The sequence below is a fragment of the Planococcus halocryophilus genome (assembly GCF_022489025.1).
Classification (GTDB): domain Bacteria; phylum Bacillota; class Bacilli; order Bacillales_A; family Planococcaceae; genus Planococcus; species Planococcus halocryophilus_A.
Genome location: NZ_JAKVTG010000003.1, coordinates 115,343 through 230,685 on the forward strand (window position 1 = coordinate 115,343; position 115,343 = coordinate 230,685).

Sequence of the window (115,343 nt, forward strand, 5' to 3'; positions counted from 1 at the left end):
TCTGAAGGTAGATTTATAGACAGTGGTAAAAATGTTAAGATTATTAAGGTAGAAGGTTCACGGATCGTTGTTCGTGAGCTTGATAAACAAGAGGAGGAATAAGAGAATGGGACTTGAAACAATTGGTTTAGGCGCAGCTATCATTGGTATCATCGTTATTTTGGCAATATTCTTTACATTTGTACCGATTACGTTATGGATTTCGGCTTTAGCTGCAGGAGTAAGAATTAGTATCTTTACGCTAATTGGGATGAGATTACGTCGTGTTATTCCATCACGTATTGTTAACCCGTTGATCAAAGCTTCAAAAGCTGGATTAACCGTAACTATTAACCAATTGGAAAGCCATTACTTAGCAGGTGGTAACGTTGACCGCGTTGTTAACGCGTTAATTGCAGCTCACCGTGCCAACATTGAATTGCCGTTTGAACGTGCAGCAGCAATTGACCTAGCAGGTCGTGACGTATTAGAAGCTGTTCAAATGTCGGTTAACCCGAAAGTGATTGAAACACCATTTATCGCAGGTGTGGCAATGGACGGGATTGAAGTAAAAGCAAAAGCTCGTATTACAGTTCGTGCAAATATCGACCGTTTAGTCGGTGGTGCTGGTGAAGAAACAATTGTTGCCCGTGTTGGTGAAGGGATTGTTTCGACATTAGGTTCAAGCACAAGCCATAAAAAAGTTCTTGAAAACCCAGACTTGATTTCTCAGACAGTTTTAGCGAAAGGTCTAGATTCAGGGACAGCGTTTGAAATTCTTTCGATCGATATTGCAGATGTTGATATCGGTAAAAACATTGGAGCAGAACTACAAACAGAACAAGCAGAAGCAGATAAGAAAATTGCTCAAGCGAAAGCTGAAGAACGTCGTGCAATGGCTGTAGCTAGCGAGCAAGAAATGAAAGCAAAAGTTGTTGAAATGAGAGCGAAAGTTGTGGAAGCAGAAGCAGAAGTACCACTTGCAATGTCGGAAGCACTTCGTAGCGGAAATATCGGCGTAATGGATTACGTGAACTACAAAAACATCCAAGCTGATACTGGTATGCGCGAGTCCATTTCAAAAACAGGCACAGATAAATCCGACAACAAATAATGGGCGTTAGCCATAAGGGAGGTTTGTCGTGTGGAAGCTCTCATATTTGGACTTGTCATCATGGCGGTAAGTGCTTTTTTTAATAAAAACAAAAAAGATTCCAATAAAAGAGATGCTCCGGTAAAACCCTTTTCGACAACTACATCAACTACGAGAGAAAGTCGTTCTGGTAAAACCCGGTTTAAGCGAGTAGAAGATTATGCAAAGGAAATTTATGGTGAACTGCAAAGTCAAAAAACTCAAGGGTCTGATCGTTTAGAAGAAGCAAAGCAAAAAGCTGGAGAAGTTGTGGATCGAACGCCTCTTCGCGAAGCGCGTCAAGAAGTAGAGCGTCGCGTCGCGTCTAGTACTACACAAAACCGTTCGTCACTAAGTGAATCGAGATCAATCCGTAATCAACCTGCAGTTCCTAAAGTAGAGAAAACTTCTGATGAATTATTGCCACTTAGCGATGAGGACGTCAGAAGAGGGATTATTATGGCGGAAATTTTAATGCCGCCAAAGTCAAAGCGCTAATGAAAATCAGCCAGTGAAAACTGGCTGATTTTTGATATCTATATTTTTATTATGTAAACTTAAAGTTCTTAAAAGAATTTTCTCTACTAATAAAATTAGAATTATTAGGATATTTGGATAAAAGGTAAATTTTTCACGTTAAAGGTGCACAGAACAAATATTTTACAAGTGATTATCTTTAATGATAGAGTGAAATTAGCAGTAAATACTCGATCCTAAGGAGCGTCCACATGACAGAAAACAACCTACTAGAATTACATGTGAAAGACCCAAATGAAGCGGTACAGCTGCTCGGGATATCGGATAGCCATTTAACGTTAATCGAAGAAGCTTTTAATATTCAAATTATCACCCGTGGAGAAGTTATTAAATTAGCTGGTTCTGAGGAAGATAAACAAACGGGGAAATTATTAATAGAACAATTATTGCGGGTTATTCGCAAAAACATCAATATTGATCAGCGTGATATTGTCTCAGCAATTGAGATGGCTAAAAGTGGGACAATCGAATATTTTGCTGAACTTTATGATGAAGAAGTCGCGCGTAATGCTAATGGCAAAACGATTCGCGCAAAAACCATTGGGCAGAGACATTACATTCATGCGATTCGCAACAAAGATTTAGTTTTTGGGATTGGTCCTGCTGGTACTGGTAAAACGTATCTGGCCGTAGTTCTGGCCGTCCAAGCACTAAAAAACGGTCACGTGAAGAAAATCATTTTGACAAGGCCAGCTGTTGAAGCAGGTGAAAGTCTCGGGTTTTTACCAGGGGATTTAAAAGAAAAGGTTGATCCATATTTACGTCCATTATATGATGCGCTACATGACGTGTTAGGGCTCGAACAAACCAATCGCTTTATCGAGCGTGGAACCATTGAAATTGCTCCTCTAGCGTATATGAGAGGACGCACATTGGATGAAGCTTTTGTTATTCTAGATGAAGCGCAAAATACCACAAAAGCACAGATGAAAATGTTCTTAACACGTCTCGGTTTTGGATCTAAAATGGTTATTACCGGTGATAAAACTCAAATTGATTTGCCTCGTGGTGCTGAATCTGGATTAATTGCCGCTGAAACAATTTTATCAAGTGTGCGAAATATCCATTTTCAATACCTTGAAAGTGGTGATGTGGTACGTCACCCACTTGTGGCAAAAATTATTGATGCCTATGAAAGTCAGCCAACTTAAAGAGTATAACGCAAGGTGCAGGGATTACTTTCCCTGCACCTTTTTTTATAAAATAGGTAAGAAATTTTATACTACTCGTATATGCGGACATAATTTCAAATTATTAGAAAAAAACACGGTGAAATCTATTTCTTTAGTTGTTATGATAGAACTAGGAAATGTGGGGTGGAGTAGGATGCGTCAAAAAGCACAAGATCTTTTTGAGAAACTGGGTTATCGGAAAATAATGATGGCGGGCATCTTGTTGACAGGCATCATCTTATACGGATTTTTAATGGACTCTGTTCAAAGTGATACATACGATATACAATTGTTCCAACTATCATCTGAAACGATACGTTCTGAAAAAACCGTTGAAGATCCAGTCAAAACGGAGTTAGAAAGACAACGTCTTACTGAAGAAGTATCGCCAAGCTATCAATTTGTGAGTGAAATAGTAGACAACCAAACCGCTTTGGTCGCATCGATATTTGGTTATATTATGGACGTTAAAGCTGCTCCAGAACAAGAAGAAGACCGGTTGACTCAAGAGGAAATGATTGCGGAACTGAGAGAAGATTTAAGATTGTTAGAAACAAGTGATAACGGATTGCGTTTAACAGACGATATGCTAAATTCGTTATTGTCTCTATCAGAAGCTCGCTTACTTAGTGTGCAAGAAGAATTGAAAAAATTGTTGCAATCGTCTTTGAATGAATCTATTCGTGTAGAAGAAGTGGCGCGTTATCGAACGGAGATCGAACAAGAAATTCGCCGCAATGATACAATTTCAAATGATATTATTCAAGCTGCGGTGACAATTGGCCGATTTGGTATAATTGCAAACGAGGTAGTCAATGAAGAGTTAACAGCGAAACAAGTAGAACAAATTCGGAATAGTGTTGAACCAACACGCATTTTACAAGGACAAGTTCTCGTTCAAGAAGGCCAAGTGATTGACCGGGAAGTTTACCGTCAGCTAGAACTAGCTGGTATGACTGAAGAGCGGCTCAATTACAAACCGTTATTAGGGTTGTTACTATTTGTCATCATTGCAGTAGGACTACTGTTCATCGTTATTTCTCGTTCAAAAAAAGATGATAAAAACAAGGTTACCGAGATGCTTGTGGTAATGGTGGCAATTTCTATTTCATTAATATTGATGAAGTTACTGTCTGCTATTAGCGGTAATTTTGATTTGGTGATTTCTTTTTTCTTCCCGACAGCTTTAGCTGGAATGCTGGTCTGCTTGCTTGTCAATGAGCGAGCGGCTGTATATGTCACTATTTTTGTTAGTGCAGCAGCAGGTTTAATGTTGCCTAGTGGTTATTCAGCTACTTTGCAGGTAGACGTCGCTTTTTATATTCTTTTTGGTGGTTTGACAGCAATTTATTTAATCGATCGAGTAGGTGGACGTGGGCGTTTACTGCAGATCAGTTTAGCAGTAGCGGCCGCTAACGCGTTGTTTGTTGCTTTTTATTTATTGCTTGGCCAAACACAATATAGTTGGTCAGAAGTCGGATTTTATTTCTCAGCTGCGATTGTCTCTGGGTTATTGTCTGGAGCATTGGCAATTGGATTTTTGCCATTTTTCGAATCGGCATTTGGTATGCTATCAACAATGCGGTTAATCGAATTATCCAATCCGAATCATCCATTACTAAAGAAAATTTTGATGGAAACACCAGGTACTTATCATCACAGTTTGATGGTGGCGAATTTGGCAGACGCGTCTTGTGAGGCGATTGGAGCAAATGGGTTACTTGCCAGAGTCGGTTGTTATTATCACGACATTGGCAAAACGAAATACCCGCAATTTTTTATCGAGAACCAAGTAAATATTGAGAATCCGCACGATCGCTTACCCCCTGAGAAAAGTCGAGATATTATTTTGGCACACGGCATACAAGGTGCACAAATGTTAAAAAAGCATAAAATGCCAAAAGAAATTATTGATGTCGCTGCACAGCATCACGGGACGAGCTTGTTGAAATTTTTCTACTACAAAGCAAAAGAAACCAATCCAGACGTTGATGAAAACACTTATCGTTATCAAGGTCCTAAGCCGCAAACAAAAGAAATTGCTATTATTTCCGTAGCAGATAGCTTAGAAGCTGCGGTTCGATCTATGAAAGAACCGACATCAGAAAAGATAAAAAAATTGGTAGATTCGATTGTAGAAGATAAACTTAAAGATGGGCAGTTCGAAGAATGCGATTTATCTTTAAAAGAACTAAAAAAGATAAAAGCGGTAATGTGTGAAACTTTAAATGGGATATTCCATTCGCGTATCGAATATCCAAAAGAAACCAATTGACAGGAGGAACTGTTATGATAGCTATCGATTTTATGGATGAAACAGAAAGTCTGAATCAAAAAGAATTGGATTTTGTCCAAAAAATATTAGAGCACGCTGCGAAACAAGAAAAAATCACGGATTCTGAAGTATCTGTAACTTTTGTGACCAATGAAATGATTCGTGACATAAACCGTGAGTACCGTGGAAAAGATCAGCCGACGGATGTCATCTCATTTGCAATGGAAGAAATGGGAGAAGGAGAAACAGCTATCATCGGTTCACAAGAACCTCGCATGTTAGGAGACATCATTATTTCTTTAGATCGGACAAAAGAGCAGGCTGCAGATTTTGGGCATTCCTTTGAAAGGGAACTTGGCTTTCTAGCAGTTCATGGTTTTTTGCATTTGTTAGGCTATGATCATATGACAGAGGAAGATGAAAAAATAATGTTTTCTCGCCAAGAGGAGATTTTAGTCTCACTCGGCATCACACGTGATAAACATGACGGCGCGTAGGTTTTTCCGTTCTTTTCTGTTTGCATCTCAAGGAATAGGAACAGCTTTAAAACGTGAACAAAATATTCGGTTCCATCTTGCAGCCGCTATTATTGTAGTCATTGCAGGGTGGTTTACGGTCTTATCTTATACAGAATGGCTAGTAGTTATTTTATTGATTGCCGGCATGATCGCATTAGAGATGGTCAATTCAGCGATTGAGCGGGTAGTAGACTTAGTGACAGCTGAACTTCATCCCCTCGCTAAACAAGCTAAAGATATGGCAGCAGGTGCTGTTTTGGTATTTGCAGCGGCAAGTGCTATAATTGGAATAATAATATTTTTACCCAAATGGTTTTAAATTCGCAGAGGTGATTAAAAATGGAAAAAGAACAATTGATGAAGCAATCGATAGAAGCACGAAACAATGCATATGTGCCCTATTCAAAATTCCCTGTTGGTGCAGCATTACTGACAGCTGATGGAAAAGTCTACTTAGGCTGTAATATTGAAAATGCTGGTTATTCACTGACAAATTGTGCAGAGCGCACAGCCGTATTTAAAGCGGTGTCAGAAGGCGACAATAAGTTCGTGGCTTTAGCAGTATCAGCAGACACAGCGGGGCCTGTATCACCTTGTGGTGCGTGTAGACAAGTATTGGCAGAGTTTTGTCCGCCAAATATGCCGGTTTACTTAACAAATTTAAAAGGTGACGTTCAGGAAACGACAATCAGCGAATTGCTTCCTGGCGCATTTTCAACGGAGGATTTAAAATATGCAGCTAGAGAATAACGGATTTAAATCAGGTTTCATTTCAATCATTGGTCGTCCTAACGTCGGTAAATCGACGTTTCTTAACCGTGTCGTGGGCCAAAAAATTGCCATTATGAGTGACAAACCCCAAACGACACGAAACAAAGTTCAAGGCGTTGTGACAACAAATGATAGCCAAATGATTTTTATCGATACACCAGGTATTAATGAACCTCGCCACAAATTAGGCGACTTTATGTTAAAAGTTGCAAAAAACACGTTCCGCGAAGTTGACGTCTTGTTATTCGTAGCAAGTGGCGTGGACCGCGTTGGGAAAGAAGACCGTTATGTCCTAGAAATGCTAAAAGGAATTGACGTACCGGTATTTTTAGTAATCAATAAAATCGATCAAGTACACCCTGATAATTTACCGAAAATTATTGAGTCGTACCGTAAGGAATTTGATTTTGCAGAAGCGATTCCAATTTCAGCGTTAGAAGGAAATAACGTTGAAACTTTACTAGCAAAAATTAATGAGCGTCTTCCTGAAGGACCTCAATACTATCCGGCTGATCAAATCACCGATCACCCAGAACGATTCATCATTTCAGAATTGATTCGTGAGAAAGCACTGCATTTGACGCGCGAAGAAATTCCGCACTCGATTGCTGTTGTTATTGAAAAAATCGCACCAGATTCAGAGAACAAAGACATGATTCGAATACAAGCAACGATTATGGTCGAGCGCGATTCTCAAAAAGGTATCGTAATCGGTAAAAAAGGCGTCTTGCTCAAACAAATCGGTACACGTGCTCGCCAAGATATTGAAAACTTGCTTGGGTCAAAAGTGTATTTGGAGTTATGGGTGAAAGTTCAAAAGGATTGGCGCAATAAAGCAATGCATCTACGCGATTTCGGCTTCAGAGAAGACGAATATTAAGGAGTCCTTCCCATGCAAAATCAAGTAGAAGGTATTGTCATTCGCACAATGCCTTATGGCGAAACCAATAAAATCGTCACCTTGTTTACGAAAGAAGCGGGGAAAATTACTTGTATGGCAAGAGGAGCGAAAAAACCGGCTAGTCGTTTAGCGGCTATTACCCAAGTCTTTACTCATGGAAGTTTTTCCATCTATAAAGGAAAAGGCATGGGAACTATACAGGCGGGGGATCCACTAGAATCACTGCGGCATATTCGTGAAGACATCATGTCTACTGCTTATGCAAGTTATGTTACTGAATTAATTGATCGTTTAACCGAACAAGATGAACCACAACCAGCCATTTTTGATATGTTGTATCAAGCGCTTCATGCGATCGACGAAGGGTATGACCCAGAAGCGATTACGTTATTTGTCGAATGGAAAATGCTCCAACCAGCAGGCTTAACGCCAACACTTCATCAATGTGCCAATTGTGGTTCGACTGAAGGGGAATTTGCTTTTTCATTTCAAGAACTTGGATTTCTTTGTCATCGCTGTTTTCATATTGATCGTTACATTATTCGGTTGAGTCCAGCGTTAGTGAAGCTCATTCGTACGTTCTATTTTGTGCCAATTGAGCGAGTGGGTTCTTTGACGCTGAAAAAAGAATCCAAGAGCTTACTCAAACAAATTGTCCGCACAATATACGAAGAAAAAGCGGGGATTCGCTTAAAATCACGGAAGTTTCTCGAACAGTTAGAACGAACACCCGAATTTTTACCGAAAAAAGAAGAGTTGCCAAAAGACGAATAGTCTTTTGGCAACTCTTTTTTTAGGAGTGATACTATCATAAAGTAATGAACAGGATAGCAAATCATACGCCGATTATGAGAGGGCATAAAAAAGTGGTGGAATAGATTTATTCCACCACTTTTTTTGTAACCCGCTTTTCTAACTTAAAATTGAATATGCTTTTCGACATATGCTTGTACTTCAGCAATCGGCATACGTGTTTGTTCCATTGAATCACGGTGACGTACTGTTACTTGACCATCTTCAACTGAATCAAAGTCATATGTGATACAGAAAGGTGTACCGATTTCATCTTGGCGACGGTAACGTTTACCGATCGATTGAGACTCATCGTAATCTACCATGAAGTGCTTAGCTAATTCAGCGAATACGCCTGTTGCACCTTCAGCTAATTTTTTCGATAGCGGAAGAATCGCTGCTTTATAAGGAGCTAAAGCAGGGTGGAACTTCAAGACTGTGCGTTTGTCGTCGTTTTCAAGCTCTTCCTGGTGGTAGGCATCTACTAAGAAAGCTAGTGTTACACGGTCAGCGCCTAGAGAAGGCTCGATGCAATAAGGCACAAAGCGCTCATTTGTTACTGGGTCGATGTAGTTAAAATCTTCTCCTGAATGTTCCATATGGCGTTTCAAGTCAAAATCAGTACGATCTGCAATGCCCCAAAGCTCGCCCCAGCCGAATGGGAATTTGTATTCAATATCCACAGTTGCGTTTGAGTAATGAGATAGTTCGTCTTCGTCATGTTCGCGAAGGCGCATATTGTCTTCATTCATATTCAAGTTCAACAACCAGTTTTTACTGAAATCGCGCCAGTAAGCGTACCATTCTAAATCTTCACCAGGCTTGCAGAAAAATTCAAGTTCCATTTGTTCAAATTCACGCGTCCGGAACGTAAAGTTACCAGGTGTGATTTCGTTACGGAAACTTTTACCGATTTGTGCAATACCAAAAGGCATTTTTTTGCGCATTGAACGTTGAACGTTTTTATAGTTAACGAAAATCCCTTGAGCTGTTTCTGGGCGCAAGAAAACTTCGTTTGTTGAAGCTTCAGTTACACCTTGGAAGGTTTTGAACATCAAGTTAAACTGGCGAATATCTGTGTAATCTAGCGCGCCACAAACGGTACATTTCACTTCGTGTTCTTGGATCAATTCTGCCATACGGTCAAATGACAAACCATCAACGATCAATTCAATGCCCTTAGCATCTAATGCATTTTCGATTAATTTGTCTGCACGGTGGCGCGTTTTACAGCTCTTACAGTCGATCATTGGATCATTAAAGTTACCGACATGTCCTGAAGCTACCCAAGTTTTCGGGTTCATCAAAATGGCAGCGTCAAGCCCTACGTTATAAGGGGATTCTTGAACGAATTTTTTCCACCATGCTTTTTTAATATTGTTTTTCAGTTCGACGCCAAGTGGACCATAATCCCATGTGTTCGCCAAACCGCCGTAAATTTCAGAGCCTGGAAAAACAAAGCCTCTGTGTTTTGCTAATGCTACTACATCTTCCATTGACATAAAAATTACCTCCATAAAATAAAAAATCGCACTCGCCCTCGGACATTGTTACATGCCCGAGGACGAGTACGTTAAGACCCGCGGTTCCACCTCGATTGACTGCGAATTGCAGTCCACTTTAAAATAAAAATAGCTCAGGATCGCCGTTTCCTGTAGTTGTAGGCTTTCACTATCCCTACTCGCTAAAATTACAGTACTCATTTATCCGTCATTGCCTATATGAAGTTCATTTTTAATTGTATCATGACAATGTTTTCTTCGCAATATTACGTGCATTAGTATATAATAATTGATATTGAGTATAACATATATCTATTTTTGAGGCGGTGAGTCCAATCGAACTCAATAAACGACAGGAAGAAATATTGCAAATAGTTAAAGGCAATGGTCCAATTACTGGCGAACAGATTGCGGATCGCTTAAACTTAACAAGATCAACGCTTAGACCGGACTTAGCCATTTTAACGATGGCAGGTTTTTTAGATGCCCGTCCCCGCGTTGGTTATTTTTATTCTGGTAAAAAACCAGGGCAAGATGTTACTGATACGATGAACAATATGAAAGTAAAGGATTTTCAGTCGATTCCGGTTGTTGTCCGAGAAGATGTAAGTGTATACGATGCCATCAGCCAAATGTTTTTAGATGATGTTGGAACACTTTTTGTCGTGGATAAAAACTCGCATTTAGCAGGAGTGTTATCGAGAAAAGATTTACTGCGAGCAAGTTTGGGCAGCCAAAACTTATCGAGTATTCCCGTACATATTATTATGACGCGCATGCCGAACATCACATATTGCGTTAGAAACGAATCGCTTATCCAAGCAGCACATCGTTTGATCAATCAACAAATCGATGCGCTACCGGTAGTAGAAGAACAACCAGACGGCTTTAAAGTTGTCGGTAGGTTAACTAAAACGAATATTACTCGTGCGTTTTTATCGTTATCTGAAAACCACGATTTGTGAGGTGTCAATTATGAAGTCACTGCGATTGTTTATTGTATCCGATTCAGTTGGTGAAACAGGAGAACTGGTCGCAAAAGCAGCAATTAGCCAATATTTGAGTGCAGATCAAAATGCAGTTTTAAAACGATTTCCTTATATCGATTCAATTGATCATCTACAAGAAATCGTCAAATTGGCTGTCGCCCAAAAAGCATTTATCGTCTATACTTTAGTTTCTCAAGAATTACGTGATTATATGCAGTCTGAAACTGCTAAATTTCATGTAACCGCAGTGGATTTAATGGGCCCCTTATTAGATGCCCTCGAAAATGAACTGAATGCATCACCATTGCAAGAAGCTGGGTTAGTCCGTAAATTAGATGATGATTATTTTAAAAAAGTAGAAGCCATTGAGTTTGCGGTTAAATACGATGATGGGCGCGACCCACGTGGCATTTTGATGGCCGACATCGTTTTGGTCGGGATTTCTCGAACATCTAAAACACCACTATCTCAATATTTAGCGCATAAACGATTGAAAGTGGCAAATGTACCACTCGTGCCAGAAGTAGATCCACCAGAAGAACTGTATCTTGTAGATCCAAAAAAATGTTTTGGTTTAGTTATTTCACCAGATAAACTCAATTTTATCCGGAAAGAAAGACTGATTGCTCTAGGGTTGAACGACGATGCAAATTACGCAAAGATCGATCGTATCCATGAGGAAATCAAACATTTTCACAAAGTAGTCGATCGCATCGGCTGCGAAATCGTTGATGTGACAAATCGGGCTGTAGAAGAAACGGCGAATTTGATACTCGGCAAACTCCAAAAATAATTTTGGGAAAACCACCTTCAAAGGCGGTTTTTCTTTCTTTTTGGTGGATTTTTTCACTAAGAAGTTTTATAATGAAGAATTGTGGCTAAAGCTTACTAATGGATAAATAGTTTGCTTTATCTTTTTGTCGAAAAATGAAGGATTTTGTCTTTGTATCACGAATTACTTAAGTTAAGCAAACAAAGATGGTGAAAATAATGTCCAATAGAGTTCCTGAAGAAGTGATTGAAAAGATTCGGTCCAGCACAGACATAGTCGATGTTGTTGGAGAATATGTCCAGTTAACAAAAAGAGGTCGCAATTGGTTCGGCCTTTGTCCTTTTCATGGAGAAAGCACACCATCTTTTTCAGTTACGGCCGATAAGCAGATTTTTCATTGCTTTGGTTGTGGAGCTGGTGGCAATGTCATCACTTTTCTGATGGATATTGAGAACTTAACTTTCCAAGACGCCTTGTCAAGATTAGGGAGTCGCGCTGGCATAGATGTCGATATACAAGCCCCTGCCGATTCCGGTCCGGTGCAATCAAAAGAAAATCAACAATTGATTTTGATGCACGAGTTTGCTGCGGACATGTACCACCATATTTTATTGAATACGGAAGAAGGCCAAGTGGCATTGGACTATTTGGAAAATAGGGGCTTTACTCGAGAAATCATCGAGAAAAACAGAATCGGTTGGTCGCTTCCAGAGTGGAATTACATGGCTTCTTCACTAAAACGGAAAGGTTTTTCTGAAGAAGAGTTAGAAACGAGCGGTTTAGCGATCGCACGTGAGCAATCAAGCGGCTATTTTGACCGATTTCGTGGTAGAATCATGTTTCCGATTATGAATGAAACAGGCAAAGTAATCGCATTTTCTGGAAGAGTTCTTGAGCATACAAAACAAGAAGCCAAATATATGAACAGCCCTGAATCTCCGATTTTCCAAAAAAGCCAAGTGCTTTATAATGTGCATCATGCCAGAAGCGCTATACGCAAAAACAGAAAAATCATTTTGTTTGAAGGGTTTATGGATGTCATTGCAGCGGGTAAAGCAGGTGTTGATAATGCTTTAGCAACTATGGGTACATCACTCACTGCTCAGCATATTAGACAATTGAAGCGTTTTGCCCAAGAAGTCGTCATTTGTTTTGATGGAGATGATGCAGGCTGGGAAGCTGCGAAAAGAGCCGCGATTTCTTTAAACGAAGAAAATTTTAAAGTGGAAGTGGCAGTGTTACCAGGGAAAATGGATCCTGATGATTATGTTCGTGATAACGGCGCTGAGGCTTTTAAAGATCAAATTATCGGTAAACCACATGCATTTATTGCATTTGCAATGATGCACGCCCGAAGACATAAGAACTTTCAGTATGAAAACGACCTGTTGCAATACATACAGGAAGTGTTGCAACTTTTAGCTGGTAGATCCTCGCCTTTAGAGCGAGATTTATATATAAAGCAATTATCAGTGGAAACTGGATTGTCTCAAGAAGCTATCCTGCAGCATTATAGGAAACTAGAAAACAAGACAATCGAACGGAACCGTCCTGAACCATCGATTATAAAGACACCTAAAAAAGAACCGAAACGGATTACTTCATTGCATAGAGCGGAGCGAATGCTCTTATCTCATGCACTGGCAGATCCGTCGGTTATGAATAAATTAGTGGTCGAAGACAATGGGATTCCATTTGTCAGTGAAGAATTCCAGGCGCTGTACGTTCAATTGCTCGGTTTCTATGAGGAATGGGATAAAGCAGATTTTCATAAATTTTTGGAGACTTTGCAAGATGCAGAACTCCGCAAACTAGTTATGGAAACCGCATTATCCGAACGCGATCCGGAACATGCGGATGAAGAAATTGCCGATTGTTTAAAGCATTTGCAAAAACATCGGGTCGAGCAGCAAATCAATTTAAAAATCCAGCAATCAAAAGAAGCGGAAAAACAGCATGACTTAAAGCGCGCTTTACTTCTTGCACAAGAAGTGATTGCTTTACGAAAATCATTGTAAGTTAATTCCGGTTTTTTTAAAGGAGGAAGTCACATGGCCGAGAAATCTGAACGCCAAACTGAAGTTGAAGCAAGCAATGTTCCATTGACTACTGAAGGTCCGGAAGCAACTGTAGAAGAAGCGAAAAAACAGCTAATTGAAGCAGGTAAAAAAACCGGAGAACTCAACTACGAACAAATTGCTGACAAATTAGCGGTTTTCGAAATGGAATCCGATGCAGTTGAAGAGTTTATCGATCAATTAGAAGGGCACGGCATCGAATTGGAACGTAAATCCGACGATGAAGAGCATTTAGACCGTCTCATGAAACCGACCGAAGATAAATTTGATTTAAATGATTTAAGTGTTCCACCAGGCGTTAAAATTAATGATCCTGTCCGTATGTACTTGAAAGAAATTGGACGCGTGGATTTATTAAAAGCAGAAGAAGAAGTGCGTTTGGCAAAATTGATCGAACAAGGCGATGAAGAAGCGAAAAAACGCCTTGCTGAAGCCAATTTGCGTTTAGTAGTAAGTATTGCAAAACGTTATGTTGGTCGTGGTATGTTGTTCTTGGATCTAATCCAAGAAGGAAACATGGGCTTGATCAAAGCTGTTGAGAAATTTGACTACTCTAAAGGATTTAAATTTAGTACGTATGCAACTTGGTGGATTCGTCAAGCAATCACTCGTGCCATCGCTGACCAAGCACGTACTATCCGTATTCCAGTTCATATGGTCGAAACGATCAACAAACTGATCCGCGTACAGCGTCAACTTTTACAAGATCTTGGCCGTGATCCTTCTCCGGAAGAAATTGGTGAAGAAATGGATTTACTTCCAGAAAAAGTTCGTGAAATCTTGAAAATTGCTCAAGAGCCTGTATCACTTGAAACGCCAATCGGTGAAGAAGATGATTCGCACTTAGGTGACTTTATCGAAGATTCAGATGCGCAATCGCCTTCTGATCACGCTGCTTATGAATTATTGAAAGAACAATTAGAAGATGTGTTAGATACATTAACTGACCGTGAAGAAAACGTATTGCGTTTACGTTTTGGGTTAGATGATGGTCGTACACGGACATTAGAAGAAGTAGGCAAAGTGTTTGGCGTAACACGTGAACGTATTCGTCAAATCGAAGCGAAAGCATTACGTAAACTGCGTCATCCATCTCGCAGCAAGCGCTTAAAAGATTTTCTTGAATAATAAAACATGCAAAAGCCGCATCTGGTTTTACACAGATGCGGCTCTTTTTTATGGAATGATCAAAAGGAATTCGAGTTAAAGCTTGAATTCGTCTTAATTTTCCCTATATAATGAATGTTGTAAGCGTATTCATGACAAAGGGGATGTAAAACAAATGAATTTTGATTTGACACAAGAACAACAAATGATCAAAAAAACCATCAAAGAATTTTCTGATAAGGTGGTGGCACCTGGTGCCATCGATCGTGACCGTTCAAAAGCATTTCCAATAGAAATTTTCAAACAGCTATCTGACATGGGGATGATGGGTTTGCCGTTTGATGAAAAATACGGTGGATCGGGAGCGGATACAACTAGTTTTGCTATTGTGACAGAAGAATTGAGCCGCGTTTGTGCTTCTACAGGAATTACTTATTCTGCGCATATTTCACTTGGCGGAGCACCGCTAAACTTATTTGGAACAGAAGAACAAAAAGAAAAATACTTAACACCAATTTGTACAGGCGAATCATTTGGCGCTTTTGGTTTAACAGAACCAAATGCAGGATCCGACGCAGGAGGTACAGAAACTCGTGCAATCGAAGATGGTGACAATTGGGTGATCAACGGTTCGAAAGTATATATTACAAATGCTAGTCATGCGAAGCATTTAGCCATTACAGCAATTACTGGGATGGAAGATGGCAAAAAAGAAATAAGTGCGATTATTGTACCGACCGATGCAGAAGGCTTCACCATCATTGATAATTATGAAAAAATGGGGTTGCATTCTTCCAACACAACAGAGTTAGTGTTAGAAAACGTCCGTGTCCCGAAAGAGAACTTGTTAGGCAAGCGTGGAGATGGCTTTAAGCAATTTTTAGTAACATTAGATGGCGGTCGTATTGGTATTGCTGCGATGGCTGTAGGGATTGCACAAGGAGCGTTTAATAAAGCCCTTGCTTACTCTAAAGAACGTAAACAATTTGGCAAAACTTTATCTGAGTTCCAAGTAACGCAATTTAAGCTTGCCGATATGGCCATGAAAATAGAGTTGGCTCGTAATATGGTATACAAAGCAGCTTGGTTAAAAGATCAAGGCCGACCGTTTACAAAAGAAGCTTCAATGGCGAAGTTATATGCTTCTGAAATTTCGATGGAAGTAGCCAATGAAGCGATTCAAATTCATGGTGGCTATGGTTACATGAAAGAATACGAAGTTGAACGATATATGCGTGATGCGAAATTACTGGAAATCGGTGAAGGTACATCTGAAATTCAACGCATGGTTATCGCGCGCCAAATCGGCTGCTATTAAAAACAACGTAAGCCCTGCAAATCGCAGGGCTTACGTTGTTTAAAAATGATATGTCGATAATAAAACAAACGAAAACGAATTAAAATCGTATCAAATGAAATTAAATTACTGTTTTTGTCACAAAGAAGGAAAAGTTATCTGTTAGGACTTTTCGTTTTAATGATAATACAGTACAATAATGAATGATACGAATAATATCATCAAGCAGAACTTAGTAGAGGGAGGGGTAACGGATGCAAAAAAATGCAATTGTACCTTATATCTTAATCATGGCGTTCGGTATTGGGTTAATTTTCTTCTTATCAGTACAAGGAGTTAGTAACGAAGCTGAAATCGCTGAAGAGCATGCAACAGAAGAAGAAGGTGGCGGAGAAGCTGCAGAAGGCGAAGGCGAAGCTTCAGGAGATTTCGATCCAGAAGCAACTGCTCAAGCAAACTGTATTTCTTGTCACGGTTCAAGCTATGAAGGCGGAGTAGGTCCTTCATTAGTAGCTACAGAACTTCCACAAGAAGACATCGAAGATATCGTGGTTAACGGTAAAGGCGGCATGCCAGGCGGACTTGTTGATGAAGCAAACGCAGCGGCAATGGCTGAGTGGGTTTTATCACTCGAATAGTATCTAAAAATACCCTTAGTTCTTCTTGAACTAAGGGTTTTTCTGTTAAATTAGGAGGATCCGAATGAATGCTCAACAATTATCACATCGGCTAACAAGAGTTGCCCAACATGTACCAAAAGGTGCAGTCGTAGCGGACATCGGCAGTGATCATGCTTATTTGCCATGTTATTTGGTACTAAACGGCGTAGTTGAAAAAGCCATTGCCGGAGAAGTCGTAAAAGGCCCATTTGAATCGGCACAAAAACAAGTTCAGCAAGAACAGCTGACGGAAAAAATTGAGGTCCGATTAGCCAGTGGATTCGATGCAATCTCACCTGAAGACGGCATTACAGCTGTTACAATTGCAGGTATGGGCGGTCCTTTAATATGCTCAATATTAAAACATGGTAGTGAAAAATTAGCGGGCGTAGAAAGATTGATCTTGCAGCCAAATGTTCACGCCAAAGCAATTCGTGACTGGGCCGTTTCAAATGACTGGGATATAGTAGAAGAAGAAATTTTGAAAGAAAACGAAAAAATTTATGAAATAGTAGTGCTTGAAAAAGCGCAGTCTCCTGTTTCGTGGTCTGCTCAACAATTATTAATGGGGCCAGAGTTACTGAAACATAAAACAGCTATTTTCCAAGAAAAATGGATGCGTGAAAGCGCACAATGGAAAAATATTGTGGCATCAATGGAAGCGACTGCACAAACCATCGAAATTGTTGCAAAAAAACAAGAACTCGTTAAAAAAATACAATTAGTAGAAGAGGTGTTGCAACGTGAAAATTCCTAATGGACATCAGATCATTGAGGAATTCGAAAAATGGTCACCAAAATATTTAGCCATGGAAGGCGATCCAATCGGCTTGCACGTAGGAACATTAAACAAAAAAATCGAACGTGTTTTAGTAACCTTGGATGTCAATGAAGAAGTTGTTGACGAAGCAATTGCGAAAGGTGCAGGGTTAATAATTGCTCATCACCCACCCATTTTTCGTCCTTTGAAAAACTTACAGACGGATTTTCCGCAAGGTCGCTTAATGGAAAAACTCATTAAATCAGATATCGCAGTTTATGCAGCTCACACAAACTTAGATGTTGCAGTAGGAGGAGTTAATGATTTATTGGCCGCAGCACTTGGCTTGCAAAACACCAAAGTATTAGTTCCAACTTATGAAGCCGAATTAGTGAAAATTGCAGTGTTTGTTCCAGAAACTCATGAAGAAGCAGTTCGCGAAGCATTAGCAAAAGCTGGAGCTGGGGCAATTGGGGAATATGAGTCTTGCAGCTATACGTTGTCTGGTACAGGTCGTTTCCGTCCGACAAACGGAGCTAATCCTTACATTGGAGAAGCTGGTAAAATGGAAGTGACTGCAGAGTCGAAAGTAGAAGTAGTCGTTCGCAAAAATGAAAAAGACCGTGTGATTAAAGCGATGATTTCTGCGCATCCTTATGAAGAAGTGGCTTATGATGTCTTTACGTTAGAAAACAAAGAAATCGCAATGGGACTTGGACGTGTAGGTACGCTTAATACACCAATGACGTTAGCCGAATTTGCCGAGTGGACAAAACAACAATTAGATGTTCCTGCTCTTCGCGTTGTAGGCGCGCCTGACACGGTGATCAAAAAAGTAGCCGTTCTCGGTGGCGATGGCAATAAATATATTCAACAAGCAAAACGTTCAGGGGCAGATGTATACGTAACAGGTGATTTGTATTTCCATGTAGCGCAAGACGCACAAGACATTGGATTAAATGTTGTTGATCCGGGTCATCATGTTGAAAAAGTAATGATCAAGGGTGTCATGGAACATATGTCTAAACAGCAACCAACTTGGCAATGCGAATTTTTACCATCCGAAACGAATACAGAACCTTTCCGGTTTATGTGAGAAGAAGCTAAGGCTTCTTCTCTTTTTTATTGGCAATCGGCTTACTCATTATGATGTTAGTAAATTTATTTGGTTCTTATCGAATAGTAAGTTGGATAAAAAGGGGAATGCAAATCTTTTTTTTATCGTAATTATTTTTTCCAAATAAATGAAACGATTCTCAGCCATTTTCGTATATGAAGAAAGAGGATTTATTGAATAAAAACAAAAGGGGGAGTTTGTTTTGAAACAATTCTTGTATTATTTCATTTGGACGTTAGTCATCGGATTAATCTTGTACTTAGGAATGCATCTTCAGTCACAGGTAGCTGAGATATCTCAAATGACATTTAATCTTTTTCCAATTCAAGTGTACATTGCTTTATTTCCAGTAGTGATAGGTTTACTGATTCGTACGCCGAAACTTATGCTTCAAAAGGCAGATGGGGGATCTTGGACTTACGATTGGATCAAATTTGCTGCAATTGGATTGCCTTCGCTTTATCTTGTTTTGATGACATTCATCCCGTTTTCACCTATAGCAGAAGGTTGGTTACCTATTCCAAATATACTTCTTTTTGGTGGAACGACTGTCCCTACAGTGGCCGGATTGGTTTTCGGGTACACCGTATTAGCGAGCGTTAAATTTTGTGGTAATTCAAAAGCTGAAGTACTAGAAACTAAAAATCCAATATAAGACAGTGATTTTTTTAAAGTACGTCCTTCCAACAGATAGTACTTAAATACGTAGCTGCAATAAACCTATAGTATTTGCAGTAGCTAATATCATAAGTATATGAAATGAACTTATCTAGTCTTTTGAAAGAAGGGTGAATATGGAGAAGAAAAAGACTGGGGCTTCTTACATTTATATGGTGATTGCAGGAGTGGGAATATTCTTGTTGGCATTTGGTCTTCTAGAATATATATTGTTCGTAGGAAACGTGAATACACCAGGTTTCTTTTTAACTTTTATTGGCTTTATAATACTTGTTCATTACATTTATTATCTAGAAAAAAAGAATGGAATGAGTAACAAGGTAATTTGGATAAAATCAGGAATGCTGATCTTATCGTTACTTACGATTGGTTACTTGTTTTACTGAGAGTCAATTCATGTAGAAAGAGGCTAATAAAGGGAGCTGCTAAATGGAAATATTTATTGCTGCATTATGCTGTATCTGGGTAACGTTTCTTTTATATTTAGTCATTGAAAAAAAGGTGACTAAACGAGATAAACTATTGCTATACTTTAGTATCGCGAGCCTTCTTTTTGTCATAAGTATGTCATCACCTTACTAAATAATCTGTAGAATAAAAAAAGCTGTCGCAAAAAGTTAGAACCTAACTTTTGCGACAGCTTTTAATTATTCACCTACTGGATAAGGCTCAATGCGATCCGATGGTTTCGGATGCTTGATTTTCGGTAAAATTTTATTAAGTGGTACAGAACGAGTTAACTGATGAGTGCTTGAGTCTGCTGGGTCGTAAAGATCCAAGAATTTCATCACTTCTTTAACGATAGGTGTTGGCGTAGATGCACCTGCTGTAATACCTACAGTTTCAACGCCTTCTAACCATTCTAGCTTTAGCTCAGACAAATCAGAAATACGATATGCAGGAGTTCCGGCGATGTCTTGAGACACTTGTGCCAAACGGTTTGAGTTATTGCTCATAGGGTCTCCAATAACTAACAATAAATCAGTGTCGCCTGCTTGTTGTGCGACCGCTTCTTGACGCACTTGCGTAGCTAAGCAAATTTCTTTATGAACTTCAGAGTGTGGGAATTTTTCTTTTAAGCGCTCCATCATTGCTACAACGTCCCATTGGCTCATGGTTGTTTGGTTTGTCACAATGATTTTTTCAGAATCAAGTTGTAATTGGTTAACGTCTTCGACACTTTCCACTAAGTGAACCATGTCAGGTGCGACACCAATTGCGCCCTCAGGTTCAGGGTGCCCACTTTTTCCGATATAGACGATTTGGTAACCATCTGCAGTTTTCTCGCGGATCAAGTCATGAGTTACGGTAACGTCAGGACATGTGGCATCAATCGATACTAAGCCTTTACGTCTCGCTAGCTCGCGAACTTGTGGAGAAACACCGTGCGCAGTAAAGATAACTGTACCACTTTCTACTTTTTCCAAAATTTCAAGACGGTTTGGGCCATCCAATGTAATAATACCGTCTTCTTCAAAAGCATCTGTTACGTGTTTATTATGGACAATCATTCCTAGTATATAAATGGGGCGTGGTAAACTTTCGTCCATTGCAGCATTTTTGGCGATAACCATCGCATCGACCACTCCGTAACAATATCCTCTTGGCGATATTTTCATAACTTTCATCAAGTACCGCGCTCCTTTCAATTTCACAATCATATATTCATTATAACGGAGACGGCACAGCTTTACAAAAGTTGCATCGCGTAAAGTGGTGATTTTATGCTATAATATCTAGAGCGTAAGGAGGGAATTTAATCCCATGACAAAATTTAACGAATACCCATTCAAACCGTTTCTATTAGAAGCGGTAGAAAAACTTGGTTTTACGGAACCGACACAGATTCAAAAGGAAATGATGCCCCATATATTGAAAGGCACAAGTGCAATTGGACAATCCCACACAGGGACTGGAAAAACGCATAGTTTCATTATTCCAATTGTAGAACGTATCGACGTCAGCAAACAGGAAGTGCAGGCGGTAATTTCAGCACCGACACGTGAACTTGGAACGCAGATCTTCAATGAGTTGCAAAAACTAGTTGTTGGATCGGGCATTGAAGTAAAATCGTTTATCGGTGGTACGGACAAGCAACGTTCGATTAACAAATTAAAAACACAGCCCCATATCGTAGTCGGAACTCCTGGTCGGTTAAGAGACTTGGTGAAAGAAAACGCATTGTTGGTTCACACAGGTAAAATTCTTGTAGTGGATGAAGCTGACTTAGCTTTCGATCTTGGTTTTATCGAAGAAATTGACCAAGTAGCTGGGAAAATGAAAGACGATCTAGAAATGTATGTCTTTTCAGCGACAATTCCTGAAAAACTAAAACCATTCTTGAAAAAATACATGGAATCACCAGTTCATGTGAAAATTGGCGACAAACGTCCAACTGCAGATGGTTTAGACTTTTACTTAGTGCCAGTTCGTAGTAAAAAGAAAATGGATCGCTTGCAGGACGTGATGAAAGCGATCAATCCTTATTTAGCCATTATTTTCGTTAACACGCGTACAAATGCGGATTATGTCGCGGACCAACTAGCGAAAGAAGGCATTCGTGTTGGACGTGTCCACGGCGATTTAGCACCACGTGAACGCGTTAAAATGATGCGTCAAATTCGTGACTTGGAATATCAATACATCGTAGCAACAGATCTTGCAGCTCGTGGAATTGATATTCAAGGCATCAGCCATGTTATCAACTACGAATTACCTGAAGACCTGGAATTCTTCATTCACCGTGTAGGCCGCACAGCTCGCGCTGGAATGAAAGGATTAGCGATTACGTTATTCAAACCAGAAGAAGAAGATGCAATTGTCCGTATTGAGAAAATGGGCATTCCTTTCCAACAAAAAGATATTGTTAAAGGCGAATTTGTCGACTTGAAAGAGCGTCATAGCCGGACAACTCGTACAAGAAAAGTGAACGAAGCAGACGCGAAAGCGAAAACAATGGTTCACAAACCGAAAAAAGTAAGACCAATGTACAAGAAGAAGATGAAGTGGAAAATGGACGAAATTAAGAAAATGGAACGACGCAAAAATCGTAAAAAATAAGGAGATAGGTCAATGTTATTAGGATCTCACGTATCAATGAGCGGCAAAAAGATGCTGCTTGCAGCAAGCGAAGAAGCCGCTTCTTACGGAGCGTCGACTTTCATGATCTATACCGGCGCACCTCAAAACACGCGCCGAAAACCGATTGAAGACTTAAATATCGATGCTGGGCTTGCTCATATGGCAGCCAATAATTTAACAAATATTGTGGTCCATGCACCGTATATTATCAACTTAGGAAATACGCAAAAGCCTGAAACTTTTCAGCACGGTGTTGAATTTCTACAAAAAGAAATTGAACGCACTGCAGCACTTGGTGCAAAACAAATTGTTTTACATCCGGGTGCACATGTAGGAGCCGGTGCTGATGCAGGGATAGCTAAGATTATTGAAGGATTAAATGAAGTTTTAACGCAAGATTATCCTGTTAATATTGCGCTTGAAACGATGGCTGGAAAAGGTACAGAATGTGGACGTAGTTTTGAGGAAATCGCCGCAATTATTAATGGTGTGACTCATAATGAACGTTTGTCTGTATGTTTTGACACTTGTCATACACATGATGCGGGTTACAACATCAAAGAAGATTTTAATGGAGTACTCGAAGAGTTTGACCGTATTGTTGGGATTGATCGTCTTCAAGTACTACACATTAATGACAGTAAAAATGTTCGTGGAGCGGCTAAAGACCGCCACGAAAATATTGGCTTTGGTGAAATTGGCTTTGATGCCTTAAACGGCATTGTTCATCATCCGGACTTAATGCATGTACCAAAAATTCTCGAAACCCCATATGTGGGAGCAGATGCTAAAAATAAAAAACCGCCATATGCATTTGAAATTGAAATGTTTAAAGCGGGTGTCTTTTCACCGGGAGTTATCGAAGAATTAAAATCTTCTTTATAAATAGAAGCAGTTATCGCTGAAGACAGTCCCATAATTGGGACTGTCTTCAGCTTTTTTGATTTTTATAAAACTCTTATTTCAATAGAATTGAGAAAAAACTGATTACAAGCGATTCAAGCAAAATCTATTTACATTAGTGCTGAACTAAACTATACTTTTCTAATGTAAATCGTAATCATTATTAATTAGAAAAGAGGCGAAACAATGGTTGCGCCATTAATCGACATTCAAGATATCAGTTTTGAATATGAAGAAACCAAAGCGTTAGATCATATTTCCATGAAAGTGGAAGAAGGCGATTTTTTAGCAATATTAGGTCCGAACGGATCAGGGAAATCAACTTTATTAAAAATCATGTTAGGGCTTATCAAACCAAGCAAAGGGAAAATAGAACTTTTTGGAGTAGACTCGAAAAGTTTTAAAAACCGTGAATGGATTGGTTATGTATCTCAAAAATCAAATTCATTTAACTCAGGCTTTCCGGCGACTGTTAAAGAAGTGGTTGCAGGAGGCTTAGTAAAGAAAACAGGTTTGTTTCATCGGATGCCTAAAAAAACGTATGAACAAGTAGTTGAAGCATTAGAAGCGGTCAGTATGGAAGCATTTATTGATAGAAGCATCAGTGAACTTTCTGGTGGTCAGCAGCAACGTATTTTCATTGCGCGAGCATTGATTGCAAAACCAAAAGTGTTAATACTGGATGAACCAACGGTTGGAATTGACCATGAAAATGTTCAAGCATTTTATGACATGTTGGCCAGATTAAATCAGGATAAAAACATTACAATGGTGCTCGTTACACATGATGTGGATACGGTAACAGATCGAATCACTCATGTTGCGTGTTTAAATCAAACAATCCATTTCCACGGCTATAAAGAACAGCTTCACACGATGAGTGACGAAAAGCGCGAAGCGTGGTATGGCCATTCTGTCCGAAAAATTCACCATATCGGAGGAAGCCACACATGATAGAAGCTATTTTTTCTTATGAATTTTTACAAAATGCCTTTGCGGCAGGGTTAATCATTGGAGTTATTGCACCGTTACTTGGGGTGTTTATCGTTGTACGCAGATTGTCATTAATCGCTGATGCGTTAAGCCATGTTACGTTAGCGGGCATCGCAGGAAGTTTGTACTTGAGTCAAAGTGTAGCTTCTTTAGCTCTTTTAAATCCATTGTTTCTTGGGATTGCAGCTTCAGTAGGTGGCTCAATGTTAATCGAACGTTTAAGAAGCTTGTATAAGCATTATCAAGAATTAGCGATACCAATTATATTATCTGCAGGTATTGGGTTTGGTGCTATTTTTATTTCTTTAGCTGAAGGCTTTTCTAGTGACTTGTTTGGTTATTTATTCGGCTCGGTTTCAGCAGTAAGCAGAGAAGACTTGTTTATTGTTATGGGTGTGGCAATAGTCGTTCTTGTTTTTGTGTTTATCTTCTTTAAAGAATTATTCGTTTTATCATTTGACGACGAATATGCAAGAGCTTCTGGCTTGCCAGCTAAATGGATTCACTTTATGTTTATGATCGTAACAGCACTCGTGATTGCAGGATCAATGCGAATTGTTGGTATATTGCTTGTATCATCGCTTATGACCATTCCGGTTGCAACAGCGATGCGTGTCACAAAAAGTTTCAAACAAACGATTTTCTTATCGATTGCTTTTGGTGAAATTTCCGTTATTACCGGATTAGTATCTGCTTTTTACTTAGACTTGGCTCCGGGTGGAACAATTGTTGTGACATCAATTTTCCTATTATTACTAGTCCTTGCGTATAAAAAAATAATGGTTTCGCGTAAAAAAGGAGCGATTGCATGAATTTAACAACTGCATGGAAAATTCTAAAAGACAAAGGTTTCAAGGAAACATCGAAACGCAATCAAATTTTAGAGCTGTTTGCGAACGATGAACGTTATTTGACTGCGAGAGATTTGTTGGATGTTATGCAAAAAGACTATCCAAGCATGAGCTACGACACAGTGTATCGGAACTTAGCAACATTTGTATCGCTCGGCATATTAGAAGAAACCGAATTATCGGGTGAACGTCATTTTCGTATGCAATGCGAAAGCGATCATCACCATCATCATTTTATTTGCATGGATTGTGGCAAAATAAAAGAAATTCCGATTTGTCCGATGGATATGTTAGGTACAGCTTTACCCGCATACGAAATTGCCAATCACAAATTTGAAATATACGGGAAATGTCCCGAATGCAAATAAAAGCGAGAGTGGGGAAGTCCACTCTCGCTTTTTTCGTTATTTGCGGTTTAACGTTTCTTGCAGACTGAATTCGCTTTTAACCCATTGTTCTGCTTCAAGCCAGTCATAAACGCGTACGACATTCGATGGAACAGCCTCGCGGTTATAAGGTGTATCAAAAAGAATGACGGGTATATCCAACTCTTCAGCTATTTCTACAGCATTGTCGTGTTTGTCTTCGAAAAACAAATCCACATTATGACGTTTTGCTGTTTCGATTTTTTTATGAGAACCGATCAATTCAATGTGATCATATGCAATGGCATGTTCTTCAAACCAATTCAACGTAATGTCACGAACATTGTCGCCTCGAGCAGAAATATAATACAGTTCGTATTGGTCTTTCCAGTTGTTTAAAATTTGTTTGGCATGCTCAGAAACAGGAGAAGCCGCATAAATGCGCGGCTCGGAATCCCGGAACCAAGAATAAAATTCACCTTGTGTCAAATGGGGTAAAGCTGCGGTCAAATCATATTCTTTAATATCATCCAAAGTTAATTGACTGTTAAATTGTTCATTTATATGAGGAATCAGTGACGTTGGCGAAGTCACTGTTCCATCAATATCTATTCCAAAACGGTATTTCATCTATTCACAACCTTATACTTGTTGTTCTAATTCTTTTTTCTCTGCTGCTTGCTTCGCAAAATATTCTTCAGCTAACTTGTCGATTTCAACTTTCAATTCTTCGACCATTGTTGCTTCAGGGACTTTACGAACTGTTTTGCCTTTCATAAACAGCAATCCTTCGCCGCGAGCACCCGCAATACCGATATCGGCTTCGCGCGCTTCACCTGGACCGTTAACTGCACAGCCTAGAACAGCTACTTTTAATGGTGCTTTAATGTGCGAGATGTATTCTTCCACTTCGTTGGCAATTGTAATCAAATCAATTTCAATACGTCCGCATGTAGGGCATGAAATAAGTGTTGCTGCGTTTGAAGAAAGGCCGAAAATTTTCAGCATTTCACGCGCTACTTTTACTTCTTCAACTGGGTCTGCACTCAGCGATACACGAAGTGTGTTACCAATTCCTTTTGCGAACAAAGCGCCAAGCCCAGCTGCACTTTTCACTGTTCCTGAGAACAACGTTCCGGATTCAGTAATACCTAAGTGAAGTGGGTAGTCAAAAGCTTTTGAAGCTAGTTCATATGCTTCAACCGCTAAGCTTACATCTGAAGCTTTTAATGAAACAATAATATCGTGGAAATCCAAGTCTTCTAAAATTTTAATGTGGTGAAGCGCACTTTCGACCATACCTTCAGCCGTTGGGTAGCCGTATTTCTCTAGAATTTTACGTTCTAGTGATCCTGCGTTAACCCCGATGCGAATTGGAATGCCTTTTGCTTTAGCGGCATTTACAACAGCTTCAACTTTTTCGCGACGTCCAATATTCCCTGGGTTGATGCGGATTTTATCAGCGCCTTGTTCAATCGCAATTAAAGCTAATTTATAGTCAAAATGAATATCTACTACTAAAGGAATGTTAATGCGTGCTTTAATTGCGCCGATTGCATAAGCTGCACGTTCGTCAGGACATGCCACGCGAACAATTTGGCATCCCGCTTCTTCTAAGCGCAAAATTTCAGCGACCGTCGCTTCAACGTCGTGTGTTTTAGTAGTAGCCATACTTTGTATAAATAATTCATTACTGCCGCCAATCGTCAAATCTCCGACTTTTACGGGGCGTGTGTTTGAACGGTGTGTCATTTCGCTCATGAAAAAATCTCTCCTTTTTAGTGGTGGCCTGTTTTACCGGCTCACATATCTTTGTCCTACATATAAGGCTTATCCCAAAGTATGCAGGCTCTCTTCTATTGCCTATAGCCATTTTAGCAGTGTCGTGCTCTAAATGACAAGAAAGACGGCTAATTTACACCGCTGTTACCAATAAGTCGAGCTTAAGCATCTTTCTTTAACGGTGGTTTTTTGGGGTAATAGCCGATTGCCATATATATATAGAAGATGGTCAATAAACTTGTAGCTAATGAAACTTTAAAATCGAGGTCAAAAAAACTTAAAACAAACGCCACTAATGTTGGAATGGTTACACTAAGAGCGGTAGTTCGCCATAAGTGGCGGTATTCACCTCGACGTTTTCTGCTATTCAAAATCAATAAAGCGATTAACGCAAACAAACTGATTTTGATAAAATGATAAATTGTAGTTGAGACAAATAAGAAAACAAAAGCAAACGGGTAAAGGAGCCAATCGATTTCTTCGACAAATTCGATGAGTCCATCTATACTGCTAGAGGCATTACCTAACCCGGTGCTCCACTCAACAAAAGATGCGACTGTTAACAAGGATATAAAGAAAAAAATAAACTGCATTATTTTTCCGATGCCCATAATTCGGACAGCAGCTTGTTTTTTAGGTTCCATTAAACTCGCTTTAAATAATTGGTATAGGTTCAAAATCATCTTCCTCTCATTTATACCAATAATCGTACCACGTAGATTGTAAAAAAAAACGCCGCTTTGTTACGGGAATGTAAATTTTGCAGAAAGGTGTTTACAAATTATTAGTAAACTACGCATAATAGGTTAGGTGTGAATATGAAATTTAGGAGTTGAATATGTATCGTGGAAATGAACTGGCAAGAAATCTTCTTTTCCTTTTTTGGTGGATTAGGGATTTTCCTATTTTCAATTAAGTTTATGGGTGATGCTTTACAAAAAGCAGCAGGTGATAAACTGCGAGACATCTTAGATCGTTTTACGACGAATCCGTTCATGGGTGTTCTAGTTGGTATTATCGTAACCATCTTAATTCAATCGAGTTCAGGTACAACTGTAATCGTAGTTGGTTTAGTTAGTGCCGGGTTTATGACATTGAGACAGGCAATCGGCGTTATCATGGGGGCCAATATTGGTACTACTGTAACAGCCTTCATTATCGGTTTAGATGTTGGAGAGTACGCTTTGCCAATTATGGCAGTCGGAGCGGCTATGATTTTCTTTATTAAGAAAAATAAAATCCAAAACATTGGACAAGTCATATTTGGTTTTGGTGGCTTATTCTACGGTATGGAATTAATGAGTGGCGGAATGAAGCCGCTACGCGAATTACCAGCCTTTATCGATATGACGGTTAATTTGAGTGAATTCCCGATTTTAGGAGTGTTTGTCGGAACTGTCTTTACGTTAATTGTACAGAGCTCAAGTGGTACTGTCGCAATTCTTCAAGGACTTTATGCTGAAAACATCCTGACGCTTGGCGCATCTCTGCCAGTTCTATTCGGTGACAATATTGGAACGACCATTACAGCGGTACTTGCAGCACTTGGTACATCAATTGCAGCACGCCGTGCAGCAGCAGTACATGTACTGTTTAATATCGTTGGTTCGGTTATCTTCTTGATCCTATTAATTCCTTTTACAGCATATGTAGAATGGATTTCAGGGGTCTTGGCATTAGAACCGAAAATGCAAATCGCATTTGCCCACGGTTCATTTAATGTAGTAAACACGATTATTCAATTTCCATTAATAGGTGCATGGGCTTACCTAGTGACGAAAGTCATTCCAGGTGAAGAAGTGTTGGTTGAATTTAAACCAAAACATTTGGATATTCACTTTATCGAACAATCTCCTTCTATTGCGCTTGGCCAGGCAAAAGAAGAAATTTTACGTATGGGTCAATATTCAGTGCAAGGATTAGAAGAAACGTATAAGTATTTAATGACAAAGAGCAAGAAAAATGCAGAAATGGGTTATCAGTTAGAAGATGCCATCAACAATCTTGATAGCAAAATCACAGATTACCTGGTACTAATTTCAGCAGAATCTATTTCAGCAGCTGATTCAACACGCCACACAATGTTGATGGAAACGGTTCGTGACATCGAACGAATCGGTGACCATTTTGAAAACATTATTGAGCTAGTTGATTATCAAGAAAACAATAAAGTGAAAATCACGGAAAGTGCAATGGAAGATTTAACAGAAATGTTTACATTGACGATTGCCACAGTTCAAAAAGCGCTAAACGCATTGGATACAACTAGTCATGAACTGGCTCGTGAAGTAGCTGAACAAGAAGACTTGATCGACAAAATGGAACGTAAATTCCGCAAAAAACACATTTTACGCTTGAACGAAGGCGTTTGTACTGGACAAGCAGGAATTGTCTTTGTCGACATCGTAAGTAACTTAGAGCGAATTGGTGACCATGCAGTGAACATTGCAGAAGCAATTCTAGGGAACCGAGCGTAACTAGAAAAGCATAAGTGCCTGTTCAGCTATGTTTGGTATAAGGCTGACCAGTAGTGCGGCGTTCTTTGTCGCATAGCTGGGTTGGCTGATAACCCGAAGAGCTAGACGCTAGAGTCTAAACAAGAAAAAGTATAAAAAACAAAAAGCTCTCTTTCATCAAACTTTACATTTTGAAAAATGTAGAGCACGATGGAAGAGAGTTTTTTTATAGGAGGAGTGCAGATGGAAATCATCGGCTGGATTGTAATCTTGCTATTTTTTGTTATTGGATTTATTGGTTTGGTATACCCGATTATCCCTGCTGTTTTATTTATTTTCGGAGGCTTTGTCATGTATGGCTTGTTTTTCAGCTTTAGCGATTTGCCTTGGTGGTTTTGGGCGATTCAAAGTTTATTTGTTATTTTATTATTTGGAGCAGATGCGCTTGCCAATGCGTTCGGGGTTAAAAAATTCGGTGGGTCAAAAGCAGGTCTTTGGGGCAGTACAATCGGCTTGATAATAGGTCCTTTTATTATTCCAATTGTGGGCATACTAATTGGTCCATTTATCGGGGCGATTGTTGCAGAAATTCTTTTTAATAAATCCACGTTAAAAAAATCTTTTCTTTCAGGTGTAGGTTCTGTTGTTGGATTTATTACATCAGTCTTTACAAAAGGCATTATTCAAACAGTTATGATTGTCCTTTTCTTTATCATGGTTAATTTCAGCGACAAGTGAAGCAAAAGCTTTAAATCAGGGGCTAAGTCGGACAAAAGACTGAATAACGCCATTAGACGTTCATTTTGTTTGTAACAGTCTAGAAATTTTGATAGGCTAAGAAGGTAGACCAATAGACTCAAGGAGGAATTTTATTATGGCTTATGAATTACCAGAATTACCTTACGCGTATGACGCACTTGAACCGCATATTGACAAAGAAACGATGAACATTCATCACACGAAACACCACAACACGTACATCACAAACGTAAATGCGGCTTTAGAAGGCCACGATGAGCTTGCTTCAAAATCTGTAGAAGAATTAATCGCAGATTTAGATGCAGTTCCTGAATCGATTCGTACAGCTGTCCGTAACAACGGCGGTGGACATGCGAACCACTCATTATTTTGGAAACTATTGTCTCCAAGCGGTGGCGGTAACCCGACAGGCGCATTAGGCGAAGCAATCAATAGCAAGTTCGGAAGCTTTGACGAATTCAAAGAAAAATTCGCTGCTGCTGGAAAAACTCGCTTTGGATCAGGATGGGCTTGGCTTGTTCTTTCTAACGGCGAACTTGAAGTAGTATCAACACCTAACCAAGACTCTCCATTAATGGAAGGCAAAACGCCATTACTTGGTCTTGATGTATGGGAACACGCTTACTACTTGAAATACCAAAACAAACGTCCAGATTACATCAATGCATTCTGGAACGTTGTAAACTGGGAAGAAGTTTCAAACCGTTACGAAACAGCAAAATAAGACGTCACAATTGAAACTTTGCACACACTTTTTCGTCAGAAAAAGTGTGTGTTTTTTTTATGGGATGATATACTGATAACTGGATATTTTTTTGCGAAAGGAGCAAACTGCTCATGAAACCGCCTCAAAAAAGACGCATTTCACTGGCAAGGGTGAAATTGCAGTCGAATACAGTCTTTCGAATGAATGTCCTGTTTTTCACAATTTTCTTATTGTTTTCTTTGTTGATTTTACGTTTAGGCTTTCTTCAAATTGTTAAAGGGGAAGATTATGCACGTGCAATCGCAAGAACGGAAGAAGTCCCAGTCAATACAAGTGTTCCAAGAGGACGCATTTTTGATAGCGAAGGACGGATTCAAGTTGGCAATAAACCGGTCAATGCCATTACTTACACAGCGATGCAAACGACCAAAAGAGAAGAAATGATGACAGTTGCACGTGAATTAGCAAAGCTGATTGATAAAGACTTTAACAAAGTGACGCTCCGGGATAAACAGGATTTTTATATACAATTAAATACAGAAAGCGCCACAAAAAAAGTGACGGATGAAGAAAGAGCGGCAATTGCTGCTGAAGATATTACCGAAACAGAAAAACAGCGCAAGCTCGATGCGTTAGTAAGAGAAAAGATCACAGAGAAAGAACTAGCAAGTTTATCGGGAGAAGACCTTGAAGTGCTGGCGATCTATCGTGAGATGACTTCAGGATATGCATTAACTCCTCAAATGATTAAAAACGAAGATGTAACGGATGAAGAGTTTGCTCGTGTTTCGGAGCGCTTGACAGACCCCGATTTAAAAGGGATAAATACCGTAACCGATTGGAAACGGATCAAATCGAGTGACTTAACCATTCTAGGGAGTACGACGACACCTGAAACAGGAATTCCTGCGACGAAACTGGAGTACTACTTAGCTCGAGATTATTCTCGTAACGATCGTATTGGCATAAGTTTCTTAGAACAACAATACGAAGAAGTGTTACAAGGTCAAAAATCGGTTGTTAAAAATGTAACCGATGGCCGGGGAAGTGTCATTGAAACAGTTCCTGTCGATGAAGGGGAAGCTGGAAAAGACATCGTGTTATCCATCGATAGCGAATTGCAAAGTGAACTTGAAAAAATTGTAGAAGATAAATTATTGGAGTTAAAGAAACGTCCAAATTCAGAATTAGTTAAAGACGCTTACTTAGTCATGATGAATCCGCAAACGGGAGAAGTTTTATCAATGGTAGGCAAACGAATTGGCGAAGATAAAGACGGCAAACAAGTTATTTATGACTATGCATTTGGGACATTTACAGCAGCTCACGAAATGGGTTCAACTGTTAAGGGTGCAACGTTATTAACGGGTTATGCTAAAGACGCAGTGGAACTCAATGAAGTTCAAATTGATGAGCCGCTTAAATTTGCCGGAACCGCGTTAAAAAAATCCATTTTTAACACAGAGCCGTTTAACCGGATTCCAATGACAGATTTAATGGCTATCGAACGATCTTCAAACGTTTACATGTTTAAAATAGCAATGAAAATTGCAGGAGTCGAATATCAATACAATCGCGGATTGTATGTAGCTCCTGAAACTTTTGCTGAAATGCGCAATTCATATGCGCAATTTGGTTTAGGGGTTAAAACTGGCATTGATTTGCCAAATGAAGGAACTGGATATATGGGTGGAACTTCCCCGGGGGCAAAACTACTCGATTTGGCAATTGGTCAGTTTGATACGTATACACCAATGCAGTTAGCACAGTATATTTCAACAATTGCTAATGACGGTTACCGGATGGAACCGCATGTAGTTAAAGAAATTCGTAGTGCTTCAACCGACGGTGTCACGCTCGGTCCAATTGAAACGATTATTGAACCTAAAATTTTAAATCGCATTAACAATACACAAGAAGAAATTGAGCAAGTTCAAACAGGTATGCGCAATGTATATATTGGGAGTTCAGGTTCAGCGCGTGCGCAATTTAGCGATGCTCCTTATACCGCTGCTGGGAAAACCGGAACAGCCGAAGTGTACTTCTACGAAAAAGACCATGAACTGACAGGAGAATATGCAATTAATATTGCCCATGTCGGCTATGCACCTTTTGAAAATCCGGAAATTGCTTATGCAGTCGTCATTCCGTACGTTACGACGGATCCGGAAAATGTTCCGAGAGCGAACAATGAAATTGCACGGGCAGCAGCTGATAAGTATTTTGAGTTAAAAAGTAAAGAAGTAGTAGAAGAAAGTAATTTAATAAAACCACCTTATAGTAAAACAGTTGAAGTTGAAGGCGAATAAACGAAAGCCCTAAGGAAATTCTCTTTTTGAGAAATTTCCCTTAGGGCTTTTTTATGTTAACTAAGTCATTTACAATTTCTTAACATTGCCTTTATATGTCCTCAACAATCCCTCTATATAGTAGAGAATGTAAACAAACATAATTAATAGGGGGAAACAACATAATGAGAAACTGGAAATTTGCGATGGCGTCAACAATTCTTGGTTCGGCTTTAATACTTGGTGCATGTGGCAGTACGGATACACAAGAAACGAGTTCAGAAACAGCAGGAGAAGCAGTTGAAGGAACTGTATCTGGTGATGGATCTTCTACTGTAGCACCAATTATGGAAGGCATTGTTGAAGAATATGCTGGAGCACAGCCGGGTGTTCAAGTTACAGTCGGTACATCAGGTACTGGTGGCGGATTTGAAAAATTCATCCAAGGTGAAACGGATTTTTCCAATGCTTCTCGCCCTATAAAAGAAGAGGAAGCAGCTAGCCTTGAAGAAGCAGGCATTGAATATACAGAATTCGAATTGGCTTATGATGGATTGTCAGTTGTCGTTAGTCAAGAAAACGATTGGGTAGAAGATTTAACAGTAGAAGATTTGAAAAAGTTATGGGTAGAAGATGGTAAAACGAAAAAATGGTCAGATATCAATCCGGAATGGCCAGATGAAGAAGTGGTTTTCTACGCACCAGGAACAGATTCAGGAACTTTCGATTACTTTAATGAAGTGATTCTTGAAGATGAAGATCTGGTTAGCTCAGCAACTTTATCTGAAGACGACAATACATTAGTCCAAGGCATACAAGCAGATCCAAATGCTATCGGATTTTTCGGCTATGCATATTACGTTGCGAACCAAGATACATTAAAAGTTGTATCGATTGATGGTGTCGAGCCTAATAATGAAACGATTGAATCAGGGGAATATTCACCTCTGTCACGTCCATTGTTCACATATGCTAGCAATGCTGCACTTACTGACAACGAAGCAGCATATGATTTCATGACGTATGCGATTGAAAATGCAGGAGCTATGGCTGAGGCTGTTGGCTATGTCGCTTTGCCACAAGAGGATTATGACAAAGACTTAGCAGATTTAGAAGCGCTTAAATAATAACAAGGACCAGTCTAGTTTAGTCTGAGGGTGAGCAGCCACTGCTCGCCTTTTGCGGTTGAAAGGGGATTCTATATGCGACCTTCTGTACAGGAAATGATCGCACGTTCAAATGGCAAGAAAAACAAAAAAGCAATTGAGAAAATCATTCCGATTCTTTTGTTTTTGATTGCCTCAGTTTCGGTTTTAACATCCATTGGAATCGTTGTGACATTAATTGTGGAAACTATTACATTTTTCACACGTGTACCATTTTTTGATTTTATTTTTGGCACCACTTGGTTGCCGTTTTCAAATAAAGATGCCCAGTTTGGCATTTTGCCGTTAATCGTCGGAACATTGAAAGTTACTTTAATCGCAACTATTGTCGCGGTACCAATCGGCATTTCAGCCGCAATTTATTTAAGTGAGTATGCCAGCGAAAATGTGCGTCGCATTTTGAAGCCAGTTCTTGAAGTATTGGCAGGCGTACCGACAATTGTTTACGGATTTTTTGCGCTAACTTTTGTGACACCTATTCTTCAATCGGTATTTCCAGAAATCAAAATCTTCAATGCGATTTCACCCGGAATTGTTGTAGGAATCATGATTATTCCAATGATTGCTTCTTTATCAGAAGACGCTATGTCTTCTGTGCCGAAAAGCATACGAGAAGGCGCATTGGCAATGGGCTCGACAAAGTTTGAGGTAGCTTGGAAAATAACTGTGCCAGCCGCGCTTTCAGGAATCATTGCATCGGTTGTTCTAGCGGTATCGAGAGCAATTGGAGAAACAATGATCGTGTCGCTTGCAGCTGGCTCTACACCAAGATTTGATGGCGACTTTACCGGTTCAATCCAGACGATGACTGCCTATATCGTTCAAGTATCAAAAGGTGATGCTGGATTTGGAACAACGATTTACTATTCCATCTATGCAGTCGGATTTACGCTGTTCGTCTTTACGATGGTTATGAATATTCTCGCCGGCTACGTCTCAAAACGTTTCAGGGAGGAATATTAATATGAGATATATAGAACAACAAGCAGTCGTCAAGCGAATGAATGGAAGATTAATCGCCAACAGCATCTTCAAATATGTATTTCTTGCAGCTACTTTAGTCGCATTAGTAGCATTGGTTATTTTACTTTACCGGATTATTTCTCAAGGAATGGGACATTTATCCATTGAATTTTTAACGAACTTTGCTTCGCGTTTTCCAGAAAAAGCTGGAATTAAAGCAGCCCTTGTTGGTTCGCTATGGTTGATGCTGGTTGTTGCACCGACTTCAATTATTTTGGGTGTCGGTTCAGCCATTTACTTAGAGGAATATGCCAAGCAAAACCGCATTACCACATTTATCCGCATGAACATTTCCAATTTGGCGGGTGTCCCATCTGTAGTGTTTGGGTTACTGGGGTTAACGATATTTGTAAGGGCAATGGCTTTAGGAAATAGTATTTTAGCAGCAGGCTTTACGATGAGTTTATTGATTTTGCCGGTTATCGTTGTGGCTTCACAAGAAGCGATCCGTTCAGTTCCTGGTGAACTTCGTGATGCATCATTCGGCATGGGGGCTACCAAGTGGCAGACAATCGTCAAAATTATTTTGCCCGCGGCTATACCTGGTATTTTAACGGGCAGTATTTTAGCACTGTCTCGTGCCATTGGAGAAACAGCACCATTGATTGTCATTGGAGTGCCTGTTATCATCCAGTTCTTACCGGCTGGTGTGATGGACACATTTACCGCTTTGCCGATGCAAATCTACGATTGGTCAAGTCGTCCTCAACCGGAGTTTCAAAATGTGGCAGCTGCAGGAATCATGGTATTGATGGCAGTCCTGCTATTCATGAATTCTATCGCGGTCATTATTCGCAACAAATTCGATAAACGCTATTAACGCTAATTATGTGGAAGGGGTTCTGCAAATGACCACCATTATTACGGAAAAAACAACAACTGAAGAAGTAAATGATTCAGCAAAAAAAGCTGTCTACGAAACAAACCAACTTAACCTTTGGTACGGGTCAAACCATGCATTGAAGAATATTGATCTGGAAATTATGGAAAACGAAGTTACAGCGATCATTGGACCTTCAGGATGTGGGAAATCGACTTATTTAAAAACGTTAAATCGAATGGTTGAGTTGGTTCCTTCTGTTAAAACGTCTGGAGAAATTCTTTACAGAGGACGCAATATTTTCGATCACGATTATGGTGTTGAAGAACTGCGCACACGTGTAGGGATGGTCTTTCAAAAACCAAATCCATTTCCGAAGTCGATATATGACAATATTGCTTACGGACCACGTATTCACGGCATCAAAAACAAGAAAATTCTTGATGAAATAGTTGAAAAAAGTTTGCGTGGTGCGGCAATCTGGGAGGAAGTAAAAGATCGTTTAAACGAAAATGCTTACAGTATCTCAGGTGGGCAGCAACAACGGATCTGTATCGCGCGCGCACTTGCAATCGAGCCAGACGTCATTTTGATGGATGAGCCAACATCAGCACTTGATCCAATTTCGACATTGAAAGTTGAAGAATTGGTTCAGGAACTGAAAAAAGACTATAGTATCATCATTGTCACGCACAATATGCAACAAGCCGCACGGATTTCAGATAAAACAGCATTTTTCCTAAACGGGGAAGTAATCGAATATGATCAAACAGATACCATATTTTCAAACCCTTCCGATAAACGCACGGAAGATTATATTTCAGGTAGATTCGGTTAAAGGGAGGCGAAAAGTTTGTCATTACGTGAAAAGTTTGAATTTGAATTAAATTCCGCTCAAGAAGAATTGATTACATTAAGTACAATGGCAGTAAGTGCGTTAAATAAATCAATGGAAGCATTAATTAGGCAAGATGTAGATGCCGCATTAGAAGTGATTGAAGATGATCAAGACATTAATCAGCTAGAAGAATTTATCAATGACCGGGTCATCTTATTAATTGCTAAACAATCGCCGGTCGCCACTGATTTAAGACGTTTAATTGTAACAATAAAAGTAGCGTCGGATATGGAACGTGTTGGAGATTATGCAGTTAATATCGCCAAAGAGACAATCCGTATCGGCAACCAGGAATTGTTACCTCAAATCGAACAAATTCAGCAAATGCAAAAATTGGCTGTTGCCATGCTGCATCAAGTAATTGATGCTTTTGTAGAAGAAGATATTGTCAAAGCAAAAGAAATTGCAGAACTCGACGATCAAGTCGACGATTTATACGGTGATGTAATTCGTAAACTAATCCAAGCAGGTGGAGAAAATCCAGATAAGCTTGGTCAAATTACACAATTGGCTTTCATCAGTCGTTATATGGAACGTTCTGCTGACCACGCCACTAATATTGCCGAGCAATTATTTTACTTAGTGCGTGGTCGTCACTATGATTTGAACAAATAATAAGTGTCGTCAATCGATGAAAATACGGTGCCGGGAGCGAAATGCTACCGGTCTTTCTTTTTATTTGGAAAGGTTCAATTTTATTGGTGTTTTACAGTAGACTTTATGGTGAAATATGCTATAATAATTAAGTCGTATAGATCACGCTTATTTACAAATGATCTTTGAAAGAATTAGGAGGGATACCGATGCGTGTTAACATCACTTTAGCTTGTACAGAATGTAGCGAACGTAACTACAGCACTGTTAAAAATAAGCGCAACAACCCTGAGCGTCTTGAAATGAAAAAATATTGCTCACGTGAAAAGAAAATGACAGTACACCGTGAAACGAAGTAATTCATTGATTGCCAAAACCTAATATGGGTTTTGGCTTTTTTCTTTTTAAAGGAGAAGATATGGATATGGATAAAAAAACGCAACGCAATCATGTGCTGACAATGCTTAGTCAAATGACAGCCGATCAATATAACAGTAAATCACAAGCAGTTATCAATCGTTTAATGAAAGATCCTGTATTTTTATCAGCGAAAACAGTTGGTCTAACAATATCTGCATTTCCTGAAGTAGATACATTGGCATTAATAGAGAACTGTTGGGCGGCAGGGAAAAAAATAGCTGCTCCGAAATGCCATTCGGCAAATCGCGTTATGGACTTCCGAATAATTGAGTGTTTTGATCAACTAGAAACAGTTTACATGAAATTGAAAGAACCGATTGTCACAAAAACATCTTACATAAAACCTGAACAAATCGACTTGTTAATCGTACCGGGTGTGGTTTTTTCAAAACAAGGGTTTAGAATCGGCTTTGGCGGAGGTTATTATGATCGCTTTTTAGCAAATTATACTGGGAATACACGTTCTGTGGCATTTGATTGTCAAATTGCGGAGGAGATACCAGTTGAAGAACATGATTTGCCGGTTGGAGGCATTTACACAGAAAGTGGTTTTATCGATTTAAAGGCGGTGGACAGATGAAAAACCTATATGATGTTATGCAATTATTAAAACGCTATGGGACAGTTATTTATACAGCTGATTACAGTGCGGATATTGGGTTAATGGAAGAAGAAATCAAAGAATTGTACCGTCTGCAATTTATTACAGCTAAAGAATTTGCGACAGCCATGCTCATTCTGCGCCACAAAAAATCCGAATACGATAAAAAATAAATTCGTTTTACGAAACTTTAATTTGTTTCATTCGTCTAAAATAAGGGTAATTACTTCAATTGACTGTAATAATCTTTTATACTGAACTATTATGATAAACGTGAAAACAAAAAGAATAGGAGGATGTCTAGGAATGTTAAAAAAAGAATGGCCAAAACATACAGTCCTGGCAATTGCCATCATCGCCACTTGGCTAAAAACATATATCGTTTACAAAACGAGTTTTTCAATTACCATTGAAAATTTATTACAAGAGTTTATTTTGTTTATTAATCCGTTAAGCATGCTGTTATTTATTTATGGAGTTTCATTGTTCTTTAAAAGTGACAAAGTCAAAAATGTCTATTTACTATCGGTAGCAGTTATTACATCAATTGTTCTTTACGGAAACGTAGCATTTTACCGATTTTTCAATGACTTTATCACGTTACCTGTATTGTTCCAAACTGATAATTTCGGAGATTTAGGATCTAGTGCAGCAGCTAGTGTGTTTTGGACAGATCTTTTTTATTTTTCAGATGTCCTGATTATTTTGATGGCTATTAAATTTATTAAACTAAAACCGAGTAAAGCGGGAGCTCAATCTGTTCAACGTAAAGCTTATTATATTTTGGCGTTAGCAGTGCTGTTCTTCAATCTAGGGCTTGCAGAAGCAGAACGACCACAATTATTAACGCGTAGTTTTGACCGTGAGATGTTAGTGAAAAATCTAGGTATGTACAATTACCATTTATACGATATTTACATTCAGTCGAAATCACAAGCACAGCGCGCATTAGCAGATGGATCTGAGTTGGTTGAAGCGAACAGTTACGTACGTGCTAACCAAATTGAACCTTCTGCAGAAATGAAGGGAATTGCTGAAGGACGTAACTTGATTGTTGTGACTTTAGAATCTTTACAGAGTTTTGTGATTAACGAAGAAATGAACGGGCAAACCATTACACCGTTTATGAATTCATTAACAGAAGATGAAGACACCATTTATTTTGAAAACTTCTATCACCAAACGGGGTTAGGCAAAACTTCGGATTCGGAATTTTTGCTTGAAAATTCGCTTTACCCGTTAAGTGGCGGAGCGGTATTCTTTACGCATAGTGGAAATACGTTTAACTCGATGGCAGAAAGTCTTGGCAATGAAGGTTATGCGACAAACGTTCAACATGCTAATACAAAGAGCTTCTGGAATCGCGACATCATGTATGAATCGTTAAACATTGACGAATTTTATGATGTGGAAAGCTTTGAAGTGGACGAAGGCCAAGCAGTTAATTGGGGCATGAAAGATGTTCCGTTTATGGAACAGTCTGTCGAGCACATGACTGAAATGCCACAACCTTTTTATAGTCGTTTATTAACATTAACAAATCATCATCCGTTTACGTTAGATGAAGAAGATAAGTTAATCGATGAATACGATTCAAATTCAGGAACATTAAATCGTTATTTCCAAACATCGCGTTATTTAGACGAAGCGGTAAAAACTCTTTTTGATGAATTAAAAGAACAAGGTTTATACGAAAATTCGATTATTGTGATGTACGGTGACCATTACGGAATATCTGAAAATCATAACGAGGCCATGTCTCAATATCTTGGTGAAGAAGTAACGCCATTTACGTCTGCTGAATTGCAAAAGGTTCCTTTCTTTGTTCATATTCCAGGGTACGGTAAAGGGTATGTGGACGACGAAGTTGGCGGACAAATCGATATGCGTCCAACGATCATGAACTTGCTGAATATCGATACATCAAAAGATATTCAATTTGGTGGCGATCTTTTCTCAGAAGAACATGAAGAATTAGCGATTTTCCGTGACGGACGTTTTGTTACAGACGAAGTAGTTTATGCAGGAAATGTTTGTTATGACAAGGAAACGGGTGAACAGACCGAGCAAGAACTGTGCGCTCCATTTATCGAGCAGGCATTTACAGAACTTGAATATTCCGAGTCGATTATTAACGGAGATTTATTGCGTTTTTACGATGAAAAAGATGGTCAGTTGACAACAATTCCTGATGTCGAATTAAAACAATAACCAAAAGGAGAGTGCATCACGCGCTCTCCTTTTTTCATGCAATAAAAAAAGCCGATGCAGTATGCATCAGCTTTTTTTAGATTAATGTAGGCTCGGTGGATAACCTTGTGTGATAAGTGTTGCGATCGCAAACCCGCCGAAAATCACAAAAGTTCCAAAGTTAAAAAGGAAACCTAGAACTTCTTTGTTTTTAAGCGTTTGTACAGTGCCGATTGCTGCAAGAATTGCAATAAGTCCAAATATAACCACTAACATCCAACTCATCGATGACACTCCCTTCAACTTAAACAGCCAGTGCCGCTTTGTTCTCTTTATATTGTAAAGATATTCCGCTGTTTTGTCGAGGACAAAAAGTGTCAGTATCTTGACAGTCTACTAGGTACGGCATGTTATAATCGGAAAGAGGTGAAAGAGATGTTAAAAATCGATCAACTAGAGTTAGGTCCTATTCAAACAAATTGTTACATCATTTCCGATGATCAGAAAAACTGTCTGATTTTTGATCCGGGTGAAGAAAGTACGAAGATAGAAGCATTGGTGAAAAAGAAGAACTTGAAACCGATGGCTATTTTATTAACGCATGCGCATTTTGACCATATTGGTGCAGTCGACGACATAAGGGAACGTTATTCTGTCCCTGTTTATTTGCATCATTTAGAGAAAGACTGGTTAAGCCGTCCGAACTTAAACGGCTCAGGAAAGTATGCGGCAGTGCCTGATTACCGCATGAAAGATGCAGATGTCTTGTTGATAGATGAAAAGACATTAGAAATTGGGTCGTTCAAAATGGATATTTTCCATACACCCGGACATTCTCCTGGTAGCGTAAGTTTCTCGTTTGGTAAGGAAGGCTTTGCGATTGTTGGCGATGTCATTTTCCGTGGAAGTATTGGCCGTACAGACTTGATTGATGGCTCTGAGAAACGGCTTCTACAGTCTATAGAAGAGTCGATATTGCCACTTCCCAAGCACATGATTCTATACCCAGGACATGGCCCTGAAACAACAGCAGAGCAAGAATTACACAGCAATCCATTTTTAAAGATTTTTAAATCGTAAGAAGGTTATAACCAAATAAAAAACAAACGGTGTATCGGAAAATCCGATACACCGTTTGTTTTTTATTGGCGTTGATTAATGCCCAGCACCAGGAACGTGGATGAACGTAGAGTAATAAGTGAAGCCTACGAAAAACACTGTCAAATAGGCGGCAAAAATATACATATACATGCGTTCAGAAATATTTAAAAATCCAAGAAGAACAAAAACTCCGGTGTTAGCTACCATTAATAATGATACTTCAACCATATCGCCTACATAAAAGAGAACTGCAAATATTCCAGTCCACCATCCCATTAATTTGAACATATTATTCATGGGTAATCCCTCCTTTGCCACAACACAATAATCTCTCATTCATTATATAGGAAACAGAGTGAATGTGTAAACAACGAGTTGGTCTTTCTTTGTGACAAACAGGTGTACGACAAAAAATGCTGAATGGATTCCCTAGTTCACTGAAAACCTACTAGGTAAAGAAAAATATAGTAGCCTTCAAATTTGAGATTTGGCTTGATATTGACGTTCAAAAAATTATTTTGGCAAAAATTATTTCCTTTTCAAAAAGAGCTAGCTATACTATGGGTGAACAAAGAGGCGGCCTTTGTTCAAGTCGAAATTGGAGGTGGATATGCAATCAATTATTGAGCGCCGCTGTGTTGACTTATTGCATGATGCGGCAAAAAATGGCACAACAGACATCCACATCAAACCCGAACTATCCTGCTATACCATTGCTTATCGTTCGTTCCAAAACTTGCGCCAAGTAAAACAACTCCCCTTTGATCTAGGTGATCGCATGATTGCTTATTTCAAATACTTATCCCTTTTAGATATGAGTGAAAAGCGAAAACCCCAAACCGGTTCTTTCCAACTTACCATCAACAACTTATCCCATTATTTTCGAATTTCAACATTGCCTTCTGTATTAACAAAAGAAAGCATTGTCATCCGAATTATGCCTGATGATACGGCACAATCGATCCACCAGTTGGCAGCATTTCGTGACTCGGCTAGGCTTTTGGAAAAATTGTCTGAAGCATCTCAAGGACTAATTTTGTTTACGGGTCCTACCGGTTGTGGCAAATCCACAACTTTATATTCGTTGTTAAAGCATTGTTCCGAAAAGCTAAACCGTAACATTATCACGCTTGAAGATCCTGTAGAACGCAAAAACCAAGCGATTTTACAAATCCAAGTAAATGAAAAAGCGGGACTCAGTTATGCAACCGGATTAAAAGCGATTTTGCGACATGATCCAGATATTATTATGATCGGTGAAATCCGTGATGCAGAAACGGCTCAAATAGCGGTACGTGCCGCATTAACGGGACATTTAGTGTTTTCTACAATACATGCCAGACATTCTGTTGGCTGTTTGCACCGCTTAAATGATTTAGGTATATCTTTTGAAGACATGTCACAAACCTTAGTGGCCATTTCAGCGCAAAAAATTATACCGATGTTTTTAGATGTTGAACAAAAACAACCAAGTCACCGCGCACTTTATGAGATTCTTGACGGTGAATGGTTAGAAGATGCATTAATGTCAGCTCAACAGAAAAAAATATACACATTGCCAAGTCATTTGTCCTTTGCTGGTCAAGTTCGGGAAGGAGTGAAAATTGGTGCGATTGAGCCTTCCTATGCGTTCAGACAAGATCCGTCTTCGTGATCGCGAACAATTTTTAACTCGTTTATCGGTATTAATGAAAGAAGGATATTTGTTGCCAGTCGCTTTGAGTTTATTATTGCCAATGCATACTTCTAAGCTAGAAGAAGCTTTAGTTGGCATAACGGCTGTTTTAAAAGAAGGTGGCCAAGCAGCAGAAATTCTGAAGTTTTTAGGGTTTACAGATCACGTGTTATTTCCGGTTGAAATTGCTGAATCCCACGGACGATTAGCAGAATCGATTGATAGCATTGCTAAAAGTTATGCGCGAACAGAACGTGTACAAAAGAAATTAAAGAATATATTGATCTACCCAGTTTCTTTGCTGATTTTCACTTCTATCTTATTTTTGTTTTTTCGTACAAGCTATGTGCCGAATTTAACGGAAATGATGAATTCTATGCAAACTGGAGAAGAAGCATCAGGTGTACCTGCTTATTTATTGAGTTTGCCAGATTTTTTTATCGCTGTTTTTGCTGGTACCGCCTTATCAGTATATGTATTCAATCAGTTATTAAAAAAGCAAGCAGTTGAGCGACAAATCAATTGGCTCCTGTCAATCCCGGTCATCCGTCGCTTTATGAAACTGTACTGGTCGCATTTACTTGCACGTGAGCTTGGTACTTTATTGCATAGTGGCATCTCGATGCAAGAATCCCTCGATTTGTTGCAACGCCAAAATTATCATAAAATTATTCAGTTTATGGCGCATGTGTCTCATGAAGAATTGATGATGGGACAAAGTTTTTCTAGGTCGCTAGAACATGTTGCGTTTGTCTCTAAAGACATGCCCGCTTTTGTGCAACATGGTGAAATGACGGGGTTTTTAGGCAAAGAGCTTATTCTTTATAGCGAAGTATTAATGGAGCAAATTGAGCAACATACACAGCAATTGCTCCGTATTATCCAACCGAGTTTTTTTATTATGATTGCTATTTGCATTGTCGGTGCATATTTAGCGATTTTGATGCCAATGTATAACTTAGTCCATACCATCTAAGGAGGAAGAACATGCGCTTATTAAAAAACCAAAAAGGATTTACATTGATCGAAATGCTAATTGTTATGTTGATCATTACAGTTTTAATTGCGATTGCAATACCAAATGTGACAAAACAATCTTCTGCAGTTGAAGAAAAAGGATGCAAAGCATTTGTGCATATAATAACTAATATAAGCACCTTTATAGAGAAGCCTTGCTATGACTGGCTTTCAGAGACAACTATAAATCAGCTATTAATTTCAAGTTACATAATCGAATATTTTAGACAAAAAAATAAAGAAGAAACGAGGATTCAGAGAAAGTTGGTAGCTCTCTTTGAATCATCTAGTAACTGTCACTACACAGAAACTAGAATTTTTCGCTTCTTCTTTGATATATCTATCTTACATCATAGGATAGGTATATTCAAGGGAGATGAGAGGAGTTTTAGCCGTGTATTGCGGTTGAAGCTCCTCTTTTTTGTTTGTCTTGACGAGCAGCCCTTAAGCGTCATTAAAAAACAGGTCAGGTTACTCCGAGCCAATGCAATAAATTCGGATATATCATTCAATAAGCTGTTTCCTATCTCAGTGAATGATGAAAGGCGTGTGCTGCCTTTAAATGCACGGCTGGGAGGTATCGGCTAACATTTATGTTAGGGCAAGCATATCACGCTTAGAAAAGGCTTGTAGAGCTTTCTAATCATATACGGACGATAACAGTATAAGATATGTGAAACGAGAGTTTCGGATTAGATAGGAACACGAGTAACTTCAGATGAAAACAATGACGCTGTTTGAATAGTGTAATCTTTGCTTATTTTTCAAGACATCTGAATCTATTTCATTTGCCTTGAAAAGTAGGCAATAATTACGCCGATTTCTTAGAATTCTTCCAATTCTGTTGTTTAAAAGGCGTTGAAAGTCAACTACATAGACACGAAAGATTAAAGAAATATACCCTGAGGAGGAGAATACACATGGATGAAAGAACAAAAGAAAACATGGAAATGAGTATAACTAGACTGGAAGAAGAGATTAAGCAAGCTAAGGATCAGCTATGGAGAATGTTGCTGAATGGAGAATCTATTGAAAAAGTAGTCAATGTAAAATCTTACATAAGGTATCTTGAGAATGAAAAGAAGAAAACAAGTCATTAAGCAACATAAGGAAATTGTATAGTAAAATTTAACTATACTAAATTGTTTGAAAGTGGTATGTTGATTTATGGGAGGTGAGAGGAAATGGAGAAAAATTTTAAGTCAATGAGTATTAATGAAGAGCCATATAAATTTACAGGAATTTTTACAAAAAGTGGTTCTGAGCTTGTTATATCATTCGATTCAAAATCATATGCGAATGAAATAGGCTCTCTACTTAATAAGCGGGTTATGATTGATAATATCGCCTTCTTTGGAGAAGATGAAACTGCAATACACTATGCTGGAAAGTTCATTATTAAAAGTATTAGAAACAAGGAAGCATTATTAATGAAATTCTAAAATATTTAGAGGTGATTAGATGGATTATGCAGGCGCATATGAAACGCTATTAAATTTTAGACATCTATTGGTAGATGAAAATTTAGAAAATATTAAAAAAGATTATATTCAATTTTCTTCTCATGAAATTGGTAACTCATTCTATAAACTAGTAGAAGAAGGATATATAGAAATTAAAAAAGTAAATGGTAGAAGTCCAGTAATACTTAAAGTCTTAAAGTAAGTTTAATCACTAAATCGGAATGGGAAGTGTAAAATGGAATACATCATTGAAAGAAACTCATCTACAAGAACTGATGATAAAGCTACAGACGTTCAAGCAGCTGGACTCAAAGAGTATGTAAACTACAATGTAAATGAAGAAGGTTATAAGCTTCATTCTATAATTCCTATTCCTAATGGAGATCATTTAGTAGTTTTAGAGCCAGATAATAGTATTGCATACAATGTTTATTATTATGACAATGACTCAGGAAAGATGATTCTTGAGTTTGAAACTGCTGATATGCTTGAACAACTAAAGCTAATCAAAGAAACGGATGAAGTTATAATAGAGAACTCAGAGGGTATTTTTGAGTGTAAATATGTTAAAAGCAGAATTAATATTTTTGATAGTGGATCAATCATTTCTGAAGTATTAGATGTTTTCCTAACGGTAAACAAAGTAGAATAACCATTCCAACATTCTCATTGACTTGAGAGTGTTTTTTATTTGTTCATTTTTAATCCTGTGAGACTGTTAAGACGACTTTGTTATAAAGGTGAATTCTTATTCACTTATCTCGAGTAGAAGCCTTCAGCAATTGATTAGCTATTAAAAATGAGCAACTAACAGGTGATCTAATTGTGAAAAGTATTTTTAACGGAAAAACACGACATAAATGCCTAGAAGTGGGACATAAACTTATGAAGGAACTATTTTAAATTATGATTACGTCAGAAAATGCGACTTTTTTCCACTTCCCACGCCTAGAACAGTAGATACTACTTTTTAAATTAAATGAGTAAAACCATTTAACGGAAAAATGCGACAAAAAGTACAATCTCACGGCTAGAACAGTAGATACTACTTTTTATTTTAAACACAGAAATCCATTACACGGAAATATACGACATTTTATTACCTCTACGACTCTTAAGTAGTAGATACTACTTTTCAAATTGAATTGATCCTATCAACTGGAAATCAAAATAACCATAAAATTTATTTCATGGGGAAAATAAGGTAGTTTGAGATTCGTGAATATTCAATTGTCACAACTTAGACACATTTAAGGAAAAGTTACACGGAAAACGAAAATAGAGCAAATGTTGATTTTAGTAGTGTACAATGGGAAAATTGGTCAAATGGTAAATAATGGTAAAGGCTAGGGAAGTGAGGAGATCTTTTTTTTTCTAAAATAAAATAAAATTATCAAAAGATTTTTTAATCATATGAAACGATTTAAAGCATCATATGTATTTGTAGCTACTAACCCTAATATCCAGCTAAGGCTTCTCTACGATTAACTGAGATTCTTAGAGGCGTACATAAAAGCATATCTAAGAATTGGTTGAAAAATATGGTAAATATTAAGAATAATATAGTAAAATGGTATGAAAAATTATTTAAAATAGTGGTTGATAGAATCGAGTCTCAACCGTATAATGTATATTACATGGATATTTTAATAATAATTTGATGTTTTATTGAAGCGCATGGGCTGATATGAGCCTAGTGCGCTTTTGTTGTTTCATATAATGTAAATAAAATCTTAAAGTGTAAAATAATAGAAAATTAATAATGAAGGTGGATTTTTAGAATGAAAAAATATTATGACTGCTTCAGCACATTACAAAAAGAGTTTTTAGATGCTAATAAAGTATTTCCATTTAAGACTGCTGTACACCATAAGAATTCGAATACAATTTGGGTTTACTTAAAGAATGACAAATTAGATTTATTGCTTAGCGAATGGACGAATAACAGAAATAAGCAAGTCGTATAAGTTGGGGACGAAGTCAAACATCCTTTCACTATATTAGTGAATTGTACTTTGACTTCGTCCCCAAAATAAAAAGGAGAATAGGAGAAAAAAATGAATATCGTGGACACAAAAACATTATCTATTAAAGAAGGTATTGAGCTTTGTATTAAAAATGGTTTACCTGGGGCAGAAGCTCAGCTTGTGAGTTTCACTAAGAATAAGAAACTAGCAACAAATCAAAAAGTTAAGCTGCAAGGCAACTTAGAAAGTCTATTTTATGAAGTATTAATAACTGGTGGCGGTCAGAGTGGAAAATGTATTTTAAACGGTGAAAAAGAGAATCCTACTGAGAGAATCACTGGAAATTCAGCTAATGGAAAAAAGCCTACTGAAGAAGATGAAATCCTTAAAGAATACTTTTTCGCTGAATTAGTTAGAAGAATTGGACACAGAGAAGAAGGCTGGAGCGAAACTTATAATCTTTGGGGTAGAGACTGGATCAATCAGCTTTCTATTTCAGACATGGAATGGGCAAACTTTGAAACCGAGCTTAAGAAAACATTTAGCAATATTGAAAAGTTAAACGAAAATGCTATTAAAGATATTTTTAATAATATTAAAGAAAACTTAAAGAAAAATACTAGAGCATTGGCTATTAAATCTATTGAGCGGTTAGAAAAAGAGAATCGCATTAAGACAGAAATAGAATTCTTTCAGGCAATTGCTAAAGGTTCTTATGTCGAGGCGATGCTTAAAGAAGGAATTGAAGAAGGTGAAATAGTAGATTATCACAATGAGATATCTGAAAAAATGCAAATGAGAATTGCAGCTGAAATCGGTGAAAGGCTTGTGCCATTTGAGATGTCATATAAACGTTATAAGGTTGTTTCTGCTTTCCCTCAGTTTGGTACCCCTGAAGAGAAAGAAGCCCTAAGAGCTATTGGAGAATGGTTAATTGATGAATATAGCGTTGATTATCTATATAACCGGATTAGAATCTATGTTATTGATCCTAGCAGCAAGAAAGATATCTCAAAGAAGGAAGCAGAAACTACTTTTGTTAATCGAATTATTAATAAGGCAAATCAAAGAATGAACAGAAAAGATTATAAAACTACTCATAAATTCCAAAATGCTTTTTATCGTTTATCAATGTTCATGCTACTAGATATTAAGAAGATTGAAGGACTAAAAGAAACTATTCTTAGCGAAAAGAAAAATCTAAATCAAGTATCTTCTGAATGTGTATTTCAATATGCCTTAAAATATGGCGAGAAATATGAAGCGCCAAAAGAAGAGCGTACAGTTTTTGGGTTTGGAGAAGTTAGCTTAGAGGATAAGAAGAAGGAGATTCCAGAAGCTTTGAAAGATGTTGATATTACTAAGTTATTTGATGAGGTTAAGCCTGTAGAAATAAAAAATAAGGAATTAGAGTGGATGAATCGCTTTCCTGCTAATCCTAAGAAGAGAAAAGAAGTTACAAAAACAAAACCTAGTGTATATGTAAAGCCAACTATTACAGGAAATATGATTGATATTGAAGCGATTAAAAACGAAATCGAGCCAGTTAAAGTTGAGAAGCAATATAATCGAATATTTGGATCAACGTTTGTTATTAGAAACGAAAATAAAATAAAGGAGTTTGTCGCAAATGAATAATCTAGTAACTTTTTTGCCACTATTCTTTAAGACATTTAATAAATCTGAGCGAGAATATATTTTAAGAGTATCTGTTAAAGCAGTAGATGAACATAAGCATGAAGATGATTTGATAGATTATACATTTATTAGGCTTGTAGATTCATTTTGTGTATACGCTACCCATAAAATTGATACAGCAGGGAGAATTGAAGCAATGAATTTCAATGAAGAAGAATTAGAAGAATTTAAGTGGGAGCTTCATAGAGCAATCGGAGAGAGGTATTTTGGAAAGCAGATGATTAGCTAATTTTATTTATCAATTTTTAATTTCATACTACGGAAAGTGCAACAAGTCTGCATTTATATTTATGTAGGCGATAAGCCTATAAGATAGTTTTCCTTGTGATAGTTTTCAATTCATTCTTTTTCCTTTTTCTCCTAGTTTTCGAAATTGTAATCATGGGTTAATTTTTGTCATTATTTATTCCTCCATGAAATGCTTAATAGTTATTCCTTCCATTATAGCTATTAAGTCAATTTTTTTGAGAATAAGGAAAATAATTATTCATAAGATACACGATGGAAATATAAATAAAGACGAATGAAAGAGGTGAAATAGTATGAATCATAATGAAGAAGTAAGAAATGAGTTTCAAAATTATCTTAAAGATAACGGAGTTAAAATGGGTTTTGTAGCGAGTGAAATCGGAATTCCCTTAAACTCATTATCCAAGTGGAGAAACTCATATTTTGATTTTCGTATAGATAAATTAATCATGATTAAGAAATACCTTAAAGAAAAAGCAAAGTAAGAGTGGAGAGATAGAGAAGAGAAAAAAGTAAATGGGGTTAATGGGAAATGGTAAAAGTAGAGATTGATAATAAAACATATGGTTCTGAATTATATTCTGATAAAGAAATTGAAGAAATCAAGCAGCAGTTTTTAGAGGATTTATGGGTAATGGAAATTAAAAAATCTCCAATGGGTTATAAATTTCCTGATGGAACTTATGTAAAGCATCAGATGAAGTCTTCAAATGATTGGTTTAATTCTAGGGTTCATAATTCTTGGAAGAAAATTAGGATTAACCGTAAAGCATACGATCAAGCACCTTTACACTTAGATGAATGGCTTGGAGAAGTTGCCATAGCGACTCAAACTATTGTAAGCAGCTTTAAGCCAGAAATTAGTATCAGAGCAAACTACAACTGGGAAGGCATCCTAACAGAAAACTTTAGTAGCTTAAATATATTGTTTGCATATATAAATGTTGGTTTAGATAAATCAATGGCGAGATATGTAAGGTTGCAAGATGAAATTAGAGAAACTACTGAAACTCAATATTTAGCAGACGGATCAAGCTATAAAGCCACTATTTATACTAGTATAGGTGCTCAATCAACTGATGAATTAGTAGAAGGTGCAGATGGAAATCAAGAGCCATTAATGAACCTTTTAGGCGATGAGGCAAGCTTATATTTTGCAGGTGGAAATACTGAGGGAAGTCATTTCATGCAATGGTTTAAAAAGTCTAAGAAACGTATTCTTACTAAGAAACAACTAAAATTCCTTGATGATATGGAAAAAGCGGATCATGAGGGAACTACAAAGAATAGTTATACGATGAATGATAAGGAAGAAATAACAGGAATGTCAGCTTCAGGAGTTAGCAGAATTAAGAGAAATATTTTAGAAAGAACATTGAAAGCCTATGAAAAAGAAAATCCATTAGGAAAGCAAACGAATTTACAACTTAGAAAAGAAAGTGAACTTAAATTTTGGAATGGAGTTATTGACATTATTTATTGTGAAGAAGAGATGATAGACAAGCAAAATCAATTTTTCTCAAATTGGATAGTTGCCAATATGACAAATTCATTCCTATCTGATTTAGTTTATGATAATGATAATTTATCAAGTTCGGACGTATTTAATGTTACTGGCGCAATGTTCAATAAGAATTCAGTTATAGAGGGTAAGACACTGTATAAAATTGTAGGGTTGATTGAGGCAAGATTAAACAAGCTTGAGGAATTTGAAACTACAGTAGTGAAGTTTTACCGCAAAGAATCAGAAAATAATAGATGGAGTCTAAAAAGGCATCAAGCATGGAAACGAAAGAATTTAGCTTTCAAGTATCCTGATAAATATGATTATGATGAGAAGAAAGATAAGTTGATTCAGAAAAAGTCAGTTGATTTAGGAAAGAAAAAATTACACATCGCAAGACGTTTGACGACTTCAGGAGCTTCATATGATGTTATTGCTATGGGAGAGATAGATTAAATTGATAAAGAAGAGTCTTATTTTTTTATTTCATATTAAATAAATTTGTATAGATTAAACCATTATAACAATAACATAAAAGTTGGGAAAAGTAAAAAGAATGAATTGAAATGGGAGAGATAACTGATGAAAAAACTAGAATTGCTTATGAAAATTGATGCTCAGATAGAAAAGTTAAATGAATCAATTGAGAATATGGAAGAAACATTAGAAAGGATTAAAACCGGACTTGATGAAGATCAGCAGAAAGTGAGGTTGATTGTAGATGTACAAGCATAATTTAACTCCTGCTTATCTTACTGATGAGCAGAAGAAGGAAATGTTTAATCTAGAAAATTTAATGAAGAACTAGGGTAACCCAGAAGAGAAAAAGGAGACTGAGGAAATGACGGAGATGGATATTTTAATCGATACATTGATTCAGAAACAAAACAGCATCTTAAATAAAGCACAAATTGTAGACAAAAAAGCCGAGATTTATAAGTTGTCGGAAAAAGGCGATGTCATTGAACAGCTTATAACGGCATATATCGTTATGGAAGAAGAGCTAGATTCATCTATTGAGAGCTTTGAGAAAACTGAAGAGGCTGTTAAAAATGCTTGGACAAAGATTAAGAATCAAACTTTAGAAGCGTGGGAATCAATCAGTCAGAAATATGAGGAAGTTGAAGAAACTGAGAGACAAGCTAAGTTAGATGAAAAATTAGATCGGCTAGAGCTTCAGAAAGATGATTTTGATAGTGACCTATCTTTTGTAGAGTTAGAAATTAGCTTCTATGAGCCTAGTGGTGACTACACGATTGACTACTCAATTGAAGAAAGCAACAACGTTAATAGAGGTGGAAAGATGATTTTCAACCCATTTAGCTCTAATAAAACTGTTTTAGCATCCAAAGCAACTAAACTGATTGGAAAGTATAAAGAAGAATTACACGGTGGAGAGAAAATTGAGTATAAGGGTTTCATGTAAATGAAAAATATTAAGAAGAAACTAGCAGCAGGATATTTGTCTTGCTGCATCCGTTTTTATTGCATATTAGAAGACTTAAAAAGATGAAAAGTAGACAGGAGAAATTGAAATGGCAATTGCTACAGTAAAAAAGAATGGATATATGATTGAGGACTTAAAGAATATTAAAAATAGATTGCTTCAGTCTGAAATGAATGAGGCCGAAAAGAAAGAGCTTAAAAATGTGCTGCTAAATGTAATTGATGATGTTAAAGCGAGTGATCCAGAGTTTAAAGTGAAATTCTTTACTTATTCTAACAATGGACATCATGAAACATATTTAAACTACGCTGATATGTATTTAAACAAATTATATAGTGACATTGAGAATGTTATTAGCCGATTGAAAATGGGAAATATGAACGGCTCTTATATAGCTTCAATTTTAGATAAGATAATTCAGACTAATTTATATATGGATAGCATTCAAAAGTACATTGATGAAACAAGCCATTTGCAAGAAGGTAATTATGAAATGGGTATTCTGAAGATGGGCGACAGAATAGCAGGAGAATATACAATTTTAGATAGCTTAGATTGAGAAAATTTAAATTGGAGTGGAGAGACTTATGATGAAAACTAATAATGTCGAAGGTAAGAAATATACGCTTACTGAAATTGAGAAAAAAGAAATGGAATTAAAAAAAGCTGATCCATTTGAATATTGGCTTAAATATGAAGGATTTGGAAAACTGGGAGGAGGGAAATAATATGGGATTCTTAGAAGTTTTGACAATTATATTTGTGGTATTACAGCTAACTGGAGTTATTGCTTGGAGTTGGTGGTTAGTGTTTTTACCATTAATTATTGCTGTAGGGATTTATGTAGTTTGGTTACTGATTATTTTGATTGCTGCTAAAATAAGTCAGAAAGAATTAGATAAGCATTTTAAAATCAAATGAAAAAGTGACGATTAAAGAACCGTCACAAGCAAATTTCTATAAATTCTTTCCCTAAGGGTGTAACAGTAAGCGTTCCATTTTTTGATTTAAATTCATGATCATCAGCGAAATATTCTTTTTTAAGATAATGAAAAAGACTACTAGTTCTATATACTTCATAATAACTGTCAGTGGTTAGCCACTGTTCAAATGAGTGTGTAAGGAGTCCTAATCTGATTAAGTTCGAAATCGAGGAAGAATCTTTTTCTGAGATTGTTTTATTAATTAAATCAGACGAAAAAACTAATGGTCTAACGATATTGAAAGAAGAATCTGTTCTACTTTGAGAAATATACATCGCTATAGGATAAGTATGAGTAGTTTTAAAAAGAGAGATATTTTTTGCGTCAAGTGGTGAGAGTTGCTTAATTATTTCTACAAAAGAGTGATGTACATTTTCAGATTTAGTTTTATCCATAGAAGCAGCTATAACTTTAGCGAACATCTTTCTTAGTTTTTCTTCTTCAATGTAATATTTTGAAGCTTCTAATGCAGGTCCAACAATGCTCATTTGTGGTTCTTGTAGGTTTTCTTCAGGGATATTTAATAGCATACTACCTAAGATGCTTCTATAATGATTAATATTGTATTCATTTTCTATTCTTTTCTTGTCTGCCATTTGAGTAATGGGATTGAAAACTAAATACCAAAGATCATCAACAGTTTGTAATTGCGCTTTTGCACCTTTGCCAGCAACAAAAGAAGCTAATGCAGTTCCAGCAGTTATTAAATCCATAATTACACCTCCATTATTTAGTGCATTTCTTTATATAAATCATACCATTAAATAAGTAAATAGTTGTATCGAAATAATAACTTTAATGACAAGCATTTCCTTTTAATCTAGAATTAGGTTGAAGGGTGGGATGATAATGGAAGAACATGAATTAAGAAGACTGCTTACTCATAACGTTCATGGTGCAAAGCGTGAATTAAAAAAACTATCTGATGAGTGGGAAAAAGCACTCCGAAGAGATGTAAAAGTAAATCAAACTGATGTCAATGAGTTTAATGAAGTGGCTGGCAAGGTTAATGATCTGGCAACTAAATTTGAAACTGCTTTTATAAAATATGAGGAAGAAAAGGAAAAGTTTAAGGAGAAGCAGAAAATGAAATCTCATGAGTTTAATATCGAATCATTCACGGTTTTAAAGGAGTTATTTCAAGAAATAAAAGCTATTGATGATGTATCAATAGACTATTTTGAAGCAAATGCTGAGTATTTGAATACAGATATTGATATTGAAAATGTAATTCGGAAAATGGAAGAGTTCCTAGAGATTTTAAAAAAATAAGTTGAAGTTAGTCGTATCTTAATTGATATGGCTTTTTCTTATGTTGATTTTAGATGAATGCTACATAAAAAAATATCAGTAGGAAAGGAGTTGAAAATAGAGATGGAAAATGATATTGGACTAAACAAAGAGGCTAAGACTACTAAGGAGAAATATGGATTGAATGAAAGGCAACTTACTTTCTGTGAATTATATTTACAAAATGGCAATGCCACGAAAAGCTATATGATATCGTATGAAACCGATAATACAAATACAGCTGCTGTGAATGGAAGCAACTTATTGAAGAAAGAAAATATTACTAAGATGATAGCTGATGGCAAGAAAAAACTTCTTTCTCAGAATCGAATTCTTAGTGAAGAAGATATTTTAAAGTTTTGGTCTACCACAGTTTCAAACCCTGAATACAAGATTAATGACAGAATGAAAGCCAGCGAACTCCTAGCCAAGAATAAAGGCATGTTAAACGATAAGATTGATATAACTCACGATGTTGAAATTAACTTAGGCTTTGATCCAGCAGCATTAATAGAATCATCTACAAATCAAATCATTGAACAGAAGAATAAAGCGATTAAGCATGATGATTATTATGAAGCTGATTATGATGATGTAAATGAAGATTAATATTTGAATGTGCGAATTTGTATATTTTCATACATGTGAAACATTGACTTAAAGCCTTTTATAGATTATGATTGATTCAACGTATTAAAACGTACTGAATATGAATGAAATCATACATTCGAAGGGGCTGTTTTCAATGGCAAATAAAACAAAGTATAACGTTCAACCAATTAGAACAATTGCAGAAATTGAAGAAATCAAACGGGATTTAAAGCGTATCGGAGATATGAACGGAAGAAATAGCGGAGATCGTGACAGATTCTTATTTACCTTTGGTATTAATACAGGGTTGAGAATCAGTGATATTGTTTCATTGAAAGTTAAAGATGTTCTCAATAAAGTTTATATTGAATTGATTGAGCAAAAGACGCAGAAGAAAAGAATGCTTGATTTAATTGGAATTAGTGAAGAAATCAACGCATATTGTAAAGGGAAATCACTAGATGATTATTTATTCCCTAGCAGAAAAGGTAGTAGCCATATATCTACGACACAGGCTTATAGAATCCTTACTAATGAGTTGTTAGGTAGAGAAGATTTGGGTACACATTCAATGCGAAAAACGTACGGCTACCATGTTTACAAAGCTACATTCGATATTCTAGGATTGATGGAAGACTTTGGACATGCTACTCAGGGAATCACGAAAAAATATATTGGTATTACTGAAGAGGAAAGACGTATTAGCAGAAAAGGATTTAAACTTTAAATTAAATAAGCAGCACAATCAGAATCATTCCAGAAAGTGGAGTGGTTCTTTTTTTGCTGCAAATAAAACTATATGAAATCAAATGGAGGAATTAATAATGACAAGAGTACATGAACACATTATCTATAAAGCTGAGAACAAAGTTACAGGAGAGATTTACATTGGAGCTACTAAGGCAACATTGAAAAGCAGAAAGTATTCACATGAACATAAGGCTGCTAAGAATCCTATTGGTAAGCTTCATCAATCCATTGCAGAACATGGGAAAGAAAACTTTGAATGGGAAGTTATAGACTCAGCAGATAATAAAGAAGATGCTCTATTACTTGAAGGCGTTTATATTAACCAATATCTTTCATACTACACTGGATTGAATGGTAATAAATATGGCAAACAAGGATTGTCAGGTAGAAGACATTCAGAGGAAGCTAAGAGCATGATGAGAGAGAAGAAGTTAGGAGTCTCTAAATCAGATAAGCATAAATTAAATATGAGTAAGTCGGCAATAGGTAAGCATGTAGGCGAGTTATCAGGTATGGCAAAGCTTACTGAAAAAGATGTGAGAGAGATTAGAAGATTACTGAAGGCAACTAAATTAACACTACAAGATATTGCTAACTTTTTTGATGTAAGTCATTCAACAATCTCAAGTATTAAACACTGTAGAACATGGAAACATGTAGCTTAATCTGATTCAAGTTTAGATCTTCATCTAATTAGTTGAGGCTCTAAATTTACATATACTTTGCATATCACATCTAACAGGAGGAATGAAGCTAATGTTTATCTACTCAATTACAAATCAGCAGAATCAAAAGAAATATATTGGCATCAGTCTCTATCCAGTGGATGTGAGAAAGCAGTATCATGCAACTCATCAGGATCAACTTAAATCATTGTTACAATCAACAGCTCACTCTAGCGTTCATAGTATTGATAGCTTTTCTAAGCTTGCTCAGGCTTTCATAGAGTACGATATGAATCAGTTTACATGGGAACGACTAGAGAGCTGTGAGAATATCAGAGAGCTTTGTAAACGTCAGCAATATTACATTACACTTTACGATTCATTTGAGAATGGCTACAACAATATTCCAGGAGTTAAAGATATATCTGTATTTGAAATTGATGATACTCCAATTGTATATGCTGAGAATGATGGACGCTTTACTCCAGAAAAAACTAGAGGAACAGCTAACGTTAATTCTAAATTAACATTTGAAAATGTTCAGCAGATTAAGAAGCTACTATCTGAAAGAGTATTATCACAATCTAAAATAGCTAAGAAGTTTAATGTTTCTAGACCAACAATCACATATATTAATAAAGGAATTTCCTATATTGAAGATGAGTATACTTCTGATTCAACTAGTCAGCCTCAATCAATCGCAAGTGGAAGAGCAACAGGTTTCACTCCAGAACAAATTGAGAATATCAATAATCATATCCTAGCTGGTCAGCATACAAAGAAAGAACTACAAGAGATCCTAAACTTATCTGAGCATAAACTTAAGACTTTCATTAAGAAGCTTAAAGATGCTGGTCACACTATCAAATTTAAGAAATCGAATCCAGCGTTAACAGATGAACAAGCTAGAGAAATTAAGCTACTAATTCAATCCGGTTCTATGTCACAGAATGCAATAGCTGAGCAATATGCTGTTTCAAAGACTGTCATTCATTCAATTCGTAAAGGTGAGACATATCAGCATATAGTCATATGAAACATTAATCTGAAAATAATTTCCATAAATAAACTTGCTTTCTTTTCTAATCATGCTAATATGTATTTAAGACATATAACGTTTAACATTATTATATGTTTTATAAATGTATAAGTTTTATAATTGATTTAAAAGAATACAAACTAAAATTGGATAGGGGAAATGATTATTATGACAGCAACTATGACGACAACTAAAGAGGTTTCAACTCACGGAACAATGAGCATTCAATTTGCAGTAAATGGTATGACTTCAGAGGAATTTGCTTTGAAATTCAGTGATACAATTACTGAGCAAATGAATATAGCTATGAAGAGTTTAACTGGTGAATCAGTCGAGCTAGAAATTTTCGGACATGACATTAATCAGCTAGAAACATTCGTAGACGATGAATTTTAATAATACTAACTTAGGGGGAATGGAAAATGTTTAAGAAGATGGCAGCAAGCTATAATGCAGATATGGACGCAGCAAGCAAGAAGACAGCGGATAAGGCTCACGAGAAGTATAAAGAACGGGTGGAGGATTTGCTTTTACCCGCAGAGCAGTTAATTGGCATCTACGGCTTAGCATTTGAATTTTGCTTTGTCACAAGTGAGCGGCTAGTTTTTAATGATAATACGGCAGTAGCTAAGAAGAGAATCACATCAGTTTTCTTAAAACATATTCAAGGAATTTCAATGGATAGCGGAATGCTATTAGGAGATGTTGAAATTTCTACTTCTCGCAATAGCTACAATATCAATCTTGTAGATAAAGGAGTTTGCAAACTCTTCTACAATGATCTGATTTTAGCTATGCGAAACGTTCAATAAATTACACACATTATAATAGGAAGAAACTCAAGTCACTTCATTAATTTGAAGTGGCTTTTTTGTGTTCTTTTTTAATAGGGAGATATTAGATGGCAAAAGTAAAATTAAATTTAGATCGTTCATTCTTTAATGAAAAATACATTCCCTACTTAGTATCAGATGCTAGGTACAATGTTTTCTTAGGTTCAGCAGGATCGGGGAAAAGTCATTTTGTCGCTCATAAACTAATAATTGATTTATTAAAAGATAAGAAAAAGCTGTTAGTTGTTCGGCAAACTTTCTCATCAATTAAAGATTCTGTATTCACTGAGATTACTGAAGCGTTAAGAGGTATGCAGATATTAGATTTAATCAAAGTATCTAAGACGACTCATAAGATGGAATTTCCGAATGGTTCTCAGATTGTATTTAAAGGAGCGGATGAGGAAACTAAACTGCTGAGTATTTCAGGCTTTGATTTATGTTGGATTGAAGAAGCTTCAGAATTAAGCAAAGAAATCTTTAATCAGCTGGAGTTAAGACTGAGAGGGAAAGGGCATAAGAAGCAGTTTTATCTTACATTTAACCCAGTCAGCAATTTATCATGGCTTAAAGCTGAGTTTTTTGATAATCCTAAGCCTGATACATCGGTATGTCATTCAACTTATAAAGATAATCGCTTCCTAGATCAAGCCTACATTAACAATATTCTCGATATGAAGGAAAGAAACCCTGAAAAGTATCGGGTATTCGGGTTAGGTTTATGGGGACATAGTGGAAAGCGTGTATTCGATAACTTTAAAATAGAGGATTTCAATTATAAGTTATTGCTTAAAAATAATCCTAATTTACAATCTGCTATAGGTATGGATTTTGGTTACATTGCGGATGCTTCCACATTAATTTGCTCTCTGGTCGATGTTCCGAATAGAAAAATATACATTTTTGATGAACTATATGAAAAAGGCTTATTAAATAATGAGCTTGCTGCAAGGGTTCATGAAAAAGGTTACAGCAAAGAAATCATTATTGCTGATAGTGCTGAGCAAAAGAGTATTGCAGAGATTAAAGGCTATGGAATCAATAGAATCAAGCCAGCTAAAAAGGGTGCTGGTTCAATCATGAATGGTATCGGATTCATTCAGCAGTTTGATATTATGGTGCATCCTTCCTGTATCCATGTGATTGATGAGCTAGAGAATTACAGCTTTAAGAAGGATAAGGCTACAGGGCAGTATTTAAATCAGCCAGTAGATAACTATAATCACTTGATTGATGCTCTCAGATATAGCCTAGAGCGGTTTAATAGTAAGAATAAGATTAAATTTATGAGTAAGTCGGTATTTGGTATTTAATATCTAATTAATTTCTGTTTTTCATAATCAGTTTATCTGTTAGGATAAATAGAAAAGCGAGGATTATAAAATGTACAAAGCCCAGTACCTGCTTTATTCAATAGCTTCAGGACTCTTGGTTTTAAGTTTTTACCCTGTGCTATTACCAGCCCATATAACGCTTGGGATAACAACATTTGTAGTTATTATTACCTTAAGTGAATTATTTGAATCTGTATTGGATTACAAAGAACCTTCAGAAGAAGGAAGTACTTTTGAAGAGAATATTAATAATAATGCCTTAAGTTATTTTTACTTAATAGGCCAGTTATTAATGTATGCTTCTGTTCCAATAGCTATCTATTTCTCATATTACTCATTTAATAATTTTTCTGAAGCTGCAATATTGCATAACGGTCAAACATTAACATTAGTAGCTTTAGCTTTTACTATACTTATTATTGCCCAATTTAAAAACGAATGAACGAAATAGTAGTCATAGGAAATGTTTTTGTGAATTTCTAAATCCTCTCAACTCATTTGGCTATTAAAAGTACTTTTCATAATATTTTCTAAATAACTTCTCATAATATTTTACTTTTAATGGTACGATTAGAAAAGAATATGGAGTTGAAGTAATGAGAGAAATTATTATAGCACTAATAAGTTCATCTATAACGATTGTAATTACTAGTTTTTTTAATTATCATTTTTTAATTAGAAAAGAAATTAGAATGCAAGCCAACTCATATAAAGTAGAGATTTTGCAAAAACTATATATGCCTTTGATGAAAGAAATTAATAAGGGGTATCATCCATTAGATGGGTACTTAGGATTGAATAAAAAAGAGTTTGAGAATGTTGACAATATTATAAAAAATAATTATCAGTTTGTAAGTCCTAATCTAGCGTTAATTCATCAAATCTTAATTGAAGAATCTTATCTTTGGGATGTAGGGTATACGAGGGGGTTTTTAGATGAAGATAAATATCTATTAAATCATTTAGAATATAATTTTAACTTTTATAGAAAAGAGTTAGGATTACCATATAACAAAGAAGAAATGAAGAGAGCGTCAAAAGAATCCAAAATTAAAGATGGCAAAATAAAAGGGAGTATTCAGGTGAGTACAGATGAACAGTAATAGAATTTACTTAGTGTCTTATTTTGTTATTGGAGCTTTAATATTGATCAATATTTCTTTAGTCTCAACATTATTTAATAAAGGATTCAATCTGGTTTCTCAATGGATTATAGAAGCTATAGTAATTGGTTTATTTACTTTGACAGGAGCAGGCACTGGAGCTTTTTTAGCAGGTCAGTACACTGTTAAATCAGTAGAAAAACAGATTGAACATACAGAGAGAGAAGTAGAAAGAATAAGAAGAACTAATAGTGATAATGCCTTACGGATTTTTGATTATCTTATAGAAGATATCTTCTCGGTGTATAGCTACACTATTTCACCTTTTATAGCAGGAAGGGTTCATATGGAAACCTTAGAACGTGCAGTAAACGAATACAAAGAACCAATAAAAAAACTAGAGAATGTTTTGCATGATACACAATTACTTTCAAAAATATCTCAAGAATATATAACCGAAATTCCAAGTGGAATCAGAAGGGAACTCTCACATTTAAAAAATATTATTAGAGCTGTCAATAATCATCAAAGTAGCTATAATGAAAAAGAAGTTCTTGGTATTGGCGAAGATATAAATAGAGTTTATTGTGGCTTAAAAAAAATACAGGTAGAAATAAACATTATAGTTAAAAAACCTAATGACACTTCAGCAAATCGCTGAGGTGTTTTTTTATGGTCAAAAATCAATCACTGAGGAGTGAAACAATGGAAAAATACAAGATTCAAAATGCTGAAGAGTTAAATGGTGAGCTGATTTTGCAGCTTATCAATCGTTATAAATTAAAGGAAGTCACACGTTTGAAACGGCTGAAGAATTACTACACTGGTAAGCATGAAACTATCATTAATCGCACAATGAAAGACCCAACTAAGCCGAACAATAAAATTATTAACCCTTATGCTACTTACATTGTAGATACAATTGGCGGTTATTTCTTAGGCAAGCCTGTTAACTATGCTTCAAGCGAAGAAGAGCAGATGAAAAAGATTCAATATGTCTTTGATTCTAATGACGAGCAATCTTTGAACTCTCAAATTGGAAAGGATGTTTCAATTTTCGGAGTAGGTTATGAGCTTCATTACACTGATGAGAATTCAGAAACTAAAATGGCTTATCTTGATCCTCAAGAAACATTTATGATTCATGATAATTCCATTCAATCTAAGCCATTGGCAGCTGTGCGATTCTATGAAGTTGAGAATTACAAAACTCAGCAATTTATTCTGTATGCAGAAGTATATGATAAAGATTTCATCTATTCCTACATTCAAGAAAAGGACGAATTTAGATTAGTGGATGAACCAAAGCAACATTATTATAAAGAAGTGCCTGTAATCCAGTATTTGAATAATGATGAGACAATAGGAGACTTTGAAAATGTATTGAAGCTTATTGATGCTTATGATTTATCTACTTCAGATCAGATGAATTCTTTAGAGTATTTTGCTGATGCTTATTTAGTTCTGTCTGGAATTGATGCAGAAAGCGAAGATTTGGAAACTATGAAGGAAAATAGGGTTATGTTAATGGGCGAAAAGGGAACAGCAGATTTCTTGATGAAAGGCGATATTGCTGGAGTTAAGGAATATACCGAACGTTTGAAACAAGACATTCATACTTTCAGTTTTGTTCCAAATATCAGTGATGAATCTTTCGGTACAAGCTCAGGCGAAGCTCTTAAGTTTAAATTATTCGGCTTAGAATCAGCTGTATCAGTTAAAGAGAGATTCTTTAAAAAGGGATTAGAAAAGCGGCTTAAGCTAATTACTAAATTCCTAAATACTAAAGGCGGCTCATATGATTCTAATTCAATCACTATGTCATTCACTAGAAACATGCCTTCTAACAATGAAACAATTGCTAATATTATTGAGAAACTTAGTGGCATTCTTTCAGATAAAACTTTGATTAGCCTACTTCCATTTATCGAGGATTCAGCCTATGAAATTGAGCTAAGAGAGAAAGAAAAAGAAGGTTCTTTATATGAAAGCTTAGGCAAATAGATATTATCAATCTGAGATAGCCATTTTGGTTATCTCTTTTTTAATTTGAAAGAGGTGAACAGTTATAGCCAGTGAACAATACGCAGGGTTAAGCAATCAGGATTATTGGATTGAGAGAAGCAAAGAGACTCAAGATGAAGCATTTAAGAAGTTAAAAGTATCTGAAAAGCTTATGCAGAAAGAATATCTAAAAGCATTTGATGAGATTCAGGAAACGCTATCTGCTTTCTATACTAAATACGCCACTGAAAAAAATGTGACTTATGCAGAAGCTCAGAAGCAATTAAACGCATTTGATTTTGCAAGTTATGGTTCAAGAATGGAAACATTGAAGAAAAGAGCGGTAGCTACTAATAATCCTTTTGTTATCGCTGAAATGCAACGGCTGTATCAATCAGCATCAGTGAATAGATTCAATGCTTTACTTTCAGAAATAGATGCAAAGCTATTGCTGTTAGGTTACTCACAGCAGTTAACAATGGAGGATATACTGAGTGAAACATTTAAGAATACTTTATATTCAACTGCTTATACTATGGCAATCGGGACAGGTGTTGGCGTATCGTTTGCTAAAATCAATCATTCAGCGGTTGAGTTAGCTATTAAATATCCCTGGAGTGGAGCAATGTTTAGCGATTTAATTTGGGATAACAAAGCTAAGCTTACAAAAGAGATGAAATCGACTATAACAAATGGACTCATCAAAGGCTCAAGTGTCCAGAGGATGAGCAGACAGCTTAGCGGTAACATGGATAGCAGCTATAAGGATGCTCTGAGACTTATCAGAACAGAAACAGCACACGTAGTCACAGAAGCTACAGCTCAGGGGTATGAAAAGCTAGAGTTAGATTCATTTGTATTCTTAGGAACATTAGATAGTAAGACTTCTAAGACGTGCCAGTCATTAGATGGCAAAATTTTTAAGCTTAAAGATAAGCAAGTTGGCGTTAATTGTCCACCTATGCATCCTAATTGTAGATCAGCAATTTCTCCATATTTTCCTGATATTGAATTAAGAGAGCGCAGAGCTAGGGATGTACAGGGGAATTCTTTCATTGTTCCTAATATGAATTATGAAGAGTGGGCATCTAAATATTTGAAGTAATAGAAAACTGCAACTTAATCACATTTATACTATAGGGCTTCATATCGCTACATCAAGAGACACTTTAAAAGGTGTCTCTATTTTTTTGCATCAACTACTAAAAAAATTGGACTGGTCGGGGCATTGCAACGGACAGGACATAAGGAGAGTTAAACATGGACGAATTGAACAAACAGCAAGAAGAGGTAACAGAAATTAAGCAGGAAGATGAACAAACTCAGCAGACGCAAGAAGAAACAGTAAAAACTTTCTCTGAAGAAGAAGTAGAAAAATTGATTCAAGCCGAAACAGATCGGAAAGTTTCTAAGGCATTGGAAACTGCTAAATCTAAATGGCAAGAAGATTTCAAAACTCAACTTGAAACAGAAAAGTCGGAAGCTGAAAAGCTTGCAAAAATGACTGAGGGTGAACGTTTCCAAGCTGAATTAAATCGACAAAAAGAAGAGTTTGAGAATGAAAGAAAATCATTCTTAAAAGAAAAGCTTGAGAATCAAACAATTAAAGAGCTATCTAATCAGAATTTGCCAATTGAATTCGCTAATTTTGTGAATGGTGAAACAGCTGAAGAGGTTCATCAAAACATTACAACTTTTAAAGCTGAATGGGATAAGGCTTTTACTATAGCTCTTGAAAAGGCTGTTAATGAGCGTGTTCAAGGTAAAACTCCACAAAGCAGCAATAAACAATCAAGTCTACTTAATGTAACAAAAGATGAATTCCGTCAAATGAATTACTCACAAAAATTAAATGTAAAAGAAACTGATCCTGAACTTTATGCCCAATTAAAAGGCTAATAATTTTCAGGGTACAAAATAAAACTCAAATTAGAATGGAGAAATAAATATTATGACACAAACGAAAAAAGCAAACTTAGTAAACGTAGAGGTTTTTGCTGATGCAGTAACTTCGAAAATTCCTGGGAATCTTAAACTATATCCACTAGCATTTGTACAAAACTTTGAAAACGAGCAATCAGGCTCTATTTCAGTTCCTCAATATGAATATATCGGTGATGCTGATGTAGTTGCTGAAGGCGTAGCTATTGATCCTACTTTGCTAACTGCTAACTCAGTACCATTGGCAATTGAAAAAGTTGCTAAGGCTGTTGAAATCACAGATGAAGCGGCTAAAGGTTCATTTGGTGATCCAGTCGGAGAAGCAGAAGATCAGCTTACTGCATCAATCACAGCAGGAATTGAAAACAAAATGTTTGCAGCACTTGCTACAGCTACTTTGTCTCATCCAGCTACTGGTGCTTTAACTGGTGACGTAGTAATTGATGCTGTTGCTCTTTATGGTGAAAATCAAGATGGAGAGAAAACTCTTGTAGTTAACCCTTCAAACTTTGGTTCAGTTCGTAAAGATGAAAACTATGCAGACGGTAAGATTTTTGACTTGGATATTGTAGTATCTGCTAAAGTTCCAGCTGGAACTGCTTATGTAGTTAAGCCGGGTGCTGTAGGTCTTTACATGTCTAAAGATGTAGACGTAGAAGATGATCGTAACATTTTGACTAAAGCAACTGTTCTTTCAGCTGATGCTCATTTTGCTACTCATTTACGTGATGCTTCTAAAGTTGTCAAAATTACTCTAGCATAAACATATTTAACTGAATAGTATTCAGAATATAAATGGGCGGTTCATTCAAATGGATGGCTGCCTATTTTTTTTGATAGAAAATGAAAGAAGGTGGCAAATTTGTTACTTCATCATACGCTTCAAAAACTCAGAAAAGAGAAAGAAGCAAAACAAAAAGAAGAACAAAAACAGCAGGTTACTAAATCGGTTGCCACTGATGAAAAGCCTGTTGAAAAGAAGACTCCAAGAACAAATACACGTAGAAAATCAAAGGTTTAAGGAGGCGTTTAAATGTTAGATAGAGTTAAACGCATTTTAGGCTTATCTCTTGTAGCAGAAACTTCAAGTGATGATTTTTTATTAGAGCAATTCATTGATATGTATTCAAATGCTCTGATTTTAGAAATTAATGAATCAATTATTCCTGCATCGTTAGAATTTATTCTGATTGAAGCTGTTGTTTCAAGATGGAACAGAAGAGGCTTAGAAGGTTTGAAATCTGAATCTGTTGATATTGTTTCACATACATTTAATGAAGATCATTTTTCTTCTAATAGACAATTCATTGAAGCCTATAAAGCTAATATGAAACTTATTAATCAAACAAATCGGATTAGATTCTTATGATGTTTAATAAAGATTTTGTTTTTATTGAAGATGAAAAAGTATCAGATGGAATGGGTGGATATGATTTAACCGAGATTCAGGGAACAGCTTTTAAAGCTCATTCTACTCCTGTTAAAGCTGAAACTATTCTAAAAGAGCAGGGTTTTCTTACAGCAAAAGGACTTAGATTAATTACAAAGGATGCAATCAACCCTAATGAATCTCTCAAGCTTAAAAATGTGAAAACAAATGAAAATTATAGAGTCATTGAATCATTAGGATTCGATTCTACTCCTTATATTAACTTTCTTCTGGAGGTGATCTAATTTGGCTGAAATTGAGGGATTAGATCGCTTTATAAGAACCATACAAAGCATCTCAGACAGCTTGGAGAGTGGCGTGAAGCAAGTTGTTTCTCAGACTGCCCTCCAGTTAGAATCTGATGCTAAAAGGCTAGTTCCTGTTGATACAGGTCATTTAAGGCGTTCTATTACTACTTCTCTTGAATCTGGTGGGATGAGTGCGATGGTTTCAACTAATGTTGAATATGCCTTAGCGGTTGAGTTTGGTACTTCCAGACAAGCGGCAAAGCCTTATATGACTCCAGCACATGCACGAAGTAAAACAAAGTATATAGAAGATATGAAAGCCGCATTAAGGAGGTTGAGCATTTGACGACTAATCTTATTCCTACTGTTGAGCTTCAAAAAGCTGTATACCAGAAGCTTTCAGCTCATTACACTACTTATGATCTTAGGCCTCCAAACGCTCAATTTCCTTATATTCTTATCGGTGAAGATGTCACTGTAGATAATTTGACTAAGGGCGACAAGAGGACTACCCACAATTTAACGATTCATACTTTTAGTCAATCAACTAAAAGTCTTGAATCAAAAACTATGAACCATTTAGTTAAAGAGTCGCTATTAAACGACTTAGAGCTAAATGGTTTTTATGTTGATTTAAATAAACTCTCAATGATGATGACGACAAAAGAAGAAGAAACTGATAGAGCAATTCATCATGGAATCATTCAGTTTGATATCACAATCAGAGAAAAATAAAACAAATTAGAAATATGGAGGATTAATTATTTATGACACAAATTAAAGGTTTAGATATCGGTATTTACGCAATGAAAGAACAATTCCCAGGAGAACCTGAAGCATATACATTGGTAGGCGGTGGGCGAGGAGCTACGCTTTCAATGTCAGCTGAAAGTATGGATATTACTTCAAAAGATACTGGTGGTTGGATGGACAGCATCAGTGGCTTTAAATCTTGGGAATCTTCTACAGATGGAATTGTAGTAATTGATGATGCAGGTTTTGAAGACTTGGAATCAGCTTTCTTTGAAGGTCGCAAAGTAAAAGTTTCATTCAAAAAACCTTCTGGATGGGGCTACACAGGTTTTGCTCTTGTAAATTCACTTGAATTTGAAGCAGGACATGAAGACGTAGTTACTTATTCCATCTCTCTAACTGGTGCTGGAGCATTGGCTAAAACAGAAGATACGGTAGTAGTTTAATCACACTTAAAACAGCTTGAGCAATAGAAATATTGTTCGGCTGTTTATTTTCTTTTAAAGAAATCAATAAAAATACTTATACAAAGAGGATGTTTACTTAATGGAAATTGTGCAAATCAAAATGGATAAAGAACGTAATTTAAAATTTGGTATGAATGCAGTAGTAAAACTTGAAAAAGATTTAGGAATGTCAATTGCTGAAATGCAGAATGAAATGAGCATGGAGAACCTTATGAAAATCACTTTTTATGGTTTGGAGTGGGAAGATAAAAAACTAACTTTTGATGATATTGGTGATTTAATGGACGCAGCAATTGAACATTATGAAACTTTTGCCGCTGTTATTGAGCTTGTTATGGAAGCATTTACTGCAACATTCGGCAAGAAAGCCGTACCCAGTAAAAAGTAATGGGTTTATAAATGAAGAAAAGCTATTTCAATGGATTGTTGGAAAGTTAAAAATGTCTTTGAATGATTATGAGCATTTCATGGAACATTACTCTTTTAATGATTTATTCCTATTGCTAGATCAATATAGTGAAGAGCAGAGAGAACAAACAGAACTAATGGAAATTGCGGTTATGTATGGATATGCTTCTGCAAAATCAAAAAATGCAAAATTAATCAAAATATTCGAGAAGCCAAAAGAAGTCAATGAATTAAACGAAACTAAAATTGACGAAATCAAACGAAATAAAGAACATTTCAAAAATACTTTCTCAAATACATTGTAAAAGGGTAGAGCTATTGCAGCTTTACCCTTTTTTTGTATTTAAAAAGAGAGGTGAGCAATATAAATGAGTATGCAAGATTTATCGGTAAGAATTAGCGCAGATATTACGGAATTTAGAAATGCCATGGATCAGATAACTGATTCAGTTAGAGAAGCAGGGGATACTGTTAGAGACTCAATGGGTGGAGCAGAAAACTCTACATCTGGAGGAGTCGGACGGATTAAATCAGCATTAGGTGGAGTAGCTGGAATTATTGCCGGTGCATTTGCGATAGATAAGATTAAGGATTTTGGTATTAGCTTAGTAGAATCAGCAGCAGATAGCCAAGCCATGACAGCACAATTTGAGCAAGTTTTCGGAGGCTTGCAAGGAGAGGCAACTAAAGCTATTGATGGTATGGGTCAAGAATTCGGCATGGTTTCTAGTCGAATTAAGCCTGCATTTACTCAAATGACTTCTTTATTCAAAGGTTTAGGCTTAGACAGCGAGGAAGCTATGGACGGTGCAAGCCGAGCTATGACAGCTTCAGCCGATGCAGCAGCCTTTTATGATGTTTCAATGGAAGATGCTTCAAGTGCCTTAACTTCATTTATGAAAGGTAACTGGGAAGCAGGAGAATCAATCGGGCTTTTTGCCAATGAAGCTCAAATGGCTTCATATGCTTCTGATACATTGGGGCAAGACTATAAAAGTCTCGATGAAGCTGGCAAACAACTTGTCAGATTAAGTTTTGCGGAATCTATGCAAGAATCAGCAGGAGCAATGGGACAAGCAAGCCGAGAATCAGGAAGTTATCAGAATCAGTTAGGTAACTTAAAACAAATTTGGACAGATTTAAAAGGACAATTAGGACAGCCTATTTTAGCGGTAGCAATTGCTGGAATTAAAAGTTTAGCTGGATGGATTGGAAAGATTGATCCTCAAGCTGTATTGGGTGGATTCAAAGCATTTGGCTCATATGTCAGCTCAGTCTTTGCACCAATTATTGCAGCAGTTAAGGATAATTTTACTGAGCTGTTTGGTAGCCTCTCATTTGATGCAGGATCAATGAGTTCAGGATTTGAAATGATTAGAACGGCTGTTTCGGGATTTGGAGAATTAATTAAAACTACCACAGAAGGCTTAGGCTGGTTTATCGACAAATTTGATTTTCTTATTTTAGGAGTTACGGCTGGTGTTCTTACATTTAAAGCAATAACAGCAGCTAAAGCGGCATGGGTAACTATTACGACAACATGGGCAGCGGTTACGAAAGCGGCGGCAGCTGTACAAGCGGCATTTAACTTAGTTTTAGCTGCTAATCCAATTGCAATAGTTGTTGTTGCAGTAGCAGCATTAGTTGCTATTGGAATCTTACTTTATAAAAACTGGGATACAGTAGTAGCCTTTCTTAAATCGGCATGGGAAACCATCAAATCAGTAGCCTCATCCGTTTGGGGAGGATTGAAAGTCTTCTTCAGCGCAACGTGGAATGCTATTAAACAAAGTGCTGTAGCTATCTTTAGTGGATTGAAAGATGCAATTGCTTCTGTCTGGAATGGTATTAAATCAGCAGCAAGTGCAGTATGGAATGGCATTAAGTCATTTTTGAGTGGTTTGTGGAATGGAATTAAGGCATTAGCATCAGCGGTATTTAATGCATTAAAAGCGTATTTTACAACTGTTTTTAATATATATAAAACCCTTATTATGACGGTTTGGAATGGTATTAAATCATTCTTGAGCACTATATGGAATGGCATTAAGTCACTAGCTTCATCAGTGTTTAATTCCTTGAAATCAACTTTAACAACTATATTTAACGCTATTAAATCAACTGTTACAAGTGTATGGAATGCAATAAAGTCATTTTTAACTACTACGTTTAATGCCATTAAATCAGTTTCTTCAGGTGCTTGGAATGCTATTAAATCAACTATTACTACAATCATGAATTCTATAAAGTCTACTGTTACAAGTATCTGGAACAGTGTTAAAAGTAGCATTGTATCAGTATTCAATTCAATTAAATCTACAGCTAGCTCTGTATGGAATAGTATTAAATCAACTATTGTAAATACGGTTGAAACTCTAAAAAATTCAATTGTGGCTAAATTTAATTCTGTTAAGAGTTCAGCCTCAAGTATTTTCAGCAGTATTAAATCAGCTATGACAAATCCTGTTGAAGCAGCTAAAACAGCTATAGGCAATGCTATAAGTAAAATCAAGGGATTCTTTAGCGGATTGAAATTAACGTTCCCTAAAATTTCGATGCCTAAAATGCCTACGTTTAGTCTTTCAGGTAAATTTAGTTTAATGCCTCCTTCAGTTCCTAAAGTGGGAATTTCATGGAATGCAAAAGGTGGTATTTTCAAAAAGCCTACTATTTTAAATAGCTCACAAGGTTTGCAAGGTGTAGGAGAGGCTGGAAGTGAAGCAATTCTTCCTTTAACTGCTCAAGTACTTGGAAGTATTGGGCGTGGTATTGCATCCACTATGCAAAACCCTAAATCTAATTCTGCAACTGTGATTGATTCTGGTAGAGAAACTTATAACTTTAATTTCAATGTAGAAAACATGAATGCAAATAGTAATGCTGATGTAGATTCATTTGCTTCAAAAATTCAAAACAGTCTTAGAAGAAGTAAGGGAGTTAAATAATGAGAGAATCAATTAACTTTTCTTTTGATGGCATTGCCTCAGAAGATATGGGCGTTTATATTGTTCATGAAGGTGGGGGATTGTTTGAAGAAAACTTTCTTCCTAATAGATCAATTATTGAAACGAAATCAGCAAATAGAAACAAGCCTTATTTTCAAAGGGTAGAATCAGAGCCTTTAGAATTTGAATTAAGTTTCTTCATTGAACAATGGGAAGATAGAAATAATATTAGACAGGTGGCAAGATGGCTGTTTAAAGACTTTTATAAGCCATTAACTTTTGAATCTAATCCTGATAGAATTTTCTATGCTATTGTTCACAGTAATTCCTCTTTACTTCATAATGGAAGAAAAGAAGGCTATGTGAAATTAATGGTAAGATGTGATTCACCTTATAGCTATTCCCATCCGACTCTTATAGAAGATATTGAATCAAGCTATTCATCTTTCAGTATTCTTAATAGTGGCGATGTAGATATTAAGCCTAAGATGTGGATTACTAAGACCGTATCCGAGGGAAATATTTCACTTACAATGGTAGAGTCAGATCAAACTTTTAAGCTATCAAATTTAGCTCTCAATGAAGAGGTGTTTATAGATAATGAACATGAAGAGCTTATTTCTAATCTCGAAAATTTAGGGGTTTATCGTTATTCAAATCATAATGGGGAATGGCTAACTTTTTCAGTAGATGAGAATACACTTCTTATGCAAGGTGATTTTAAAATTTCAATTGAATATCAAAGTATTTACTTAGCAGACTAGTTTTGCTTAAGGGTTGTTTTGTGGCTAATCCTCTTGCCATGAAGTAGCCCTTTTTTTGTTCGCTTTTAAAACTGAATCTAATAATCATATAGTCAAACATATTTCAAGTTTACTTTATATATGCCTTCAACTATACTTATAAGACATATAACTAAGTAGTATAGAAGGAGCGTTTAAAATGGCAAAAGAAAAAGAAGTAGATGAGCTTAAAGAAATGCTTTCCAAGCCTAAAGTAAACATTGAAGATTCTCACGCAAGAACTACTTTTCTATTAGATAGAGAATTGGCTGATAGACTGAATAAATTAGCTGATGGTAAAAGAGGATTTAAAAGCCTATTCTTCAATAGAGCTGTAAAGAATTTATTAGATGAATTAGAAGATAAGTAGAAAGAGGAGCAATCAAAAATTGGTTGCTTCTTTTTTGCTATATTAGATGTAAAGCGTTTATAAAGATTGATAAGGAGGAAGGCACTTGAAACAAATTGCTGTAGTCTATACGAGAGTTAGCACTGATAAACTCATACAAAAAACTAGTTTAACAACTCAAAAGGAATACTACACTGATTATTGCGAGAGAAAAGGCTATGATCTATTTAAGATTTATGCAGATGAAGGATTAACTGGAACAAATGTGAGGAGAGAAGCATTTAGAGAGATGCTTTATAAAGCGGGCTTAGATTATACGAGAAATGACAATGGCTATGATTGGTTTAGCAAAAGTACCAGAGTTCCTGAGTTCAATATTTTAGTCTGTAAGGACGTTTCTCGATTCTCAAGAGGTAGTGTTCAAGGACAAATGATAATTAAGCTTCTGAAGGATATGGGAGTTAATACTGTCTTTGAAAATTCTGGAATGTCCACATTTAGTGATAATTGGCAGATGAATATAGGCATTCTCTTTAACATTGCTGAAAATGAATCAGCAAGCATGAGTAAGCGGATTAAATTTGCAAAGAAGCATAAAAGAGATAAAAAAGTATATGCACCTTCTCGCATTCCGTATGGATATACTAGAAACACTGAAAATGAAATAGTAATTCATCCTGAACAATCTGAGATAGTAAAATACATTTTTGCACGTTACTTAGAAGTTGGCTCAAACATAATCACCAATGAATTAAATGAAAAAGGTGTACTATCTCAAACAGGTGTAAGGTTCACACCTGATAAGGTTACTAGAATCATTAGCAATACTGTTTTCTACGGAGATGCCACAGTAAATAAGTCGAATAAAAAATCTGTAACTGATACTAAGAGAGAGAAAAATGAGAAATCTGATTTTGTTACCATTCCTAATGTTGTTGATCCAATTATAACTAAAGAGGAATGGAAAGAAGCAAATAGAATTAGAGTGAGTCGCATCAACAAAAGTAGCAAAAGAGGCAGAAAAACAGCTAAGAATGATGTTTATTATAGCAAATTAATTTGCTCAAGTTGTGGTAGTCGGCTAGTTCGCCATATGGGAGAGAAAGAAAAAATCTCATATATCTGTCAATCACGGAGAAAGGGCGGCAATTGTAAATCTAGAAGTATAGCTATCAATGTAATTAACAAATTCATGAGGCGAACGGAATTGTCACATATGACAAACAGTATGGGCGACTCTGCTTATTATAATGAGCTAATGAAACGCTTAGAAAATGAAAAGCTTCATTTAAGTGAAACTCAAATGACAATACAGAAGCAAATGGAAACATTGAATCTTGAGATTGACAGTATCATTGATAAATATATGGTTCTGGATGATAGCGATAAATTTAAGCAACGTTTGATAGATAGATCAAACTTGAAAGAAGAAGAAATTACAAAACTAGAAGTAAAACTTTCAGAAATCAATATTGCTTCAATAGAACGGATTCAGCAAAAAGTAGATAGCAAAAAAGAAATGATTGAAACCATATTCAAAAATAAAAACTTTACTCAGGAAGAGAAACTAAATCTATTAAATAAAGTAGATGTAAGCGATTATACTTTAACCTTTCATTTCTCTATGCCTACTTATGAGGAAGAAGTAAAAGAGTTCAATGAGCTGTTTACGATGACTCCCATAGCTTCAGACATGCCTTATAATCCATTCGCTAAGGAAACATTTAGAAGAGATCACAAAGCAGCCAGAGAGCATTGGCAAGTATTAGATGATGAAAGTAGAGACAATGAAGCCTTCTATAACAGTTAAAATACAGAAGGATTCTTTTCTTTTTTAGTTAATGGTTGCTTTTATTTGGATTCATACAAATGGTGCAAGGACAAGTCGAATCGTACCGTATGGATGAAAAAGCTATTCCCAGTATGGCTGATCTTACTAGTAAAGGATATCTGAAAACAAATGAGACGAATTGTCCAAATGGAGATGTCGTAACAATTGCGGTTGATGGAGTCGTTAGTTCTGCAAAACCTTAATGAAAAAGGATTTACGTTGTTGGAAATGTTACTAGTACTTGCTGTACTAGTAATAGTTTCCGCGATTTCAATTTCGGGCTATCGTTCTTTCACAGTACAGAAAGAAGAGCAGCGCTTTTTTGAAGTTCTCCACCAAGATATTTATTTTGCGCAAAGTCAAAGTTATTCGTTAAACAAGACAGCGAAAATAATATTTCGTGAAAGCAAAGGAACTTATGAAATCTTTACAGATATTCAATCGGTAGGTGTTTCACGCAAATTGCCGCAATCGATTCAATTGAAGAAAACCAGTAACTTGAGTGAAATTTATTTTAATTCTAACGGTACCGTGGTCCAGTCGGGCACTTTTCGGTTTTCTACAACTAGCGGAGAAAAAACCTTAGTTGTTCACCTCGGAGGAGGGAGAGTGGTGTTTTCTGAATGAGCGAGGAATATCGTGGGCAGAAACGATGGTGAGTTTGTGTATGGTATTTATTTTATTCGGTAGTTTATTGCCGGTGATGATCGGGATTCAGCATAGTCTTCAAGTAAAAAAAGAACGAGTTAGTGCAATTGAAACCTTGCATGAAGCGGCACGAGAAATAAGTGCTACTGGTAAGTTACAAGGGCAGCGAAAGGTCAACAACATTTTCTATAGTTGGAAAATGGAAGAGCAGCTTTGTGTTGACTATGTAGATTATAAAGAACAGCGGCGCCGTATATGCATCGAGTAAGAAAATTAGATGAACAAGGGTTTTCTTTTTTGACATCGATCTTTGATTTAATGGTGTTAATGACGTTACTGCCACTAATTGTTTTGTTTTTTAGTTTTGCGATCAATTTTAAACAAGACTTAGACCCTCACCGGGCAGAGTGGCAGTTGTTCGTCATTGATTTGCAGAGCTATTTGCATCGCAGTGACTCGGTGGAAATCATAAATGGAGGAAGCGGGATTCGTGTTGTTCAAAGAGGAGAAGAAATTGATATCGAACTTTACACCGATATGATGCGCAAGCAAAAAAGTAGGAAAGGACATGAAGTGATGTTAACTCGTGTAAGTCAATGCAGTTTTATGTTAGAAGGCGATAAATTGACAATTCGAACGAAATTTTCTACAGGTAATATAGAAGAGGCAGAATATGTTTTCACGAAACCATCTGGATGAAAAAGGTGCTATTTATCCAATCACTATTGTGTTTTTTATGTCCGCTCTCCTGATGCTATCCCACACTTTAATGCTTTATTCGATTCAATATAAAACGTATGATGGTTTGGAAAATATGCATAGACATGCTACGATACTATTACTGATAGAAATAGAGCAAAAATAAATACCTGAGTAGAGGTAAGTATCGGGTGGTAGGATGAACAGAATATATTTGATTGGATTCATGGGATGCGGAAAAAGCGCAGTCGGCAGAAGGTTAAGCTTTTTGTTAAAACTGCCCTTCTATGACATGGACAAAGAGATTGTTCGTCAGACAGGGAAGACGATTCCTGAAATTTTTGAGCAGCATGGCGAAAAATATTTTAGGGATCTAGAAACGCAGTTTTTGCAAAATTTTAAAAATGATTATTGCATCATCTCTACAGGCGGTGGTGTGACCATGCGGAAAGAAAATCGAAAGATTATGAGAAATACAGGTTTAGTAATGTTTTTAGATGCGCCATTCCGAGAAATTTGGCGACGGATTCACCGGGATCCGAATCGTCCGATTGTCCGTCAATCGACTCGTGAAGAAATTGAAGCGTTGCATAAAGCTCGCTACCGGGATTATAAACAAACTGCACATATTACGATTCGTACTGAATTTCGTACTTTACGACAAATTACACACTATGCGGCATTTCAAGTGAATCGGCTAAAAAGCGAACGTTTTGATTTTAATTAATCAATTCGTTCGCTTTTTATCCTCTTAGAGAAAAAAGATTGCGCTTTCCGGAGAACAATGTTAGGATATATTCAAAGTTATACTATTCTGTATAACGGATTGGACCAATCAATCTTGATTTGGGCGGATGATTGTACGAGGAGAGAATGCGAAAGCGTCGCCGAAGGAGCAAATAACAAAAGTTATGAATCTCTCAGGCAAAAAGACTCGTACAGGACGCATCTCTGGAGAATGCTGCACGTCAGCTACCAACGAGGAAAGCCATCATTATGGTAAACTTTCAGGTTCCAGGACAGAGATTTCCCTTTATAGGGAAATCTCTGTCCTTTTTTCGTGCCCAGATGTCTCTAGGAACTGGCCGAAAAGATTTGTAAAATGAGGAGGAAAATCATTGGCACAGTTAAAGCGTACACCTCTTTTTGAAACGTATTCAAAATACGGTGGCAAAACAATTGATTTTGGTGGTTGGGAACTGCCTGTGCAATTTTCGAGCATTAAAGAAGAACATGAAGCGGTCAGAACAAAAGCAGGGCTTTTTGATGTATCGCATATGGGTGAAATCTTCGTTACAGGAGCAGACAGTTTAGACTACCTCCAGCATCTCGTCACAAATGATGTATCCAAAATTCAAGATGGCCAAGCGCAATATACAGCGATGTGCTATGAAGATGGCGGCACTGTAGACGACCTTTTGGTTTATAAAATAGCAGATCAACATTATTTACTAGTAGTGAATGCATCCAATATTGAAAAAGATTTTGAATGGATGGAAGCTTCAAAAACTGGTGATGTCTCATTAGATAATGCATCTGAACGCTATGGCTTATTGGCGTTTCAAGGTCCATTATCTGAAAAGGTGCTTCAGCGCTTAACAGATGAAGATCTTTCAACGATTAAACCTTTCCGTTTTAAAAACGATGTAAAAGTAGCAGGGCAAAACGTACTATTATCGCGTACAGGTTATACAGGGGAAAACGGCTTTGAAATTTATGCCGCTCCTGAATCATTAGTCACATTGTGGGAAAAAATCCTCTCAGAAGGCGAACCTGAAGGGGTTTTACCGGTAGGTCTTGGTGCGCGTGATACGTTGCGCTTTGAAGCTTGTCTTGCTTTATACGGTCAAGAACTGTCGAAAGACATCACGCCGCTAGAAGCAGGCATCAATTTTGTTGTGAAATTGAAAAAAGAACAAGACTTTCTTGGCAAAAAAGCATTGGCTGCTCAAAAAGAAGCAGGTGTGCCACGTAAATTAGTAGGTATTGAAATGATTGACAAAGGCATACCGCGTCATGGTTACCCAGTTTATGTAGGGGACCAAAAAATTGGTGAAGTAACAACGGGTACTCAATCGCCAACGCTCAAGAAAAATATCGGGCTGGCGTTAGTTTCAAGTGAATATGCTGAACTCGGAATCGAATTGGAAGTTGAAATTCGCAATAAACGACTAAAAGCGAAAACAGTAGAAACACCATTTTATAAACGATCCAACTAATTTAACTTGAAAAGGGGACAGCACTCGATGAAACATCGCTATTTACCAATGACAACTCAAGACGAAAAAGAAATGCTGGAAACAATCGGTATCGATTCAATTGATGAATTGTTTTCAGATATCCCGGAAAAAGTTCGTTTTAAAGGCGAATACAACATTAAAGCGGCTAAATCAGAGTCTTCATTAACAAAAGAATTGGCGCAAATTGCAGCTAAAAATGCGGACACAAACCGCTATGCTTCCTTTTTAGGCGCTGGTGTTTACGATCATTACAAACCAATTATCGTAGATCACGTCATCTCGCGTTCTGAGTTTTACACGGCATATACACCGTACCAGCCAGAAATTTCACAAGGTGAATTACAGGCGATTTTTGAATTCCAAACAATGATTAGCGAATTGACAGGTATGGATATTGCCAACTCTTCTATGTATGACGGCGGAACAGCTCTTGCTGAAGCGGGTATGCTTGCTGCAGGACACACGAAACGCAAGAAAATTTTAGTGTCACGCGCAGTTCACCCGGAATCACGAGATGTTGTTCGTACTTATGCACTTGGTCAGTCGATTGATGTTATCGAAATTCCATTAAAAGATGGTCATACTGACTTGGATGCGTTAAAAGAAATGATGGATGAAAATGTCGCAACAGTGATGATTCAGTATCCTAACTTTTTTGGGCAAGTTGAAAACTTAAAAGAAATTGAGCCGATTGTTCATGGGTCAGGCGCATTACTTTCAGTTTCTTCAAATCCATTAGCACTTGGTGCGCTTACTGCTCCAGGTCAATTGGGTGCGGATATTACAGTAGGAGATGCACAACCTTTCGGAATTCCTGAAGCATACGGCGGTCCTCACTGCGGTTATTTTGCAGTAACGAAAAAACTAATGCGCAAAGTTCCAGGTCGTCTTGTTGGCGAAACAACGGATGAAGAAGGTCGTCGTGGATTTGTATTAACATTGCAAGCACGTGAACAGCATATTCGTCGTGATAAAGCGACATCGAATATTTGTTCGAACCAAGCATTAAACGCATTAGCCGCATCTGTTGCAATGACAGCACTTGGCAAAGTCGGTACACAAGAAATCGCGAAACAAAACATTGTGAAAACACATTATATGAAACAACAATTGAAAAAAGCTGGATTTGAAATTGTCTTTGAAGGTGCACATTTCAATGAAATCGTCGTTAAAACAAAAGAATCTGTGAAGCAATTAAACGATCGTTTGTTTGAAAAAGATATGATCGGCGGCTATGACCTTGGACTAAGCTACGACGAATTCCCAAATCATATGCTCGTTGCGGTAACGGAACAACGGACAAAAGAAGAAATCGATGCATTCGTGCAGGAAATTGCTGCGAAGAAACAGGAAGTGGGGGCTACTCATGCATAAGGACAACCAAGCGCTAATTTTTGAATTGACGAAAGAAGGCCGCGTCGGCTACAGCTTGCCGACACTTGATGTACCAGAAGTTGACTTGAGCGAGCTATTGCCGACTGATTTAATCCGTACAGAAGCAGCAGAACTGCCTGAAGTTTCGGAACTTGATATAATGCGTCATTACACAGCCTTATCTAACCGTAATCACGGTGTGGATTCAGGTTTCTATCCACTAGGTTCGTGCACAATGAAATACAATCCGAAAATCAACGAATCTGTTGCACGGTTCCCTGGATTTGCGAATATTCATCCGTTACAAGATGAAAAAACAGTTCAAGGAGCTCTTGAATTGATGTTTGATTTGCAAGAGCATTTAAAAGAAATTACAGGTATGGACGAAGTGACATTGCAACCAGCTGCAGGCGCACATGGCGAATGGACTGGTTTAATGATGATTCGCGCTTACCATGAGTCTCGTGGAGATTTCAAACGTACGAAAGTTATTGTTCCCGATTCAGCACACGGCACAAACCCGGCATCAGCAACTGTTGCTGGATTTGAAACAGTTACTGTTAAATCGAGTGACCAAGGACTTGTCGATTTGGAAGATTTGAAACGCGTTGTTGGAGACGACACAGCGGCATTAATGTTAACAAATCCGAATACACTGGGCTTGTTTGAAGAGCAAATTTTAGAAATGGCCGCGATTATTCACGAAGTTGGCGGAAAATTGTATTATGATGGTGCCAACTTAAATGCGGTAATGTCAAAAGCGCGTCCTGGAGACATGGGCTTTGATGTGGTTCACTTGAACTTACACAAAACGTTCACGGGCCCTCACGGCGGCGGTGGACCTGGATCTGGTCCAGTTGGCGTGAAAAAAGATTTAATGCCTTACTTGCCAAAACCAGTATTGGTGAAAAAAGACGAAGCGTATACATTTGACTATGACCGTCCAGATTCAATCGGTCGTGTAAAACCGTTCTATGGTAACTTCGGAATTAATGTCCGTGCTTACACGTACATTCGTTCAATGGGGCCAGATGGCCTGAAAGCTGTAACAGAATACGCAGTGTTAAACGCTAACTATATGATGCGTAGACTGCAACCTCATTTCGACTTACCGTACGACCGTCATTGCAAGCACGAATTCGTATTAAGTGGTCGTCGTCAGAAGAAATTAGGTGTCCGTACACTAGATATGGCAAAACGCTTACTTGACTTTGGCTATCATCCGCCAACAATCTACTTCCCATTAAACGTAGAAGAAGGCATGATGATCGAACCAACAGAAACCGAATCAAAAGAAACGTTGGATGCTTTTATCGACGCGATGATACAAATTGCGAAAGAAGTAGAAGAAAATCCGGAAATTGTTCAAAACGCACCACACACGACGGTGATCAATCGTTTGGATGAAACAAAAGCGGCACGTCAACCTGTGCTTCGTTACCGTAAAGCTGAATAAAAACTAAAAGACGTGTTGGCCATATTGGCCAACACGTCTTTTTTTGAAAATGAATCATCTTACAACGTCTCTGAGCGTCTTTTATTCGTTTTGGATAAGGTATATGTCACGAAGATCGAAAAAACCCTTCCAGCAATTGTGGAAGGGTTTTAAAGCTTAGTTTTTAGATTTGATTTTACCAGTCCATTGTTTGAACCCGCCTTGCAGTTGGAACAATTGGTTGTAGCCTTTTTTCTGTAAGAAAATGGCAACACGCCCACTGCGTGCTCCGTTTTGGTCATATAAATAGACCGGTTTGTCTTCGCGGATTTCTTTGTAGCGCTGACGTAATTGTGATTGTGGAATATTACGCGCTCCAAGAATATGTCCTGCCGCAAAATCTTTTGGCTCGCGTACGTCAATTAATTGCGCTTTGCGGTAACCCTCGATAAATTGTTCTTGTGTCAAGTTCGTGACAGCTTTTTTCATGCGGAAATAGGTAATTACCGCATAAATGATGATTGCCAATAGTACTGCGATCGTAATGTACAAAAATTCCAATGATCTTGCCCCTTTCTCATCTTCTTTTATTATAAGAGAAGAGATGACGGATATTCAATGCCAATGTTACACTAATTATCGGAAATAGGAGGCGATCTTGTGAAATATCCAAAATGGATTTTTATAAATTCAGGTAAAGGTACCCCATCATTCAATATGGCGCTCGATGAAGCTTTATTAAATTGGCATAGCCAGGGGCTTATTCCGCCTGTTATTCGGTTTTATGGTTGGCAGCCTGCAGCCCTTTCAATCGGTTATTTTCAAAAAGTAGAAAAAGAAATTGATATGGAAGCTGTGGAACGATTAGGACTTGGTTTTGTTCGTCGACCAACAGGTGGCCGAGGAGTGCTTCACGAGCATGAACTTACATATAGCATCATTGTTAGCGAAGCTTATCCGGATATGCCGGAAACTGTTACAGAAGCATATCGTGTGTTGAGTGAAGGCTTGTTAAAAGGTTTTCAGAATTTGGGGTTGGAAGCATATTTTTCGGTGCCAGATACTGAAGACAAACGGGCTGACTTGAAAAAACCGAAATCAGCCGTATGTTTTGATGCGCCAAGTTGGTATGAAATGGTCGTCGAAGGTAAAAAAGTGGCTGGCAGTGCCCAAACACGCCAAAAAGGAGTTATTTTACAGCATGGTGCTATTTTAATCGACTTAGATGCTGAAAAGCTCTTGTCGGTTTTTAAATTCCAAAACGAAGAAGCGAAAGAGCGCATGCGCGTCAAAATTCCTGAAAAAGCAGTCGCGATCAATTCGCTACGCGCGAAACCTGCAACTGCAGAAGAATGCGTAGTGGCATTTAAAGCAGGGTTCGAACAGGCCTTGTCGATCGAATTAGAGCCCTACATATTGACGGAGCAACAACTTGCTGAAGTCAAGGCTTTAGAACAAAAAAAATATGCCAATTCTGAATGGAACTTTCGTGCGTAGAGTCTTTAGTCTTATTTTTCCGAACTCCCACGCCAAAAACCTTGATAAATAAAGCTTTTCAAAGAGCTTGAAATTTTCAGCAGAAACTTGTTATTGTAAAGAAGTTTCAATATGTAGTATGATGGGAATCGAAGTAATACTATATATAGTATCTGACTCCATATATTATAAAGGAGGAATTGTCAAATGGTATCCGCCACACAATCCCAATATTCATTAAACGCACACGCACTAAACGAAGATATCAAAACGTTTCCACAAGTGCACGAAATTACACCAGATATGAAAACAACGCACAAAGGGGTATCCCGCCTTGTGATGATTGATCGTTATTCATTTAAGGATACAGAGAAAAAGACACTTAAAGCAGGAGATTTTGTTGTTTTAACTGTCAAAGAAGATCCGAAATTCCCAGCTCGTGGCCTTGGCTATATTGTGTCAATTGATACACAAGCAAACAAAGCTCAAGTATGGATCGAGGAAGATTATAGAAGTGCAATCGACAATCCGCAAGAACAAGAAGCAGGCATCGTCAATCGCCCAATCGACGTGATTGAAAAGCCGATGGAAGTGTTCTACGAGCAGATTGCGAAACGTAATGCTACAGGATTAGCTTCTGTAGAAACAACACCTGAAAAGCGTCAAGAATGGTTTGAGAAGTTTTATCAGCAATTGGTTGGATTGAAATTTATTCCAGCTGGACGTGTTCTTTACGGAGCAGGAGCAGATACAGATGTAACGTATTTCAACTGTTACGTGATGCCGTTCGTAGCAGATTCGCGCGAAGGTATTTCAGATCACCGCAAACAAGTAATGGAAATCATGAGCCGCGGAGGCGGTGTAGGGACAAACGGATCTACACTTCGTCCGCGTAATACGTTGGCTCGTGGAGTTAACGGCAAATCATCAGGATCAGTATCTTGGTTGGATGATATTGCGAAATTGACACATCTTGTTGAACAAGGTGGCTCACGACGCGGTGCTCAAATGATCATGCTTGCAGACTGGCATCCAGATATTGCGGAATTCATCATTTCAAAAATGCAAAATCCACGTATTTTGCGTTATTTGATCGAAAACACGCAAGATGAGACGATTAAAAAATTGGCTCACGACAAATTGAAGTTTAAAGCGTTGTCAACTCAAGAAGAAGCAATGTATCAAGGCATCTTAAACTACCGGACGATTCCGGGTATGGGTGGATTTAACGAGAAAATTATGCGTGATGCTGACACGAAATTACGTGACGGCGGTACGTATTCTGTTCATAACGAAGAATTTTTAACAGGGGCTAATATTTCTGTGACTTTAACAAGCGATTTCATGACAGCTGTTGAAAATGATGCTGATTTCGAGTTGCGTTTCCCGGCAGTTGAATCTTATTCAAAAGAAGAAATGGCTGTTTATAATGAAAAATGGCAAGAAGTCGGCGATGTTCGTGAATGGGAGCGTATGGGCCATGGCGTCCGAGTTTATCGCACGATGAAAGCGCGTGAGCTATGGAACTTGATTAATATTTGCGCGACGTATTCAGCAGAACCCGGCATTTTCTTTATTGATAACGCCAATGAAAAAACAAATGCGGCAGCATATGGTCAAAAAGTTGTTGCAACAAACCCATGTGGCGAACAACCGTTAGCTCCTTATTCTGTTTGTAACTTGGCAGCGGTCAATTTGGCACAATTTGCGGATCCTAAAACAAAAACAGTCGATTTTGAAAGCTTGAAAGAAACAGTTCGTGTGGGCGTTCGTATGCAAGATAACGTAATTGATGCGACACCGTATTTCCTTGAAGAAAACCAAGTTCAAGCACTCGGCGAACGCCGTGTAGGTCTTGGAGTTATGGGGTTAGCTGATTTACTAATCTATTGTGACAAGGAATATGGTTCACCAGAAGGTAACGAACTTGTAGATGAAATCTTCAAAACGATTGCGACTGCAGCATATGAAGTTTCGACTGATTTAGCAGCAGAACGTGGCAGCTTCCCATTCTTAGTTGGAAATTCTGATGAAGAAACTGCAGCACTTCGCAAAGCGTTTACTAACACTGGATTTATGCAAGGAATGCCTGAACATATCCGCGAAGCGGTTCTTGAAAAAGGAATCCGTAACTCGCATCTATTAACAGTAGCACCAACAGGTTCTACCGGTACAATGGTTGGTGTTTCGACAGGACTTGAGCCTTATTATTCATTCACATACTATCGTAGTGGCCGCCTTGGTAAGTTTATCGAGGTTAAAGCTGATATTGTGAGTGAATACGTGAAGAACAATCCTGGAGCAGACGAAGAAAATCTGCCAAAAGCATTTGTGACGTCGATGGACTTAGCGCCAGAAGCGCATGCAGATGTTCAATGCATCATCCAACGCTGGATTGATTCGTCGATTTCGAAAACGGTAAATGCACCTCGCGGCTATACTGTTGAACAAGTCGAAGGCGTGTATGAGCGTTTGTATAAAGGTGGAGCAAAAGGTGGTACGGTTTATGTCGATGGTAGCCGTGATTCGCAAGTTCTAACTTTAAAAGCTGAAGACAATAACTTCGAAGAAGAAGAACAACAAGAAGATACAGGAAAGCGTCCGATTGTTTTGATCGACACCATCCAAGATCTTCGCTCAACGAATGTGACGATCGGTTCTGAAGTTGGCGATACTTGCCCAGTTTGCCGTAAAGGAACTGTTGAAGAAATGGGTGGCTGCAATACATGTACGAATTGCAACGCTCAGTTAAAATGTGGATTGTAATATAACGAGTGCGATGACTAATTAGTCATCGCGCTTTTTTTATTATCTTTAAACGTAAGCGCTTTTATAAATAGTTGCTCGATTGTTCCGATATGTTAAAATAATGAAGAATGTATAAGGGGAAGGGGAAAGTTGAATGCGTGTGCTGGTCTTGAACGGCCCCAATTTAAACCGTTTGGGGAAACGGGAAAAAGAAGCGTATGGAACGTTTACATTAGAAGAGTTAGAGCAAGATCTTGTGGAATTTTCCTACCATCATCATATTGAATTGATTTGCCGGCAGTCGAACCATGAAGGCGAATTGATTGACTGGATTCATGGAGCAGGCGATGAGGGCTTATCGGGAATTGTGTTAAATGCGGGTGCTTATACACATACGAGCATTGCTATACGTGATGCAATTTCGGCAATCGACGTGCCTGTAATTGAAGTACATATATCGAATGTTCACAAAAGAGAAGAATTCCGACACCATTCATATATTTCTCCGGTGACCATCGGGCAAATTGTTGGTTTTGGTCAAGATGTCTACAAACTGGCGCTTCAAGCGCTGATTTTAAAACAAGAGAGAGGATGAACACATTGAAACTTCAAAAATTACGTGATGAAATGAAACAACGCGATGTAGATGCTGTACTGGTTACAAGTCCTTATAATTTGCGTTATATTACTGAATTTACGGGGACGGCTGGTTTAGCACTTGTTACACAACAACAAGCCGTTTTCATTACAGATTTCCGTTATACAGAGCAAGCAGGAGAGCAAGTTAAAGAATTTGATGTCATTCAAGCAGAAAAAAATATAATGGATGAAGTAGTGAAGACGGTCAAATCTATGGATATCCAAACGCTTGCTTTTGAACAAGATTATATGACGTATGCTTCAGCTACACAATATAAAGAAAAATTAGAATGCGAATTAGAACCAATCAGTAATTTGATTGAAAAAATCCGCATGGTCAAAACAGCTGAAGAAGTGGCTGTGTTAAAAGCGGCTGCTAAAATTGCAGATGATACATTCGAACATATTTGTGGGTTTATTCGTCCTGGAATAACAGAACTTGAAGTGTCTAATGAGCTTGAATTTTTCATGAGACAACAAGGGGCAACGTCATCTAGTTTTGATATCATAGTGGCGTCTGGGTTACGATCTGCATTGCCTCATGGTGTGGCGACAGATAAAGTTATTGAAAAAGGCGACATGATTACACTGGATTTTGGTGCTTTATATAACGGCTATATTTCAGACATTACCCGCACGGTCGCAGTTGGCGAACCGTCAGAGCAAATGAAAGAAATTTATGATATTGTATTAAAGGCGCAAGAATTAGGTGTGGAGAAAATCGGTCCGGGCATGAGCGGCATTGAAGCAGACGCCATTGCACGAGATTATATTAAATCTAAAGGCTACGGCGAGGCATTTGGTCATTCAACAGGGCATGGTATTGGTTTGGAAGTCCATGAAAGCCCAGGGTTATCTTCTAAATCAGAGACGATCTTAGAACCCGGTATGGCTGTGACGGTAGAACCAGGAATTTATCTGCAGGGAATTGGCGGTGTCCGCATCGAAGATGATATACTGATAACCGAGTCAGGAAATGAACGGTTGACTAACTCCACAAAAGAGCTTCGCATTTTATAAACAAACGGAGGAACTATAATGATTTCAGTAAACGATTTTAAAACAGGTGTCACAATTGAAGTAGACGGCGGAATTTGGCGCGTAATGGAATTCCAACACGTAAAACCAGGTAAAGGTGCTGCATTCGTGCGCTCGAAACTTCGTAATCTTCGTACAGGGAGTGTTACTGAAAAGACTTTCCGTGCAGGTGAAAAAGTTGCGAAAGCACAAATCGACAACTCTAAAATGCAGTACTTATATGCGAATGGCGATATGCACGCATTTATGGACATGGAAACTTTTGATCAAATCGAGTTGCCAGAAAAAAACATTGAATATGAATTGAAGTTTCTACAGGAAAATATGGAAGTGCAAGTAATCCAATTCCAAGGAGAAGTACTGGGCGTTGAATTGCCAAATACGGTCGTTTTAGAAGTAGTTCAAACAGATCCAGGTATTAAAGGCGATACAGCAAGCGGCGGTTCTAAACCAGCGAAGTTATCAACTGGATTATCTGTTCAAGTGCCGTTCTTCATCAATGAAGGCGATAAATTGATCGTTAACACGACCGATTCTTCTTACGTTTCTAGAGCTCAATAATAAAAAGGCCTCTTCTATTAGAGGCCTTTTTTTAAAAAGTCAGTTTAGCTATTTCAAAATAGCCTAAAAAAGTCTAAAATGGTATAGAAATCAGTTAAATACATATTAGGGGAGTATGATGAATATGAAAATCCAAGAAATCCGTGAAATCATCAAATTAGTAGATGGGTCATCTATTGACGAATTCTCTTATGAATTTGAAGGTGTTAAAGTTAAAATGAAGAAAAATGGTTCAGGTCAAACTCAACAAACGAGTACTTCGACTGAACAAGCACCTCACGCTCAGAAAACGGTAGAAACTAGCGCGCCAGCACCGGCAAAAGAACCACAAGTAGAAACTTTAGTGTCGTCTGAAGCACCAGAAGTACTGGCTGACAACAATGTGGATTATCATAAAATTCTTTCGCCAATGGTTGGGACATTTTATGAGTCTCCATCACCTGACGAAGCACCTTATGTACAAGTAGGAACAAAAGTTTCTGCTGATCACGTTGTGTGTATCGTTGAAGCAATGAAGTTATTTAACGAAATCGAAGCAGAAGTAGATGGGGAAATTGCTGAGATTCTTGTAAAAGATGGTCAGCTTGTCGAATACGGCCAGCCTTTATTCCTCGTGAAAGCAAACTGAGGAAAGGGGAGATAGCGATGAAAACGATGAAAAAAGTATTGATTGCAAACCGTGGAGAAATCGCAGTTCGGATTATCCGTGCTTGTAAAGAAATGGATATCGAAACGGTTGCTGTATACTCAGAAGCTGATAAAGAAGCACTTCATGTAGAACTTGCAGATGAAGCGTATTGTATCGGTCCGAAGTTATCGAAAGACAGCTATTTAAATTTTTCTAATATCATGTCAGTTGCTAAATTGACAAATTGTGATGGCATCCATCCAGGTTACGGATTTTTAGCTGAAAACGCGAGTTTTGCTGAACTTTGCGAAGCATGCGATATGATGTTTATCGGTCCAACTGCAGATGCTATTTCGCGTATGGGAACTAAAGACGTGGCACGTGAAACAATGCGTAAAGCAGGCGTTCCAGTCGTACCAGGTTCTACTGGTATCGTAGCAAGTGAAGAAGACGGCTTACGTATTGCAGATGGAATCGGCTTCCCTGTTATCATTAAAGCAACAGCAGGCGGTGGCGGTAAAGGAATCCGTGTAGCGCGTACGCGTGAGGATTTTGTAACGGGTTTAAAAATGACACAAAAAGAAGCCGCAGCTGCTTTTGGTAATCCTGGAGTTTATATCGAGAAATTTATCGAAGATTTCCGTCATATTGAAATCCAAGTACTTGCTGATTCTCATGGCAATGCGATTCATTTAGGTGAGCGTGATTGTTCAATTCAGCGTCGTATGCAAAAGCTGGTAGAGGAAGCACCTTCACCGGCATTGTCACCAGAGTTGCGGGCAGAAATGGGTGATGCTGCAGTAAAAGCTGCGTTAGCTGTTAACTACCGCGGGGCAGGAACTGTGGAATTTATTTTTGACGCCGTCAACCAAAAATTCTACTTTATGGAAATGAACACACGCATTCAAGTGGAACATCCTGTAACAGAAATGATTACTGGAATAGATTTGATCCAACAGCAATTAAAAGTGGCTTCTGGTGAGACATTAGCTTATAAACAAGAAGATGTAACATTCAAAGGCTGGTCAATTGAATGCCGTATTAATGCAGAAAACCCAGCTAAAAACTTCATGCCATCAGCAGGTAAAGTCGAAATGTACTTGCCTCCAGGTGGTTTGGGTGTGAGAATCGATTCTGCTATGTATTCGGGTTACACGATTCCACCGTATTACGATTCGATGGTAGCGAAACTGATTACATTTGCAGATACACGCGAAGAAGCAGTAGCCAAAATGAAGCGCGCATTAAATGAGTTTGTTATTGAAGGCGTGTTTACGACGATTCCATTCCATTCAAAATTGATGGATCATGAAGTATTTAAATCAGGAGATTTCAATACGAAATTCCTCGAGAAATACGACGTTTTGGGATCTTAAGGAGGAGCTTTTTAAATGGCAGAAAAAACAGCACCTTATTTACGCATGAAATCACACGGAGCGCAAGACTTAGGTAATATAGAAGTCGCTCCAGAAGTATTAGAAATTATTGCAAGTATTGCTGCGACAGATATTGAAGGAGTTGCTAGTATGCGTGGAAACTTTGCTTCTGGTGTTGTAGAACGCTTAGGAAAAAAAGTTCACGGCAAAGGCATTAAAACCGAATTGTCGGAAGAAGGATTGGCGATTGATGTGTATTGTGTCATCAATTATGGTGTGTCAATTCCTAAAACCGCTTTAAAAATTCAAGAGCAGGTTCGTCAAACGCTTGAAAATATGACGTCACTTCAAACGCAAGAAGTAAACGTTCATATTACGGGCATTCATTTCGAGACCCAAACAGCAGAATAGGCAGCAAGGCTGTCCTGGAGTCCTTTTAGAGGCTCCGGGGCAGCCTTCTCTTTGTTTTTGTTTGCAAACCCCAAAATATTCCTATAGTTAGACGAGGCTTTTGGAGACATTTGGCTTATTGACCGAACATTTCAAACATGGAAGTTCTACCGGAATACCTGTATAATGAGGGGTAACTAGCTGTGAAAAGGAGACCGGATAACTTATGAAACGACACGAAGCACGCGAAAAAGCGCTTCAGACCTTATTTCAATTAGAAGGCACTGAATTAACCATCAATGAGGCAATGGATCATGTGATGGCTGGAGAAAATGATAATTTTTACGATCTATTGGTTCAAGGCACTTATACAAATATGGCAACAATTGATGAAAAATTGGTTGGCCATCTTGAAAACTGGTCGATCGAACGTTTGCCTAAAATTGAGCGTACAATTCTTCGCATGGCAATCTTTGAACTAGAATATATGGAAGACGCACCAGCACGCGTCGTGATGAATGAAGCAATTGAATTGTGTAAAACATTCGGAGACGACAAGTCTAGCCGATTTGTTAACGGCGTTTTATCGAAGTTTACAGACGAAACAGCAAATTAATTGGAGGAGTAAACATGACTGCAAAATTGATTGATGGAAAAGCGGTAAGCCAAAAAATTAAAATTCAAGTACAACAACGAGTGGAAAAATTGGCGAAGCAAGGAATCATCCCAGGACTTGCCGTTGTGTTGGTTGGAGAAAACTCCGCCTCTCTTACATATGTAAAAAACAAGAAAAAAACATGCGAAGCACTTGGCATGCGTTCAGATTTGCATCAATTTCCGGATACAATGACTGAGCAAGAGTTGCTTTCAACAATAGATGAATTGAATAATGATTCCAATATACATGGAATTCTTGTTCAATTGCCGTTACCCAAACAAATTGATGAGTTTAAAGTGATTTCAGCCATAAGTCCTGAAAAAGATGTAGATGGGTTCCATCCAATTTCAGTCGGTAATATGATGATTGGCAAAGAAGCCTTTTTACCATGTACACCACATGGCATTATGGAGTTACTCGCTCATTACGACATCGACCCAGCTGGTAAACACGCTGTAGTCATTGGCCGCAGTAATATTGTTGGCAAGCCAATCGGTCAATTATTGCTTCAAAAAGACGCAACTGTGACGTATTGCCATTCAAAAACGAAAGATTTGGCTGAATTTACAAAGCAAGCGGATATTTTAATAGCTGCTGTTGGGCGTGCCAAATTTATCGATCACACGTTCATCAAACCAGGTGCAGTTATTATTGATGTCGGGATGAATCGTGACGAAAATGGCAAATTATGTGGCGATGTAGACTTTCAAGATGTTCAAGAAACGGCTAGTTTTGTTACCCCTGTACCTGGCGGCGTAGGACCTATGACGATTGCGATGCTAATGGGGAATACATTACAATCGGCTGAAAAAGGGTCTGTAAAGACAAAACAACAATAAGCATGTAAAATAAATAGCAATGGGGCTGTTTTTCATCCGAAAAACAGCTTTTTAAATTCACAGATAGGGGTTGAAAATGTGTCGTCCGACCCGTACTTAAGTGTAAAAGCTTTAACAAAATACATAAAAAAGAAATTTGATGCCGATCCACATCTTCGCGATGTGTATGTTAAAGGTGAGTTATCCAATGTTAAAATTCATACCAGTGGACATATTTATTTCACGTTAAAAGATAATTCAGCGCGTTTACCTGGTGTTATGTTTTCAGCAAGCGCAAAATCTGTGAAGTTTAAGCCCGAAAGCGGCATGACGGTGCTTATTCGCGGAGATGTTACGGTTTATGAAGCATCTGGTCAATATCAACTGTATGCGCAATCTATGCAAGTTGACGGTATTGGAGATTATTACTTAGCGTTTGAACAATTAAAAGAAAAGTTAGCTAAAGAAGGCGTATTTGATGCAACTCATAAAAAGCACTTGCCGCGTTTTCCAAAACGAATTGCCGTAGTGACCGCTCAAACAGGAGCAGCAGTACGCGATATAATCATTACACTACATCGCCGTTATCCTTTGGCGAATGTTGTATTGTACCCAACACTTGTGCAAGGTGTTGGAGCAGTTCAATCGATTGTTCAATCGATTCAAGCGGCTAATAAAGACCAGTTCGACGTGTTAATTGTCGGCCGCGGTGGCGGTTCGATTGAAGATTTATGGGCTTTTAACGAAGAAGCAGTGGCACGTGCCATCTTTTCTTCAGAAATTCCAATTATTTCAGCAATCGGTCATGAAACCGATACCACGATTGCAGATTTTGTGTCCGATTTGCGTGCGCCAACGCCTACTGCTGCTGCGGAACTTGCGGTACCAAGCCAGACAGAACTGCTAGAGCGAATCTCAAGTTACCGAAGCCAAATGTATCGAACTGTCTCAAGCGCTGTGAGTCAGCAAAAACAAGCATTAAACCGATTGACTTCGTCTTATCCACTTGCCTACCCAGAACGGCTTTATCGGCCCTTTATTGAACGGGTCGAGCGTGCTACCGATTCTTTGCAAAGAGAATCTTTGCAGCATTTAAACCGTTCTAAAGAATATTACCGGTCGCTTGATCAGCGCTTGAAATCGCGTATGCCTTTGCAGCAAATTCGACAATCTGATTCGGATGTAACAGAACTTGAGAGAAGACTTGATTTTCAAATAGAGCAATTGCTAAAAAATCATTCACGACAGCTGTCTTCGGCGATTCGTACATTAGATGCACTCAGTCCTTTAAAAATTATGGACCGTGGGTATTCTATTCCTTATATTGAAGGAAGTGTCGTCAAAAGTGTTGAACAAGTAACAGTGGGCGACAGTTTAACGCTTGCCATGCAAGACGGAACGATTCAAGCAACGGTCAATGAAATAAATCCAACACCTAAAGGAGACGGAAACGATGACTGAGAAGAAAATTATGTTCAATGATGCAATGGAACAACTTGAAGAAATTGTTCGTCAACTCGAACAAGGGGATGTGCCACTCGAACAAGCATTGACGCTTTATCAAAAAGGTATGGAACTTTCAAAAGTTTGTCACGATAAATTACAAAATGCAGAAAGTCAATTAGTGACTATGATGAAAGATGGCAAAGAAGTGCCAGCTAACATAGAAATGGACGGGAATGCAAAATGAATTTAACCCAATTCCGTGCTCATTACGAACCGCTAATCCAACAGGAAATGGCACAATTAATTCTTTCTTTATCTATTCCGGATTCATTAAAAGAATCGATGCATTATTCATTGCAAGCAGGTGGAAAACGAATTCGTCCAATTTTGCTATTAGCTGTACTTCATGAAATGACTGGAGAAGAACATCCCGATGCGCTAAAAGTAGCAGCAGCAATTGAGATGATTCACACGTATTCATTGATTCACGACGACTTGCCAAGTATGGATGATGACGATTTACGCCGTGGCATGCCGACTAATCATAAAGTGTTTGGCGAAGCTGTTGCGATTCTTGCAGGCGATGCGTTATTAACGTATAGCTTTGGTGTAGTGGCGCGACTTGAGCATGTATCAAGCGACGATAAAGTCCGCTTAATTGATTTGATGAGTGTTTCTGCTGGCGCTGAAGGAATGGTCGGTGGCCAAGTACTAGATATTGAAGGCGAAGAAAAGCAATTACAGCTTGAAGAGTTAGAACAAGTTCATCGCTTAAAAACCGGTGCTTTACTGACATATAGCATTCTGGCTGGTGGCATTTTAGCTCAAGCTACAAACGGAGAAATTGTAGCACTTAGCCAATTTGGTCAGCATTTAGGACTAGCTTTCCAAATTCAAGACGATATTTTGGATGTTACTGGAACTTCTCAAGAACTTGGGAAAACTGCTGGTAAAGATGAATCGAGTGAAAAAAGCACATATCCGAGTTTGTTAACTTTGCCAAAAGCAAAAGAAAAACTAGACTTTCATGCTTCTGAAGCTGTAAATGCCCTTCATAAGTTAAATGGCGAAAAAACATTGCTATTGGAACTCACACATTTAATTGTGCAAAGAAAAAACTGATTTTTAAGGCTCTGATTTGTACAATTGCTCAGTATTGATATAATATGTACAGACAGTCCGAAGGAAAATTTAAAAAAGGTGCGTGATGGCAATGGATCTACATTCGATTACTGGTCCATCTTTCTTAAAAGAGCTGAACACAAAACAGCTTGAAGTATTAAGTGAAGATATAAGACGGTTTTTAATAGAAAATTTATCAAGAACAGGTGGACATATTGGTCCGAATCTCGGCGTAGTAGAATTGACGTTGGCTTTACACAAAGTATTCGACAGCCCATCAGACAAATTTATTTGGGATGTAGGACACCAATCGTACGTTCACAAAATTCTTACGGGAAGAGCTAGCCAATTTGACACGTTACGTCAATTTAAAGGTCTATGTGGTTTTCCGAAACGCAATGAAAGTGATCACGATGTTTGGGAAACTGGACATAGTTCAACTTCATTATCAGCGGCAATGGGTATGGCAGCAGCTCGTGATATTAAAAAAGACAGCAATTATGTCATACCAATTATTGGTGACGGCGCATTAACGGGTGGTATGGCTTTTGAAGCATTAAACCATATTGGCCACACAAAAACGGATATGACCGTCATTCTAAATGACAATGAAATGTCAATTGCGCCAAATGTCGGCGCGATGCACAGCATGCTTGGTCGTATGCGGACAGCTGGGAAATACAATAAAGTTAAAGACGATTTGGAATACCTATTGAAAAAAGTTCCTGCAGTTGGCGATCGTTTAGCATCTACAGCTGAACGAGTAAAAGATTCGTTAAAGTATTTGGTCGTATCAGGCATGTTTTTCGAAGAAATGGGCTTTACGTATTTAGGGCCAATCGACGGGCATGATTTGGAAGAACTAGAAGACAATTTACGTTATGCGAAGAAAACAAAAGGTCCTGTTATATTACATGTCATTACAAAAAAAGGTAAAGGATTTTTACCTGCAGAACAAGATACAATTGGCACATGGCATGGCACGGGTCCTTATAAAATGGAAACCGGCGATTTAGTAAAATCATCATCAAAAGCACCTTCTTGGAGCGGCTTAGTAGCAGAAACTGTCCGAAAACTAGCACGTACTGACGAACGCATTGTGGCGATTACTCCGGCAATGCCAGTTGGTTCGAAATTAGAAGGGTTTGCTTCTGAGTTTCCAGAGCGTATGTATGACGTAGGGATTGCTGAACAACACGCAACTACGATGGCAGCAGGGCTTGCAACACAAGACATGAAACCATTCCTAGCGATCTATTCGACATTTTTACAACGAGCATATGATCAAGTAGTCCATGACATTTGCCGTCAAAATTTAAATGTCTTTATCGGTATTGATCGTTCAGGTCTTGTCGGAGCGGATGGCGAAACGCACCAAGGTGTATTTGATATTGCTTTCTTGCGCCATTTACCGAATATGGTCATTATGATGCCAAAAGACGAAAACGAAGGACAACATATGGTTAAAACTGCAATTGACTATAATGGCGGTCCGATTGCACTGCGTTACCCAAGAGGAAACGGATTGGGTGTCCCAATGGATGAAGAGCTTCAAGCTTTACCAATCGGTTCATGGGAAGTGCTAAGAAAAGGAACAGATGCAGTGATTTTAACATTTGGTACAACCATTCCTATGGCCATGAAAGCAGCAGAACAATTGGCACAACAAGATATTTTTGTTGAAGTGGTAAATGCACGATTTATTAAACCAATGGATGAAGAAATGTTGCATACGATCTTTAAACGTGATATTCCAATCCTAACAATTGAAGAAGCAGTGCTTCAAGGTGGATTTGGTAGTGCAGTTCTTGAGTTTGCTCAAGAACAACAATATCGTGGATCGGTTATCGATCGTCTCGGAATTCCAGATCACTTTATCGAACACGGAGATGTTGCTGAATTAATGGATGAAATTCATTTAAACAGTGATGAAGTGGTACGTGTAATCAAAGAACGAGCACAATCCAAAAAGCAGGCAGGTACAACTATTCTATGAACAAACCTAAAAAAGAACGTGTAGATGTCTTGCTAGTTGAGCGGGGCATCTGTGAAACACGTGAAAAAGCAAAACGAGCGATTATGGCTGGAATTATCTATTCGGGATCTGAACGCATGAATAAACCTGGTGAAAAAATTCTAGAAGATGCTTCTTTGCAAATGAAAGGCAACGATTTAAAGTATGTCAGTCGAGGTGGCTTAAAGTTAGAAAAAGCTTTAGAGAAATTCGATTTGTCGGTCGCTGATAAATTAATGCTCGATATTGGCTCTTCTACAGGCGGCTTTACAGATTGTGCCCTTCAAAATGGTGCAAAGCATTGCTACGCGTTAGATGTCGGTTATAACCAATTGGCTTGGAAAATCAGACAAGATGAACGCGTCACTGTGATGGAGCGAGTCAACTTCCGTCATTCTAAACCAGAAGATTTTGTGCAAGGATTACCTGAATTCGCATCAATTGATGTTTCTTTTATTTCATTGCGGATTATTTTCCCAGTTTTAAAACAAGTTATCGTTCCGGGTAGCGATGTTATCGCACTCGTTAAACCGCAGTTTGAAGCGGGGCGAGAGAATGTAGGTAAAAAAGGCATTATTCGCGATCCGAAAATACATCGTGATGTATTGATTAAAGTTGGTAAATTTGCAGTGGAATCTGGATTTCATGTGAAAAACATGTCGTTTTCGCCTATTACTGGTGGAGAAGGCAATATCGAATTTTTATTCCATCTTCAATCGAGTATGGAAGGTCATGAGGTTGCCCCTGTCTCAGAGGCATTGATTGATGAAACGGTTAAACAAGCACATGAAATCTTGTAGACACATTCCGAAAGGAGTGTGTTTTTTTTAATCACTAACCGGGAATACAAATATAACACGGAGTTTTCTCAGTCAATAAATGTAGTTAGATACGTATAGCTGTAAGCTTTTCTTGTTTTATGCATGGAAAAGCTGTAGGATATAAAGTATATAGAATAATTATTCACTCAAGGGGGAGCACCATGAACAAAGGACAGCGTCATATAAAAATACGCGATTTAATTTCGAATCGCGAAATCGAAACGCAAGATGAGTTAGTAGAATTATTAAAATCAGCTGGCTATGAAGTAACACAAGCTACAGTTTCACGAGATATAAAAGAATTACACTTAGTAAAAGTGCCATTACAAGATGGCCGTTATAAATACAGTTTGCCAGCGGATCAACGTTTTAATCCAATGCAAAAATTACATCGTGCACTGACAGACGCTTTCGTCAGCATTGACGGAGCTAGCCACTTTTTAGTGATGAAGACATTGCCAGGTAATGCACACGCAATTGGTTCTTTAATCGATCATTTGGATTGGGAAGAAATTCTCGGAACAATTTGCGGAGATGATACATGCTTAATCATATGCAGAGATACCGAACATCGTGAAGTTTTAAAACAACGTTTAATTGAAATGCTTTAAGAAGAGGTGAACGGTATATGCTTCGGGAATTAGATATACGCAATTTTGCCATTATCGATGCTTTGACCGTTAGTTTTGCTGAAGGATTAACGGTATTAACAGGCGAAACCGGTGCGGGGAAATCCATCATCATCGACGCCGTTCATCTTTTAGCAGGTGGACGGGGAAGCCAAGAGTTTATTCGACATGGGGCAAAAAAAGCTGAAATCGAAGGATTATTCTCTTTGGAAGACGAGCAGCATCCCGTATTTCGCAAACTAGAAGAATTCGGCATCACAAAAAGTGATGGCGATATTTTGTTGCGTAGAGAATTAAACGATAAAGGCAAAAATGTTTGTCGTATTAATGGTAAACTTGTAACAATATCGATTTTGCGTGAAGTTGGAGCTTCTTTAATTGATATTCATGGCCAACATGAAACGCAAGAATTGATGGATGAAAAACAACATTTATACTTATTGGATCAATTTGCAGGTAAATCTTTAGCAAAGTCCAAAGAAAGTTATAGCCATACATTCGATAAATATACGAAATTAAAGCGAGAGTTTTCATCCTACACAGAAAATGAGCAACAAATTGCTCAACGAATCGATTTATTAACATTTCAATTGCAAGAAATTGAAGCAGCTGAATTAGTGATTGGTGAAGAAGAAGAACTCGTACTAGAACGTAAAAAACTGCAAAATTTCAACAAAATTTACGAATCAATATCAGCTGCCCATGAAGCGATTCAAGGTGAAAGTAAAGGTTTGGACTGGATTGGTTCTGCTATGTCTGAATTAGAACATGCAGCATCTGTAGACGAAACGTTTACAGGGTCTTCAGAAACATTGTCTAGTGCTTTTTATTTGATACAAGATACTGGCAGTGAAATAAAACGTATTTTAGATGATATGGAATTTGACCCTAGCCGATTAAACGAAATTGAACAACGCTTAGCTGTTATTCAATCGCTAAAAAGAAAATATGGCACTTCCGTTGAAGATATTTTGCTGTATCATGAAAAGCAGGCAGATGAGTTGGATAAATTAGTCAACCGAGATCAACGTTTACAGTTAGATCAAGAAAAATTAAAAGAACTGACTGAAGACTTGCGTGTTGAAGCGGAAGAATTAACCATTTTGCGAAAAAAAGCTGCAAAAAGCTTAGGGAAAGCGATTATGGAGCAGTTAAAAGAGCTGCATATGGCAAAAGCTTCGTTTGAAGTAAATTTCGATATTTTACCGAATGCAAGATTTGATCGAAATGGACATGATGCAATTACGTTTTATATTTCCACAAACCTTGGTGAACCGTTAAAACCGTTAACTAAAGTGGCATCAGGTGGAGAACTGTCACGTATGATGTTGGCGTTGAAAACGATCTTTTCAAAACATCAGGGGATTACATCAATTATTTTTGATGAAGTGGATACAGGCGTTAGTGGCCGTGTGGCACAAGCCATTGCAGAAAAAATTGCGGCCATTTCAGTTGACTCTCAAGTATTGTGTATTTCCCATTTGCCTCAAGTAGCGGCGATGGCTGATCAGCATTTGTTTATTGAAAAGAAAGTCGACAAGCAGCGGACAACTACCGCTGTAACTGAACTTGACGGTAGCGAACGAACAGAAGAAATGAGTCGAATGCTGTCAGGTGCCGAAATCACTGACTTGACTTTACAACACGCTAAAGAATTACTTACTTTAGCAGCAGATCGTAAACTATTGATGAAGTAAAATAGTGAAGCTATTTTAAATACCTACTAGAGTCAGTCACCAAGGAGAGAGAGTCCAATGGAAAAAATAAAAATCGCAATTGCAGATGATAATCGCGAATTGGTCGGACTGATGAAAGATTATTTAAATTTACAACCCAATATGGAAGTTGTAAATGTTGCCTATAACGGAAAAACCTGTATAGAAATGTTGAAAAGTGATAAAATCGACATTTTATTGCTAGATATCATCATGCCTTATCTGGACGGCATAGCCGTGCTTGATGCGATAAAGGAAAATGATGAGTTACAGGGAATTGACGTTATTATGCTCTCAGCATTTGGGCAAGAATCAATTATGAGTCAGGCTGCCGATTACGGAGCTTCTTACTTTATTATGAAACCATTTGAGACCGATCGTTTAGTAGTGCAGATCAATCACATTATGAATAAGCGTGGCAATAAACCAGATGAGCCTGAAGTTAAACCGACTAAAGAAGATATTATTACCAATATAGTTAAAGACATCGGCATTCCTCCTCATTTGAAAGGTTATAGTTATTTAAAAGAAGCAGTCTCATTGGTATTAGAACAACCCGAATTTTTGAACAAAATTACAAAAGAACTTTATCCTGGCATCGCAACTAAATTCGATACAACATCATCAAGAGTTGAACGATCTATTCGACATGCCATCGAACAAGCGTGGACTCGTCATGAATCCGTGGATCATATTTCCGAAATCTTTGGCTACAGCGTAGCGCATTTAGAATCCAAGCCAACCAATTCGGAGTTTATTGCCATGGTGGCAGATAGTTTGCAAGTAGAAAATCGAGAAAATCGAGAAAAATCACATTAACAAAACCCCTTGAACCCTCTTTATCGTTGGAAAAGCGATGAGAAGGTGCAAGGGGTTTTTTTATAGAAAAGCTGAGAAATCCCTTAAAATTAATTTACTTTTCAGAAATTTAATGATATTTTTAATTTAAAGATTTGGTTTAAAAAAGGTGAAAAAAAGGAAAAGGATAAGACAGAGTTTTCACAACGATAAAATAGAGAACTAGATTGATGTGAGAATCGATAAATCCAGTGATATGAAAAGAGGCGATCGCAATTGCAATTAATCAGGCAAATTGATGACTACTTTTTAGGTAATGACGAAGGAACTGTCGTAGACCGTCTGTATTTTTATGGTGTGTATTGTGTCAGCCTTCTTATCGCATTTTCCACAATGATGTCCATGTAATACAAGTAAAGATCAACATAGATTACCAACCCGATGAGCAAAGCGCTCATTGGATTTTTTTTTAGAACAAAGCTGTTTGAAGCTTACCATGTAGTCTTCTACATAAGGATATCTCCGAAAGTCAAAACCAAATACGCCATCAACAAACCGGCATTGCTTTTAGTTTTGGATAAGAGATGATAACATGGTAGTGAAACTGAAGAAAAAGGGTCAGTAAAACAAAAGGATTAGACGTTTTTCTGGTTCAGTGGATTTCAGAAACGGAAGAGGATGATTTTATTGTCTGAAGTCAAAGTGTATGCACACCGAGGCGCTTCAGGATATGCACTAGAAAACACATGGGATGCTTTTACTAAAGCATGTGAATTAGGTGTGGGTATCGAACTTGATGTACAAATTACTAAAGACGGTGTTGTGGTCGTGTATCATGATGATAATTTAAGGCGTTTAACCGGTATTAATGAGGACATTGATACGCTTGATTATGAAGATATAAAAGAATTGCGTGTCGGCAGAAGATGGATGCGGAAATTTCAACAGCACCAAATCCCGCTAGCTTATGAAGTATTTCAATGGGCGAAGAAAAAGAAAATCCCGCTGAATGTAGAGTTGAAAGGGTCATTTGCGAAAAACCCAAAAGGACCTCAAGTTCTTGCTGCTATGTTAGAAGGAATGGAAGACATCCATTTATCTTCATTTAATCCACAATTGCTTCAAGAAATGAAGCAATTAATGCCGTCTACTGAAATGGCATGGATTATTAAGAAGAATAAGCAACTTGCTTATTCTGAGGAAATGGACTGGGTGGACAGTATTCATCTTCATAAACGGCTGCTTGGCAAACCTTTATGGACGGATATATTGAAATTAAATAAGAATGTACGCTTATACGGCATTCTTGGCTCAGAGTCGCTCACACGTCTCCTAGAGCCTCAAATGATTGGTATTATTACAGATCACCCAGATCGTGTTAAAAGAAAAATGGCATCACCCTTTATTGGGTGATGCCATTTCAACTTCATATGGGGATTCTTTGCACCCAGTTGGCTGCTTTCCGCAAACAAGCGCTGAGCCCTCCTAAAGTGGACCCTAATCGTCAGCGTATATGTAGAGTGGAACTGCGGAGCAAGTAAAAGATCTTACAGAGTGATTTGGAGCAGATGAAGTCACCGTAATCCCAAATATTTCGGATGCCGCTAACCGCATGAGCGCATTGCATTTATTGGCATCAGTATTTGATTTGTCTGGAAAATGAAATTATTTCTACTTTGCTTCGTATAAACTAAAAAAGCAGATGGGCAGGCTTGGCGAATAGAAATCAAATCGAAAGAGAGAGAAAAGAAAAATCGCTAGTGGATTTTTGATGCGGTTCTTGAAAGTTTAGAGATTTTTTTTATATTCCACGTTTAGTTTTGCACATTGTTTTGGAAGTGAATCGCTAAGGGGAATTTTTTTGCTAGCTATCATCAGATTTCGGATTGGACAGTATTTTTCGATTTTGGATAGTATTTGACTCGATTTCGACAGTATTCTATCCGATTCGGACAGTATTTCACACAATCCCGACAGTATCGCCAGTAAATGGAAAAAACCACCTAAACTAGGCGGCTTTTCGTCGTACTCATTTTAATTAGACTTTTTCTGAAATCTGAAATGGCATCACCCTTTATTGGGTGATGCCATTTTTTTATTTCTGGAATCTTTTTGATACATTGCCTTTTTTTCGATCTCGATTTAACAGGAAACCTGCAAAAAATCCGATTCCGAGAACGACAAAAATAGTACCAAGCGTAAACTGAAGCCAAAGAGCCGGATAAGGCTCTAACAATTTATTGAATAAAGTATCGCGCATCAACTTAATACCATACGCCGCCATGATTCCAGGAATCAGCAAAATAATAAACGCCACGAGACGACCCATATTTCCACATCCTTCTGTATCTATTGTTTCCAATTCGGTTAAAGTTGTCAAGAAAACCTTCCTGATGTACGCTTAAAACATTAGTGCAATTATTTGCATGACTGCAGAAAAGAGGATGAAATAATATGCAAAACGTGTTGATTGTTGGTGGTGGAGTTGGCGGGTCAGCTATATTAAACACACTCTTGGAATCAGATTATTTACATGTGCGAGGTGTTGTCGATTTAACACTTGATGCACCCGCAATTAAAACTGCACAATCTCATGGGATTTCCGTTGCGACCGATTTTCGGGAATTTAACAAAACAGAAATTGATATCGTATTTAACGTCACAGGAAGTGAGTTTCTCTATCAAGAGCTTAAGGAATACACCCTAGAAAAAACGGTTATTATACCTGGTAGTCTTGCAAATGTATTGGTCAGGCTATTAGAAGAAAAAGAGCATTTTATCAGTCGTCTTAGTAAAGAAAGTCATAGAGAAAAGATAATACTTAACTCGATCGAAGAAGGCATGATTGGGATTGATAATACAAGTCATATTACGTTTATGAACAAAAGTGCCGCTAGAATGTTAGAAGTTACTGTTGAAGAAACAATCGGCAAGCATATCCATGAGTTTATATCATTAAGTGAATTACCAAGAACTTATGAAACCGGCCGTGTTGAATTAAATAAAGAATTGCAATTGAGAAAGGGTTCGAGAATTGTCACTTCTCGCTTTCCAATGATTGGAGACGATGGAAAAACCATCGGAGCATTTGCGGTATTTAAAGATATTACTGAAGTAGTTGCACTAGCAGAAGAAATCACGGACCTAAAAGAAATTCAGACAATGTTAGAGGCCATTATTCAATCGAGCGATGATGCCATATCAGTAGTTGATGAAAAAGGTAATGGATTATTAGTCAATCCGGCGTATACCCGTATTACTGGATTGCAGATGAAAGATGTTATCGGTCATCCAGCTTCAGCTGATATTTCTGAAGGTGAGAGTATGCACTTAAAAGCATTGCAAACTCGAAAGCCAGTGCGGGGCGTCAACTTAAAAGTTGGACCAGCAAATCGAGAAGTCATTGTGAATGTTGCGCCGATTATTGTCGATAACAAGTTAAAAGGCAGTGTCGGAGTTATTCATGATACAACAGAAATTCGCTCTTTAATGAAGGAACTAGACCGAGCACGAAGCATTATTCGGACACTAGAATCCAAATATACGTTTGATGACATTATCGGATTGTCTTCAGAGATGCAATTATCTTTGCAACAAGCCAAACTTGCAGCCCAAACTTTGGTGACAGTTTTACTGCGCGGTGAATCAGGAACGGGTAAAGAATTGTTTGCTCATGCTATTCATAGTGCTAGTGAGCGGAAATACAATAAGTTTGTCCGCGTTAACTGTGCTGCTCTTTCTGAAGAGTTACTAGATAGTGAACTTTTCGGTTACGAGGAAGGAACGATTCCAGGTAGTAGAACAGGAGAAAAGCGTGGCTTATTTGAAGAAGCGAACAACGGCAGTATTTTTTTAGATGAAATCGGTGAATTGTCAACAATGCTTCAAAGCAAATTATTGCGTGTGTTGCAGGAGCATGAAACCTTGCGCATCGGTGGCAGTAAACCAATTCCTGTTAATGTTCGGGTTATTGCCTCGACAAATGCCAATATGGAAAAAGCATTACTCGAAGGGAAATTCCGTGAAGATCTTTATTATCGCTTAAACCGGATGCCGATTTTAATTCCCCCTTTGCGTAATCGAAAACAAGATATTCCAAGAATTACTGAACGCCTCTTATTAAAATTAAATCAAGAGTATGGTCGCAGCGTTGAATCGATATCAGACAAAGCACTGCAATATTTACGCGTTTATGATTGGCCAGGAAATGTCCGAGAACTGGAGAATGTTCTGAGCCGGTCGATGATTTTTATGCAAATGAATGATCGAGTGTTAACAGAAGAGCATATTCCACTCAATATGTTGAAAGTGGCTGAAGCAAAAAACGAAGTGCTCATCCAGTCTTCGATGCCTTTGCAAGAACAATTGGATACAGTAGAGCGAGGGATTTTGCATCATGCGCTAAAGCAAGCAGGAGGCAATAAATCGAAAACGGCTAAACAATTAGAGATTTCGCTTAGAACTTTGTATTACAAATTAGAGAAATATGGTTTAATGTGAGGTTTTGCAACATTTTGCAGGGTTTTGCAATAAATTGCAATATTTCATGGCCTAATTTGAAAATAAAACGCTTTCATCCCTTATATATGGCGTTTAGTTCTGTTTTAATTAAGAAGAATGAGGTGAGCAACATTGGCCACATTAAAGCAGTTAATCGAAAATATCCCGAGCGGAACAAATCATACTGTTGCAGTTGCGGCAGCAGCTGATTTGTTTGTGCTCGAAGCAATTAGTATGGCTGTAGAACGGAAAATGGCGTACTTTCGATTATACGACGATGAAAATGCAGTGACGAACATGATAGAGAAAAATTTTCCTCATTTGCTCAATCACCCAGATATTGTGCTCTGTCATGTCAGCAGTCAAGAATCTGCTGCTAAAGCAGCTGTTATTTCCGTATTCAAGAAAGAAAGCGATATCTTGATGAAGGGACAACTCGCAACCGCTGTGCTATTAAAAGCAGTATTAAATCGAGATTACGGCTTGCGGACAGGTTCAGTTATGTCCCAGGTTGCTGCATTTGAAGTAGCTGGATTTGATCGACTCATTTTTGTGACAGATGCAGGAATGAATATCAGTCCTGATTTATCTCAGAAAGTTCAAATTATCGAAAACGCTGTTCACATTGCTCGTTCAATCGGTATTGAAAATCCGATTGTCGCTCCTTTAGCGGGGGTGGAAGTTATTAATCCGAATATGCAAGCAACACTTGATGCTGCAGCGCTTACCGCCATGAATCAACGCGGGCAAATCAAAAATTGTGTAGTTGATGGACCATTTGCTCTCGACAATGCAATATCCATTGATGCAGCCAAAAACAAACGGATTGCAGGAAAAAATGCCGGAAAAGCCGACATTCTGCTCGTTCCATCTATTGAATCAGGCAACATTTTGTATAAATCACTGGTATTTTTTGCAAATGCCAAAGTAGGCAGCATTGTAACAGGCGCAAAAGCGCCTATCGTATTGTCATCACGTGCTGACAGTGCCGAAAGTAAATTGTATTCACTGGCTTTGGCCATTTATTCATCACTAAATTAGGAATTATTATTAGGGGGAATTAACAATGGAAATATTTAAAAAAATGGAAGAACACGACTACGAACAATTAGTATTTTGCCAAGATAAAAGTTCAGGACTTAAAGCAATCATTTGCATTCACGATACTACTCTAGGGCCAGCACTTGGCGGAACGCGTATGTGGAATTATGCAACAGAAGAAGAAGCAATTGAAGATGCGATTCGTTTAGGTCGCGGAATGACTTATAAAAATGCTGCAGCAGGTCTTAATCTAGGTGGCGGTAAAACAGTCATTATCGGAGATCCACTAAAAGACAAAAATGAAGAAATGTTCCGTGCATTTGGTCGCTTTATCCAAGGATTAAATGGTCGTTACATTACTGCTGAAGATGTTGGAACAACAGTTGCTGATATGGATTTAATCCATGATGAAACTGATTTCGTTACAGGAATTTCACCGGCATTTGGTTCTTCAGGTAACCCATCACCAGTAACAGCTTACGGCGCTTATATCGGGATGAAAGCTGCTGCTTTAGAAGCATTTGGCGATGATTCTCTAGAAGGCAAAACTGTAGCAGTTCAAGGTGTTGGTAACGTTGCTTACCCACTTTGCGAATACCTTCACAAAGAAGGCGCAAAATTAATCGTCACAGACATTAACGAAGCTGCAGTAAAACGTGCAGTAGAAGCATTTGGAGCGACAGCAGTTGCACCAAATGATATTTATTCGCAAGAAGCGGATATTTTCGCACCATGTGCAATGGGCGCTATTATTAACGACGTAACAATTCCTCAATTGAAAGTTAAAGTTGTTGCAGGATCTGCAAATAACCAATTAAAAGAACAACGTCACGGCGATGAATTAGAAGCTCGCGGAATTGTTTATGCACCTGACTTTGTTATCAACTCAGGCGGTGTTATTAACGTAGCTGATGAATTATACGGATACAACAACGAACGTGCGATGAAACGCGTTGAAACAATTTACGACAGCATTACGAAAATTTTTGCTATCGCTAAACGCGATAACATCCCAAGTTATATCGCTGCAGACCGTATGGCTGAAGAACGCATTGAACGCGTACGCAAATCAAGATCTCAATTCTTAAGAAACGAACATAATATTTTAAGCAGAAGATAAAAAAGACCAAACCGCGATATGGAATCTTTTTCATGCCGCTTTAGCCGTACTCGGCTTGGCCTCTGTAAGAAGTCAGGCATAGTACGCCTGGCTTCTTGCTTTGTCTAGCGGAAATATGGGTTGCAAACTCGATCAATAAAGCGAAAGGGGGGAAGGATGTGCAAAGACAATTAAATCGTATCTTAGTCATTAATCCGGCCTCCACTTCGACTAAAATTGGAGTTTTTGACAACGATCTTTTGATTATGGAAAAAACCATACAGCATACTTTGAATGAGTTAAGCGTATTTTCGAGCATTGCTGATCAGCATTTATTTAGAAAAAACACCATTTTAGAGTCTTTAGACGAAGAAGGCATGAATATTTCTAATTTAGCTGCGGTTTGTGGTAGAGGGGGCTTATTGCGTCCGATTGAAGGTGGAACTTACGAAGTAAATGCTGAAATGATAGAAGATTTGCGGGTAGGTTATTCCGGACAGCATGCGTCTAATTTAGGTGGTATTGTTGCACATGAAATTGCAGATGCTTTGAATATACCTGCATTTATTGTGGATCCAGTCGTTGTGGATGAATTAGATCCGGTTGCACGTATTTCGGGATTTTCATCGATTGAACGAAAATCTATTTTCCATGCACTCAATCAAAAAGCAGTAGCACGACATTATGCCAAAAAAGTTGGCTGTTCATATGAAGATGTCAACTTAATTGTCGCTCATATGGGTTCTGGCATAACAGTTGGTGTACATCAAAGTGGCCGTGTGATTGATGTCAATAACGGTTTACATGGTGATGGTCCATTTAGTCTTGAACGAGCAGGAACTGTGCCGGCAGGCGATTTGGTGGAATTATGTTTTTCAGGACAATTTAGTCGTCATGAAATTTTAAAAAAACTAGTCAAAAATAGTGGACTGGTTGCGTATCTTGAAACAAATGATGTTGTTAAAGTGGAAAAGCGAATTTTAGCAGGCGATAAAATAGCAGCGTTAATTTATCAGGCAATGGCTTATCAAATTGCAAAAGAAATTGGAGCAGCTAGTGCTGTTTTAAAAGGTCAAGTGGATGCAATTATTTTAACAGGTGGCTTGGCTCACGGTAATAGCTTTGTAGAAGCGATATCTGAACGGGTTAGTTGGATTGCTGATATTGAAATCCAGCCCGGCGAAAATGAGCTTCAAGCTTTAGCAGAAGGTGCAGCTAGAGTGTTGAACGGAGAAGAACAAGTTAAGAGTTATTCATTTTAAACAATGAAATCGATAAAGGGGGATAAATCTATGGCTCAAAATTATGATGTTGTCATTTTAGGTGGCGGAACAGGCGGTTACGTTGCAGCGATTCGCTCAGCGCAACTCGGATTAAAAACGGCAATCGTCGAAAAAAGTGAACTAGGTGGAACCTGCTTACATAGAGGCTGTATTCCAAGTAAAGCTTTACTTCGAAGTGCTGAAGTATATTCAACAACAAAAAATCACGCTGCTGATTTTGGCGTTCAAACTGGGGATGTCACGTTGGATTTTTCACGTGTCCAACAGCGTAAACAAGGCATTGTAGATCAATTACATGCAGGTGTGCAAGGATTAATGAAAAAAGGGGAAATTGATGTGTATGAAGGCATCGGAAGAATTCTCGGACCATCAATTTTCTCGCCAAACGCTGGAACCATTTCAGTAGAAATGAAGAACGGCGAAGAAAATGAAATGTTGATTCCAAGCAATGTTATTATTGCAACAGGATCGCGCCCACGCACGTTGCCAGGCTTAACCATTGATGGAGAATTCGTTATGACTTCAGATGAAGCATTGAAAATGGAAACTTTGCCACAATCTATTTTAATTGTTGGTGGGGGCGTTATCGGAATCGAATGGGCATCGATGCTTAATGATTTCGGTGTTGACGTAACTGTTATTGAATATGCAGACCGCATTATTCCGACAGAAGACAAAGATATTTCTAAAGAAATGCTTAAACTTTTGAAGAAAAAAGGCATTAAGTTTGCAACAAGTGCAAAAGTAATGGCGGATACTTTGGAAACAGGCGAAAATGGTGTAACGATTCAAGCAGAAATCAACGGTAAAAATGAAAGTTTTTCTGCTGAAAAAATGCTGGTTTCTGTAGGCCGTCAAGCAAATGTTGAAAATATTGGCATTGAAAATACAGATATTATCGTTGAAAAAGGCTTTATTCAAGTGAAAAAGTCATTCCAGACGAAAGAATCTCATATTTACGCAATCGGTGATGTCATTGGAGGCCTACAATTGGCGCACGTTGCTTCACACGAAGGAATCACGGCTGTTGAACATATTAAAGGCAATAATCCGCATGCCATGAATTATGACTTAGTGTCACGCTGCATTTATTCAAATCCAGAAGCAGCTAGTGTTGGTATTACTGAAGATCAAGCAAAAGAAAAAGGGCACGATGTTAAAGTCGGTAAGTTTTCTTTTAAAGCGATCGGTAAAGCATTAGTATATGGAGAGTCTGACGGTTTTGTTAAAATCATTGCAGACAAAGAAACAAACGATATTCTTGGCGTGCATATGATTGGTCCGCACGTAACAGATATGATTTCTGAAGCTGGTCTTGCAATGGTACTAGACGCAACTCCATGGGAAATCGCAGAAACAATCCATCCGCACCCGACACTTTCAGAAGTAATGGGCGAAGCGGCATTAGCAGTTGACGGAAAAGCAATCCATAGTTAAAGGAGGAAATAAAATGGCTACAAAACACGAAGAAATTGGTTTGACTAACGAAGATGTTTTAAAAATGTATGAAACAATGTTAATGGCTCGTCGCGTAGATGAACGCATGTGGTTATTAAACCGTGCAGGTAAAATTCCTTTCGTAATTTCTTGTCAAGGTCAAGAAGCGGCACAAGTTGGCGCAGCCTTCGCACTCGATAACTCGAAAGATTATGTCGCGCCTTACTACCGTGATATCGGTGTCGTTCTACATTTTGGCATGACGCCAAAAGAATTGATGCTATCAGCTTTTGCTAAAGCAGAAGACCCGAACTCAGGTGGACGTCAAATGCCTGGTCATTTTGGTCAAAAAAGCAACCGAATTTTAACTGGATCTTCACCTGTTACGACACAATTGCCACACGCAGTAGGCGTCGCTTTAGCAGGAAAAATGAAGAAAAAAGATTTCATTACATTCACAACACTTGGTGAAGGTTCTTCTAACCAAGGCGATTTCCACGAAGGTATGAACTTTGCTGGTGTACATAAATTGCCAGTTATTATTATGGTTGAAAACAACAAATACGCAATTTCAGTACCTGTTGAACGTCAACTAGCATGTAAAAACGTTTCTGACCGTGCAATCGGTTACGGAATGCCAGGTGTGACGATTGACGGCAACGACCCAATTGAAGTATACAAGCATGTTAAAGAAGCAGCTGATCGTGCGCGTCGCGGCGAAGGTCCAAGCTTGATCGAAACCGTTTCTGAACGTATGACTGCTCACTCTTCAGATGATGACCACCGTCAATACCGTTCAGCAGACGAATTAGCAGCACAAAAATCAACAGATCCAATTTTGACATTTGGTGCTTATTTGAAAGAAAACGGTGTGATGAACGATGAATTAGAAAAAGAAATTAATGATCGCATTATGGTAATTGTCAATGAAGCAACGGATTATGCAGAAGAAGCACCGTATGCAGAACCAGAACATGCGATGAAATATGTCTATGCCGAAGAAGGAGGAGACGAATAATGGCTATTATGTCTTATATAGATGCCATCACGCTTGCCATGAAAGAAGAAATGGAACGTGACGAAAACGTCTTTGTTCTCGGAGAAGACGTCGGTAAAAAAGGTGGAGTTTTTAAAGCGACTCAAGGTCTTTACGATCAATTCGGAGAAGATCGCGTATTAGACACACCACTTGCGGAATCAGCAATTGCTGGTGTTGGAATTGGAGCAGCCATGTATGGCTTACGCCCAATTGCAGAAATGCAATTTGCGGATTTCATCATGCCTGCTATTAACCAAATTATTTCTGAAGCTTCACGTATCCGTTACCGTTCAAATAACGACTGGACCTGTCCAATTGTTTTCCGCGCACCATTTGGCGGCGGTGTTCACGGCGCTCTTTATCATTCTCAGTCGGTAGAAGCGATTTTCGCGAACCAACCTGGATTGAAAATTGTTATTCCGTCTACACCTTACGATGCAAAAGGTTTGTTAAAAGCGGCAATTCGCGATGAAGATCCAGTAATGTTCTTTGAACATAAACGTGCATATCGCCTGATTAAAGGTGAAGTACCAGAAGAAGATTACACAATCGAAATCGGTAAAGCAGACGTTAAACGCGAAGGTGAAGATATTACTGTGATCACTTACGGTTTAGCAGTTCACTTTGCACTTCAAGCAGCAGAACGTTTAGCAGAAGATGGAATTTCTGCACATGTTTTAGATTTACGCACAATTTATCCATTGGATAAAGAAGGCATTATCGAAGCTGCCAAGAAAACAGGTAAAGTGTTGCTAGTAACAGAAGACAATAAAGAAGGAAGCATCATCGGAGAAGTAGCAGCGATTATTGCTGAAAACTGCCTATTTGACTTAGACGCTCCTATTAAACGTCTAGCTGGACCTGATATTCCAGCAATGGCTTACGCACCAACTATGGAGAAATTCTTCATGATCAACCCAGACAAAGTAGAAAAAGCAATGAGAGAACTAGCTGAATTTTAAAAAGAAAAGCGTAAGCGCCCATGTAGATTCGACGGGCATAAGACGCTCTCTACCAAATAACCGTTCGATCAAGTAAAGGAGGAAATCCCTTGGCTATTGAAAATATTAAAATGCCTCAGTTGGGCGAAAGTGTAACTGAAGGAACAATTGAAAAATGGCTCGTCCAGCCAGGCGACCATGTCAATAAATACGACCCGCTTGCTGAAGTCAATACAGATAAAGTAACAGCGGAAGTGCCATCTTCTTTCACAGGAATCATTAAAGAATTGATTGCTTCAGAAGGTGAAACCCTAGCAGTAGGTGAAATCGTTTGTACAATTGAGACTGAAGGCGGAAGCGCTGCTCCAGTCGAAGAAACAAAACCTGCAACTGAAGAAAAGCCAGCTGACAAAAAAGAAGAACCAAAATCTTCTTCTGCACCAGTGAAACCAGCTGGAGCAAAAGGACGTTACTCACCAGCTGTGTTGCGTTTAGCTCAAGACAACGACATTGATTTAACGCAAGTAGAAGGCTCAGGAAACGAAGGCCGCATCACGCGTAAAGATTTGATGAAGTTAATCGACAGCGGCAACATTCCAAAAGCTGGAGATGCTCCGGCAGCTCAAGCGGCTCCGACACAACAAGAACAACCAGCTGCTCAACCGTCAGCTCCTGCTGCACCAAAAGCTGCTTCTGCTCCAATTGAAAGCGCACCTGGCGATATCGAAATTCCAGTCTCTGGCGTGCGTAAAGCGATTGCGGCGAATATGCTGAAAAGTAAACATGAAGCTCCGCATGCATGGATGATGATTGAAGTAGATGTAACAAATCTAGTTCAGTACCGTGACTCCATTAAAGGCGAATTCAAGAAAAAAGAAGGTTTTAACATTACCTATTTCGCTTTCTTCGTCAAAGCTGTTTCACAAGCTTTAAAAGAATTCCCGATGATGAATTCAATGTGGGCTGGAGATAAAATTATCCAGAAAAAAGATATTAATATTTCAATCGCTGTAGCTTCTGACAGTGCACTGTTTGTCCCGGTTATCAAAAATTCTGATGAGAAATCAGTAAAAGGAATCGGAAAAGAAGTTAACGAACTTGCGCTTAAAGCACGTTCTGGTAAATTGAAGTCTGCTGATATGCAAGGTGGAACATTTACGGTTAATAACACGGGGTCATTTGGTTCTGTTCAGTCGATGGGGATTATCAATCATCCTCAAGCTGCCATTATGCAAGTCGAGTCAATCGTTAAACGTCCTGTAATTATGGACAACGGAATGATTGCTGCACGTGATATGGTAAACCTTTGCTTATCACTAGATCACCGAGTTCTTGACGGTCTTGTATGCGGTCAATTCTTGGCACGTGTTAAAGAAATTTTAGAAAATATGTCAAAAGAAAATACATCAGTTTATTAAGAAAAGCTGGAGTCTTCGGACTTCAAGCTTTTTTTTCTTTAATGTCTGCGCCTAGTCGGGTAAAATGAAACTAGATAGCCTTTAAGGAGGGAATAGTTTGACAATCGAATCGATGAAAAACACAAAATTTCCAACTCATACATATAGTGAATGGCAACAAGCAGCTGAAAAAGCAATTAAAGGAAAGCCTTTTGAAGAAACTTTGAAAACGCCTACAATTGAAGATGTCACACTTGAACCTTTATATACAAAAGACATGCTCGATCGATTTGGGAGCTATGTACCTGCTCAAGTAGCAGCTATACAACATGGCAAGCATCAACCGAGTTGGCTTGTGTCTCAAGAAGTAACAGCAGACTCAGCGGAAGAATATTTAACCTTAATGAAAGACGATCTTTTGCGTGGAAATGAAACTGTCGTTTATTCTGGTTTCCGTAAATTTGAATGGACAGACGAACAATTAAATGAATTGGCCCAACTGCTTGTTGAGTACCCGCTGTACTTTAAATTGTCGGGAGATGATCAAGATGTTTTACGGGTTTTTGATTTTATCGCTCCAGAAAAACAATCACAATTACAAGGTGTCATCTTTTCTGAAGAACCAGTTAACGCGCCGGAAAACGTACGGACACAATTAGTGGATACGATTCCTATACATCACGCTGGAGGAACGGCGGTACATGAACTAGGAGTCGCACTCAGTATTTTGTCAGAACAAATGGTCGATGTTGACTTTACTGAAAGTGCTAAAAATACATGGATACGATTTGCGGTTGATACACAATTTTTCCAAGAAATTGCTAAATTACGCGCATTCCGTGTATTGTGGCAAGCCTTCTGTTCTGCATACGGGGATGAAACGCCAACGATTCCTGTATTTACAGAAACGTCAGTTCGTTCTTATTCAAAGCTTGACCCGTATGTCAATTTACTGCGGGCAGGAAATTCAACCTTCGCGGCAGTTCTTGGTGGTACAGATGCGCATACCGTTCATCCGCATGATTTCTTGACAGAGTCTGATTTATCAAGCCGTCGTATTGCTCGAAATGTGCAGCTAGTGATTAAAGAAGAAGCTCATGTATCACATGTGATAGACCCTTCTGCAGGTTCTTATTTTATCGAAACATTAACGAAAGAATATGTTGAAGCGGCATGGAATTATTTCTTGGAGATTGAAAATATTGGCGGCTATTCTGAAGCTATTAAATCTGGATGGCTGACAGATGATATTCAAGCAAAATGGATCGAGCGAGAACAAAATGTAGCAACACGCAAGCAATCGCTTATTGGTACGAATATTTATGCGAATCCACAAGAAGCCGTTAGAAATGTTAAAACAGATGACAGTCACATAGAATACATGACAGCTAAACGCTTAGCTATACCTTTTGAAAAGCTTCGTGCGAAAAGCAAAGTGACAAACTTGAAATCAGCAATTATTTTAATGGAACCACTAAAAGATATTAAAGCTCAAGTTGATTTTGTATCTGGCTTTCTTGCGGTTGGCGGAATTAGAGCGAGTGTGAGTGGATACCTACAGACAGCTGAACAAATCAATCAGTTTCTAGATACTGAAAGTTTGGATTATGCAATACTTTGCGGGTCGAAAGAAGTGATTGCTAGTGTAGTTCCAGCGTTAAATACTCAAACAAGCATTGATCTTGCCGGTAAGTATTCGAAAGAACAATTAGCACAATGGCAACAATACGGGATTAAAGACACGATTTATTCTGGTAAACACATCACTTCCAAGCTTGAGAAAATTCTTGCTTTAGGAAAGGAGGCGCAATAATGACTAAGCCCGATTTTTCCAAAATAACGTTAGATGATTTAGCCGTTGCGGCTAAAACAATTGAACACCAAAATGCTTTTACTACAAACGAAGGCATCGATATTAAGCAAATTTATACAAAAGACGATATTGAATTTCTGGAAGAAAGTATGCCAGGATTTGCGCCTAATTTACGTGGGCCTTATCCGACAATGTACGTATCACGTCCGTGGACAGTGCGCCAATATGCTGGATTTTCAACGGCAGAAGAAAGTAATGCTTTCTACCGCCGTAATTTAGCGATGGGACAAAAGGGATTGTCAGTGGCTTTTGACTTAGCAACGCATAGGGGCTATGACTCAGATCATGAACGAGTAGTAGGAGATGTGGGGAAAGCTGGCGTTGCGATTGATAGCGTGGAAGACATGAAAATATTGTTTGATGGCATTCCGTTAGACCAAATGTCTGTTTCCATGACAATGAATGGGGCAGTTGTGCCGATTATGGCGTTTTTTATCGTTGCAGCTGAAGAACAAGGTATTTCTCCTGATAAATTAGCAGGAACAATTCAAAACGATATCTTAAAAGAATATATGGTGCGCAATACTTATATTTATCCACCAGCCATGTCGATGCAAATTATCGCGGATATTTTTAAATACACATCCAACCACATGCCGAAATTCAACTCGATTTCAATTTCTGGTTACCATATCCAAGAAGCTGGAGCGACAGCTGACCTT

At 37.9% G+C, this 115,343-nt stretch carries 130 protein-coding genes and 1 riboswitch (2 of these 131 running past the window's edge); of the genes, 120 read left to right on the top strand and 10 right to left on the bottom strand.

Features of this window, described 5'->3' with window-relative positions:
• The 10 genes from MLE13_RS05170 to recO form a co-directional block, all read left to right on the top strand.
• On the top strand, positions 1 to 102 hold the final stretch of the coding sequence (locus tag MLE13_RS05170) for an NfeD family protein (protein WP_240748373.1). Its footprint begins 1,224 nt before the window's first position; only the last 102 of its 1,326 coding nucleotides appear in the window; the start codon falls outside the window, past its left edge; the stop codon is at positions 100 to 102.
• Positions 103 to 106: 4 nt separating this feature from the next.
• On the top strand, positions 107 to 1,093 hold the full coding sequence (gene floA / locus MLE13_RS05175) for a flotillin-like protein FloA (RefSeq protein ID WP_240748374.1): 987 nt from the start codon (positions 107 to 109) through the stop codon (positions 1,091 to 1,093).
• 30 nt (positions 1,094 to 1,123) lie between these two features.
• Entirely contained in the window at positions 1,124 to 1,609 is a 486-nt protein-coding gene (locus tag MLE13_RS05180) for a hypothetical protein (protein WP_240748375.1), read from the top strand.
• A 230-nt stretch (positions 1,610 to 1,839) separates the two neighbouring features.
• The gene (locus MLE13_RS05185; protein ID WP_240748376.1) at positions 1,840 to 2,799 is read left to right on the top strand and encodes a PhoH family protein; all 960 of its coding nucleotides are present in this window, start codon (positions 1,840 to 1,842) and stop codon (positions 2,797 to 2,799) included.
• Positions 2,800 to 2,974: 175 nt separating this feature from the next.
• Positions 2,975 to 5,095, top strand: coding sequence for an HD family phosphohydrolase (locus MLE13_RS05190; protein ID WP_240748377.1), 2,121 nt, complete (start codon positions 2,975 to 2,977; stop codon positions 5,093 to 5,095).
• Between the two features lie 14 nt (positions 5,096 to 5,109).
• Positions 5,110 to 5,592, top strand: a complete 483-nt coding sequence (gene ybeY, locus MLE13_RS05195) for an rRNA maturation RNase YbeY (protein WP_240748378.1) — start codon at positions 5,110 to 5,112, stop codon at positions 5,590 to 5,592.
• Complete coding sequence (locus MLE13_RS05200; protein WP_240748379.1) at positions 5,579 to 5,932, top strand: diacylglycerol kinase family protein; 354 nt, start codon at positions 5,579 to 5,581, stop codon at positions 5,930 to 5,932. The genes ybeY and MLE13_RS05200 overlap by 14 nt, the downstream gene beginning before the upstream one ends.
• Positions 5,933 to 5,952: 20 nt before the next feature.
• Positions 5,953 to 6,363 (top strand): cytidine deaminase, encoded by a 411-nt coding sequence (locus tag MLE13_RS05205; RefSeq protein ID WP_008431620.1) that lies wholly within the window; start codon positions 5,953 to 5,955, stop codon positions 6,361 to 6,363.
• A complete protein-coding gene (gene era, locus MLE13_RS05210) occupies positions 6,347 to 7,264 on the top strand; it encodes a GTPase Era (protein ID WP_240748380.1) in 918 nt (305 codons plus the stop codon). The genes MLE13_RS05205 and era overlap by 17 nt, the downstream gene beginning before the upstream one ends.
• 12 nt (positions 7,265 to 7,276) lie before the next feature.
• Complete coding sequence (recO, locus tag MLE13_RS05215) at positions 7,277 to 8,059, top strand: DNA repair protein RecO (RefSeq protein ID WP_240748381.1); 783 nt, start codon at positions 7,277 to 7,279, stop codon at positions 8,057 to 8,059.
• Between the two features lie 143 nt (positions 8,060 to 8,202).
• Here the strand turns inward: recO and MLE13_RS05220 are convergent, their stop codons facing one another.
• Complete coding sequence (locus MLE13_RS05220; protein ID WP_240748382.1) at positions 8,203 to 9,579, bottom strand: glycine--tRNA ligase; 1,377 nt, start codon at positions 9,577 to 9,579, stop codon at positions 8,203 to 8,205.
• A 326-nt stretch (positions 9,580 to 9,905) separates the two neighbouring features.
• On the opposite strand from MLE13_RS05220, the gene MLE13_RS05225 reads away from it, so the two are divergent.
• The 10 genes from MLE13_RS05225 (at position 9,906) to MLE13_RS05270 (ending at position 19,422) form a co-directional block, all read left to right on the top strand.
• Positions 9,906 to 10,544, top strand: a complete 639-nt coding sequence (locus tag MLE13_RS05225) for a CBS domain-containing protein (RefSeq protein ID WP_240748383.1) — start codon at positions 9,906 to 9,908, stop codon at positions 10,542 to 10,544.
• 10 nt (positions 10,545 to 10,554) lie between these two features.
• Positions 10,555 to 11,361, top strand: a complete 807-nt coding sequence (locus MLE13_RS05230; RefSeq protein WP_240748384.1) for a pyruvate, water dikinase regulatory protein — start codon at positions 10,555 to 10,557, stop codon at positions 11,359 to 11,361.
• Between the two features lie 197 nt (positions 11,362 to 11,558).
• A complete protein-coding gene (gene dnaG / locus MLE13_RS05235) occupies positions 11,559 to 13,358 on the top strand; it encodes a DNA primase (RefSeq protein ID WP_240748385.1) in 1,800 nt (599 codons plus the stop codon).
• 33 nt (positions 13,359 to 13,391) lie between these two features.
• Positions 13,392 to 14,546: an RNA polymerase sigma factor RpoD gene (gene rpoD, locus MLE13_RS05240; protein ID WP_038703694.1), complete on the top strand. Its 1,155-nt coding sequence runs from the start codon at positions 13,392 to 13,394 to the stop codon at positions 14,544 to 14,546.
• A 154-nt stretch (positions 14,547 to 14,700) separates the two neighbouring features.
• Complete coding sequence (locus MLE13_RS05245) at positions 14,701 to 15,843, top strand: acyl-CoA dehydrogenase (RefSeq protein ID WP_240748386.1); 1,143 nt, start codon at positions 14,701 to 14,703, stop codon at positions 15,841 to 15,843.
• A gap of 233 nt (positions 15,844 to 16,076) precedes the next feature.
• The gene (cccA, locus tag MLE13_RS05250) at positions 16,077 to 16,460 is read left to right on the top strand and encodes a cytochrome c550 (protein WP_240748387.1); all 384 of its coding nucleotides are present in this window, start codon (positions 16,077 to 16,079) and stop codon (positions 16,458 to 16,460) included.
• A 64-nt stretch (positions 16,461 to 16,524) separates the two neighbouring features.
• Positions 16,525 to 17,238, top strand: a complete 714-nt coding sequence (locus MLE13_RS05255; RefSeq protein ID WP_240748388.1) for a tRNA (adenine(22)-N(1))-methyltransferase — start codon at positions 16,525 to 16,527, stop codon at positions 17,236 to 17,238.
• Positions 17,225 to 18,337: a Nif3-like dinuclear metal center hexameric protein gene (locus MLE13_RS05260; RefSeq protein ID WP_240748389.1), complete on the top strand. Its 1,113-nt coding sequence runs from the start codon at positions 17,225 to 17,227 to the stop codon at positions 18,335 to 18,337. The genes MLE13_RS05255 and MLE13_RS05260 overlap by 14 nt, the downstream gene beginning before the upstream one ends.
• A 223-nt stretch (positions 18,338 to 18,560) precedes the next feature.
• Positions 18,561 to 19,013, top strand: a complete 453-nt coding sequence (locus MLE13_RS05265) for a hypothetical protein (RefSeq protein WP_240748390.1) — start codon at positions 18,561 to 18,563, stop codon at positions 19,011 to 19,013.
• A 139-nt stretch (positions 19,014 to 19,152) separates the two neighbouring features.
• The gene (locus MLE13_RS05270; RefSeq protein WP_240748391.1) at positions 19,153 to 19,422 is read left to right on the top strand and encodes a hypothetical protein; all 270 of its coding nucleotides are present in this window, start codon (positions 19,153 to 19,155) and stop codon (positions 19,420 to 19,422) included.
• A 261-nt stretch (positions 19,423 to 19,683) separates the two neighbouring features.
• Here the strand turns inward: MLE13_RS05270 and MLE13_RS05275 are convergent, their stop codons facing one another.
• Positions 19,684 to 20,664, bottom strand: coding sequence for a 4-hydroxy-3-methylbut-2-enyl diphosphate reductase (locus MLE13_RS05275; protein ID WP_240748392.1), 981 nt, complete (start codon positions 20,662 to 20,664; stop codon positions 19,684 to 19,686).
• A gap of 136 nt (positions 20,665 to 20,800) precedes the next feature.
• On the opposite strand from MLE13_RS05275, the gene MLE13_RS05280 reads away from it, so the two are divergent.
• The 5 genes from MLE13_RS05280 (at position 20,801) to MLE13_RS05300 (ending at position 25,232) form a co-directional block, all read left to right on the top strand.
• On the top strand, positions 20,801 to 22,096 hold the full coding sequence (locus MLE13_RS05280) for a DEAD/DEAH box helicase (RefSeq protein WP_240748393.1): 1,296 nt from the start codon (positions 20,801 to 20,803) through the stop codon (positions 22,094 to 22,096).
• Positions 22,097 to 22,108: 12 nt separating this feature from the next.
• Complete coding sequence (locus tag MLE13_RS05285; RefSeq protein ID WP_240748394.1) at positions 22,109 to 23,002, top strand: deoxyribonuclease IV; 894 nt, start codon at positions 22,109 to 22,111, stop codon at positions 23,000 to 23,002.
• Positions 23,003 to 23,206: 204 nt separating this feature from the next.
• Positions 23,207 to 23,974 (top strand): metal ABC transporter ATP-binding protein, encoded by a 768-nt coding sequence (locus tag MLE13_RS05290; RefSeq protein WP_240748395.1) that lies wholly within the window; start codon positions 23,207 to 23,209, stop codon positions 23,972 to 23,974.
• Positions 23,971 to 24,825, top strand: a complete 855-nt coding sequence (locus MLE13_RS05295; RefSeq protein ID WP_240748396.1) for a metal ABC transporter permease — start codon at positions 23,971 to 23,973, stop codon at positions 24,823 to 24,825. Before MLE13_RS05290 ends, MLE13_RS05295 begins: the two co-directional genes overlap by 4 nt.
• Positions 24,822 to 25,232 (top strand): Fur family transcriptional regulator, encoded by a 411-nt coding sequence (locus MLE13_RS05300; protein WP_240748397.1) that lies wholly within the window; start codon positions 24,822 to 24,824, stop codon positions 25,230 to 25,232. The genes MLE13_RS05295 and MLE13_RS05300 overlap by 4 nt, the downstream gene beginning before the upstream one ends.
• A gap of 36 nt (positions 25,233 to 25,268) precedes the next feature.
• Here the strand turns inward: MLE13_RS05300 and MLE13_RS05305 are convergent, their stop codons facing one another.
• From MLE13_RS05305 to MLE13_RS05315, 3 genes are all read right to left on the bottom strand, one after another.
• Positions 25,269 to 25,859 carry a hypothetical protein gene (locus MLE13_RS05305; protein WP_240748398.1) on the bottom strand — a complete coding sequence of 197 codons (591 nt, stop codon included), beginning with the start codon at positions 25,857 to 25,859 and terminating at the stop codon, positions 25,269 to 25,271.
• Between the two features lie 12 nt (positions 25,860 to 25,871).
• The gene (gene ispG / locus MLE13_RS05310) at positions 25,872 to 26,990 is read right to left on the bottom strand and encodes a flavodoxin-dependent (E)-4-hydroxy-3-methylbut-2-enyl-diphosphate synthase (protein ID WP_276323839.1); all 1,119 of its coding nucleotides are present in this window, start codon (positions 26,988 to 26,990) and stop codon (positions 25,872 to 25,874) included.
• A 182-nt stretch (positions 26,991 to 27,172) separates the two neighbouring features.
• On the bottom strand, positions 27,173 to 27,694 hold the full coding sequence (locus tag MLE13_RS05315) for a DUF1189 family protein (protein ID WP_240748399.1): 522 nt from the start codon (positions 27,692 to 27,694) through the stop codon (positions 27,173 to 27,175).
• Between the two features lie 162 nt (positions 27,695 to 27,856).
• On the opposite strand from MLE13_RS05315, the gene MLE13_RS05320 reads away from it, so the two are divergent.
• From MLE13_RS05320 to MLE13_RS05380, 13 genes are all read left to right on the top strand, one after another.
• Complete coding sequence (locus MLE13_RS05320; RefSeq protein ID WP_240748400.1) at positions 27,857 to 29,488, top strand: Na/Pi cotransporter family protein; 1,632 nt, start codon at positions 27,857 to 27,859, stop codon at positions 29,486 to 29,488.
• 222 nt (positions 29,489 to 29,710) lie between these two features.
• Positions 29,711 to 30,205, top strand: coding sequence for a DUF456 domain-containing protein (locus MLE13_RS05325; RefSeq protein WP_240748401.1), 495 nt, complete (start codon positions 29,711 to 29,713; stop codon positions 30,203 to 30,205).
• Positions 30,206 to 30,341: 136 nt separating this feature from the next.
• Positions 30,342 to 30,950, top strand: a complete 609-nt coding sequence (gene sodA, locus MLE13_RS05330) for a superoxide dismutase (protein ID WP_240748402.1) — start codon at positions 30,342 to 30,344, stop codon at positions 30,948 to 30,950.
• 113 nt (positions 30,951 to 31,063) lie between these two features.
• The gene (locus MLE13_RS05335; protein ID WP_240748403.1) at positions 31,064 to 33,241 is read left to right on the top strand and encodes a penicillin-binding transpeptidase domain-containing protein; all 2,178 of its coding nucleotides are present in this window, start codon (positions 31,064 to 31,066) and stop codon (positions 33,239 to 33,241) included.
• 164 nt (positions 33,242 to 33,405) lie between these two features.
• On the top strand, positions 33,406 to 34,347 hold the full coding sequence (locus MLE13_RS05340; protein ID WP_240748404.1) for a PstS family phosphate ABC transporter substrate-binding protein: 942 nt from the start codon (positions 33,406 to 33,408) through the stop codon (positions 34,345 to 34,347).
• Between the two features lie 75 nt (positions 34,348 to 34,422).
• Complete coding sequence (gene pstC, locus MLE13_RS05345; protein WP_240748405.1) at positions 34,423 to 35,349, top strand: phosphate ABC transporter permease subunit PstC; 927 nt, start codon at positions 34,423 to 34,425, stop codon at positions 35,347 to 35,349.
• A 1-nt stretch (position 35,350) separates the two neighbouring features.
• Positions 35,351 to 36,229, top strand: coding sequence for a phosphate ABC transporter permease PstA (pstA, locus tag MLE13_RS05350; RefSeq protein ID WP_240748406.1), 879 nt, complete (start codon positions 35,351 to 35,353; stop codon positions 36,227 to 36,229).
• A gap of 28 nt (positions 36,230 to 36,257) precedes the next feature.
• Complete coding sequence (gene pstB / locus MLE13_RS05355) at positions 36,258 to 37,067, top strand: phosphate ABC transporter ATP-binding protein PstB (protein WP_240748407.1); 810 nt, start codon at positions 36,258 to 36,260, stop codon at positions 37,065 to 37,067.
• 15 nt (positions 37,068 to 37,082) lie between these two features.
• Complete coding sequence (gene phoU / locus MLE13_RS05360; RefSeq protein WP_240748408.1) at positions 37,083 to 37,742, top strand: phosphate signaling complex protein PhoU; 660 nt, start codon at positions 37,083 to 37,085, stop codon at positions 37,740 to 37,742.
• A 188-nt stretch (positions 37,743 to 37,930) separates the two neighbouring features.
• Positions 37,931 to 38,080 carry a 50S ribosomal protein L33 gene (gene rpmG, locus MLE13_RS05365; RefSeq protein WP_006830468.1) on the top strand — a complete coding sequence of 50 codons (150 nt, stop codon included), beginning with the start codon at positions 37,931 to 37,933 and terminating at the stop codon, positions 38,078 to 38,080.
• A gap of 65 nt (positions 38,081 to 38,145) precedes the next feature.
• Positions 38,146 to 38,721 (top strand): 5-formyltetrahydrofolate cyclo-ligase, encoded by a 576-nt coding sequence (locus tag MLE13_RS05370; protein ID WP_240748409.1) that lies wholly within the window; start codon positions 38,146 to 38,148, stop codon positions 38,719 to 38,721.
• Positions 38,718 to 38,915, top strand: a complete 198-nt coding sequence (locus tag MLE13_RS05375; protein WP_065526508.1) for a YqgQ family protein — start codon at positions 38,718 to 38,720, stop codon at positions 38,913 to 38,915. Before MLE13_RS05370 ends, MLE13_RS05375 begins: the two co-directional genes overlap by 4 nt.
• A 133-nt stretch (positions 38,916 to 39,048) precedes the next feature.
• Entirely contained in the window at positions 39,049 to 40,953 is a 1,905-nt protein-coding gene (locus tag MLE13_RS05380) for an LTA synthase family protein (RefSeq protein ID WP_240748410.1), read from the top strand.
• An 81-nt stretch (positions 40,954 to 41,034) separates the two neighbouring features.
• Here the strand turns inward: MLE13_RS05380 and MLE13_RS05385 are convergent, their stop codons facing one another.
• Positions 41,035 to 41,217, bottom strand: coding sequence for a DUF2759 domain-containing protein (locus tag MLE13_RS05385; RefSeq protein WP_008499035.1), 183 nt, complete (start codon positions 41,215 to 41,217; stop codon positions 41,035 to 41,037).
• Positions 41,218 to 41,367: 150 nt separating this feature from the next.
• Between MLE13_RS05385 and MLE13_RS05390 the strand changes: the two genes are divergently transcribed.
• Positions 41,368 to 42,012: an MBL fold metallo-hydrolase gene (locus MLE13_RS05390; RefSeq protein ID WP_240748411.1), complete on the top strand. Its 645-nt coding sequence runs from the start codon at positions 41,368 to 41,370 to the stop codon at positions 42,010 to 42,012.
• Between the two features lie 75 nt (positions 42,013 to 42,087).
• On the opposite strand, the gene MLE13_RS05395 is transcribed toward MLE13_RS05390, so the two are convergent.
• Positions 42,088 to 42,330, bottom strand: coding sequence for a DUF2626 domain-containing protein (locus tag MLE13_RS05395; RefSeq protein ID WP_240748413.1), 243 nt, complete (start codon positions 42,328 to 42,330; stop codon positions 42,088 to 42,090).
• Between the two features lie 313 nt (positions 42,331 to 42,643).
• Between MLE13_RS05395 and comGA the strand changes: the two genes are divergently transcribed.
• The 16 genes from comGA (at position 42,644) to MLE13_RS05475 (ending at position 53,974) form a co-directional block, all read left to right on the top strand.
• Positions 42,644 to 43,687: a competence type IV pilus ATPase ComGA gene (comGA, locus tag MLE13_RS05400; protein ID WP_240748415.1), complete on the top strand. Its 1,044-nt coding sequence runs from the start codon at positions 42,644 to 42,646 to the stop codon at positions 43,685 to 43,687.
• On the top strand, positions 43,641 to 44,684 hold the full coding sequence (gene comGB / locus MLE13_RS05405) for a competence type IV pilus assembly protein ComGB (RefSeq protein ID WP_240748417.1): 1,044 nt from the start codon (positions 43,641 to 43,643) through the stop codon (positions 44,682 to 44,684). The genes comGA and comGB overlap by 47 nt, the downstream gene beginning before the upstream one ends.
• An 11-nt stretch (positions 44,685 to 44,695) precedes the next feature.
• Positions 44,696 to 45,313, top strand: coding sequence for a competence type IV pilus major pilin ComGC (locus tag MLE13_RS05410; protein ID WP_240748419.1), 618 nt, complete (start codon positions 44,696 to 44,698; stop codon positions 45,311 to 45,313).
• A 332-nt stretch (positions 45,314 to 45,645) separates the two neighbouring features.
• Positions 45,646 to 45,825 carry a hypothetical protein gene (locus MLE13_RS05415; protein WP_149456250.1) on the top strand — a complete coding sequence of 60 codons (180 nt, stop codon included), beginning with the start codon at positions 45,646 to 45,648 and terminating at the stop codon, positions 45,823 to 45,825.
• Positions 45,826 to 45,909: 84 nt separating this feature from the next.
• Positions 45,910 to 46,167, top strand: a complete 258-nt coding sequence (locus MLE13_RS05420; protein ID WP_149456249.1) for a hypothetical protein — start codon at positions 45,910 to 45,912, stop codon at positions 46,165 to 46,167.
• Positions 46,168 to 46,186: 19 nt separating this feature from the next.
• Complete coding sequence (locus MLE13_RS05425; protein WP_149456248.1) at positions 46,187 to 46,390, top strand: hypothetical protein; 204 nt, start codon at positions 46,187 to 46,189, stop codon at positions 46,388 to 46,390.
• A 33-nt stretch (positions 46,391 to 46,423) separates the two neighbouring features.
• Positions 46,424 to 46,840, top strand: coding sequence for a hypothetical protein (locus MLE13_RS05430; RefSeq protein WP_240748421.1), 417 nt, complete (start codon positions 46,424 to 46,426; stop codon positions 46,838 to 46,840).
• A gap of 1,405 nt (positions 46,841 to 48,245) precedes the next feature.
• Positions 48,246 to 49,793: a hypothetical protein gene (locus MLE13_RS05435; RefSeq protein WP_240748423.1), complete on the top strand. Its 1,548-nt coding sequence runs from the start codon at positions 48,246 to 48,248 to the stop codon at positions 49,791 to 49,793.
• Positions 49,786 to 50,082: a hypothetical protein gene (locus tag MLE13_RS05440; protein WP_240748424.1), complete on the top strand. Its 297-nt coding sequence runs from the start codon at positions 49,786 to 49,788 to the stop codon at positions 50,080 to 50,082. Before MLE13_RS05435 ends, MLE13_RS05440 begins: the two co-directional genes overlap by 8 nt.
• 313 nt (positions 50,083 to 50,395) lie before the next feature.
• Entirely contained in the window at positions 50,396 to 50,587 is a 192-nt protein-coding gene (locus tag MLE13_RS05445) for a hypothetical protein (RefSeq protein WP_240748426.1), read from the top strand.
• Between the two features lie 47 nt (positions 50,588 to 50,634).
• Positions 50,635 to 52,062, top strand: coding sequence for a hypothetical protein (locus MLE13_RS05450; RefSeq protein WP_240748428.1), 1,428 nt, complete (start codon positions 50,635 to 50,637; stop codon positions 52,060 to 52,062).
• 126 nt (positions 52,063 to 52,188) lie between these two features.
• Positions 52,189 to 52,341, top strand: coding sequence for a hypothetical protein (locus MLE13_RS05455; RefSeq protein WP_240748430.1), 153 nt, complete (start codon positions 52,189 to 52,191; stop codon positions 52,339 to 52,341).
• Positions 52,342 to 52,447: 106 nt separating this feature from the next.
• Complete coding sequence (locus MLE13_RS05460; RefSeq protein WP_240748432.1) at positions 52,448 to 53,032, top strand: hypothetical protein; 585 nt, start codon at positions 52,448 to 52,450, stop codon at positions 53,030 to 53,032.
• 109 nt (positions 53,033 to 53,141) lie between these two features.
• Positions 53,142 to 53,612 carry a hypothetical protein gene (locus MLE13_RS05465; RefSeq protein WP_240748433.1) on the top strand — a complete coding sequence of 157 codons (471 nt, stop codon included), beginning with the start codon at positions 53,142 to 53,144 and terminating at the stop codon, positions 53,610 to 53,612.
• A 31-nt stretch (positions 53,613 to 53,643) separates the two neighbouring features.
• On the top strand, positions 53,644 to 53,781 hold the full coding sequence (locus MLE13_RS05470) for a hypothetical protein (protein ID WP_240748435.1): 138 nt from the start codon (positions 53,644 to 53,646) through the stop codon (positions 53,779 to 53,781).
• 1 nt (position 53,782) lies between these two features.
• Positions 53,783 to 53,974 (top strand): hypothetical protein, encoded by a 192-nt coding sequence (locus tag MLE13_RS05475; protein WP_240748437.1) that lies wholly within the window; start codon positions 53,783 to 53,785, stop codon positions 53,972 to 53,974.
• A 22-nt stretch (positions 53,975 to 53,996) separates the two neighbouring features.
• On the opposite strand, the gene MLE13_RS05480 is transcribed toward MLE13_RS05475, so the two are convergent.
• Complete coding sequence (locus MLE13_RS05480; RefSeq protein ID WP_240748439.1) at positions 53,997 to 54,749, bottom strand: DUF4393 domain-containing protein; 753 nt, start codon at positions 54,747 to 54,749, stop codon at positions 53,997 to 53,999.
• A gap of 136 nt (positions 54,750 to 54,885) precedes the next feature.
• Here MLE13_RS05480 and MLE13_RS05485 point away from each other — a divergent pair, with 136 nt between their 5' ends.
• The 35 genes from MLE13_RS05485 (at position 54,886) to gcvPB (ending at position 81,215) form a co-directional block, all read left to right on the top strand.
• Entirely contained in the window at positions 54,886 to 55,308 is a 423-nt protein-coding gene (locus tag MLE13_RS05485) for a hypothetical protein (RefSeq protein WP_240748441.1), read from the top strand.
• 102 nt (positions 55,309 to 55,410) lie between these two features.
• Positions 55,411 to 55,935, top strand: coding sequence for a terminase small subunit (locus tag MLE13_RS05490; RefSeq protein WP_240748443.1), 525 nt, complete (start codon positions 55,411 to 55,413; stop codon positions 55,933 to 55,935).
• 136 nt (positions 55,936 to 56,071) lie between these two features.
• The gene (locus tag MLE13_RS05495; RefSeq protein ID WP_240748445.1) at positions 56,072 to 56,644 is read left to right on the top strand and encodes a tyrosine-type recombinase/integrase; all 573 of its coding nucleotides are present in this window, start codon (positions 56,072 to 56,074) and stop codon (positions 56,642 to 56,644) included.
• A 97-nt stretch (positions 56,645 to 56,741) separates the two neighbouring features.
• Complete coding sequence (locus MLE13_RS05500) at positions 56,742 to 57,332, top strand: GIY-YIG nuclease family protein (protein ID WP_240748446.1); 591 nt, start codon at positions 56,742 to 56,744, stop codon at positions 57,330 to 57,332.
• A 91-nt stretch (positions 57,333 to 57,423) separates the two neighbouring features.
• Positions 57,424 to 58,368 (top strand): hypothetical protein, encoded by a 945-nt coding sequence (locus MLE13_RS05505; RefSeq protein ID WP_240748447.1) that lies wholly within the window; start codon positions 57,424 to 57,426, stop codon positions 58,366 to 58,368.
• A gap of 171 nt (positions 58,369 to 58,539) precedes the next feature.
• Positions 58,540 to 58,767: a hypothetical protein gene (locus tag MLE13_RS05510; RefSeq protein ID WP_240748448.1), complete on the top strand. Its 228-nt coding sequence runs from the start codon at positions 58,540 to 58,542 to the stop codon at positions 58,765 to 58,767.
• 26 nt (positions 58,768 to 58,793) lie between these two features.
• Positions 58,794 to 59,183 (top strand): PH domain-containing protein, encoded by a 390-nt coding sequence (locus tag MLE13_RS05515; protein WP_240748449.1) that lies wholly within the window; start codon positions 58,794 to 58,796, stop codon positions 59,181 to 59,183.
• Positions 59,184 to 59,272: 89 nt separating this feature from the next.
• Positions 59,273 to 60,517, top strand: a complete 1,245-nt coding sequence (locus MLE13_RS05520) for a PBSX family phage terminase large subunit (protein ID WP_240748450.1) — start codon at positions 59,273 to 59,275, stop codon at positions 60,515 to 60,517.
• A 70-nt stretch (positions 60,518 to 60,587) separates the two neighbouring features.
• Positions 60,588 to 60,980 (top strand): hypothetical protein, encoded by a 393-nt coding sequence (locus MLE13_RS05525; protein ID WP_240748451.1) that lies wholly within the window; start codon positions 60,588 to 60,590, stop codon positions 60,978 to 60,980.
• Positions 60,981 to 61,134: 154 nt separating this feature from the next.
• Positions 61,135 to 61,641, top strand: coding sequence for a hypothetical protein (locus tag MLE13_RS05530; protein ID WP_240748453.1), 507 nt, complete (start codon positions 61,135 to 61,137; stop codon positions 61,639 to 61,641).
• Complete coding sequence (locus MLE13_RS05535; protein ID WP_240748455.1) at positions 61,631 to 62,302, top strand: hypothetical protein; 672 nt, start codon at positions 61,631 to 61,633, stop codon at positions 62,300 to 62,302. The genes MLE13_RS05530 and MLE13_RS05535 overlap by 11 nt, the downstream gene beginning before the upstream one ends.
• A 44-nt stretch (positions 62,303 to 62,346) precedes the next feature.
• The gene (locus MLE13_RS05540; RefSeq protein ID WP_240748457.1) at positions 62,347 to 63,645 is read left to right on the top strand and encodes a phage portal protein; all 1,299 of its coding nucleotides are present in this window, start codon (positions 62,347 to 62,349) and stop codon (positions 63,643 to 63,645) included.
• 172 nt (positions 63,646 to 63,817) lie between these two features.
• Positions 63,818 to 64,750 carry a minor capsid protein gene (locus tag MLE13_RS05545; RefSeq protein WP_240748460.1) on the top strand — a complete coding sequence of 311 codons (933 nt, stop codon included), beginning with the start codon at positions 63,818 to 63,820 and terminating at the stop codon, positions 64,748 to 64,750.
• Positions 64,751 to 64,905: 155 nt separating this feature from the next.
• Entirely contained in the window at positions 64,906 to 65,544 is a 639-nt protein-coding gene (locus MLE13_RS05550) for a DUF4355 domain-containing protein (RefSeq protein ID WP_240748462.1), read from the top strand.
• A gap of 52 nt (positions 65,545 to 65,596) precedes the next feature.
• On the top strand, positions 65,597 to 66,349 hold the full coding sequence (locus MLE13_RS05555; protein WP_149456224.1) for a N4-gp56 family major capsid protein: 753 nt from the start codon (positions 65,597 to 65,599) through the stop codon (positions 66,347 to 66,349).
• Between the two features lie 99 nt (positions 66,350 to 66,448).
• Positions 66,449 to 66,607: a hypothetical protein gene (locus MLE13_RS05560; protein WP_188074724.1), complete on the top strand. Its 159-nt coding sequence runs from the start codon at positions 66,449 to 66,451 to the stop codon at positions 66,605 to 66,607.
• A 12-nt stretch (positions 66,608 to 66,619) separates the two neighbouring features.
• Positions 66,620 to 66,955 carry a phage head-tail connector protein gene (locus MLE13_RS05565; RefSeq protein WP_240748464.1) on the top strand — a complete coding sequence of 112 codons (336 nt, stop codon included), beginning with the start codon at positions 66,620 to 66,622 and terminating at the stop codon, positions 66,953 to 66,955.
• A complete protein-coding gene (locus MLE13_RS05570) occupies positions 66,952 to 67,260 on the top strand; it encodes a hypothetical protein (RefSeq protein WP_240748466.1) in 309 nt (102 codons plus the stop codon). The genes MLE13_RS05565 and MLE13_RS05570 overlap by 4 nt, the downstream gene beginning before the upstream one ends.
• 1 nt (position 67,261) lies before the next feature.
• On the top strand, positions 67,262 to 67,609 hold the full coding sequence (locus MLE13_RS05575) for an HK97-gp10 family putative phage morphogenesis protein (protein WP_240748468.1): 348 nt from the start codon (positions 67,262 to 67,264) through the stop codon (positions 67,607 to 67,609).
• A complete protein-coding gene (locus MLE13_RS05580) occupies positions 67,606 to 67,998 on the top strand; it encodes a DUF3168 domain-containing protein (RefSeq protein ID WP_240748469.1) in 393 nt (130 codons plus the stop codon). Before MLE13_RS05575 ends, MLE13_RS05580 begins: the two co-directional genes overlap by 4 nt.
• A gap of 32 nt (positions 67,999 to 68,030) precedes the next feature.
• Positions 68,031 to 68,462 carry a phage major tail protein, TP901-1 family gene (locus tag MLE13_RS05585; RefSeq protein WP_240748471.1) on the top strand — a complete coding sequence of 144 codons (432 nt, stop codon included), beginning with the start codon at positions 68,031 to 68,033 and terminating at the stop codon, positions 68,460 to 68,462.
• Between the two features lie 100 nt (positions 68,463 to 68,562).
• Positions 68,563 to 68,871: a hypothetical protein gene (locus tag MLE13_RS05590; RefSeq protein WP_240748473.1), complete on the top strand. Its 309-nt coding sequence runs from the start codon at positions 68,563 to 68,565 to the stop codon at positions 68,869 to 68,871.
• Positions 68,872 to 68,923: 52 nt separating this feature from the next.
• Positions 68,924 to 69,196 carry a hypothetical protein gene (locus MLE13_RS05595; RefSeq protein WP_240748475.1) on the top strand — a complete coding sequence of 91 codons (273 nt, stop codon included), beginning with the start codon at positions 68,924 to 68,926 and terminating at the stop codon, positions 69,194 to 69,196.
• A gap of 63 nt (positions 69,197 to 69,259) precedes the next feature.
• Positions 69,260 to 71,836: a phage tail protein gene (locus MLE13_RS05600; RefSeq protein ID WP_240748476.1), complete on the top strand. Its 2,577-nt coding sequence runs from the start codon at positions 69,260 to 69,262 to the stop codon at positions 71,834 to 71,836.
• Positions 71,836 to 72,600, top strand: coding sequence for a distal tail protein Dit (locus MLE13_RS05605; protein ID WP_240748478.1), 765 nt, complete (start codon positions 71,836 to 71,838; stop codon positions 72,598 to 72,600). The genes MLE13_RS05600 and MLE13_RS05605 overlap by 1 nt, the downstream gene beginning before the upstream one ends.
• Before the next feature lie 178 nt (positions 72,601 to 72,778).
• The gene (locus MLE13_RS05610; RefSeq protein WP_149456214.1) at positions 72,779 to 72,988 is read left to right on the top strand and encodes a hypothetical protein; all 210 of its coding nucleotides are present in this window, start codon (positions 72,779 to 72,781) and stop codon (positions 72,986 to 72,988) included.
• Between the two features lie 85 nt (positions 72,989 to 73,073).
• Entirely contained in the window at positions 73,074 to 74,777 is a 1,704-nt protein-coding gene (locus MLE13_RS05615) for a recombinase family protein (RefSeq protein ID WP_240748480.1), read from the top strand.
• Positions 74,778 to 74,836: 59 nt separating this feature from the next.
• Positions 74,837 to 75,001 (top strand): competence type IV pilus major pilin ComGC, encoded by a 165-nt coding sequence (locus tag MLE13_RS05620; RefSeq protein ID WP_240748482.1) that lies wholly within the window; start codon positions 74,837 to 74,839, stop codon positions 74,999 to 75,001.
• Positions 74,973 to 75,425 (top strand): competence type IV pilus minor pilin ComGD, encoded by a 453-nt coding sequence (gene comGD / locus MLE13_RS05625; protein ID WP_276323848.1) that lies wholly within the window; start codon positions 74,973 to 74,975, stop codon positions 75,423 to 75,425. Before MLE13_RS05620 ends, comGD begins: the two co-directional genes overlap by 29 nt.
• A 40-nt stretch (positions 75,426 to 75,465) precedes the next feature.
• Entirely contained in the window at positions 75,466 to 75,714 is a 249-nt protein-coding gene (locus tag MLE13_RS05630) for a hypothetical protein (RefSeq protein WP_240748483.1), read from the top strand.
• Positions 75,702 to 76,145, top strand: a complete 444-nt coding sequence (gene comGF, locus MLE13_RS05635) for a competence type IV pilus minor pilin ComGF (protein ID WP_240748484.1) — start codon at positions 75,702 to 75,704, stop codon at positions 76,143 to 76,145. The genes MLE13_RS05630 and comGF overlap by 13 nt, the downstream gene beginning before the upstream one ends.
• A 199-nt stretch (positions 76,146 to 76,344) precedes the next feature.
• Positions 76,345 to 76,872 carry a shikimate kinase gene (locus tag MLE13_RS05640; protein ID WP_240748485.1) on the top strand — a complete coding sequence of 176 codons (528 nt, stop codon included), beginning with the start codon at positions 76,345 to 76,347 and terminating at the stop codon, positions 76,870 to 76,872.
• A 127-nt stretch (positions 76,873 to 76,999) separates the two neighbouring features.
• A riboswitch (glycine riboswitch) is annotated at positions 77,000 to 77,091 on the top strand.
• 172 nt (positions 77,092 to 77,263) lie between these two features.
• Positions 77,264 to 78,364: a glycine cleavage system aminomethyltransferase GcvT gene (gene gcvT, locus MLE13_RS05645; protein WP_240748486.1), complete on the top strand. Its 1,101-nt coding sequence runs from the start codon at positions 77,264 to 77,266 to the stop codon at positions 78,362 to 78,364.
• Positions 78,365 to 78,391: 27 nt separating this feature from the next.
• Positions 78,392 to 79,759, top strand: a complete 1,368-nt coding sequence (gcvPA, locus tag MLE13_RS05650; protein ID WP_240748487.1) for an aminomethyl-transferring glycine dehydrogenase subunit GcvPA — start codon at positions 78,392 to 78,394, stop codon at positions 79,757 to 79,759.
• Positions 79,752 to 81,215, top strand: coding sequence for an aminomethyl-transferring glycine dehydrogenase subunit GcvPB (gcvPB, locus tag MLE13_RS05655; RefSeq protein ID WP_008429950.1), 1,464 nt, complete (start codon positions 79,752 to 79,754; stop codon positions 81,213 to 81,215). The genes gcvPA and gcvPB overlap by 8 nt, the downstream gene beginning before the upstream one ends.
• A 156-nt stretch (positions 81,216 to 81,371) precedes the next feature.
• Here gcvPB and MLE13_RS05660 read toward each other — a convergent pair whose 3' ends face one another.
• Positions 81,372 to 81,755: a rhodanese-like domain-containing protein gene (locus MLE13_RS05660; protein WP_240748489.1), complete on the bottom strand. Its 384-nt coding sequence runs from the start codon at positions 81,753 to 81,755 to the stop codon at positions 81,372 to 81,374.
• A gap of 156 nt (positions 81,756 to 81,911) precedes the next feature.
• Between MLE13_RS05660 and MLE13_RS05665 the strand changes: the two genes are divergently transcribed.
• From MLE13_RS05665 to MLE13_RS05755, 20 genes are all read left to right on the top strand, one after another.
• A complete protein-coding gene (locus MLE13_RS05665) occupies positions 81,912 to 82,691 on the top strand; it encodes a lipoate--protein ligase family protein (RefSeq protein WP_276323849.1) in 780 nt (259 codons plus the stop codon).
• Between the two features lie 186 nt (positions 82,692 to 82,877).
• Entirely contained in the window at positions 82,878 to 85,436 is a 2,559-nt protein-coding gene (locus tag MLE13_RS05670; RefSeq protein WP_240748493.1) for a vitamin B12-dependent ribonucleotide reductase, read from the top strand.
• A 136-nt stretch (positions 85,437 to 85,572) separates the two neighbouring features.
• A complete protein-coding gene (gene aroQ, locus MLE13_RS05675; RefSeq protein ID WP_240748495.1) occupies positions 85,573 to 86,013 on the top strand; it encodes a type II 3-dehydroquinate dehydratase in 441 nt (146 codons plus the stop codon).
• Complete coding sequence (locus tag MLE13_RS05680; protein ID WP_276323841.1) at positions 86,010 to 87,077, top strand: M24 family metallopeptidase; 1,068 nt, start codon at positions 86,010 to 86,012, stop codon at positions 87,075 to 87,077. The genes aroQ and MLE13_RS05680 overlap by 4 nt, the downstream gene beginning before the upstream one ends.
• Positions 87,078 to 87,095: 18 nt before the next feature.
• Positions 87,096 to 87,656, top strand: a complete 561-nt coding sequence (efp, locus tag MLE13_RS05685) for an elongation factor P (RefSeq protein ID WP_240748498.1) — start codon at positions 87,096 to 87,098, stop codon at positions 87,654 to 87,656.
• Between the two features lie 124 nt (positions 87,657 to 87,780).
• Positions 87,781 to 88,284, top strand: a complete 504-nt coding sequence (gene accB / locus MLE13_RS05690) for an acetyl-CoA carboxylase biotin carboxyl carrier protein (protein ID WP_240748661.1) — start codon at positions 87,781 to 87,783, stop codon at positions 88,282 to 88,284.
• Positions 88,285 to 88,310: 26 nt separating this feature from the next.
• Positions 88,311 to 89,660 carry an acetyl-CoA carboxylase biotin carboxylase subunit gene (accC, locus tag MLE13_RS05695; protein ID WP_240748663.1) on the top strand — a complete coding sequence of 450 codons (1,350 nt, stop codon included), beginning with the start codon at positions 88,311 to 88,313 and terminating at the stop codon, positions 89,658 to 89,660.
• 15 nt (positions 89,661 to 89,675) lie between these two features.
• Entirely contained in the window at positions 89,676 to 90,071 is a 396-nt protein-coding gene (locus MLE13_RS05700) for an Asp23/Gls24 family envelope stress response protein (RefSeq protein ID WP_240748500.1), read from the top strand.
• A gap of 205 nt (positions 90,072 to 90,276) precedes the next feature.
• A complete protein-coding gene (gene nusB, locus MLE13_RS05705) occupies positions 90,277 to 90,666 on the top strand; it encodes a transcription antitermination factor NusB (RefSeq protein WP_008499054.1) in 390 nt (129 codons plus the stop codon).
• Between the two features lie 14 nt (positions 90,667 to 90,680).
• Entirely contained in the window at positions 90,681 to 91,547 is an 867-nt protein-coding gene (gene folD, locus MLE13_RS05710; RefSeq protein WP_240748502.1) for a bifunctional methylenetetrahydrofolate dehydrogenase/methenyltetrahydrofolate cyclohydrolase FolD, read from the top strand.
• Between the two features lie 78 nt (positions 91,548 to 91,625).
• The gene (gene xseA, locus MLE13_RS05715) at positions 91,626 to 92,987 is read left to right on the top strand and encodes an exodeoxyribonuclease VII large subunit (RefSeq protein ID WP_240748504.1); all 1,362 of its coding nucleotides are present in this window, start codon (positions 91,626 to 91,628) and stop codon (positions 92,985 to 92,987) included.
• The gene (xseB, locus tag MLE13_RS05720; protein ID WP_008429975.1) at positions 92,980 to 93,216 is read left to right on the top strand and encodes an exodeoxyribonuclease VII small subunit; all 237 of its coding nucleotides are present in this window, start codon (positions 92,980 to 92,982) and stop codon (positions 93,214 to 93,216) included. Before xseA ends, xseB begins: the two co-directional genes overlap by 8 nt.
• Positions 93,213 to 94,094, top strand: a complete 882-nt coding sequence (locus MLE13_RS05725) for a polyprenyl synthetase family protein (RefSeq protein ID WP_240748506.1) — start codon at positions 93,213 to 93,215, stop codon at positions 94,092 to 94,094. The genes xseB and MLE13_RS05725 overlap by 4 nt, the downstream gene beginning before the upstream one ends.
• 91 nt (positions 94,095 to 94,185) lie before the next feature.
• Positions 94,186 to 96,090 carry a 1-deoxy-D-xylulose-5-phosphate synthase gene (dxs, locus tag MLE13_RS05730; RefSeq protein WP_240748507.1) on the top strand — a complete coding sequence of 635 codons (1,905 nt, stop codon included), beginning with the start codon at positions 94,186 to 94,188 and terminating at the stop codon, positions 96,088 to 96,090.
• Entirely contained in the window at positions 96,087 to 96,908 is an 822-nt protein-coding gene (locus MLE13_RS05735) for a TlyA family RNA methyltransferase (protein WP_240748508.1), read from the top strand. Before dxs ends, MLE13_RS05735 begins: the two co-directional genes overlap by 4 nt.
• A gap of 182 nt (positions 96,909 to 97,090) precedes the next feature.
• The gene (gene ahrC, locus MLE13_RS05740) at positions 97,091 to 97,540 is read left to right on the top strand and encodes a transcriptional regulator AhrC/ArgR (protein WP_008429983.1); all 450 of its coding nucleotides are present in this window, start codon (positions 97,091 to 97,093) and stop codon (positions 97,538 to 97,540) included.
• A 17-nt stretch (positions 97,541 to 97,557) separates the two neighbouring features.
• Positions 97,558 to 99,255, top strand: coding sequence for a DNA repair protein RecN (gene recN, locus MLE13_RS05745; RefSeq protein WP_240748509.1), 1,698 nt, complete (start codon positions 97,558 to 97,560; stop codon positions 99,253 to 99,255).
• 57 nt (positions 99,256 to 99,312) lie between these two features.
• Complete coding sequence (gene spo0A, locus MLE13_RS05750; RefSeq protein WP_240748511.1) at positions 99,313 to 100,092, top strand: sporulation transcription factor Spo0A; 780 nt, start codon at positions 99,313 to 99,315, stop codon at positions 100,090 to 100,092.
• A gap of 255 nt (positions 100,093 to 100,347) precedes the next feature.
• Complete coding sequence (locus MLE13_RS17980; protein ID WP_272941508.1) at positions 100,348 to 100,479, top strand: hypothetical protein; 132 nt, start codon at positions 100,348 to 100,350, stop codon at positions 100,477 to 100,479.
• Between the two features lie 270 nt (positions 100,480 to 100,749).
• On the top strand, positions 100,750 to 101,484 hold the full coding sequence (locus MLE13_RS05755; protein ID WP_240748513.1) for a glycerophosphodiester phosphodiesterase: 735 nt from the start codon (positions 100,750 to 100,752) through the stop codon (positions 101,482 to 101,484).
• A 682-nt stretch (positions 101,485 to 102,166) separates the two neighbouring features.
• Here the strand turns inward: MLE13_RS05755 and MLE13_RS05760 are convergent.
• Complete coding sequence (locus MLE13_RS05760; protein ID WP_008499061.1) at positions 102,167 to 102,400, bottom strand: DUF2627 domain-containing protein; 234 nt, start codon at positions 102,398 to 102,400, stop codon at positions 102,167 to 102,169.
• Between the two features lie 125 nt (positions 102,401 to 102,525).
• Between MLE13_RS05760 and MLE13_RS05765 the strand changes: the two genes are divergently transcribed.
• From MLE13_RS05765 to scpA, 10 genes are all read left to right on the top strand, one after another.
• Positions 102,526 to 104,571 carry a sigma-54 interaction domain-containing protein gene (locus MLE13_RS05765; RefSeq protein ID WP_240748515.1) on the top strand — a complete coding sequence of 682 codons (2,046 nt, stop codon included), beginning with the start codon at positions 102,526 to 102,528 and terminating at the stop codon, positions 104,569 to 104,571.
• Positions 104,572 to 104,703: 132 nt separating this feature from the next.
• Positions 104,704 to 105,612, top strand: a complete 909-nt coding sequence (gene yqiS, locus MLE13_RS05770; RefSeq protein WP_240748516.1) for a phosphate butyryltransferase — start codon at positions 104,704 to 104,706, stop codon at positions 105,610 to 105,612.
• 25 nt (positions 105,613 to 105,637) lie between these two features.
• Entirely contained in the window at positions 105,638 to 106,732 is a 1,095-nt protein-coding gene (locus tag MLE13_RS05775; protein WP_008499064.1) for a Leu/Phe/Val dehydrogenase, read from the top strand.
• Between the two features lie 158 nt (positions 106,733 to 106,890).
• A complete protein-coding gene (buk, locus tag MLE13_RS05780; RefSeq protein ID WP_240748518.1) occupies positions 106,891 to 107,973 on the top strand; it encodes a butyrate kinase in 1,083 nt (360 codons plus the stop codon).
• A 30-nt stretch (positions 107,974 to 108,003) separates the two neighbouring features.
• Positions 108,004 to 109,431, top strand: a complete 1,428-nt coding sequence (gene lpdA, locus MLE13_RS05785; protein ID WP_240748520.1) for a dihydrolipoyl dehydrogenase — start codon at positions 108,004 to 108,006, stop codon at positions 109,429 to 109,431.
• Between the two features lie 13 nt (positions 109,432 to 109,444).
• Entirely contained in the window at positions 109,445 to 110,449 is a 1,005-nt protein-coding gene (locus MLE13_RS05790) for a thiamine pyrophosphate-dependent dehydrogenase E1 component subunit alpha (RefSeq protein WP_240748522.1), read from the top strand.
• On the top strand, positions 110,449 to 111,432 hold the full coding sequence (locus tag MLE13_RS05795) for an alpha-ketoacid dehydrogenase subunit beta (protein ID WP_240748524.1): 984 nt from the start codon (positions 110,449 to 110,451) through the stop codon (positions 111,430 to 111,432). The genes MLE13_RS05790 and MLE13_RS05795 overlap by 1 nt, the downstream gene beginning before the upstream one ends.
• Positions 111,433 to 111,521: 89 nt before the next feature.
• Positions 111,522 to 112,829, top strand: a complete 1,308-nt coding sequence (locus MLE13_RS05800; protein WP_240748526.1) for a dihydrolipoamide acetyltransferase family protein — start codon at positions 111,522 to 111,524, stop codon at positions 112,827 to 112,829.
• Between the two features lie 97 nt (positions 112,830 to 112,926).
• A complete protein-coding gene (locus MLE13_RS05805; RefSeq protein ID WP_240748528.1) occupies positions 112,927 to 114,621 on the top strand; it encodes a methylmalonyl-CoA mutase family protein in 1,695 nt (564 codons plus the stop codon).
• Positions 114,621 to 115,343: the beginning of a methylmalonyl-CoA mutase gene (scpA, locus tag MLE13_RS05810; RefSeq protein ID WP_240748530.1), read on the top strand. Its footprint extends 1,425 nt past the window's final position; only the first 723 of its 2,148 coding nucleotides appear in the window; its start codon is at positions 114,621 to 114,623; its stop codon lies off the right edge, out of view. Before MLE13_RS05805 ends, scpA begins: the two co-directional genes overlap by 1 nt.

Coding starts and splice junctions, on each gene's coding strand:
- MLE13_RS05630 (WP_240748483.1), top strand. CDS start 75,466: ATGGTATTTATTTTATTCGGTAGTTTATTGCCGGTGATGATCGGGATT.
- ybeY (WP_240748378.1), top strand. CDS start 5,110: ATGATAGCTATCGATTTTATGGATGAAACAGAAAGTCTGAATCAAAAA.
- MLE13_RS05335 (WP_240748403.1), top strand. CDS start 31,064: ATGAAACCGCCTCAAAAAAGACGCATTTCACTGGCAAGGGTGAAATTG.
- MLE13_RS05315 (WP_240748399.1), bottom strand. CDS start 27,694: ATGATTTTGAACCTATACCAATTATTTAAAGCGAGTTTAATGGAACCT.
- MLE13_RS05515 (WP_240748449.1), top strand. CDS start 58,794: ATGTTTAAGAAGATGGCAGCAAGCTATAATGCAGATATGGACGCAGCA.
- MLE13_RS05565 (WP_240748464.1), top strand. CDS start 66,620: ATGTTAGATAGAGTTAAACGCATTTTAGGCTTATCTCTTGTAGCAGAA.
- MLE13_RS05230 (WP_240748384.1), top strand. CDS start 10,555: ATGAAGTCACTGCGATTGTTTATTGTATCCGATTCAGTTGGTGAAACA.
- MLE13_RS05300 (WP_240748397.1), top strand. CDS start 24,822: ATGAATTTAACAACTGCATGGAAAATTCTAAAAGACAAAGGTTTCAAG.
- nusB (WP_008499054.1), top strand. CDS start 90,277: ATGAAACGACACGAAGCACGCGAAAAAGCGCTTCAGACCTTATTTCAA.
- folD (WP_240748502.1), top strand. CDS start 90,681: ATGACTGCAAAATTGATTGATGGAAAAGCGGTAAGCCAAAAAATTAAA.
- gcvPB (WP_008429950.1), top strand. CDS start 79,752: ATGCATAAGGACAACCAAGCGCTAATTTTTGAATTGACGAAAGAAGGC.
- MLE13_RS05270 (WP_240748391.1), top strand. CDS start 19,153: ATGGAGAAGAAAAAGACTGGGGCTTCTTACATTTATATGGTGATTGCA.
- MLE13_RS05425 (WP_149456248.1), top strand. CDS start 46,187: ATGGATTATGCAGGCGCATATGAAACGCTATTAAATTTTAGACATCTA.
- MLE13_RS05600 (WP_240748476.1), top strand. CDS start 69,260: ATGAGTATGCAAGATTTATCGGTAAGAATTAGCGCAGATATTACGGAA.
- MLE13_RS05205 (WP_008431620.1), top strand. CDS start 5,953: ATGGAAAAAGAACAATTGATGAAGCAATCGATAGAAGCACGAAACAAT.
- MLE13_RS05605 (WP_240748478.1), top strand. CDS start 71,836: ATGAGAGAATCAATTAACTTTTCTTTTGATGGCATTGCCTCAGAAGAT.
- MLE13_RS05595 (WP_240748475.1), top strand. CDS start 68,924: ATGTCTTTGAATGATTATGAGCATTTCATGGAACATTACTCTTTTAAT.
- MLE13_RS05385 (WP_008499035.1), bottom strand. CDS start 41,217: ATGAGTTGGATGTTAGTGGTTATATTTGGACTTATTGCAATTCTTGCA.
- MLE13_RS05485 (WP_240748441.1), top strand. CDS start 54,886: ATGGAAGAACATGAATTAAGAAGACTGCTTACTCATAACGTTCATGGT.
- MLE13_RS05290 (WP_240748395.1), top strand. CDS start 23,207: ATGGTTGCGCCATTAATCGACATTCAAGATATCAGTTTTGAATATGAA.
- MLE13_RS05735 (WP_240748508.1), top strand. CDS start 96,087: ATGAACAAACCTAAAAAAGAACGTGTAGATGTCTTGCTAGTTGAGCGG.
- MLE13_RS05245 (WP_240748386.1), top strand. CDS start 14,701: ATGAATTTTGATTTGACACAAGAACAACAAATGATCAAAAAAACCATC.
- MLE13_RS05450 (WP_240748428.1), top strand. CDS start 50,635: ATGGTAAAAGTAGAGATTGATAATAAAACATATGGTTCTGAATTATAT.
- comGD (WP_276323848.1), top strand. CDS start 74,973: ATGGAGTCGTTAGTTCTGCAAAACCTTAATGAAAAAGGATTTACGTTG.
- MLE13_RS05700 (WP_240748500.1), top strand. CDS start 89,676: ATGGCAGAAAAAACAGCACCTTATTTACGCATGAAATCACACGGAGCG.
- MLE13_RS05765 (WP_240748515.1), top strand. CDS start 102,526: ATGCAAAACGTGTTGATTGTTGGTGGTGGAGTTGGCGGGTCAGCTATA.
- MLE13_RS05725 (WP_240748506.1), top strand. CDS start 93,213: ATGAATTTAACCCAATTCCGTGCTCATTACGAACCGCTAATCCAACAG.
- MLE13_RS05470 (WP_240748435.1), top strand. CDS start 53,644: ATGAAAACTAATAATGTCGAAGGTAAGAAATATACGCTTACTGAAATT.
- MLE13_RS05480 (WP_240748439.1), bottom strand. CDS start 54,749: ATGGATTTAATAACTGCTGGAACTGCATTAGCTTCTTTTGTTGCTGGC.
- rpmG (WP_006830468.1), top strand. CDS start 37,931: ATGCGTGTTAACATCACTTTAGCTTGTACAGAATGTAGCGAACGTAAC.
- MLE13_RS05510 (WP_240748448.1), top strand. CDS start 58,540: ATGACAGCAACTATGACGACAACTAAAGAGGTTTCAACTCACGGAACA.
- MLE13_RS05570 (WP_240748466.1), top strand. CDS start 66,952: ATGATGTTTAATAAAGATTTTGTTTTTATTGAAGATGAAAAAGTATCA.
- floA (WP_240748374.1), top strand. CDS start 107: ATGGGACTTGAAACAATTGGTTTAGGCGCAGCTATCATTGGTATCATC.
- pstC (WP_240748405.1), top strand. CDS start 34,423: ATGCGACCTTCTGTACAGGAAATGATCGCACGTTCAAATGGCAAGAAA.
- MLE13_RS05525 (WP_240748451.1), top strand. CDS start 60,588: ATGTACAAAGCCCAGTACCTGCTTTATTCAATAGCTTCAGGACTCTTG.
- MLE13_RS05795 (WP_240748524.1), top strand. CDS start 110,449: ATGGCTATTATGTCTTATATAGATGCCATCACGCTTGCCATGAAAGAA.
- recO (WP_240748381.1), top strand. CDS start 7,277: ATGCAAAATCAAGTAGAAGGTATTGTCATTCGCACAATGCCTTATGGC.
- dnaG (WP_240748385.1), top strand. CDS start 11,559: ATGTCCAATAGAGTTCCTGAAGAAGTGATTGAAAAGATTCGGTCCAGC.
- MLE13_RS05535 (WP_240748455.1), top strand. CDS start 61,631: ATGAACAGTAATAGAATTTACTTAGTGTCTTATTTTGTTATTGGAGCT.
- MLE13_RS05760 (WP_008499061.1), bottom strand. CDS start 102,400: ATGGGTCGTCTCGTGGCGTTTATTATTTTGCTGATTCCTGGAATCATG.
- MLE13_RS05390 (WP_240748411.1), top strand. CDS start 41,368: ATGTTAAAAATCGATCAACTAGAGTTAGGTCCTATTCAAACAAATTGT.
- MLE13_RS05590 (WP_240748473.1), top strand. CDS start 68,563: ATGGAAATTGTGCAAATCAAAATGGATAAAGAACGTAATTTAAAATTT.
- MLE13_RS05610 (WP_149456214.1), top strand. CDS start 72,779: ATGGCAAAAGAAAAAGAAGTAGATGAGCTTAAAGAAATGCTTTCCAAG.
- MLE13_RS05465 (WP_240748433.1), top strand. CDS start 53,142: ATGGCAATTGCTACAGTAAAAAAGAATGGATATATGATTGAGGACTTA.
- MLE13_RS05500 (WP_240748446.1), top strand. CDS start 56,742: ATGACAAGAGTACATGAACACATTATCTATAAAGCTGAGAACAAAGTT.
- MLE13_RS05665 (WP_276323849.1), top strand. CDS start 81,912: ATGGCGCTCGATGAAGCTTTATTAAATTGGCATAGCCAGGGGCTTATT.
- MLE13_RS05420 (WP_149456249.1), top strand. CDS start 45,910: ATGGAGAAAAATTTTAAGTCAATGAGTATTAATGAAGAGCCATATAAA.
- MLE13_RS05455 (WP_240748430.1), top strand. CDS start 52,189: ATGAAAAAACTAGAATTGCTTATGAAAATTGATGCTCAGATAGAAAAG.
- MLE13_RS05430 (WP_240748421.1), top strand. CDS start 46,424: ATGGAATACATCATTGAAAGAAACTCATCTACAAGAACTGATGATAAA.
- MLE13_RS05550 (WP_240748462.1), top strand. CDS start 64,906: ATGGACGAATTGAACAAACAGCAAGAAGAGGTAACAGAAATTAAGCAG.
- MLE13_RS05370 (WP_240748409.1), top strand. CDS start 38,146: ATGGATAAAAAAACGCAACGCAATCATGTGCTGACAATGCTTAGTCAA.
- MLE13_RS05540 (WP_240748457.1), top strand. CDS start 62,347: ATGGAAAAATACAAGATTCAAAATGCTGAAGAGTTAAATGGTGAGCTG.
- accB (WP_240748661.1), top strand. CDS start 87,781: ATGAAAATCCAAGAAATCCGTGAAATCATCAAATTAGTAGATGGGTCA.
- spo0A (WP_240748511.1), top strand. CDS start 99,313: ATGGAAAAAATAAAAATCGCAATTGCAGATGATAATCGCGAATTGGTC.
- MLE13_RS05555 (WP_149456224.1), top strand. CDS start 65,597: ATGACACAAACGAAAAAAGCAAACTTAGTAAACGTAGAGGTTTTTGCT.
- MLE13_RS05495 (WP_240748445.1), top strand. CDS start 56,072: ATGGCAAATAAAACAAAGTATAACGTTCAACCAATTAGAACAATTGCA.
- comGA (WP_240748415.1), top strand. CDS start 42,644: ATGCAATCAATTATTGAGCGCCGCTGTGTTGACTTATTGCATGATGCG.
- MLE13_RS05435 (WP_240748423.1), top strand. CDS start 48,246: ATGAATATCGTGGACACAAAAACATTATCTATTAAAGAAGGTATTGAG.
- MLE13_RS05475 (WP_240748437.1), top strand. CDS start 53,783: ATGGGATTCTTAGAAGTTTTGACAATTATATTTGTGGTATTACAGCTA.
- MLE13_RS05775 (WP_008499064.1), top strand. CDS start 105,638: ATGGAAATATTTAAAAAAATGGAAGAACACGACTACGAACAATTAGTA.
- cccA (WP_240748387.1), top strand. CDS start 16,077: ATGCAAAAAAATGCAATTGTACCTTATATCTTAATCATGGCGTTCGGT.
- accC (WP_240748663.1), top strand. CDS start 88,311: ATGAAAAAAGTATTGATTGCAAACCGTGGAGAAATCGCAGTTCGGATT.
- MLE13_RS05445 (WP_240748426.1), top strand. CDS start 50,396: ATGAATCATAATGAAGAAGTAAGAAATGAGTTTCAAAATTATCTTAAA.
- aroQ (WP_240748495.1), top strand. CDS start 85,573: ATGCGTGTGCTGGTCTTGAACGGCCCCAATTTAAACCGTTTGGGGAAA.
- MLE13_RS05280 (WP_240748393.1), top strand. CDS start 20,801: ATGACAAAATTTAACGAATACCCATTCAAACCGTTTCTATTAGAAGCG.
- ispG (WP_276323839.1), bottom strand. CDS start 26,990: ATGAGCGAAATGACACACCGTTCAAACACACGCCCCGTAAAAGTCGGA.
- MLE13_RS05790 (WP_240748522.1), top strand. CDS start 109,445: ATGGCTACAAAACACGAAGAAATTGGTTTGACTAACGAAGATGTTTTA.
- MLE13_RS05200 (WP_240748379.1), top strand. CDS start 5,579: ATGACGGCGCGTAGGTTTTTCCGTTCTTTTCTGTTTGCATCTCAAGGA.
- MLE13_RS05255 (WP_240748388.1), top strand. CDS start 16,525: ATGAATGCTCAACAATTATCACATCGGCTAACAAGAGTTGCCCAACAT.
- MLE13_RS05680 (WP_276323841.1), top strand. CDS start 86,010: ATGAACACATTGAAACTTCAAAAATTACGTGATGAAATGAAACAACGC.
- efp (WP_240748498.1), top strand. CDS start 87,096: ATGATTTCAGTAAACGATTTTAAAACAGGTGTCACAATTGAAGTAGAC.
- MLE13_RS05380 (WP_240748410.1), top strand. CDS start 39,049: ATGTTAAAAAAAGAATGGCCAAAACATACAGTCCTGGCAATTGCCATC.
- era (WP_240748380.1), top strand. CDS start 6,347: ATGCAGCTAGAGAATAACGGATTTAAATCAGGTTTCATTTCAATCATT.
- rpoD (WP_038703694.1), top strand. CDS start 13,392: ATGGCCGAGAAATCTGAACGCCAAACTGAAGTTGAAGCAAGCAATGTT.
- MLE13_RS05585 (WP_240748471.1), top strand. CDS start 68,031: ATGACACAAATTAAAGGTTTAGATATCGGTATTTACGCAATGAAAGAA.
- MLE13_RS05520 (WP_240748450.1), top strand. CDS start 59,273: ATGGCAAAAGTAAAATTAAATTTAGATCGTTCATTCTTTAATGAAAAA.
- pstA (WP_240748406.1), top strand. CDS start 35,351: ATGAGATATATAGAACAACAAGCAGTCGTCAAGCGAATGAATGGAAGA.
- MLE13_RS05305 (WP_240748398.1), bottom strand. CDS start 25,859: ATGAAATACCGTTTTGGAATAGATATTGATGGAACAGTGACTTCGCCA.
- MLE13_RS05185 (WP_240748376.1), top strand. CDS start 1,840: ATGACAGAAAACAACCTACTAGAATTACATGTGAAAGACCCAAATGAA.
- ahrC (WP_008429983.1), top strand. CDS start 97,091: ATGAACAAAGGACAGCGTCATATAAAAATACGCGATTTAATTTCGAAT.
- MLE13_RS05220 (WP_240748382.1), bottom strand. CDS start 9,579: ATGTCAATGGAAGATGTAGTAGCATTAGCAAAACACAGAGGCTTTGTT.
- lpdA (WP_240748520.1), top strand. CDS start 108,004: ATGGCTCAAAATTATGATGTTGTCATTTTAGGTGGCGGAACAGGCGGT.
- MLE13_RS05440 (WP_240748424.1), top strand. CDS start 49,786: ATGAATAATCTAGTAACTTTTTTGCCACTATTCTTTAAGACATTTAAT.
- recN (WP_240748509.1), top strand. CDS start 97,558: ATGCTTCGGGAATTAGATATACGCAATTTTGCCATTATCGATGCTTTG.
- MLE13_RS05295 (WP_240748396.1), top strand. CDS start 23,971: ATGATAGAAGCTATTTTTTCTTATGAATTTTTACAAAATGCCTTTGCG.
- gcvPA (WP_240748487.1), top strand. CDS start 78,392: ATGAAACATCGCTATTTACCAATGACAACTCAAGACGAAAAAGAAATG.
- MLE13_RS05640 (WP_240748485.1), top strand. CDS start 76,345: ATGAACAGAATATATTTGATTGGATTCATGGGATGCGGAAAAAGCGCA.
- sodA (WP_240748402.1), top strand. CDS start 30,342: ATGGCTTATGAATTACCAGAATTACCTTACGCGTATGACGCACTTGAA.
- MLE13_RS05620 (WP_240748482.1), top strand. CDS start 74,837: ATGGTGCAAGGACAAGTCGAATCGTACCGTATGGATGAAAAAGCTATT.
- dxs (WP_240748507.1), top strand. CDS start 94,186: ATGGATCTACATTCGATTACTGGTCCATCTTTCTTAAAAGAGCTGAAC.
- MLE13_RS05755 (WP_240748513.1), top strand. CDS start 100,750: ATGATTTTATTGTCTGAAGTCAAAGTGTATGCACACCGAGGCGCTTCA.
- pstB (WP_240748407.1), top strand. CDS start 36,258: ATGACCACCATTATTACGGAAAAAACAACAACTGAAGAAGTAAATGAT.
- MLE13_RS05530 (WP_240748453.1), top strand. CDS start 61,135: ATGAGAGAAATTATTATAGCACTAATAAGTTCATCTATAACGATTGTA.
- MLE13_RS05410 (WP_240748419.1), top strand. CDS start 44,696: ATGCGCTTATTAAAAAACCAAAAAGGATTTACATTGATCGAAATGCTA.
- MLE13_RS05340 (WP_240748404.1), top strand. CDS start 33,406: ATGAGAAACTGGAAATTTGCGATGGCGTCAACAATTCTTGGTTCGGCT.
- MLE13_RS05505 (WP_240748447.1), top strand. CDS start 57,424: ATGTTTATCTACTCAATTACAAATCAGCAGAATCAAAAGAAATATATT.
- MLE13_RS05395 (WP_240748413.1), bottom strand. CDS start 42,330: ATGAATAATATGTTCAAATTAATGGGATGGTGGACTGGAATATTTGCA.
- MLE13_RS05325 (WP_240748401.1), top strand. CDS start 29,711: ATGGAAATCATCGGCTGGATTGTAATCTTGCTATTTTTTGTTATTGGA.
- MLE13_RS05670 (WP_240748493.1), top strand. CDS start 82,878: ATGGTATCCGCCACACAATCCCAATATTCATTAAACGCACACGCACTA.
- MLE13_RS05375 (WP_065526508.1), top strand. CDS start 38,718: ATGAAAAACCTATATGATGTTATGCAATTATTAAAACGCTATGGGACA.
- xseB (WP_008429975.1), top strand. CDS start 92,980: ATGACTGAGAAGAAAATTATGTTCAATGATGCAATGGAACAACTTGAA.
- MLE13_RS05285 (WP_240748394.1), top strand. CDS start 22,109: ATGTTATTAGGATCTCACGTATCAATGAGCGGCAAAAAGATGCTGCTT.
- MLE13_RS05460 (WP_240748432.1), top strand. CDS start 52,448: ATGACGGAGATGGATATTTTAATCGATACATTGATTCAGAAACAAAAC.
- MLE13_RS05545 (WP_240748460.1), top strand. CDS start 63,818: ATGCAGAAAGAATATCTAAAAGCATTTGATGAGATTCAGGAAACGCTA.
- MLE13_RS05190 (WP_240748377.1), top strand. CDS start 2,975: ATGCGTCAAAAAGCACAAGATCTTTTTGAGAAACTGGGTTATCGGAAA.
- MLE13_RS05490 (WP_240748443.1), top strand. CDS start 55,411: ATGGAAAATGATATTGGACTAAACAAAGAGGCTAAGACTACTAAGGAG.
- comGF (WP_240748484.1), top strand. CDS start 75,702: ATGCATCGAGTAAGAAAATTAGATGAACAAGGGTTTTCTTTTTTGACA.
- MLE13_RS05415 (WP_149456250.1), top strand. CDS start 45,646: ATGGATGAAAGAACAAAAGAAAACATGGAAATGAGTATAACTAGACTG.
- MLE13_RS05275 (WP_240748392.1), bottom strand. CDS start 20,664: ATGAAAGTTATGAAAATATCGCCAAGAGGATATTGTTACGGAGTGGTC.